The following is a 112,555-nucleotide window of genomic DNA, read 5'->3' on the forward strand; positions in this document are numbered from 1 at the left end:
TGATCGGCTCGAGGTAGTCGAGGACGGCGTCGGGGTCGAGCTTTATGGACTCCTTGACGAATCCCTCCGTGCGCAGCAGGTCGTAGACCGCCTCCGCCTCGCCGTCGAGGGTCATCCGCAGCGAGGCCCCGATGGTGGCCGGAAGTCCCCCCGGGAGACGGTCGACGGTGCCGAAGTCCAGGACGCCCAGGCGCCAGTCGTCCTTGCCCGCCGGGCCGCCGGGCAGGAGCCGGAAGTTGCCGGGATGCGGGTCGGCGTGCAGCAGTCCGGTGCGGGCCGGACCGGAGAAGAGGAAACGGGCAAGGAGCTGGCCGGCGCGGTCGCGCCGCTCCTGGGTGCCGTCGGCGATCACCTCCGACAGCGGGGTGCCGTCGATCCACTCCGTGACCAGGATTTGGTCGCACTGGTGGACCACACCGGGGACGACGACGTCCGGATCGTCGGCGAACTCGTCGGCGTGGGCCTGCTGGGCCTGCGCCTCCAGGCCGTAGTCCAGTTCCTCCGAGACCCGGTCGCGCAACTCCGCGATCAGCGGCTTGATGTCCATGCCGGGGATGAGGGGGCCCAGCAGGCGGGCGAATCGGCTCAGCTGCGTGAGGTCGGAGAGCAGGGCCTCACCGGCGCCCGGATACTGCACCTTGACCGCCACCCGGCGGCCGTCGTGCCACACCGCGCGGTGCACCTGGCCGATCGACGCGGCGGCCGACGGCTTCTCCTCGAACTCGACGAACAGGTCCTGCCAGTCCGCGCCGAGCCGCTCCCGCAGCACCGTGTGCACGGTGCGGGTGGGCATCGGAGGGGCCGCCTCCTGCAATTTCGTCAGCGCCGCCCGGTAGGGTCCGGCGACCTCCTCGGGCAGAGCCGACTCGAAGACGGACAGGGCCTGGCCGAACTTCATCGCCCCGCCCTTGAGCTCACCGAGCACCTTGAACAGCTGCTCCGCCGTCCGCTGTTGCAGCTCTCGGCCGACGATCTCCGCGGACTCCCCGACGATTCTCTTGCCGAGTCCCCAGGTGGCCCGCCCGGCGAAACCGAGCGGGAGCGCGGCGAGCTTGGCGGTCCGGGTGACCGCCTTCCGGGGAAGATCAGACATGCGCCCTCCAAGTCCCTGCCGGCCGCGCCGGGTCCGCCTTGCGGCGTGACTTCCTTGACGGCCGTTGCTCCGCCATTGTCGCGTGCGATACCCCGTCCTTGGTGGTGTGTTCCCCCTTACCTTTCTCCGCCGCCCCGCACGGACACGCCGAGTGCGCCCGAACCGGGCGGGCGTTCCAGTGCAGTGCCGGCAGGGAGACCTCCCAACGGGCGCCCGCGCTCGAGGGGACGCGGCCGTCCAGAAAAGCCAGTGCGTGGGCCGCCGCCAGTCCCGCGACCGTGGTGGCCAACGTCACGTCACAGGGCCGCACCGCGCGGTGCCGGCCGGAGTTCCACTGCGCGACCAGACGGGGCCAGGCGGGGTCCTGGTCGGTGCGCCCCTCGTGCAGGCAGCCCGCACACCCCGTCTCGCCCGGCAGGACGAAGGGACCCACCAGCCCGGTGGCCTCCACGACCCCGGCGTACAGATGCGGGGTGCCGGCGGCGACGAGGGGCTGCGCGCCGGAAGGGGAGGGGGCGTAGACCGCGACGTCGTCCCGGGGCGCCAGGATCACCAGGGACAGGCCCGGGTCGTCGTCCACCGCCGCCGCCCGGGAGCCGCGACGGGGCGGGCGGTCCGGTGCCGCCCGCCGCACGACCTGCCGGGCGGCCTCGTCCCTGCGGTCGCCGACGGTTTCGGCGGGCAGTCCGCCCGGGGCGACGTCCCAGGGTTCGACACGGCCGCCGTCGCGCACCTCGACCTCGCCGACTCCCGCCCCGGACAGCAGCGCGGCCAGGATCGCCCCGACCCGGCCGGCGCCTCTCACCTGCACACGCAGTGAGCGGCGGGCGGCCAGCGCTCTGAGGCCGTCACCGGGTTCGGAGGTGGTCAGGGACAGCGAGGCCAGATCCGGGCGAAGCCGGTCCAGGACCTCCTTCTTCGTACGCAGGGCGTCGGCGGCCGGCCCGCCGCCGCGAGCGTCGTCGAGCAGTCCGGCCTGCGCCAGCCGCTCGACGAGGCCGTCGACATGAGCGCCGGGCAGGTCCATGCGCCGGCCCTCCTCCCGCAGCAGGGCCGGCTCGCGGGTGCCGTTGAGCAGGTCCAGGAAACTGCCCGTCGCGGTGTCCACCGGACCGAGCGTCATCGCGTGCGCCGGGGTCATCCCGAACTGCACGGTGTTGAGGTCGCGCCAGCCGCGCCGGAGCGCGGGCTTCACCATCGGAACCATCGCACGCATGACAGGCCCCCGTAGCCCTCGGTGATCCACGTCGAAAGGTGCCGTCCGCCGCTCAAGGCGGGACGGAGACCGGGCGGACGTCGGACGATTTCGTCCCCAGCTCCGCCGGCCAGAGCCAGCATGCCTGTCCCCGTCGCGGGGCGCCGAAAGTTGTCCACAGGCTGTGGGTATTCGTCGTACGAATCAGACGCATGGCGGGGGATCGGCAGCGAACCGTCCCGGAGTCGGGACTTCCTCCGTGTGCAGAGGGTAACGTCGGGGCGTGTCCGCCGACCCACTGAACCGCGCCGGAACACCGCAGCGCAGCACGACGAGCCAGCCGCCCAGCGGCTCGGGGGCGAGCGCGATCGAGGTACGCAGGAGCGCCCGCCGACGCCGGACGGTCTCCGCCTACCGCGAGGGCGACCGCACCGTCGTGCTCATCCCTGCCCGGATGTCCGAGGCGGAGGAGCAACGCTGGGTGAGCGTCATGCTCGACAAGCTGGCCGCGCAGGAGAGCAAGCGGGTGCTCGGCGACACGGAGCTGGCGGAGCGCGCGCAGCGCCTGTCGGCGCAGTACTTCGACGGCCGGGCCCGGCCGGCGTCTGTGCGCTGGGTCACCAACCAGAACACGCGCTGGGGCTCCTGCACGCCCTCCGAGGGCAGCATCCGGTTGTCGCACCGGTTGCAGGGCATGCCCGAGTACGTCGTCGACTACGTGCTGGTCCACGAGCTCGCGCACCTGCTGGTGCCCGGTCACGGGCCCCGGTTCTGGCGGCTGCTGGAGGCGTATCCGCGCACCGAGCGGGCCCGCGGCTACCTCGAAGGCGTGGTCGCCGCGGACCGGCTGCCCCACCCGCCGACATCCCGCGGGGAGTGACGGCGATCCGGCGCGGGACGGGCCGGACGACGGCCGCCAGGGGATTGTGTACCGGCTCTGTACCGACTTCGTCCGATGTCGGAGTTTGCCGTTAGCCTGACGCGACGCACTCGCATTCGGGATGGGGGACGGTCGTAACGCATGGCCAGGGAATTCCAACGCGGCCACAAGGCCAAGATCAGTGACCTCACCGCGGGCACCGATCTGTACGTAGGCGTACACATCGGCGGCCCCGGGCTGACCTTCGACATCAGCTGCTTCGGCCTCGACGCCGACGAGCGGCTTTCGGACGACCGTTACTTCGTCTTCTTCAACCAGCCGAAGTCCCCCGAGGAGTCCATCCAGCTCCTGGGCGCGCAGGCGGGCGACACGGAGTCCTTCCGCGTCACGCTCGACAGGATCCCGCCGCAGATCCAGAAACTGTCGTTCACGGCGACGCTCGACGGCGCCGGACAGATGTCGCAGATCGCCCCCGGATACGTCCGCATCGTCGCCGGCGGCGAGGAGGTGGCGCGCTACCCCTTCAGCGGCGCGGAGTTCTCCACCGAGCGCGCCGTGATGCTGACCGACCTCTATCTGAAGGACGTGTGGCGGTTCGCCGCGGTCGGACAGGGCTTCGACGGCGGCCTCGACGCGCTGCTGAAGAACTTCGGCGGCGAGGTCGCCGAGGAGGAGACGCCCGTCCCGCAGCAGTCCCAGGCAGGCGCCGCCCCCGGATTCGCGCCGCCCGCGCAGGCCGCCGCGCCGCCGTCGTTCGGTGCCCCGGCCGCTCCGGCCCCCGCGCCGCAGCCGGCCCAGGGCTTCGCGCCGCCCCCGGCCCAGGGCTTCGCGCCGCCCCCGGCCCCCACCCCCTCCGTGCACGCGGCGCCCACCATCATCGCGCCGCTGGCCCCGCCCGGCGGCTCCCACGTCCCGCCGCCCTCCCCGGCGCCCGCGCCCTACGGCCAGCAGGGCCAGCAGCAGGCGCCGTACGGCCAGACCGCCCAGATGCCCCCGGGCTACGGACAGCCGCCGGCTCCCCCCGCGCCGCCCCCGCCGCCCGGCTACGGACAGCAGCCGCCCACGCCTCCGGGCTACGGCCAGCAGCAGCCCCCGTTCGGTCAGGTCCCCGGCCAGCCGGCCCCCTACGGAGCGCCGCAGGGCATGCCCCAGGGTGCCCCGCAAGGCGCCGGTGTGTCGGCCGCGCTCCAGAAGTTCAGGGAGACGCCGACCGGACAGCGCTGGACCCAGCAGAACAAGAAGCTCGTCCGGGTCGACCTCGGCATCGGCGGCCAGCCCGTCCTGGCCCGCCAGGGCAGCATGGTGCTCTACCAGGGCAAGGTCGACTTCAGCTACAAGGGCGCCGGATTCGCCGGCCGGATCGTGGGAAACGCGACCGGGCAGGAGATGCAGCTGATGCGCTGCACCGGCCAGGGCCAGGTGTTCCTCGCCGAGAACTCCACCCATCTGCACCCGGTGGAGCTCCAGGGCGACGCGATCTGTGTCTCCGCGGAGAACGTCCTCGCCTTCGACGAGAGCCTCCAGTACGAGGTGCGCCGCGTCGAAGGGCACGGCATCCCCGGTGGGGCGCTGTTCACGATGCAGTTCCAGGGCACCGGCACGATCATCGTGAAAACGCACGGCACACCCGTGGTGCTGCCCGTGACGCCCACGACCTTCGCCGACTGCAACGCCGTGGTCGCCTGGTCGGCCGCCTCGCAGGTGGTGGTCTCCAGCCAGGTGCGGATGCGGCGCAACGCCTACCCCGGCGACACCGGAGAGAGCGTCAACCTCCAGTTCCGGGGCGCGCCAGGCAACTTCATCGTCGTCCAGCCGTACGAGGTCTAGGGGAGCCCGTCATGAACCAGCCGCTCGCGGGCTACGCTCCCGCACCCGTCACCGCCCGCATGGACAACCACGGCAACCACATGCTGAAGGTCGCCATGCAGACCGGAAACGACCTCCTCGCGCGCGTGGGGTCGATGGTCGCCTACGAGGGGTTCGTCCAGTACGAGCCGAACCCGCCCGCCGTCCGCCAGATCGCCCGTGACTGGGTCACCGGCGAGGGCGCCCCCCTGATGAAGTGCTCCGGCGACGGCCTGCTCTACCTCGCCGACTACGGCGCGGACGTCGTCGTGATCAACCTCAACGGCGACGGGATCTCCGTCAACGCCACCAACCTGCTCGCCTTCGACGCGCACCTGACCTGGGGCGTCGAGCGGGTCAAGGGCCTGGCGAAGTTCGCCGGGCAGGGCCTGTGGAACACGAAGATCTCCGGACAGGGCTGGGTGGCGCTGACCTCCCGGGGGAAGCCGATCGTCGTCGACTGCGGCGGCGGCGAGGACGAGACGTACGTCGACCCGGACGCGCTCGTCGCCTGGTCCCCGAACCTCAAGGTGAAGGGCAAGCGCAGCTTCAAGGCGCAGTCGCTCATCGGCCGGGGCAGCGGCGAGGCCTACCAGATGGCCTTCTCCGGTCAGGGCATCGTCGTCGTCCAGCCCAGCGAGGACAGCACCGACCGTCTCCGGCTCCGGGGCTGAGGGGATCACCACCATGCAGAGCCCGCTTTTCGCCCACAACGACCAGCAGACCCAGGAGCGCTGGAGTCTGCAGAACAAGCAGATGCTGCGCGTCGTCATGGAGGGCCACGACGACATCCTCGCCCGCAAAGGCACGATGGTCGCCTACCAGGGCCTCGTCGAGTTCGACGCCGAGTACCAGAGCAACAACCAGGGCCGCGCGCGTGCGTACACGGGCGAGGGTCTGGACCTCATGCGCTGCCACGGCCAGGGCACGGTCTTCCTCGCCAACCTGGCCCAGCACATCCATCTGGTGGAGGTCGAGCAGGACGGGCTGACGGTCGACAGCAGCTATGTGCTGGCCATGGACTCCTCGCTGCACCACGAGGTCATCGCCGTCGACAGCCTGTACGGCATCTCCGGCTCGGGGAAGTACCAGCTCAACATCACCGGCCGCGGCAGGGTCGCCCTGATGACCTCCGGCGCGCCGCTGATGATGCAGGTGACGCCCGACAAGTACGTCAACTGCGACGCCGACGCGATCGTCGCCTGGTCGACCGGTCTGCGCGTGCAGATGCAGGCCCAGACCCACACCTCCGGGGTGTGGCGGCGCCGCGGCAACACCGGTGAGGGCTGGGAGCTCAGCTTCATGGGCAGCGGCTACGCGCTGGTCCAGCCGAGCGAGCTGCTGCCGCCGCAGAACGCCCAGATCGGACAGGGCGCGGCCGCCCAGTTCGGGATGGGGCAGCACGGCGCCCGCGCGCAGAACCAGGGCAACGCCTGGAGCTGACGGCCCGGAAACAGGTAGGGGTAAGGGGCGACCGCCCATGGCGGTCGCCCCTTACCCCTACCCGCTCAGGCTCGCGCGCGTGCCGCGGCGAGCAGCCGCAGGACCGAATTGTCGGCCACGCCCGCCACCTCGTCGTAGGTGAACCAGCGCAGGTCGAGCGACTCGTCACTGATCGCCTGGACCGCCCCGGGCGGGGCCACGGCCGCGTACTGGACGTCGAAGTGCCAGTGGCAGGGCGCCGGGATCGGGTGCCGGTCCAGGCGCACCGGGCCGCCCGGCAGCAGGGACAGCCCGGCGATCCCCGACTCCTCGGTGGCCTCACGCAGGGCCGCCTCCGCCAGCGTGGCGTCGCCCGGTTCGCAGTGGCCGCCCATCTGGAGCCACATCCGCAGCTTCCGGTGGAGGGTCAGCAGCACGCGCCCGCGCTCCGGGTCGAGCACCAGTGCGCTCGCCGTCACATGGCCGGCCGTGCACGCCTTCCACATGCCGTCCGGATGGGCGTCCAGGTGATCCAGGTAAGCCTGGCGCAGCTCTTCCTGGCCCTCGTGCTCCTTCAGGACGAGGACCGCGTCGTCGTACAGGCTCACTCCGTGCCGTCGCCCTTGGTCTCGCCGTCGTCGTCCTTCTTGCCGAGGTCGGGCTTGTCGGCCGCCTCGCCGAGCATCTTGTCCCACTCGGAGAAGTCGGACTGCTCGCGGTGCACGAACCCGTCCGGGTCGTCCAGGTCGGACGCCGTCGGCAGCATGTCCGGGTGGGCCCACAGACCGTCACGGCCGTCGACACCGCGCGCGTCCGTGAGGGACGCCCACAGCCGGGAGGCGTCCCGCAGCCGGCGCGGACGCAGTTCGAGGCCGATCAGCGTGGCGAACGTCTGCTCGGCCGGCCCTCCCGTCGCGCGGCGCCGGCGCAGGGTCTCGCGCAGTGCGTCGGCGGAGGACAGGCGGGGCTTCGCGGCCGCGTGGACCACCGCGTCCACCCAGCCTTCGACCAGCGCGAGGGCCGTCTCCAGACGGGCCAGGGAAGCCTTCTGCTCGGGCGTGTCCTCCGGCTGGAACATGCCCTGCTGCAGGGCGTCCTGCAACTGCTCCGGGTTCTGCGGGTCGAACTGACCGACCACGTCCTCCAGCTTGGCCGTGTCGACCTTGATCCCGCGCGCGTAGCCCTCGACCGCTCCGAACAGGTGGGAGCGCAGCCACGGCACGTGTGCGAAGAGACGCTGGTGGGCGGCCTCGCGCAGGGCGAGGTACAGCCGCACCTCCTCCTGCGGTACGCCGAGGTCCTTGCCGAACGCGTCGATGTTCACCGGCAGCAGCGCGGCCTTTCCGGCCGGCCCGAGCGGCAGGCCGATGTCGCTGGAACCGACGACCTCGCCCGCCAGCACGCCGACGGCCTGGCCGATCTGCGTGCCGAACATCGCGCCGCCCATCGAGCGCATCATGCCGATCAGCGGGCCGGCCATGGCCTGCATCTCCTCCGGCAGGACGTCGCCCATGGCGTTGCCGACGCGCTCGGCGACCGGGTCGACGAGTTCCTTCCACGCCGGAAGGGTCGCCTCGACCCACTCCGCGCGGCTCCACGCCACCGCGGAGCCGGCGCCGGACGGCAGCGACGTCGCGTCGTCCAGCCACAGGTCGGCCAGGCGGACGGCCTCCTGGACGGCGTTGCGCTCGGAAGGGCCGACGCTGGCGTCCTTCGTGCCGTCGGCGGTGCCCTGGGAGACGGTCTGGCGGGCGATCTGCTTGGCCATGTCCCAGTTCACCGGGCCGCCCTCGTAGGAGAGCATCTGGCCGAGCTGCTGGAAGGCGGCGCCCAGGTCGTTGGGGTTCAGCGAACCGAACATGGCGGCGAGCGGATTGTCCGCGCCGGGGCCGCCGAGGCCTCCGGCACCGGGCAGCCCGCCGAAACCGAACGGGTTGGCCGGTCCCTGACCACCGCCGCTCTGCTGGTCCTTCTTCTTGCCCTCGTCGCCGTCGTCCGGCTCCTCCGGCGGAAGGCCGAATCCGAATGGGGTGTCACTCACGGGAATCCTCGGCTGGTAAGGCCGCCGGTTCTCTCCGACGGCGCGACTGCCCGACAACACCACCCAGCGTAGACACCGAGAGCGGTTCGGGCCTCGGTGCTTCGCCGACTCTCGGCCTGCGGCAGGATGGATGCCACCTGGTACGTACGCGTCACGCGCGCTCGTACTGAAGACAACCGCTGGAGACGCCCGGTGAGTTCCCCAGATCCGCAGGTTCGCGCAGCGCGAAACCAGTCAACCACTCCCGCCACGCGCGGGCCCGTCGTCGCGGTCACCGGTGCCGCGTCCGGTGTCGGCGCGCTGCTCACCGAGCGGCTCGCCGCGTCGGAGGAGATCAAGCAGGTCATCGCCATCGACGAGCGGCGCGGCGAGTGCGCGGCCGCCCAGTGGCACATCCTCGACGTGCGCGATCCCGCCATCGCCGAGAAGCTGCGCGGCGCGGACGTGGTGGTCCATCTGGCGCTGGACCTCGACCTGGAGACTGATGCCGCCGCCCGAACGGCCTACAACGTACGGGGGACACAGACCGTACTGACCGCCGCGGCGGCGGCCGGGGTGCACCGGGCGGTGCTGTGCACCTCCGCGATGGTCTACGGGGCGCTGCCCGACAACGAACTGCCGCTGTCGGAGGACGCGGAACTGCGGGCCACGGCGGAGGCCACCGGGGTCGGGGACCTCCTGGAGATCGAGCGGCTCGCGCGCAGGGCGCCGCGGGCGCACCCCGGGCTCAACGTCACCGTCGTCCGCCCCGGGGTCCTCGTGGGCGGCGGCACCGACACCGCGCTGACCAGGTACTTCGAGTCGCCTCGGCTGCTTGTGGTGGCCGGGTCGCGGCCGGCCTGGCAGTTCTGCCACATCGAGGACCTGTGCAGCGCGCTGGAGTACGCCGTCCTGGAGAAGGCGGAGGGGGAACTCGCCGTCGGGTGCGACGGCTGGCTGGAGCAGGAGGAGGTCGAGGAGCTCAGCGGCATCCGGCGGATGGAGCTGCCGTCGGCCGTCGCGCTGGGCGCCGCGGCCCGGCTGCACCGGATCGGCCTCACGCCCTCTCCTGCCGGGGACCTGGCCTACACGATGTACCCCTGGGTGGTGAGCGGCAGCCGGCTGCACGACGCGGGGTGGCGGCCGCAGTGGACCAACGAGGAGGTCCTCGCGGAACTGCTGGAGGAGGTCTCCGGCAGGCACACGGTGGCCGGGCGGCGACTGGGGCGCAAGGACGCGACGGCCGCGGGTGCGGCGGGGGCGACGGTCGCTCTGCTGGGGGCGGCGGCGGTCGTGCGCCGGGCCCGGAAGGCGCGGCGGCGGATCTGAGGCGGGCTGCCGTCCTCGGACCCTGCCTCCGGCGCGAAGGGCCTGCCCCCTCCGACCCTGCCTCCGGCCCGAAGGGCCCTGTCCTCGAGCGCCGGACGGGCTGGGAGTGGTCGTACGGCCTCGTCCGCGAACGCCGCGCGGGCTGAAGGCGATCTGTACGAGGCTCCAAACGTGCACGCGCGCGTGCCGGGGCATCGTCGTACGTCCCGTGGTTTCCCGTGGTTCCTGGTGTGCGGCACGATGGGGGCATGGCACCTACCAACGACCATCCGGGTGAGCAGGGCGCGCAGGACCCCATCAAGCTGCTCGGTGTCCGGGACACGCCCCTGTCCCTGGACGAGGTCTTCCGGGCCGTCGGTGACGACGCCGCCGGCGGTACCGCCCTGTTCGTGGGCACCGTGCGCAACCACGACGGCGGAGCCGACGTGGACGAGCTCGGCTACTCGTGCCATCCCAGTGCCGAGGCCGAGATGCGGCGGATCGCCGAGAAGATCGTCGCGGAGTACCCGGTACGCGCGCTGGCGGCCGTCCATCGCGTGGGCGATCTCAGGGTCGGGGACCTCGCCGTGGTCGTCGGCGTGTCGTGTCCGCACCGGGCGGAGGCCTTCGAGGCCTGCCGGAAGCTGATCGACGACCTCAAGCACGAGGTGCCGATCTGGAAGCACCAGAGGTTCTCCGACGGCACCGAGGAGTGGGTCGGCGCCTGCTGACCCCGCTTGGCCACCCTTCCGGTTGCGTAACCGGACCCCTGCCGTGAGCGTTGTCTGTGCGGATGGTTAATCTGCTGATCAGTCAGTTGCGGTGGTTCTTCGCGGATGGGAGGTCGGCATGGCGGCACTCGCCTGGCTGCTGATTCCGTTCGCGGCCGCGATCGGCGCGGGCCTGTGGGGCGGTTGGGCCAACCGGACGCACCGGGTGCGTGGTGACGGGCCCGAGCTCGACGGGTACGCCCGTTTCCGCGAGGCCATGGAGAAGTCGCACACCGGCCCCTGACGCGGGCCACCGGCCCCTGACCGGGCGGCCCTGACGGTGCGCTGACAGTGGCGTCCCGTACTGTCGTGCCATGCCACGCCGCACCGCGACGATGCTCGCCTCGACCCTGGTACTGATCGCACTTCTGTGCGCCGGAGTGTTCATCCCCGTGCCCTACGCGGAGATGTCCCCCGGGCCCACGGTGAACACCCTGGGTGACCACGCCGGCGAGCCGGTCCTGCAGATCTCCGGACGCAAGACCTACGCGGCGAGCGGGCACCTCAACATGACCACCGTCCGGGTCACCAGCGCCGACTACCGGATGAACCTCGTCGAGGCGTTCTACGGCTGGCTCGCGCACGACAGCAAGGTCGTCCCGCACGACACGCTGTACCCGAACGGCAAGACCGAGGAGCAGTCCACCCAGGAGAACGCCGAGGAGTTCAGCCAGTCCCAGGAGAGCGCGAAGGTCGCCGCCCTGAAGGAGCTGAAGATCCCCGTGCGGTCCTGGGTGATCGTCTCGACGGTCGTCAAGGGGTCGCCCTCAGAGGGCCGGCTGCACGCCGGAGACGTGATCAAGGCCGTCGACGGCACGGCTGTCAAGCAGCCGGCCGACGTCGCCGACCTGGTGACCAAGCACAAGCCCGGCCAGAAGGTCGTCTTCACGGTCGTGCCCGCCAAGGAGCAGGCCGCCGCGGAGAAGGCCCACAAGACGGCCACCCGGACGAAGAACGTCACGATCACCACCGCGACCTCCGACGACGAGAACGAGAAGCGGGCCATCGTCGGGATCTCCGCGGGCACCGACCACACGTTCCCGTTCACCATCGACATCAAGCTGGCCGACGTCGGCGGCCCGAGCGCCGGACTGATGTTCGCGCTCGGCATCTACGACAAGCTGACGCCCGGCGACCTGACCGGCGGCAAGTTCGTCGCGGGCACCGGCACGATCGACGACGACGGCAAGGTCGGGCCGATCGGCGGCATCGCCCTGAAGACCGTCGGCGCCCGCGACAAGGGCGCCCAGTACTTCCTGACCCCCGCCGACAACTGCTCGGCCGCCGCCAAGGACACCCCCGGGGGACTCACCCTGGTCAAGGTGAACACCATCAACGACGCGCTGAAGGCCCTCAAGGACATCCGCGGCGGCGACACCGCCGACCTGCCGAAGTGCGACTAGCCGGACGCTAGTCCTCGAACGTCGCCGACAGCGCCTCGGCCAGGCCCGGCACCAGCGCGCCGCCGGTGAGGACCTCCGTCGGGGCGTCCTTCTCACGCAGACGCAGCGCCGAGTCGCGGGTACCGTCGCGCAGCACCGCGACCGTCATCCGGACCTCCTGGCGGTCCGGGTGCTCGGCCACCCACTGGGCGAGCTTCTTCTCGTTCAGTCCCTCCGGCACGGACGCCTCGGCGGACGGGGGCAGCATCAGGCGCTCCACGGTGAGGGCGCAGCCGGCCACGGCGTCGGGCCAGGCGATCGTGGCGAGGAACTCGTCCAGTGCCTTGCCGGCCGGGATCTCCTCCTGCTCGATCGGGGTGAGGGCGGCGACCGCCGACTCGTCCTGAAGGCCGAGCTGGGCCGCGAGGGCGGGTTCCTGGGTGCGCAGCCGCGCGGTGTCTACGAGGGCGAAGAGACGGGCGGGCTGATCCCAGCCGAGGCCGGAGGCGTACTCGTCGATCTCGAGTACGGCCCGGGTGAGCGGGTTCGCCGCCATGGGAGTGTTGGACATGGTCACAATCCTGCCTCGTTCATGGCCGGAATCGGGAACCGAGTAAAGCGTGAGTAAGTTGCATAGGTGTGGGCCTACGATCACGGGGCCCTCCGACGGCCCGCGAGGACAAGGGCCTGACGGACCGACAGCGAACTTCTTGGGGTGCGCACCTTGGCTTTCCAGATGCCGGACCGCGGCGGAGGCCCGACAGGGCCGCGAATGAGAGTGGGCCGCCCGTCCCGGCGCGTCCGGACCCTGCTGATGACACTGGGAGTGCTCGCCGTCCTCGGCATGGCGTTCACCATGTTCGCGGGGTTCTGGACGGACTGGCTCTGGTACCGGTCGGTGAACTACTCGTCCGTGTTCACGACCACGCTGTGGACCAAGATCGGGCTCTTCTTCGTCTTCGGTCTGCTGATGGCCCTCGCGGTCGGCTTCAACATCTGGCTGGCGCACCGGCTGCGCCCGCCGCTGAGCGCCATGTCGATGGAGCAGCAGAGCCTCGACCGGTATCGCATGGGCATCGCGCCGTACAAGAGGTGGCTGCTGTTCGGCATCACCGCGCTGGTGGGTCTGATCGCCGGTGCCTCGGCGTCGAGCCAGTGGCGGACCTGGCTGATGTGGGTCAACGGCGTGTCCTTCGGGCAGAAGGACCCGCAGTTCCACCTCGACGTGTCCTTCTACGCCTTCGACCTGCCCTGGTACCGGTTCCTGCTGGGCTTCGGCTTCGCGGCCACGATCCTCTCCCTGATCGCCGCCGCGCTCACCCACTACCTGTACGGCGGGCTGCGGGTCACCAGCCCGGGCGCGCGCGCCACGGCCACGGCCACCGGACATCTCTCGGTGCTGCTGGGCGTCTTCGTCGCGCTGAAGGCGGTCGCGTACTGGCTCGACCGGTACGGCCTCGCGGTCAAGTCGAGCGACTTCAAGGCCACCGACAACTGGACCGGCCTGCGGTACGTCGACGCCAACGCCTATCTGCCGGCCAAGACGATCCTGTTCTGCATCGCCGTCATCTGCGCCGTGCTGTTCTTCGCCACGCTGTGGCGGCGCACCTGGCAGCTCCCCGTGATCGGCTTCGGTCTGATGGTGCTGTCCGCGATCCTCATCGGCGGCCTGTACCCGGCGATCGTGCAGAAGTTCCAGGTCCAGCCGAACGAGCAGGCCAAGGAAGCCCCGTACGTCGAGAAGAACCTCAAGGCGACGCGCGAGGCGTACGGCATCGACGGCGCGAAGGTCACCGAGTACTCGGGCAAGAGCACGACCACGGACAAGACCAAGCTGCGCGACGACGTCGACTCCACGGCGAGCATCCGCATCATGGACCCGAACGTCGTCTCGCCGACGTTCCAGCAGCTCCAGCAGATCCGGAACTACTACGCGTTCCCGACCAACCTGGACGTCGACCGGTACAGCAAGGACGGCAAGGACCAGGACACGGTCATCGGTCTGCGTGAGCTGAACCTCAACGGCATTCCGAAGAACAACTGGATCAACGACCACTTCCGCTACACCCACGGCTACGGAGTGGTCGCCGCCAAGGGCACCGAGGCCGACTCCGAGGGCCGCCCGGTCTTCACCGAGTCCGACCTGCCGTCCAAGGGCGACCTCGGGTCGTACCAGCAGCGGATCTACTACGGCGAGAAGACCAGCACGTACTCGATCGTCGGCGGTCCCCAGAAGGAGATCGACTACTCCGACGACAACGGCGAGAAGACCACCAGCTACCAGGGCACGAGCGGGGTCAACCTCTCCAACCCGATCAACCGGGCCGCCTACGCGGTGGCGTTCAGCGAGCCGCAGATCCTGTACTCCGGTGCGATCGGCGAGGGTTCGCGGATCCTGTACAACCGCACGCCGAAGGAGCGCGTCGAGGCGGTCGCCCCCTGGCTGACCATCGACGGCGACGCCTACCCGGCGGTCGTCGACAACAAGATCCAGTGGATCGTCGACGCGTACACCACGACCAACGGCTACCCGTACGCCTCCCGTACGACGCTCGGCGACACCACGGCCGACTCGCTGACGGCGACCAACAACAACCGCACCGTGGTCGCCCAGCAGAACCAGGTCAACTACATCCGCAACTCGGTGAAGGCGACCGTCGACGCGTACACCGGCGCCGTGAAGCTCTACCAGTGGGACATCAAGGACCCGGTCCTCAAGACCTGGATGAAGGCGTTCCCCGGCACGGTGGAGCCCAGGAGTGACATCTCGGGCTCGCTGATGGCCCATCTCCGGTACCCGCAGGACCTGTTCAAGGTCCAGCGCGAACTGCTCACCCGCTACCACGTGAAGGACGCCACGACCTTCCTCAGCGGCAGCGAGGTGTGGCAGGTGCCCGACGACCCGGCCACCAAGTCGGGCAACGCGGTGCCGCCGTACTACCTGAGCATGAAGATGCCCGACCAGGCGGCGCAGGCCTTCTCGCTGACGACGACGTTCACGCCCAACGGCCGTGACAACCTCAGCGCGTTCATGTCGGTCGACGCCGAGGCGGGCACCCCCGACTACGGCAAGATCAGAATCCTGAAACTGCCGACCAACACGACGGTCAACGGACCCAAACAGGTCCAGAGCACCTTCAACTCCGAGCAACGGATCGCCGAAGCGATCAAACTGCTTCAGGGCGGCGACTCCGACGTCGAGTACGGCAACCTGCTGACGGTCCCGCTCGACGGTGGACTGCTCTACGTGGAGCCCGTCTACGTACGCGGTGGTGGGCTCAAGTACCCGCTGCTGCGCAAGGTGTTGGTGACCTACGGCGGTGCCACCGCCTTCGAGGACACCCTCGACCAGGCCCTCAACAAGGTGTTCGGCGCCCCGGGTGCGACCACCAAGCCACCGGGCGACACCACCACCAACCCGCCACCGACCTCCAACAACCCCACGGTCCAGCAGGCGTTGGACGACGCCCAGAAGGCCTTCGACGCCGGCCAGGAGGCGCTCAAGAAGCCCGACTGGGAGGCGTACGCTGCGGCGCAGAAGGATCTCGAGTCGGCGCTGAAGCGGGCCGAGGAGGCGCAGTCCAAGGCCGACAAGAACAGTGGCGGCGGCAGCAAGGCGGGCAGCAGTCCCGGTCCGAGCGGCAGTCCGAAGCCCAGCGGCAGTCCGAGCAGCAGCAAGAGCGGCAGTCCCGGCAGCGGGTGAACCGGTAGGCGATCAAGCCCCCTCCGCGCCGTGGTACGGTTGACACACAACGGCGCGGGGTGGAGCAGCTCGGTAGCTCGCTGGGCTCATAACCCAGAGGTCGCAGGTTCAAATCCTGTCCCCGCTACTGCATGCGAAGGCCCGGATCCTCCAAGGATCCGGGCCTTCGTGGTGTGCGAACGCATGTGCCGGAGGGTCGGACGGCCGCGCCGCTGTGGGGAGTTGGGCGACTTGTGTTTGACTTGTCTCTCTGTGGGCAAGTCGACAAAACGCTGTAGTGACCTCACTGGCTGCGGTATACCAGGTGTACCCAGGTTGCAGGTGGTGCGACGATGGACGTTATGGGGGACAAGGCAACTCTGTTCGAGACAGGGCGATTTGTGCAGCCTTCCGGACCGGGCGAGGCCGGTGAGGCGGCGGAGGACGCGGCCGAGGAAGTACGGCAGCGGCTTGCCGCCGAAGCGGGCGACGCGGACGCGATGAGCGTCCTCGGAGCCATGCTGCTGCGCCGCGGCGATCTCGACGGAGCCGAGCCCCACCTGCGTGCTGCCACCGCGGCGGGGGACCGCGCGGCCGCCAACAACCTGGGAGTCCTGCTCCACCAGCGCGGATACGCGGACGAGGCGGCGGGATGGTGGCGGATCGCCGCCGTAGCCGGGTCCGCGGCCGCCGCGCACGCGCTGGGCCGGCACCACCGCGAGCGCGGCGACGAGCCGGCCGCCGAGTACTGGCTGCGGCAGTCCGCCGAACAGGGACACGCCCTCGGCGCGTACGCGCTCGCCGACCTGCTCGAACACCGGGGCGACGCCGGGACCGAGCGGTGGATGCGGGCCGCCGCCGAGCGCGGACACCGCGAGGCCGCCTACCGGATGGCCCGCGCCCTGGACCGGCGCACCGCCCACGAGGAGGGCCGCGAAGCCGACGACGCTCCCGCCTCCGAGGGATCGGAAGAAGCCGAGCAGTGGTACCGGCAGGCCGCCGCACGCGGGCACCGGCGCGCCGCGCTGCACCTCGGCGCGATCCTGGAGCGGCGTGGCGCGCTCAAGGAGGCCGGGCGCTGGTATCTGACGTCCGCCAAGGACGGGGAGGCGCGGGCCGCCTGCGCGCTCGGCTTCCTGCTGCGGGACGCGGGCGACACCGAGAGCGCCGCCGTGTGGTGGCTGCGCGCCGCCCAGGACGGCGACGGCAACGCGGCCAACGCGCTGGGCGCGCTGCACGCCGAGCGCGGCGAGCCGCAGACAGCCGAGCGGTGGTACCGGGCGGCGATGGACGCCGGCGACGTCAACGGCGCGTACAACCTCGGCCTGCTCTGCGCCGAGCAGGGGCGCACCGCGCAGGCCGAGCAGTGGTACCGGCACGCGGCCTACGCCGGGCACCGGGAGGCGGCCAACGCGCTGGCGATCCTGCTGCTCCAGGGCGGCGACACCGCGGGCGCCGAGCCGTGGTTCTCCAAGGCGGCCGAGGCGGGGAGCGTGGACGCCGCGTTCAACCTCGGCATCCTGCACGCCGGACGCGGCGAGGAGCGGCCGGCGCTGCGCTGGTACGAGCAGGCCGCGGCCGCCGGTCACACGGAGGCGGCGCTGCAGGTCGGCATGGCGCGGCTGCGCGACGGGGACGAGCTGGAGGCGGAGCGGCATCTGCGGTGCGCGGCGGGCGGGGGCAGCCCCGAGGCCGCGTACCGGCTGGCGACCGTGCTCGACGCGCGGCGCCCGCCGGTGCCCGAGCACGAGCTGGGCGAGTCCGTGCACGAGAAGAGCGAGTGCGAGGAGTGGTACGAGCGGGCCGCGACGCAGGGGCACCGGCGCGCACAGGTGCGGGTCGGGATGCTCGCCGCGGCCCGGGGCGACATCGTCGAGGCGGCGCGCTGGTACCGGGAGGCGGCCGAGGCGGGATCCCGCAACGGCGCGTTCAATCTCGGACTGCTGCTGGCGCGGGAGGGCAGCGAGCCCGAGGCGGCGGTCTGGTGGACGCGCGCGGCTGACGCGGGGCACGGGCGGGCGGCGCTCCGGCTCGCGCTCGTCTACGCGCGTCGCGGCGAGCTGGCCGAGGGACAGAAGTGGGCGGACCGGGCGGTGACGCTGGGACCGGCCGAGGTCTCGGAGCGGGCGGCCCGGCTGCGGGACGCGCTGCGGCAGGAACTGTCGGCCTGAGGCGCCCGGCGCCCGGCGGCCGGCGGGGTGGACGGAGCCCGGCCGGCCGTCCCCCCTCGCCCCCACCTCCGCTGACCTGCGCGGAAAGCGATTTGCTTCTCCCGGCATCCTTGACGTAACGTTGCATTCAACGACGCGGGGTGGAGCAGCTCGGTAGCTCGCTGGGCTCATAACCCAGAGGTCGCAGGTTCAAATCCTGTCCCCGCTACTGAAGGCCGAGGGCCGGAATCCGAAAGGGTTCCGGCCCTCGGCGCGTTGGCGGTGCCTCGCGCGTCGGCGAGCGCCTGGCTTGCGCGGCGCCCGGGCCCGCCGGCCCGACCACGGATCGCGGCGGGAGCACACGGCACGCGGCAAGGCGTCACGCGGCGTGTACCCGGCGGCGCACGGCACGCACCACACGGCACGAGGCCCCGGCACCAAGGGGTGCCGGGGCCTCGTCGTGGTCGTCTGTGCGGTGTTGCGGGCTTACGCGGCCGCGCAGTTGGGGCACAGCCCGCGGTACGTCACCTCGACGTCCGACACCGTGAAGCCGAAGCGCTCGGAGTCCGGAAGGTCGGACAACGGGTCGCCCGTGGGGTGGACGTCACGGATCGCTCCGCACTGCGCGCACACCAGATGGTGGTGGGGCCGGTGGGCGTTCGGGTCGTACCGTTTGGCGCGCTTGTCGGTGGCGACCTCGAGGACCTCACCGAGGGACACCAGTTCGCCCAACGTGTTGTAGACGGTCGCCCGGGAGATCTCGGGCAGCCTGCCGACCGCCCTCGAATGGACCTCGTCGGCCGTCAGATGCACATGCTCGCCGTCGAGGACCTCGGCCACGACACGTCGCTGCGCGGTCATACGCCATCCGCGTCCGCGCAGCCGTTCCAGAAGGTCGCTCATGTGGTCAGCCTAACAGAGGTGGACCAGAATCCGAATAGGTGTGACTTTGGAGCTTAACTTAACTTAGACAAAGTCCATTATGGGATCGAGCTGTACGCGGGTGCACGCCGAGGGCAACGGCTTCGTGCGGGCGGGCAACCTCTAGCGCCTGATGTCCGAGGACGAGAAGACCCGTCTGGTCGTCGACCTGTCCGGCTTCACCGCCAAGGTCTCGCGCGACGACATCGCCGAGCGCGCGATCAACAACTTCCGGCAGGCGGACGCAGACTTCGGCGAGCGGCTGGAGGCCGCGGTCCAGGCCCTGCGCGGCTGACACCAGCACTTGACCGCTTGTCGCGGGAGGTGGGCCGGTCCCGTGGGGGGCCGGCCCACCGGCATGCCCGGGGTGCTCAGGCGGGGACCCGCTGCCGCACGGGGGCCCAGCAGCGGATGATGTCGCGGACCGAGACGATGCCGACGGGGTCGCCGCCGTCGAGGACGATGAGATGGCGGAAACCGCCGTGGGCCATGGCGCCGGCCGCCTCCTCCAGGGTCCAGGCGGGGGCGGCGAACACGACGTCGTTGGTGGTGTGGTCCTGGGTGCGCTCGGCGTCCGGGGACTGGCCGAGGGCCACGGAGTTCAGGATGTCGCGTTCGGTGAGGATGCCGACGCCGCCGGCGTCGGGGTCGAGGACCACGGCCGCGCCGACACGGCGGGCGGACATCAGGGCTGCGGCCTGGCGGAGGGTGTGGGCGGGGCCGATGGTGAGGACCACCGTGCTCATGGCGTCGCGGACGAGCATGGGATGGAGCCACCTCCTTGAGAACCCACTTAGTTCGTGAATTCACAAATTCACAAGTGGGGGGACTCCCAGAGTGGCAGGTAAAGCGCGGGTCAACAAGAGGGCGCGTGCGTCCGGCGGACGGCGCACGCGCTCACCTCACGATGCTCAGTAGCGCTGGTTGAGATACCCCAGGAACTCGTCGTGCAGCAGCCCGTTCGACGCCGCCGCGTTGCCGCCGTGCGGGCCGGGGCGGCCGTCGAGGGCGGTGAAGGTGCCGCCGGCCTCCGTCACGATGATCGCGTTGGCCGCCATGTCCCAGAGCGACAGCTCGGGCTCGGCGCAGATGTCGACGGACCCCTCGGCGACCATCATGTAGGGCCAGAAGTCGCCGTACGCGCGCGTGCGCCAGACCTCCCGGGTCAGGTCCAGGAAGCCGCCCAGGCGCCCCTGGTCGTCCCAGCCGGTGAGCGAGGAGTAGGCGAAGGAGGCGTCGGACAGGCGCGAGACGTTGGACACCCGCAGCCGGCTCGCCGAGGACAGACTCCGTCCCGAGTACGCGCCGTGGCCCTTCGCGGCCCACCAGCGGCGGCCCAGGGCCGGGGCGGAGACGACGCCGACGACGGGCTGGAAGCCGCCCTCGCCGGCCTCCATCAGGGAGATCAGGGTGGCCCAGACGGGCACACCGCGTACGTAGTTCTTCGTGCCGTCGATCGGGTCGATGACCCACCGGCGGGGACCGGTGCCCTCGATGCCGTACTCCTCGCCGAGGATCGCGTCGCGCGGGCGGGCCCGCTGGAGCTGGCCGCGGATCAATTCCTCCGACGACTTGTCCGCCTCACTGACCGGGGTCATGTCCGGCTTCGTCTCGACCTTGAGGTCGAGGGCCTTGAAGCGGGCCATCGTCGCGGCGTCGGCGGCGTCCGCGAGGACGTGGGCGAGACGCAGGTCGTCGTGGTAGTCGGGCATGTGGTGAACGGTATCTGCCGGGCCCCCGCCTAGCTACAGCGGACCGGTCCGCTTGTCACCGGGTCGGCCTCCGCACCGCCGCGAACCCTTGACAGTGCCTGCGGGCGCGTCAAATCTGGGGCGAAGCCGCTCGCCCAGGGAGGCGATGATGCCTGCAGCGCGGGAGTCCTTGCTGGACGCCGCTTTCACGGCGCTGGCGCACCGGCCGTGGTCCGCCGTGCGGATGGTGGACGTGGCCGCGACCGCCGGAGTGTCCCGGCAGACGCTGTACAACGAGTTTGGCAGCAAGGAGGGCCTCGCCCGGGCGCTCGTGCGCAGGGAGGCCGACGGTTACCTCGCCGGGATCGACCGCGCCCTCGCGCAGCCCCTCGACGCGCGTGAGCGGCTCACCGCGACCGCCGAGTGGACCGCGGCGTCGGCCCGTGAGAACCCGCTGGTGCGGGCGATGGTCACCGGTTGCTGGAGCGAGCGCCTGCCCGCGCCGACGCTGACGGCGGTCCCGTCCTCCTCGGCCGTCCCGGCGCAGCGGCGGGCGGACGGGCCGCTGCCGTCACCCGGCGACCTCGTGGCGATCGTCCGTGAGCGGGCCGTGGCCGCCCTGTCCGGTGCCGGCGCGGTGCGGCCGGACCACGCCGACCTGGCCCGCTCCTGTGAACTCGTCGTCCGCCTCGCCCTGTCCTGCGTGGCGGCCCCGCCGGGTGAGGGTGGCGTGAGCGAACTCGTACGGGCGGCTCTGCAGCGGCAGTTGACGCCCTGAGCCCGTCCCGCGTCGCGGCTCCGCCGGGTGGCTCGTACGGGCGACGCCTCAACGGCAGTTCACGCCCTGGGCCTGTCCTGCGTCGCGACACCCCACCTTGGGCGCGGATGCGGTCGTACGGGCGGCTTTCCAGAGGCAGTTGACGCCCGGCGTCTGCCCTGCGTCGCGGCCCCTGGGGCGCAGATGACTCGTACGAGCGCATCCCCAACGGCAGTTGACCTCGCAGCCCGCCACCCTCCGGCGGCGGTCAGTCTCCGGCGAACCGCCACCCTCCGGCGGCGGTCAGCCTCCGGCGATCCGCCAGCCTCCGACGCCCCCCACCCTCCGACGCCCGCCAGCCTCCGGCGTCGGTCAGCCTCTGGCAATCCGCCACCCTCCGGCGGCGGTCAGCCTCCGGCGATCCGCCAGCCTCCGACGCCCGCCACCCTCCGACGCCCGCCACCCTCCGGCGGCGGTCAGCCTCCGGCGATCCGCCCGCCCTACCCGCCCGCCCTACCCGCCCACCCGGTCGGCATGATCGGACCGGGTCTCGCCGGGGAGTCAGTGTGCCGAGCCTGAGAGTTGGAGGCCGATCACGCCGGTGATCACCAGGCTGATCGAGACGATCTTCAGCGTCGACACCAGGTCGCCGAGGAAGATCATGCCGTAGATCGCGGTGCCGGCCGCGCCGATGCCGGTCCACACGGCGTAGGCGGGGCCGACGTCGAGTTTGCGCAGCGAGAGGGTCAGCAGACCGAAGCTGCCGAGGGCGAAGACGCAGAAGGCGACGGTCGGCCAGAGTCTGGAGAAGCCGTGCGACAGCTTCAGACAGACGGCGAAACCGGTCTCGAGCATCCCCGCGACGACGACCAGCAGCCACGCCATGTGCTGTCCTCCCGTATGTCCACGCGTCCCAGCATCGAGTGACCGCCTCGTCGGGCTGTGGCCGGCCTGGTTCCGGCTCGCTGCGAGTATGCCCTTACCTGACCCGGGTGCGGACAAACAACGCGCAGGTCAGCCGTCCGTCCGGGGCGCCCGGGCGGACGCCCCGGGCCCGGGGGCGGCCCTCAGTCCCCGTCCGTCCGCTCCCGCGTGGCCAGCAGGCGGCGCAGGGAGTACAGGCGGGCGGGGTCGGCGTGGCCCTCGGCGACCCAGTCGTCCAGCGCGCAGTCCGGCTCGTCGTGACTGCACGCGCGCGGGCAGCCCTCGGTGCCCGGCTCCAGGTCGGGGAAGGCGTGGATCACGCGGGAGGGGTCGATGTGGGCGAGACCGAAGGAACGGACGCCCGGGGTGTCCACGACCCAGCCCACGTCGTCGCCCAGCGGCAGGGCCAGGGCGGAGGTCGTGGTGTGGCGGCCGCGGCCGGTCACCGCGTTCACATGGCCGGTCAGCCGGCGCCGGTCCTTCGGGACCAGCGCGTTGACCAGGGTCGTCTTGCCCACGCCCGAGTGACCGACGAACGCCGTGATCTTGCCGGTGAGCTGTTCCCGCACGCGGTCCGCCGCGTCGCCGTTCTCCAGTTCCTCGCGGCTGGTGACGACGTAGGGGATGTCCAGGTGGCCGTACAGCTCCAGCAGCTTGTCCGGCTGTGTCAGGTCCGACTTGGTCATGACCAGCAGGGGTTCCAGACCGGCGTCGTAGGCCGCGACCAGGCAGCGGTCGATGAGACGCGGACGGGGCTCGGGGTCGGCCAGGGCCGTGACGATGGCCAGCTGGTCGGCGTTGGCGACCACCACGCGCTCGTAGGGGTCGTCGTCGTCCGCGGTGCGGCGCAGCACCGACGTGCGCTCCTGGATGCGGACGATCCTGGCGAGGGTGTCCTTGGTGCCGGACAGGTCGCCGACGATGTCCACCCGGTCGCCGACCACCGCCGCCTTCCGCCCGAGCTCGCGGGCCTTCATCGCGAGCACGATCCGGTCCTCGACCAGACACGTCAGGCGGCCGCGGTCGACGGTGAGGACCATGCCGTCGGCGGCGTCCTCGTGCTTGGGTCGGATGTGCGTGCGAGGCCGGTTGCCCTTGCGGTTCGGGCGGGAGCGGATGTCGTCCTCGTCGGTGTTCTTGCCGTAGCGGCGCATGGCGAAGTCCCTACGCCTCGAGCATCCCGGCCCACAGGTCGGGGAAGTCCGGGAGGGTCTTGGCCGTCGTCGCCACGTTCTCGATCTGCACGCCCTCCACCGCCAGCCCGAGGATCGCGCCGGCCGTGGCCATGCGGTGGTCCTCGTAGGTGTGGAAGATGCCGCCGTGCAGCCGGCGCGGGCGGATGTGGAGGCCGTCGGCCGTCTCGGTCACGTCACCGCCGAGTTCGTTGATCTCCTTGGTGAGCGCGGCCAGCCGGTCCGTCTCGTGCAGGCGCAGGTGCGACACGCCCCGCAGCGTCGAGGGGGAGTCCGCGAGGGCCGCGACCGCCGCGATGCCCGGGGTCAGCTCGCCGACCTCGCTCAGGTCCACGTCGATGCCGTGCACCGAGCCCGAGCCGGTGAACACCAGGCCGTACTCGGTGAGTTCACAGGAACCGCCCATCTCGGTGAAGATCTCGCGCAGCCGGTCACCCGGCTGGGTGGTGTGGGCCGGCCAGTCCGGGACGACGACCTTGCCGCCGGTCACCAGGGCCGCCGCCAGGAACGGCTGGGCGTTGGAGAGGTCCGGCTCGACCGTCAGGTCCCGGCCGAGCAGGGCGCCGGGCGTGACCCGCCAGACGTTCGGCTCGCCACCCGACTCCGGGGTGTCCACCTGCGCGCCGACCGCGCGCAGCATGTCCACGGTCATCCGGATGTGCGGCAGGGAGGGCAGGGCGGAGCCGGTGTGCCGGACCTCGACGCCCTGGTTGAAGCGCGGAGCGGACAGCAGGAGCGCCGAGACGAACTGCGAGGACGAGGACGCGTCGATCTCGACCGGACCGCCGTCCAGGGCGCCGCCGCCGTGGACGGTCAGCGGGAGGGCGCCGCGGTTGTCGTCGTCGATGCGGGCGCCGAGGACGCGCAGCGCGTCGATCACGCCGTGCAGGGGACGCTCGTACGACCTCGGGTCGCCGTCGAAGCGGATGGGGCCGTCGGCGAGCGCGGCGACCGGCGGCAGGAAGCGCATCACCGTGCCGGCGTTGCCGACGTCGACCGTGGCCGGACCCCGCAGACCCGACGGGATGATCCGCCAGGCCTCGCCGGAGCCGCCGACGGCGGCCGCGCCGGCGGAACCGGCGGAACCGGCGGAACTGGAGGACACCGTCTCCTCGATGCCGATGCCCATCGCGCGCAGCGCGCCCGCCATCAGCAGGGTGTCGCGGGAGCGCAGGGGGCGGCGCAGCCAGCCCGGCTCGGAGGCGAGGGCGGCGAGCACCAGGGCACGGTTGGTGACCGACTTGGACCCGGGCACGTGGACGGTCGCGTCGACGGCTCCGCTCGCGTGCGGGGCGGGCCAGAGGGCGGAGTGTGCGGGGTTAACGGGCATGGCCCCACTTTAGTGGGCGGGCGCGGCGGTGGGACTGGCCCGGGACCACGGGCCGGTGCCCGCCGAAGGGAGTGTCGTCGCTGGTCGTGTCGGCGTGGCGCGGGTGCGCGTCAGGACCGTCCCGGCACCCCTGCGGGGGACGGGAGCATCCGGGCGTCTCACACTTCGAGCAGCCACCTGCCGCCGCCTATCAGGGAGCACAGAGACACCGCGTGGAACAGGAACAGCCACAGCCCCGCCGGCACGTGGGTGAGGCGCGACAACTGGTCCGCGTCGGAGTCGCCGGCGCCGCCGCGGCTGCGCTTCGCCTGGAGTTCGAAGGCCGGGCGCACCCCGCCGAGCAGCAGGAACCACACCACCGCGTACGCGAAGGCGGCCTGGACCTGCGGGCCGGCCAGCCAGGACACCAGCACGAACACGCCCCCGGTGAGGATCACGGTCAGCGCGCCGTAGGCGTTGCGGATCATCACCAGCATCGCCACCAGCAGGGCGGTGGCCAGCCACAGCAGCGCGGTGATGTGCCCGGCGGCGAGCAGGGCGGCGGCGCCGAGGCCGAGCAGCGGGGGAGCGGTGTAGCCGGCGGCCGCGGTCAGGATCATGCCGATGCCGTACGGCTTGCCGCGGCTGACCGTGAGACCGCTGGTGTCCGAGTGCAGCCGGATGCCGGTGAGGGTTCGGCCGGTGAGCAGCGCGACCAGGCCGTGGCCGCCCTCGTGGGCGATGGTGATGGCGTTGCGCGAGAGACGCCACAGGCCGTGCGGCACGACCACGGCGAGCGCCGCCACGAGCGTCGCGACGACCACCCACAGGTCCGGGTCGGGCTGGCTGCCGAAGACCTCGTCCCAGAGGGAGGCGAGCGGTTCGGTTGCGGTGGTGACCATGTTCGGCGGTGGCTCCCTCTGCGCGTGGCGAATCTGGCAGTGTGGCACGTATGTGCGGACGGTATGCGGCGAGTCGTAGGCCAGAGGATCTCGCAGGAATCTTTGAGATCGAGAAGTGGGAGCCCGAGGAGACCCTGGAGCCGGACTTCAACGTGGCCCCCACCAAAGAGGTCCACGTGATCCTGGACCGTCCCCTGAAGGACGCCGCCGACCCGAGGCCGGTTCGCCAGTTGCGCAGGCTCAGGTGGGGACTCGTGCCGTCCTGGTCGAAGACGCCCGAGGGCGGCGCCCGGATGATCAACGCGCGCGCGGAGACGGTCCACGAGAAGCCGTCGTTCCGCCGGGCCCTGACCACCCGCCGCTGCGTGGTCCCCGCCGACGGCTACTACGAGTGGGTCACCGGCCCCCAGGAGCGGGACCTGGAGGTCGAGGGCCGCAGGAAACGACCCCGCAAGCAGCCGTACTTCGTGCTCCCCGCCGACGGATCGGTGTTCGCGATGGCCGGGCTGTACGAGTTCTGGCGGGACAAAACCCTGCCCGACGACCACCCGCGGGCCTGGTGGGCGACCTGCTCCGTCATCACCACGGAGGCCGAGACGACCCCGCTGGCGGCGGCCCCCGACGAGGGCCCGCGCACGCTGGCGGACATCCACCCGCGGATGCCGCTGATGCTGACCCCGGACCGCTGGGACGCGTGGCTCGACCCGGCACGGACGGACGCCGACGACGTCCGGTCGCTGCTGGAACCGCCGCCCGCGGGACTGCTGCGCGCGTATCCCGTGTCCACCGCGGTCAGCAACGTCCGCAACAACGGACCGGAGCTGCTGAAGGAGCTCGAAGGGCCCGAGGAGGGCACACTCTTCTGACGTGACCAACGTGACGAACGTGACCAGTGAGACCGTCGGGACGGACGCCGGGGACGCCCGCGTCACCTGGCACCCCGCGAAGAGGCCCCGGCTCGTGCTCGCCCTCGGCCACGGTGCCGGCGGCGGTGTCGGGGCCCGCGACCTCCAGGCGCTGGCGGCGGTGCTCCCGGAGCACGGGGTGACCGTCGCCCTGGTCGAGCAGCCCTGGCGGGTGGCCGGCCGCAAGGTGGCCCCCGCCCCGAAGACGCTGGACGTGGGCTGGCGGGGCGTGTGGCCGGCGCTGGCCGCCCCCGGACCGCCGGTGATCTCCGGCGGCCGCAGCGCCGGCGCCAGGGTCGCCTGCCGTACGGCCGTGGAGCTCGGCGCGCACGCCGTGCTGGCCCTCAGCTTCCCGCTGCACCCGCCGGGCAGGCCGGAGAAGTCCCGCGCCGCCGAACTGCTCGGGTCCGGCGTGCCCACCCTCGTGGTCCAGGGCGGCAACGACCCCTTCGGAAAACCGGAGGAGTTCCCCGAGGGGACGTACGAACTGGTCGAGGTGGCGCACGGCGATCACGGCTTCGCCGTACCGAAGCGGGCGGAGCTCACCCAGGACCGGGCCGTGACGCTGATCACCGACGCGGTGGTGCGATGGAGCGGGTCACTCGGGTAAAGCTTCGGGAATGCCGCGCACCGGCCCACTGTTGAGGCGGACAGAAGTGCTGAAGCACCAGCGCCGACGTCGTAGGAGAGGAAGTCCGCCGCATGGGTCCGACCATCTGCCCGCCCGTCGCCCACGATCAGCCCGTGGCCGGGCTTCGCCCGGCAGGATCCGATGCGGCCCGCGGCAGCCGCGCTGACCTGGACTGGACAGTGCTGCACGCGGCGAGGACCGTCCCGGTTCGGGCGGCGGGCGGACCGGATCGTCGTCTATCCTCCGATTCTGATGGGACCGGTTTCGGTCCCGTCCGGACATTCGAGGAGGTGGGTCCGGTCACTGGGACCGACGCAGGGACCGAACACGGCCAGGCGGAGCAGCCCGAGGGCCGGGGCACGGGCGACGCGACGGCGGAATCGTCCGCCGAGCGCAGCGCGCGCTTCGAGAGGGACGCGCTGGAGTTCCTCGACCAGATGTACTCGGCCGCGCTGCGCATGACGCGCAACCCGGCCGACGCCGAGGACCTGGTGCAGGAGACGTACGCCAAGGCGTACGCGTCCTTCCACCAGTTCCGCGAGGGCACCAACCTCAAGGCGTGGCTGTACCGGATTCTGACGAACACGTTCATCAACTCGTACCGCAAGAAGCAGCGCGAGCCCCAGCGCAGTGCGGCCGAGGAGATCGAGGACTGGCAGCTGGCGCGCGCCGAGTCCCACATGTCGACCGGTCTGCGCTCCGCGGAGTCGCAGGCGCTCGACCACCTGCCCGACTCGGACGTGAAGTCGGCGCTGCAGGCGATCCCTGAGGAATTCCGCATCGCGGTCTATCTCGCGGACGTCGAAGGCTTTGCGTACAAGGAGATCGCGGACATCATGGGGACACCCATCGGTACGGTGATGTCCCGGCTGCACCGGGGCCGCCGTCAACTGCGCGGCATGCTCGAGGACTACGCCCGTGACCGCGGACTGGTCCCCGCCGGTGCCGGAGAGTCGAACGAAGCGAAAGGCTCGGGCTCATGAGCTGCGGAGAGCCGCACGAGACGGATTGCAGCGAGATCCTGGATCATCTCTACGAGTTCCTCGACCATGAGATGCCCGACTCCGACTGCACCAAGTTCGAGCACCACTTCGAGGAGTGCTCGCCGTGCCTGGAGAAGTACGGGCTGGAGCAGGCGGTGAAGAAGCTCGTCAAGCGCTGCTGCGGCCAGGACGACGTGCCGACGGATCTGCGGGCCAAGGTCATGGGGCGGATCGACCTGATCCGCTCCGGTCAGGCCGTGCCGGACCACGACATCGCCACCGCCCCGGCCTCGCAGGAGTCCTGAACTCCCGCCCCGAAGCGGTGAGTCGTCACTCGTACGTGCTAATCCCCCGGACTTGAGCCCGCGAACCCCCCGCCCGCCGTCCTAGGCTTCCCACCGGAGCCGCGACGGCCGGGGGAGGCGCGTGATGGAAGACGTTCCGGCACGGGCACGTGTCTACGTCCTCGCTGTCGCCGCCCTCGCCCTCCTCTGCCTGCGAGCGCTGCCCTCCGCGCACACGCCCTGGCCGGCGGTCCTCCTGCTCGCCGTGGTCTACGGCGGCTGCGAACGGGTCGCCGCGCGCTGGCAGTTCGCCGGAACCTTTTTCCCCGTGCTGCTCGCGGGCGCCTTCCTGCTGCCCCCGGCCGCCGCGGCCCTCGTCGCGGTGCCGGGGGCGCTGCTCTCCCCGGTCGACGATCCGCCGCGGGGCCTGCGGCGGACCTGGCGGGCCGCCCAGCTCGTGCTCGCCGTATGGGCGGCGGCCCGGGTGCACGGCGCGCTCGGCGGACGGGACGCGGTCGCCGTGTCCGACTTCCCCTACGCGCTGGTGCCGGCCGCGGCCGCCGTGCTGGCCTTCTGCGTCGTGCTCTGCCTGCTGGAGGGTGGCCTGGGAGCGCGGGCGGCCGGGGGCCCGGCCGCCCCCGGCGGGCCGGCGCGGCGGATCTGGCGGGGGCCGTTCCCGCGGACCCTGGCACCGGTCGCCGTGCACGGGCTCGCCGGGCTGATGATGGCCCTGCTGTGGCGCAGCCCCTACGGCCCGGTCGCCGCGCTGCTCGTGCTGTGCCCGATGGGCGTCTCCTGGTGGGCGTTCGCCCAGTACCACCGCGAGCGGGCCGCGCACCGGGCGACCATCCGCGCGCTGGTGCAGGCCGTCGACATCAAGGACCGCTACACGCGCGGACACAGCGAGCGGGTCGGCCAGGCGTCCATGATGATCGCCCGCGAACTCGGCATGGACGACGAGCGAGTCGAGGTGCTGCGCTTCGCCGGCATCCTGCACGACGTGGGGAAACTGGGCGTCCCCACCCGCCTGCTGCGCAAGGACGGGCCGCTCACACCCGAGGAACGCCGGGTGATCGAACTGCACCCCGAGTACGGACACGAGATGGTCCGCGGCATCTCCTTCCTCGGCGAGGCCCGGGCGGCCGTCCTGCACCACCACGAGCGGCTCGACGGCAGCGGATACCCCTACGGCCTCGCCGGCGGCGAAATCCCCGAGTCCGCCCGGGTGGTCGCGGTCGCCGACGCCTTCGACGCCATGACCTCCACCCGCTCCTACCGCAGGGCCCGGCCCGTGGACGCGGCGCTCGCGGAGCTGGGGCGCTGCGCCGGCAGCCAGTTCGACCCCCGCATGGTGACGGCCCTGCTGCGGGCACTGACCCGGCACGGCTGGCACCCCGTCGCCACCGGGGACGAGACCCGCCCGCCCCGCCCCCGCGCGGCGGTCCCGAGCCTGCCGGAGACCCGGCGATGAGCGCGCGCCGGCCGTCTCGCCCACCGGTCCCCGAGCGTGCCGGTGACCGCGCGAAGCTCTCCCCGCGTAGGGGTCCCGAGCGTGCCGGAGACCCGGCGATGAGCGCGCGCCGGCCGTCTCGCCACCGGCTCCCGAGCGTGCCGGTGACCGCGCGAAGCTCTCCCCGCGCGGGGGTCCCGAGCGTGCCGGAGACGTGGTGATGAGCGCGCGCCGGCCGTCTCGCCCGGCGGTCCCCGAGCCTGCCGGAGACCGCGCGAAGCTCTCCCCGCGTAGGGGTCCCGAGCGTGCCGGAGACCCGGCGATGAGCGCGCGCCGGCCGTCTCGCCACCGGCTCCCGAGCGTGCCGGTGACCGCGCGACGCTCTCCCCGCCCACCGGTCCCGAGCCTGCCGGAGACGTGGCGATGAGCGCGCGGCGACCGTCTCGCCTCCGCACGCTCGTCCATGCCGCCGCCGCCCTCCTCGGCGCCCTCGCTCTTCTCACCGTGCTGCGCACCGGTCTCGCCGAACGGCCGCTCGCTCTCGCCTTCGGCCTGTTCGTCACCGTCGGTGAGCTCACCCTCCCGCGCAGCCGTCCCCGCTCCGGCGAGGAGACCTCCCCGCCCGGCGTCCGGGTCGGCGAGGCCGCGCCGCTGGGGGCCGCGGGCGCCCTGTCGTACGCGCTGGTCGCGGCGGACGCGGGGCAGCCCACGCACCACGGTGTAGCCCAGGTCGTGGCCGTCGTCCTGGCCGCCACGCTCCTCGGCAGCGTGCCGCACATCGCGCGCGGGCAGCAGGTGACCTCCGACCACCTCGCCCGGCGCGTGCTGACCACCGGGTTCGCGGCCGTGTGCAGCCAACCCCTGCGGCCCGAGGGGGTGTCGGGTGCCGGCGCCGGGTCCGCCCACGCGCTGTCGCTGCTCGCCCTGCTGTCCCTCACCGCGCTGTGCGACTCCGTCCTGGCCGCCGCGCTGGCCCACTCCCGCACCCGCCGGCCCTTCGGCCCGCTGCTGCGCGGCGAACTGCGGGCGCTGCCCGGGATCGGCTCCGCCGTCGTCGCGACCGGAGCGGTGATGGCCCTCGCCGTCGCCGTGGTGGGGCTGTGGGCGCTGCCGGTGTTCTCGCTGCCGCTGCTCCTGACCCAGCTGTCCTTCCGGCGGTACGCGGCCGTGCGGACCACCTACCGGCAGACCATCGCCTCCCTCGCCCGGGCCACCGAGGTCGCCGGCTACACCCCGGCCGGCCACGCCCGGCGGGTGGCCGCCCTCAGCAAGGCCGTCGGACGGGACCTCGGCCTGTCCGGACCCGCGCTGACCGTCCTGGAGTACGCGGCCCTCATGCACGACATCGGGCAGCTCAGCCTGGTCGACCCGGTGCCCGCGGGCGCCACCGCCGGGCTGCCCGCCGCCGAGCAGCGGCGGATCGCGCTGCTCGGCGGCGCCGTCGTCCGGCAGACCGGCGTCGACGCGGCGGTCGCCGTGGTCGTGGAACGGCAGGCCGACCCCTGCCGGGAGCAGCCGGTGGCCGCGCGGATCGTGCGGGCCGTGAACGCCTACGACGAGAAGGTCCGCGACGCCGGGCCCGGCGGGCCGCTGAACGCCCTGGAGGAACTGCGCCTGGCGACCGCCGGGGACTACGCGCCGGAGATCGTGGAAGCCCTGGCCCGGGTCCTGTCCCGGGACTGTCTGACCCTGCCCGCGGCTGGGTAACCCATGGGTAATGAGCGCCCTTCCAGCGGTACGTGGTTGGATGCGATGGAAAGGGTGTCCGGGGGCAGCCAGCCCACTCCACGGAACTGGCAGGCGGAATCGTGAGGATCTTCGGCAAGGGACGGCACCGGCCCTCCGCCTCCTGGCGGCAGGCCACCGACCGCGCGTTCACCCTCATCGGCGACGGCCGGTACGAGGACGCCGGGGCGCTGCTCACACGGGCCGCCGACCTGGAGCCCTGGCTGTCGGAGTCCTGGTTCAACCTCGCCCTGCTGCACAAGTTCCGGCACGACTGGGAGCAGGCCCGAGCGGCCGGACTGCGTGCCGTGGCACTGCTCGAACGGGAGACCGGCGCGCCCGACTGGTGGAACGTGGGGATCGCCGCCACCGGCCTGCAGGACTGGCCGCTGGCCCGCCGGGCCTGGCAGGCGTACGGGCTGCGGGTGCCCGGCGGTGCCACCGCGGCGGGTGAGCCCCTCGGCATGGACCTCGGCAGCGCGGCCGTACGGCTGTCGCCCGAGGGGGAGGCCGAGGTGGTGTGGGGGCGGCGGCTGGACCCCGCGCGCGTCGAGGTGCTGTCCATTCCGCTGCCGTCCTCCGGGCGGCGCTGGGGCGAGGTCGTGCTGCACGACGGGGTGCCGCACGGGGAGCGGACCACCGCCGCCGGGCACGCCTACCCGGTGTTCGACGAGATCGAGCTGTGGGCGCCCTCACCCACCCCCACCTGGGTGGTTCTCCTGGAGGCCGCCACGGAGGCGGACCGGGACGCCCTGGAGCAGCTCGCCGCCGACGCCGGCTTCGCCGCGGAGGACTGGTCCTCGTCCGTACGACTGCTGTGCCGGATGTGCTCCGAGTCGCGGATGCCGTCCGACGAGGGCGACGGCGAACACCTCGACCCGCACGACCACAGCGAGCCGGGCCATCCCGGGCCGCTCGGACACCGGACGGACGGGCAGCTGTGGGTGCCCGAGCGGGAGTGCGGGCTGGCCGCGCCGGCCTCCCTGGTGAGGGGACTGCTGGACGGCTGGGTCGCCGACAGCCCGGACGCGCGCGACTGGCGGGACCTCGAAGAGGTGTGCTGACCCAGGCCGCCGGGCGTCCGCCGTGGCCGCCCGCGCCCCGGTGGCCGGGCCGCCGCGAGGCGCGTGCCCCGTACCCTGTATCCAGCATGCACCCCCTGTTTTTCTAGGAAGGCGTACGTCGGTCATGGCGCAGCAGGACACCGATCAGCAGCACGCGGGCGTGCTCCCCGTCGACGACGAGGGCTTCGTCGTCGACACGGAGGACACCGAGGAGCGTGAGAACGCCTGGCGTGAGCGCGGCACCTCGCGGCCGATCACGGTCGTCGGGAACCCGGTCCTGCACAAGGAGTGCAGGGACGTCACCGATTTCGGCGACGAGCTCCAGCAGCTGGTCGCGGACATGTTCGCCTCGCAGCGCACCGCCGAGGGCGTGGGCCTGGCCGCCAACCAGATCGGCGTGGACCTGAAGATCTTCGTCTACGACTGCGTGGACGACGAGGGCAGGCGGCACGTCGGTGTGGTCTGCAACCCGAAGGTGGTCGACCTGCCCGCCGACCGGCGCCGGCTGGACGACAGCAACGAGGGCTGCCTGTCGGTGCCCACCGCGTACGCGCCGCTGGCCCGCCCCGACTACGCCGAGGTGACCGGACAGGACGAGCGGGGCGCGCCCGTCCGGGTGCGCGGCACCGGGTACTTCGCTCGGTGTTTGCAGCACGAGACCGATCACCTGTACGGGTACCTCTACATCGACCGGCTCTCCAAGCGTGAACGCAAGGACGCGCTGCGGCAGATGGCCGAGAACGAGCCCCGCTACCCCGTGGTCGCCAACGACTGACACCTCACAATCCCCGTGCTCCCGACGCCTGTTCAGGTCTCCCGTCCTGAACAGGCGTCGTGCGTCTGTGCGTCGCACGTCCGATCGCCTTCGCTCGTTCGGTGATCTGTAATCAGTCACAGACCGGGATCGCTGGGGCACTGTGGGGTAGTGAATGAAGCAAATCCGTTCCCAGAACGGTCAGTTGTAGGGCTGAATGGAGTGTGCGGGGATACGCAACGGCGCACGCCCGGCACGGCGGGAGGGGCGTGCGCAACTGGCGGCTGAGAGGGGTTTGTCCGTGCATGCTTTCCCACACAGCACCACAGCGACACCGACGGCGATCGCGGTTCCACCTTCGCTCTCTCTCCCGGTGATCGAGGCAGCGTTTCCCAGGCAACTGCACCCGTATTGGCCCAGGCTCCAGGAGAACACGCGTACCTGGCTGCTGGAGAAACGGCTCATGCCACCGGACAAGGTGACGGAATATGCCGACGGCCTGTGCTATACGGACCTGATGGCGGGCTACTACACCTCCGCCCCCGACGACGTCCTGCAGGCGATAGCCGACTACAGCGCGTGGTTCTTCGTCTGGGACGACCGCCACGACCGGGACATCGTGCACGGCCGGGCCGGCGCCTGGCGGCGGCTGAGGCTGCGCCTGCACGCGGCCCTCGACACCCCGCACGACCACCTGCGGCACCAGGACCCGCTGGTCGCCGCCTTCGCGGACTCCATGGTGCGGCTGTACTCGTTCCTGCCCGGAGCGTGGAACGCGCGGTTCGCCCGCCACTTCCACGAGGTGATCGAGGCCTACGACCGGGAGTTCCACAACCGCACCACCCAGACGGTGCCCACGGTCGAGGAGTACCTCGCCCTGCGTCGCCTCACCTTCGCGCACTGGATCTGGACCGATCTGCTGGAAGCGAGTGCGGGCCACGTCCTTCCCGACCCGGTGCGCAAACACCCGGCCTATCGCCGGGCGGCCCTGCTCAGCCAGGAATACGCCGCCTGGTACAACGACCTGTGCTCCCTCCCGAAGGAAATAGCGGGTGACGAGGTGCACAATCTCGGACTCAGCCTCATCACGCATGAAGGCCTGACCCTGGAAGAGGCGGTCGGGGAAATCAGGCGCCGGGTCGAGGAATGCATCGACGAATTCCTCGTGGCCGAACGCGAGGCATTACGTTTCGCCGACGAACTCGGTGACGACACGGTACACGGAAAGGAACTCGGCACCGCCGTGCGGGCCTGCCTCGGCAATATGCGCAACTGGTTCAGTTCCGTCTACTGGTTCCACCACGAGTCCGGCCGGTACATGGTCGACAGCTGGGACGACCGGTCCACGCCCCCGTACGTCAACAACGAAACGGCAGGTGAGAAATGACCGTCGAGTCCGTGCAACCCAAATCCTCCGAGGTCCGCGACCTGCGGGAGCCGCCCCTGGCAGGGGGCGGCGTCCCGGGCCTCGGCCACGGCTGGCAGCTGGTCCGTGACCCGCTGGCCTTCATGGCCGGCCTGCGCGACCACGGAGACGTCCTGCGGCTGAAGCTCGGGCCCAAGACGGTGTACGCCGTCACCGCGCCGGCCCTCACCGGAGCCCTCGCGCTGAACCCCGACTTCATCATCGCGGGGCCGCTGTGGGAGTCGCTGGAGGGCCTGCTCGGCAAGGAGGGCGTCGCGACGGCCAACGGGCCGCTGCACCGGCGCCAACGGCGCACCATCCAGCCCGCCTTCAAGCTCGACGCGATCCCCGCGTACGGGCCGATCATGGAAGAGGAGGCGCACGCGCTGGCCGCCCGCTGGCAGTCGGGCGAGACGATCGACTGCACCTCGGAGTCCTTCCGGGTCGCCGTGCGTGTGGCCGCCCGCTGCCTGCTGCGCGGCGACTACATGGACGAGCGGGCGGAGCGACTGTGCGTCGCGCTGGCCACCGTCTTCCGGGGCATGTACCGGCGGATGGTGGTCCCGCTCGGGCCGCTTTACCGGCTGCCCCTCCCGGCCAACCGCGCATTCAACCGGGCGCTGGCCGATTTGCATCTCGTGGTCGACGAGATCGTGGCCGAGCGGCGGGCATCTGGTCAAAAGCCGGACGATTTGCTGACGGCATTGCTGGAGGCGAAGGACGACAATGGCGACCCCATCGGGGAACAGGAGATCCACGACCAAGTGGTCGCCATCCTCACGCCCGGCAGCGAAACCATCGCGTCCACGATCATGTGGCTGTTGCAGGCGCTTGCCGAACATCCGGAACACGGGGACAAGGTGTGCGCGGAGGTCGAAGCCGTCACCGGAGGACGCCCGGTGGGATTCGAGGACGTCCGCAAGCTCACGCACACGAACAATGTCGTCGTCGAGTCCATGCGTTTGCGTCCCGCGGTGTGGATTCTGACGCGGCGGGCGGTCAGCGACACGGAACTCGGTGGCTATCGCATTCCGGCTGGGGCCGACATCGTGTACAGCCCGTACGCCATCCAGCGCGACGCGCGTTCGTATGCGCGGAACCTGGAGTTCGACCCCGACCGCTGGCTTCCGGACCGGGTGCGGGAGGTGCCGAAACACGCCATGAGCCCGTTCAGCGTGGGCAACCGCAAGTGCCCGAGCGACCACTTCTCGATGACGCAGCTGACGCTCATCACGGCGGCGCTGGCCACGACCTACCGCTTCGAACAGGTGTCCGGTTCGCGGGGCGGCACCCGTGTGGGCATCACCCTGCGTCCGCAGCGGTTGCTGCTGCGGCCGGTGCCCCGGCGGTGACCGCTCAGGCCGCCTCCGGCCCCCGGAACGTGCGCCGGTAGGCGTTCGGGGTGGTGCCCAGCGCCCGGGTGAACTGATGACGCAACGCGGCCGCGGTGCCGAACCCGGTTCGGCCCGCGATCGCGTCCATCGTCTCGTCCGTCTCCTCCAGCAACCGCTGGGCCAGCAGCACCCGTTGGCGCAGGATCCAGCGGTACGGCGTCGTCCCCGTCTCCTGCTGGAAGCGGCGGGCGAAGGTGCGCGGGGACATGTGGGCGCGGTCGGCGAGCTGCTCGACGGTGACCTCCTCGTCGAGGTGCTCCGCCATCCACGCCAGCACGTCACCGACGGTGTCGCAGGAGGACCGGGGCAGCGGCCGCTCGATGTACTGGGCCTGCCCGCCGTCCCGGTGCGGTGGGACGACCATCCGCCGGGCGATCTTGTTGGCGACCTCGGTGCCCTGCTCCTTGCGCACGAGGTGCAGGCAGGCGTCGATGCCCGCGGCGGTGCCGGCCGAGGTGATGACCGGGTCCTCGTCGACGTACAGCACGTCCGGCTCGACGCTCACGTGCGGGTACCGGCGGGCGAGCGCCTCCGCCTGGTGCCAGTGCACGGCGCATCGCCTGCCGTCCAGCAGACCGGCCGCGGCGACCAGGAAGACACCGGAGCAGACGCTCAGCACCCGGGCGCCGCGGACCGTCGCACGGCGCAGCGCCGCCAGCAGTTCGGGCGGGAAGTCGCGGGACTCGTAGTTCTCCCCGGCCGGCACGGCGATGAGGTCGGCCTCCTCCAGCCGCTCCAGGCCGTGCTCGATGTGCAGGCTGAAGCCCGCCCGCGAGCGCAGGGTCGGCCCCTCGGCCGAGACGACCGCGAAGTCGTACACCGGCAGTCCGTCGTCACTGCGGTCGGTGCCGAACACCTCGCACGCGACACCGAGTTCGAAGGGGTTCACGCCGTTCAGGACGACCGCGGCCACGTTTCGCAACATGCGACCAGTGTGCCTCGAAAGTGGCAGTAAATCGAGGCCCTACGGCAGTCCTGCCACTGTTGGTAAGGAGTGTCAGGCGCAAGACTCTTGTACATGAATACGACACAGGCGCAGGCACTCATCGGAATGCTGACCGTTCTCGGGCTGCTGGTGTTCATGGTCACCCCCGCGGTGATCGGCATCGTGCACGACCGGCGGATCGAACGGCAGATCAAGCAGGCGGAGCGGTCCCGCCGGGACCCGGCCCCCGCCCGCCCCGGACGGGCGCGGGCTCAGCGCTTCGTCACCACCACCGTCACCCACCACTCCTGAAGCCCCTTGCAGGCGACACGACCGGTCGCGGAGGCGCAGAGCGGCCGGGACGCGGAGATCCGGACCGTCCCGGCCGACACCGCCTCGAAGGCGGCCGAGGCGTCACCGGGCAGCAGCACGATCCCGCTGTTGACGGCCCTGAGGCCGGGGCCGTCGGCGGTGACCGACGTCCAGGGCCGGGCGGCGGTGCCGTCCAGGGCGACCCGGATCACCCCGCCGGCCGGCAGACAGACCCGGCGGCCGCTGTCACCCGCGTCCAGGGCCGGCCGCGCCGCACAGGCCCCGGCGGAGGTACCCGTCGGGGCCGCACTGCTGCTCGCACCCGCGCTGCCGCTGCCGCGGCCGGGCTCCTTTCCCGTTCCTGACTGTGTGCCGCAGCCCGCGAGAGCGAGTGCCACCACCGCGAGGGCGGCGATCCGGTGCCGGACGGTTCTGCTCATGGGAGGACCTCCTTTCCCATGGGACGTGCCGGCCGCTCGACCGGATCCACCGGGGCCCCGACCGCCTGCGCGGCCGGGGCCTTCGTGCGAAGCGGTGATCAGCTCGTCGTGACGGCGGTGTCGTCGATGACGAAGCTGGTCTGGAGCGAGGAGTCCTCGACCCCGCCGAACTTCAGCGTGACACTGCCGGAGCCCGCGAGCGACGACAGGTCGACGCTCTTCTGGACGTACCCGGTGGCCTTGTCCAGGTTGGAGTAGGTCGCCAGCGTGGTCGAGCCCGCGGTGACCGTGAGCTTGTCGTAGGCCGTGGTGGTGCTCGTCTCGGCCGAGTCGACGTGCAGGTAGAAGCTCAGCGTCGCCTTGCAGCCGCTGGGCACCGTCACCGACTGGGACAGCGTGTCGGTGTGGGCGGAGCCGTAGCCGTCCAGCCAGGCGTAGGAGGAACCGCCGTGCGCCGCCTCACTCGCGGAGTTGGTGATGACCCCGCTGCTGGTGCTCCAGACGGTGGAACCCGACTCGAAGCCCGGGTTCCCGAGCAGCTGCGCCGAGGTGCAGCCGCCACCCGAGGTGGACACCGTCCAGGTGAAGGAAGCCGAGCCGGAGGCGCCGGTGCTGTCGGTGGCCGTGACCGTGGTGCCGTAGGTGCCGGCCGTGGTCGCCGTGCCGGAGATCAGTCCGGTCGAGCCGTTGATCGACAGCCCGGTCGGCAGCCCGCTCGCGCTGTACGTCAGGCTCGCGCCCGCGCTGTCCGAGGCGGAGATCTGGAGACTGACCGAGCCGCCGGTCGCGGTGGTCCGGCTGCCCGGGTTGGTGACGGTCACCGTGTTGCCGGTGCTGCCGCCGGACGTGAAGGCGGCGGTGCCGTTCGGGGTGCCCCAGCCGGTCGGGCCGTCGTAGCCGGTGGCCGCGGTGCAGAAGTAGGAGGGGGAGCAGCTGCCGTTGCTGCCGCTGGTGACGTCGTAGAGGCTCGACGTGTGGGTGTAGGGGTACTTCGCCGGGTAGTCGGCGCTGCCCGGGGTGCCGGCCAGCGCGTACACGCCCGCGATGATCGGCGCGGAGGCACTCGTGCCGCCGTAGACCGCCCAGCCCGAGCCGCCGTAGGTGTCGTAGACGGCCACGCCGGTCGCGGGGTCGGCGACCGCCGAGACGTCCGCCTCCATGCGCTTGGAGCAGCCGGTGTCGGTCTGCCAGCTCGGCTTCGGGTCGTACGCCGAGCAGCCGGAGCCGGTGCCCTCGGTGCTGCTCGTCTTCCACACCGACTCGCTCCAGCCGCGGGAGTTGGACGAGGTGGACAGCGCGGTGCCGCCGACGGCGGTCACGTACTGCGAGGTCGCCGGGTACTCGGCGCCGTACGCGGAGTCGCCGGAGGACACGGTGATGGCGACGCCCGGGTGCTTGAAGTACGAGGTGTCCTCGCCGGTCTGGGCGGAGGACTCGTCGCCGCCCCAGCTGTTGGAGACGAACTTCGCGCCCAGCGAGACCGCCTCGTTCTCGGCGATGCCGAGGTCGGAGTCGTTCGCCGAACTGGCCTCGACGAGAACGATGTTGCAGTTGGGGCAGACCGCGCTGACCATGTCGATGTCCAGCGCCTCCTCACCCGCCCAGCCGGTGTCGTTGGTGGGCAGCGAGGTGGTCGAACCGGTCTGGCTGACCTGCTTGAAGCAGCCGTTGGCCTTGGTGCAGGCCGACAGCCCGAACTGGGAGCGGTAGGTGGCCAGGTCGGCGGCGGCGTTGGGGTCGTTGTAGGCGTCGACCACGGCGACCGTCAGACCGGAACCGCCGGTCGAGGGCAGGTTGTACGCGCTGTGCAGGTTGGCCGGGCTCAGGCCGGAGACCGCGGCGGCGGCGTCCGCGGAGACGGCCGCGGCCAGCCGCTGCCGTATGTCGGTGCGCCGCTGCGCGAAGCAGGAGGCGTGATGGGGGGCCGGGGCGCCGCACAGACGCGTGGTCGGCACCTTCTGCCCGGCCTTGCCGGTGGCGTGGACGGCCTGCGCCGAGGGGGCGGTGAGGGCCTTGGCGTTCTGGGTGGCGCGGGAGGTGTGGGTGGCGGCGGGCGCCGCGTGCGCCGGTGCCGCGACGAGCCCCGCGAGGCTGAGCGCGAGGGCGGGCAGGGCGACGGTCAGGAGTCTTCGCAGGCTCCGCCTGGACGTGCCGGTGTGCGTCTGACGCATGGGGTACTGCCTCCGTCGTGGGAGTGGGGATCTCGACGCTGGTGGCAGGCCTGTGACGCGCGTAGCGGCGGCGGGGCGCGAGCCGTCATGGGCATGACACTTCTGCGTCCTGTGATGTCGCCGTGCGGTGTCGTTGTGGGTGACATGACAGAACGGGCAGAACGTAACCGGGGCCCGTGCGGCGCGGATAGCCGCGCCGGGAGGAATTTGCCGCCCCATAGAGGGTCCATGGACGGCCCATGGACGCTCCATGGACCCCCTATGGGGCAGCAGCCCGGAGGCTTCCGGAGCGTCAGAAGTCCTCGTCGAGGTCGACCGTCCCCTCCACCGCGACCTGGTACGCCGACGGGCGCCGCTCGAAGAAGTTGGTCAGTTCCTGGACGCCCTGCAACTCCATGAAGGAGAAGGGGTTCTCGGATCCGTACAGGGGCGCGAAGCCGAGCCGGGTGAGCCGTTGGTCGGCGACGCACTCCAGGTACTGGCGCATCGACTCGGTGTTCATGCCCGGCAGTCCGTCGCCGCAGAGGTCGCGGGAGAACTGGAGTTCCGCCTCGACGGCCTCCCGGATCATGTCCGTGACCTGGTCCCGGAGTTGGTCGTCGAAGAGGTCCGGCTCCTCCTTGCGGACCGTGTCGACCACCTCGAAGGCGAACGACATGTGCATGGTCTCGTCCCGGAAGACCCAGTTCGTCCCCGTCGCCAGCCCGTGCAGCAGGCCCCGGCTGCGGAACCAGTAGACGTAGGCGAACGCCCCGTAGAAGAAGAGGCCCTCGATGCAGGCGGCGAAGCAGATCAGGTTGAGGAGGAAGCGGCGGCGGTCGGCGCGGGTCTCCAGGCGGTCGAGTTTCTCGACCGAGTCCATCCACCGGAAGCAGAACTCCGCCTTCTCGCGGATGGAGGGGATGTTCTCCACCGCGGCGAAGGCCGCCGCGCGGTCCTGCGGGTCGGGCAGGTAGGTGTCCAGCAGCGTCAGGTAGAACTGGACGTGGACCGCTTCCTCGAAGAGCTGCCTGCTCAGATACAGGCGCGCCTCGGGGGAGTTGATGTGCTTGTAGAGGGTCAGCACCAGGTTGTTCGCCACGATGGAGTCGCCCGTCGCGAAGAACGCGACCAGCCGGCCGATCATGTGCTGCTCGCCGGGTGAGAGTTTCGCCAGGTCCGACACGTCGGAGGCGAGGTCGACCTCCTCCACGGTCCAGGTGTTCTTGATGGCGTCCCGGTAGCGCTCGTAGAAGTCGGGGTAGCGCATGGGGCGCAGGGTCAGTTCGAAGCCCGGGTCGAGCAGGTTCTTGGTGGTGTCGGCGGTCGTCACTGGCAGGCCTCGCAGGACTCGGGGTTCTCAAGGGAGCAGGCGACGGCGTCGGGGTCGGCGGCCGGCTGGAGGGGGACGGCGGGTTCGGGCTGTGCCTGGGCGCGGGCGGCGCGGGCGATGCGGGTCGCCGGGCGTGAGCGCAGGTAGTACGTCGTCTTCAGGCCCGACCGCCAGGCGTAGGCGTACATCGAGGAGAGCTTGCCGATGGTCGGCGTCTCCAGGAAGAGGTTCAGCGACTGGGCCTGGTCCAGGAACGGCGTGCGGGCGGCGGCCATGTCGATGAGGCCGCGCTGCGGGAGTTCCCAGGCCGTGCGGTACAGGGCGCGTACGTCCTCGGGGATCCAGGTGAAGCCGCTCACCGAGCCGTTCGCGTCGCGCAGCGCCTCGCGGGTGCGCGCGTCCCAGACGCCCAGCTCCTTCAGGTCCCGCACCAGGTAGGAGTTGACCTGGAGGAACTCGCCGGACAGGGTCTCGCGCTTGAAGAGGTTGGAGACCTGCGGCTCGATGCACTCGTACACGCCGGCGATCGAGGCGATGGTGGCGGTGGGCGCGATCGCGAGCAGCAGCGAGTTGCGCATGCCGACGGCCGCGATCCGCTCGCGCAGGGCCGCCCAGCGCTCCGGCCAGGTGAACTCCGCGTCGAAGTGGTCGGGGTGCAGCACCCCCCGGGCGGTACGGGTCTTGTCCCAGGCCGGCAGCGGGCCGTTGCGCTCGGCGAGGTCGGCGGAGGCCTCGTAGGCGGCGAGCATGACGCGTTCGGCGATGCGCGTGGACAGCGCCTTCGCGGCCGGCGAGTCGAAGGGCAGGCGCAGCTGGAAGAAGACGTCCTGGAGGCCCATGACGCCCAGGCCGACGGGCCGCCACCTGGCGTTGGAACGGCCGGCCTGCTCGGTCGGGTAGAAGTTGATGTCGACGACCCGGTCGAGGAAGGTGACGGCCGTGCGGACCGTCGCGTCCAGTCGTTCCCAGTCGACGTCCTGGGCCGCCGGGTCCACGAACGCGCCCAGGTTGACCGACCCGAGGTTGCAGACCGCGGTCTCCCCGTCGTCCGTGACCTCCAGGATCTCGGTGCAGAGGTTGGAGGAGTGGACGACACTGCCGGGTTCGGCCGTCTGGTTGGCGGTGCGGTTGGCCGCGTCCTTGAAGGTCATCCAGCCGTTGCCGGTCTGCGCGAGGGTGCGCATCATGCGGCCGTACAGGTCGCGGGCCGGCAGGGTGCGGCGCGCCAGGCCCGCGGCCTCCGCCCGGCGGTAGGCGGCGTCGAACTCCGCGCCCCACAGGTCGACGAGTTCCGGCACGTCGGCGGGGGAGAACAGCGACCACTGGCCGTCGGCGTCGACCCGGCGCATGAACTCGTCCGGGATCCAGTGCGCGAGGTTGAGGTTGTGCGTACGGCGGGCGTCCTCGCCGGTGTTGTCGCGCAGTTCCAGGAACTCCTCGATGTCGGAGTGCCAGGTCTCCAGGTAGACGGCGGCGGCGCCCTTGCGCCGGCCCCCCTGGTTCACGGCGGCGACCGAGGCGTCCAGGGTCTTGAGGAACGGGACGATGCCGTTGGAGTGCCCGTTGGTGCCCCGGATCAGTGAACCGCGGGCGCGGATGCGGGAGTAGGACAGGCCGATGCCGCCGGCGTGCTTGGAGAGGCGGGCGACCTGGTGGTAGCGGTCGTAGATGGAGTCCAGTTCGTCCAGCGGGGAGTCGAGGAGGTAGCAGGACGACATCTGGGGGTGCCGGGTGCCGGAGTTGAAGAGGGTGGGGGAGGAGGGAAGGTAGTCGAGACGGCTCATGAGCCGGTAGAGCGCGGCCACTTCGTCCAGCGAGCGGGTGCTGTCGTCCTCCGCGAGGCCGCTGGCGACCCGCAGCATGAAGTGCTGGGGTGTCTCGACGACCTGACGGGTGATCGGGTGCCGGAGCAGGTAGCGGCTGTGCAGGGTGCGCAGGCCGAAGTAGCCGAAGCGGTCGTCGGCACCGGCGTCGATCAGGGCGTCGAGGCGGTCGGCGTGGACGCGGACGAACTCGGCGGTGCGGTCGGCGAGAAGCCCCTCGCGGTGTCCGACCGCGACGGACTCGGTGAACGTCGTGACGCCCTGCGAGGCGGCTTCGGCGGCGATGCCCAGGGTCAGCAGCCGGGCGGCCAGCTTCGAGTAGGCGGGGTCCTCGGAGATGAGTCCGGCCGCGGCCTCGGTCGCCAGCTCCCGCAGTTCCGCCGTGTCCGCCCGCGCGGACCGGCCGCGCAGGGCGGCGGCGGCGACCCGGCCCGGGTCGGCGTCGGGGAGGTCGGCGGTCAGCGCGGTCAGGGTCCGCAGCAGCGCGGCTCCGGGACCGTCGTCGGCCACGGGGTCGGCTGTCGCTGAGGCCGGTTCGGCTGGCGCGATGGTCACGTGGGGCTCTCCCTCGCTCGGCACGGGGCCTTGCGGAAGGGGGCAGCTCGCGAGCGCGCGCGGCGTCGCGTCCACCGGCCCATTCCACGAGGCCCGGACGTCCTGGCAGCCCGGCCGGACGGCCGGGAGCCACTGTCGGCAGGTCCTCGGACTCGAGCTCGTACGCGGATATGCGCGCATGAGTACACCGTTGCGGGACAGTTCCGGATTCGCACCGGATTCCCCTGCGGCGACAGCGAGCATGAGCATACATCTTGTGCCGGGCCGCAGTTGCACCCCCAGATGTTGTGCCGTGTCGGCTTCGGAGCGTGTCCGGGCGTCCACGGGAGGAGTGCGGGGGAGAGGCCGGGGAGACGGCTGCGGGCCGCCGGAGACGCTCCGGCGGCCCGCTGTCGCACAGGTCCTCGGGTCAGTGCGCGGTGCCCGCCGTGGCCGGCGGAAGCTCCACCTGTACGCCCGGGTCGCCCGCGTCCGCCGTGTAGTCCTGCGGCCGGGTCTCGTCGATGCCGTCGGGGGCCTTCGCCGCCTTCAGTACGAAGGTGAGGACCACCGTGACGACGACGTTCAGCACGAACGCCGTCAGGCCGATGTAGCCGATCTCCCCGATGCCGGGGATCTCCTTGGCCGAGCCGCCGAAGTGCTTCTGCGTGGGGGAGGCGACGCCGTACGCGGCGAAGGTGCCGTAGACCATGCCGACCGCCCAGCCGGCCAGCAGTGCCCAGCGGTGGAACCAGCGGGTGAACAGGCCGCCCACCAGCGCCGGGAAGGTCTGGAGGATCCAGATGCCGCCCAGCAGCTGGAAGTTGATCGCCACCGTCTTGTCCATGGTCAGCACGAAGACCAGCGCGCCCACCTTCACCAGGAGGGAGACCAGCTTGGAGACCTTGGTCTCCTGCGCGGGTGTCGCGTCGGGCCGGATGAAGTCCTTGTAGATGTTGCGGGTGAACAGGTTCGCGGCCGCGATCGACATGATCGCCGCCGGGACGAGCGCGCCGATCCCGATCGCCGCGAAGGCGACGCCCGCGAACCAGTCCGGGAACATGTCCTCGAACAGCTGCGGGATCGCCAACTGCCCGTTGGTGACCTTGACTCCGGCCGCGATCGCCATGAAGCCGAGCAGGGCCAGCAGGCCGAGCATCAGCGAGTACAGCGGCAGGATCGTGGTGTTGCGCCGGATCACCTCACGGCTGCGTGAGGAGAGCGTCGCGGTGATCGAGTGCGGGTACATGAACAGGGCGAGGGCGGAGCCCAGCGCCAGGGTGGCGTACGTCCACTGTCCCGCCTCGGCCGGGACCAGCGCCCCGCGCGGCTTGCCGGTCGCCGGGTTGGTCTGGCTGAACGCGTCGGCCGCCTTGGCGAAGATGTCGTCGAAGCCGCCCAGTTTGATCGGGATGTAGATGATCGCCACCGCGATGACGAGGTAGATCAGCCCGTCCTTCACGAAAGCGATCAGCGCGGGCGCCCGCAGCCCCGACGAGTAGGTGTAGGCGGCCAGTACGCCGAAGGCGATCAGCAGCGGCAGGTCCTTCACGAACCAGTTGGTGTTCTCCCCGCCGCCCACGCCCATCACGTCCAGCACGGCCTGGATGCCGACCAGTTGGAGCGCGATGTACGGCATCGTCGCCAGGATGCCGGTGACGGCCACCGCCAGCGACAGGCCCTTGGAGCCGAACCGGCCGCGCACGAAGTCCGAGGTGGTGACGTATCCGTGCTTGTGCGAGACCGACCACAGGCGCGGCAGGAAGGTGAAGATCAGCGGGTACACCAGGATCGTGTACGGGACGGCGAAGAAGCCCGCCGCGCCGGCCGCGTAGATCGCCGCGGGCACCGCGACGAAGGTGTACGCCGTGTAGAGGTCGCCGCCGAGCAGGAACCAGGTGACCCAGGTGCCGAACGACCGTCCGCCCAGGCCCCATTCGTCGAGGCTGTGCTCGTTCTCCGCCTTGCGCCAGCGCGCGGCGAGGAAGCCCATGGCCGTGACGGCCAGGAAGAAGAAGATGAAGACGCCGAGCGCGACGCCGTTGACTCCGTCGTTCACGTCGACGCACCTCCGCTCCGTGCGGCGCGGGCGCGCTGGTCACGGCGCCACAGCGCGTACGCGGTCATCGTCAGGGCCGTGGAGATGAGCACCCACAGCATCTGGTACCAGTAGAAGAACGGGATCCCGATGAACGCCGGGTCCGTCCTGGCGTACGAACCGATCCACAGCATCGCGAGGAACGGCGCCGCGAGGCACAGCGCGATGACCACGCGGACCGGTGTCACCACCGGTGGTCTTGCTTCGGGCACATCGGACATGGCGGCTCCGTCCCCTCACTGATCACCTGGGCAATGCGCAGGCAATGTAGGCGACGGCGCGACGACTGCGAAAGCCCCCGTCCGGATATCGACGCGACATCCTCACCTGGCCCGACGGGAGGCGGGGGACCCTCCTAGTCCTGCGGACGCTTCAGCCTGGCCACGAACTTGTAGCGGTCGCCCCGGTACACCGAGCGCACCCACTCCACGGGCTGGCCGGTCCGGTCCAGCGAGTGCCGGGACAGCATCAGCATCGGCAGGCCCACGTCGGTGCCGAGCAGGCCGGCCTCGCGCGGGGTGGCCAGCGAGGTCTCGATGGTCTCCTCGGCCTCGGCGAGGTGGACGTCGTAGACCTCGGCGAGCGCGGTGTAGAGGGAGGTGTACTTCACGAGGCTGCGGCGCAGCGCCGGGAAGCGCTTGGCCGACAGGTGGGTCGTCTCGATGGCCATCGGCTCGCCGTTGGCCATGCGCAGCCGCTCGATGCGCAGCACCCGGCCGCCGGCCGTGATGTCGAGCAGGTCGGCGAGCCGGTCGTCGGCGGTGATGTAGCCGATGTCCAGGAGCTGGGAGGTGGGTTCGAGGCCCTGAGCGCGCATGTCCTCGGTGTACGAGGTGAGTTGGAGCGCCTGGGAGACCTTCGGTTTGGCGACGAAGGTGCCCTTGCCCTGGATGCGTTCGAGCCGGCCCTCCACGACGAGTTCCTGCAGCGCCTGGCGCACGGTCGTGCGGGAGGTGTCGAACTCGGCGGCCAGGGTGCGCTCGGGCGGGACGGGCGTGCCGGGCGACTGCGTCTCCGTCATGTCCAGCAGATGCTTCTTGAGGCGGTAGTACTTGGGCACGCGCGCGGTACGGACGGTCGCCCCACCCTCGTTCTCCGCACTGCTGACCTCGGTGCTCATGCTCCGCCTTCCCGGCTCCGGACGCCGAAACGACCGACGTCCGTCGGCCACGGCTCACATCGTGGCACGGTCCGGGCGGGTTGGCCCCACACGCTCCGTGATCCCCTCTGTATACCGTCGGCGCCGTTGTTGGTCTAGTCCACCGCGCCGGGTCCGAGGCTGTGGTACAGCGGCGGTGGTCCGTCCGATTGGTCGCTTGCGCAATGAAAGGTCCCTGCATATCTCGGTCGCATCACGGACCTCCGGAGCCCGCTTGAACACCCTTGACACGCCTATTGGTCTGGGCCAAGCTCCCCCTACTGGTCTACACCATTGGTCCAGTCCCGGCTTCATGGGCGGTACGTGCTTTGGCTGGCACCGCGGGGAGGCAGGGGGGTTCGTGGGCATCCCTGAGGAGGGTGGCGTGAAGCGCAAGCTGATAGTCGCGATCGGTATCGCGGGCATGATGGTCTCCATCGCGGCGTGCGGGGACGACAGCAGCGGGAGTTCGGACAAGAGCGGCGCGGACGCCAAGGAGCTGACCGTCTGGCTCACCGTGGACGCCCAGAACAACTGGCCGGAACTGGTGAAGGCCGCCGACGCCGCCGTGCAGAAGAAGCACCCCGGCGTCAAGATCAACCACGAGTACTACGGCTGGCCGGACAAGAACACCAAGCTCGACGCGGTGCTCGCCACCGACAAGGCCCCCGACGTGGTCGAGATGGGCAACACCGAGATGCTCGGCTACATGGTCAAGGGAGCCTTCGCCCCCCTCGACACGGCGAAGTTCGACAACTCCTCCGCCTGGCTGGACGGCCTCAAGGCCTCGGTGACCTACGGCGGCAAGACCTACGGCGTCCCCTACTACGCCGGTGGCCGCGTGGCCAACTGGCGCAAGGACCTCTTCGCCTCGGCCGGCGTCAAGTCCACCCCGAAGACGTACGCCGAACTGACCTCCGCCCTGGACAAGGTCCAGAAGAAGGAGGGCAAGAAGTTCAGCGCCTGGTACCAGCCCACCCGTGACTGGTACGCGGCCATGTCCTTCGTCTACGACGCCGGCGGCTCCATCGCCAAGGAGGAGGGCGGCCAGTGGAAGGCCAACCTCTCCTCGCCCGAGTCCGTCAAGGGCCTCACCGAGTTCAAGAACGTCGTCGACAAGTACATGCACGGCGACAAGACCAAGGACGAGTCGGACCGTTACATCGTCTACGGCCAGGGCAAGTCCGGCATGATCTTCGGCGCGGCCTGGGAGGGCGCGACCTCCGAGGACCCGAAGAACGACAAGACCGGCAAGCTCAAGGGCAACCTCGAGAACTTCGTGATGCCCGGCCCGTCCGGCAAGAACCTCCCCGTCTTCCTCGGCGGCAGCGACCTCGCCGTCCCGGTGAAGTCGAAGGCTCAGGCCCTCGCCGCCGAGTGGATCAACGCGTTCACCGGTCCCGCCGGCCAGAAGGGCCTGATCGGCAAGGGCAACCTGCCCAACAACAAGACCGACCTCGCGACCCTCAAGAACGACCCCGCGACCGCGGTCCCGGCCACCGCGGCCGAGTCCAACTGGTTCGTCCCGATGGCACCGGGCTGGGGCCAGGTCGAGAAGGCCCAGGTCCTGCAGACGATGCTGCAGGAGATCGGCACCGGCAAGAAGTCGGTCGAGGACGCCGCCAAGGAGGCGGACACCGCGATCGACAAGGTCATCAACACCAAGTGACCTGGAACGGGGCCCCGTCGACAGCGGGGCCCCGCTTTCCGTACGACCTGAGGGACCGCTGAGGAGCGCGCGGATGAGTGCCGCAGACACGACCACTGCCAAAGTGCCGCCGACGCGGCCGTCGCCACCACCACCGGCCGTCACCGAGAAGCCACCGGGCAGGCGGAGCCGGGGGGCCGCCGGCACCCCGTGGCTGCTGCTCGCCCCCTGTCTGCTGATCCTGGCGCTCGTCCTCGGCTATCCGCTGGTCCGCCTGGTCACCCTCTCGTTCCAGAAGTTCGGACAGTCCCAGCTGTGGGGCTTCCAGCCGGCCGAGTCGGTCGGGTTCGACAACTTCAGCAAGGTGCTGGACGACAGCGAGTTCTGGCAGGTCGTGGTCCGCACGATCGTCTTCGCCGCCGGCTCGGTGATCTTCACCATGGTGATCGGGATGCTGGTGGCGCTGCTGCTGCAGCGCGTCTCCGGCTGGGTCAAGACCCTCATCAACATCGCGCTGGTGGCCAGTTGGGGCATGCCGATCATCGTCGCCACCACGGTCTTCAAGTGGCTGTTCGACGCCGACTACGGCATCCTCAACGCGCTCCTCAGCAAGCTGCCCGGCGTCGACATGATCGGCCACAACTGGTTCGCCAGCGGCCCGCAGGGGCTGGCCGTGATCATGCTCCTGGTGGTCTGGGGAGCCGTGCCGTTCGTCGTCATCACCCTCAGCGCGGGCCTCACCCAGGTGCCCGCCGAACTGGAGGAGGCGGCCCGGCTGGACGGCGCCGGAGCCTGGGGCGTGTTCCGGTACGTCACCCTCCCCATCCTCAAGCCGATCATCGTGATGCTGACGACCCTCTCGGTCATCTGGGACATGGGCGTCTTCCCGCAGGTCTTCGTGATGCGCAACGGCCATCCGGAGGCGGAGTTCCAGCTCCTCACCACGTACTCCTACGACCGGGCCTTCGTGGTCAACGACTACGCGCAGGGCTCCGCGATCGCCCTGCTCACCGTGGTGCTGCTGCTCGGCGTGGTCGCCGTCTACATGCGCCAGATGCTGAAGATCGGAGACGTCGAATGACCACCGTGGACGCCGCCGCCACCACGTCCCGCGCCGTGGGCACCCCCCGGCCCCGAAAGAGCAGGGCCGGCTGGAACCTTCTCGGTCTCCTCGTCTTCGTCAGCGCGGGCTTCCCGGTCTACTGGATGCTCAACACGGCGTTCAAGCCGGCCAAGGACGCCATCGACCCCGACCCGAGCCTGCTGCCGACCGGCTTCACCCTCTCCAACTTCAGCCGGGCGCTGGACATCGCCGACTTCTGGGGTCCCGTCGGCCGCAGCCTGATCGTGTCCCTGTCGGTGGTGGCCATCGGCATCGTGGTCGGCATGCTGGCCGCGCTCGCCATCTCCCGCTTCGCCTTCCGCGGCCGCAAGATCGTGATCGTGGGCATCCTGGCGGTCCAGATGATCCCGCTGGTCGCCATGATCATCCCGGTCTTCCTGCTCCTCAACGACCTGGAGCAGTACGACAAGCTCACCGGCCTGATCCTCACGTACCTGACCTTCATCCTCCCCTTCACGGTGTGGACGCTGCGCGGCTTCATCGTCAACATCCCCAGGGAACTGGAGGAGGCGGCCATGGTCGACGGCTGCTCCCGCACCGGCGCCTTCATCCGGGTCGTCTTCCCGCTGCTGGCCCCCGGCATGGTCGCCACCTCGGTCTACGGCTTCATCCAGGCCTGGAACGAGTACCTGTACGCCCTGATGCTGCTCAGCCAGAAGAACCAGACCGCGACCGTCTGGCTCGGCAACTTCACCACCAAGCACGGCACCGAGTACGCCCCGATGATGGCCGGTTCCACGATGATGGCCGTGCCGATCGTCGTCCTGTTCCTCCTCGTCCAGCGCAAGATGGCCGCGGGTCTGACCGCTGGCGCCGTGAAGGGATAACGCAGCCCGATGACGACATTCGCCAGTGGCACCACTGCGTCCGATTCAGGGGGAGACGGCCTCTCGCGTGACGCGCTGACCGTCCTCCAGCCCGGCTTTCCCGGCACCACGCCCCCCGACTGGCTGCTGCGTAGGCTCGGCGAGGGACTCGCCTCCGTCGGACTGTTCGGCCGCAACATCGCCTCGCCCGAGCAACTCTCCGCGCTGACCGGCCGGTTGCGCGCCGAACGCCCGGACGTGCTGGTCGCGATCGACGAGGAGGGCGGTGACGTCACCCGGCTCGAGGTGCGCACCGGTTCCTCCTTCCCCGGCAACCACGCGCTCGGCGCGGTCGACGACGTCGAGCTGACCCGGCAGGTCGCCGCCGAGCTCGGCCGCCGGCTCGCCGCCTGCGGGGTCGACCTCAACTGGGCCCCGTCGGCGGACGTCAACTCCAACCCGGCCAACCCGGTCATCGGCGTCCGGTCCTTCGGCGCCGACACCGACCTGGCCGCCCGGCACACGGCCGCCTACGTCACCGGCCTGCAGTCCGCCGGTGTCGCCGCCTGCACCAAGCACTTCCCCGGCCACGGCGACACCGCGGTCGACTCCCACCACGCGCTGCCCCGCATCGACGTGGGAGCGGACGGGCTGCGCGGCCGCGAACTCGTGCCGTTCCGTGCCGCCGTCGCCGCCGGCACCCGCGCGGTGATGAGCGCCCACATCCTGGTCCCCGCCCTCGACCCGGACCGTCCGGCCACACTGTCCCGGCGCATCCTGACCGACCTGCTGCGCGGCGAACTCGGCTACGACGGCCTGATCGTCACCGACGGCATGGAGATGCGGGCCATCGCCGGCACCTACGGCATCGAGCGCGGCAGCGTCCTGGCCGTCGCGGCCGGCGCCGACGCGATCTGCGTGGGCGGCGGCCTGTCCGACGAGGAAACGGTACTGCGCCTGCGCGACGCCCTGGTCACGGCGGTGCGCTCCGGCGAGCTGCCCGAGGAACGCCTCGCGGACGCGGCGGAACGGGTCCGCGCCCTGGCCCGCTGGACGGCGTCGGCGGCCGGCGGCGCCGGACAACTCGCCGCGGACCCCGAGGTCGGCCTGCGCGCGGCCCGGCGCGCCCTGCGCATCACCGGAGCGGCCGACTTCACCCCCCTGACCGAAGCGCCGTATGTCGCCGCGCTCACCCCCGTCGCGAACATCGCGGTCGGCGACGAGACGCCCTGGGGCGTGGCCGCGGAACTCTCCCGGCTGCTCCCCGGCACCCGCACGGGCAGCTTCTCCGGTGAGGACGCCGGGCACCTCGCCCTGGCCTCCGCCGGTGAGCGCCGGATCGTGGCCGTCGTACGCGACGAGCACCGCCACCCCTGGATGGCGGTCGCCCTCGACACCCTGCTGGCGGCCCGCCCCGACACGATCGTCGTGGAGATGGGCCTGCCGCGGGCCGCCCCGCGCGGAGCCGTGCACATCGCCACCCACGGCGCGGCCCGGGTGTGCGGCCGCGCGGCGGCGGAGGTCGTCGCGGGCGTGTGACCCCTGCGGCGAAGGCGCCGGCCCCCTCGGGGACCGGCGCCTTCCGTGTGTGCGGGGCCGGTGACGAGAGGCCCTGGGGGTCTTTCGTCCGGACCGGCCGCGCGCCCTGCCTGCTCCGGACGAGAGGTCCTCAGATGCCCTGCCACTCCGGCTTGTGGGCGAAGGTGTGCCGGAAGTAGTCGGCGAGCTTCAGCTCGGACGCGGCGGCCTCGTCGACGACGACCGTGGCGTGCGGGTGGAGCTGGAGCGCGGAGGCCGGGCAGATCGCGGCGACCGGTCCCTCGACCGTCGCGGCGACCGCTTCGGCCTTGCCCTCCCCGGTGGCCAGCAGCACCAGGTGCCGGGCCTCCAGGATGGTGCCGATGCCCTGCGTGATGACGTGGTGCGGGACCTGCTCGATGTCGCCGTCGAAGAAGCGCGCGTTGTCCACGCGGGTCTGCTCGGTGAGCGTCTTGATCCTGGTCCGGGAGGCGAGCGAGGAGCAGGGCTCGTTGAACCCGATGTGCCCGTCGGTGCCGATCCCGAGCAGTTGGAGGTCCACCCCGCCGGCCTCGGCCAGTGCCCGGTCGTACGCCTCGCACGCCCCGAGCACGTCCTCGGCCGTGCCGTCGGGACCGATGAACGCGTCCATGCCGATGCCGAGCGGCTCCAGCACCTCGCGCCGCAGCACCGAGCGGTAGGACTCCGGGTGGTCGGCGGGCAGCCCCACGTATTCGTCGAGCTGCGCGATCCGGGCCCGCGAGGCGTCCACGGCACCGGACTTCACGCCGGCCGACAGCGCCTCGTAGACGGGCAGCGGGGTCGAGCCGGTGGCCACCCCGAGCAGCGCCTCGGGCCTGCGCCGCAGGAGGCGGGCGATGGCGTCGGCGATGAGCTCGCCGCCCGACCGGGCGTCCGGAACGATGACAACTTCCACGCTGGGCCTGCCGATCTGAAGAGCGATCCGAACACGGTAAGAATGATGATATGTGGTTTAGACCAATCTAACAGAGGGCGGCGAGCCGGCGGCGTCCGCGGAAACTGTCCTGTCGATCCCGCCCCGCACACGAACCCACACGGGTTAGGCTGCGTGGTGGACGCCAGGGAGTCCGCCCGTTCCAGAAGAGACAACAACAAACAGCCTCCAACGCATGGACACACGTAGTGGTCTAGTCCAGAATGCGGAGGAGAAACCACCACGCCTCCGTCCTCCCCGCACAGGAGGACGGACCGAGGATCCGGAGCTCTCTGCCCTGACTGCCCCGGCTCCTCACCCTTCGGCCGACCGGGACCGCACACCCCGCGGCCGTTGTTGCTCCGGGCTGCGGTGCCGGGAGGGTTGAGGGTCCCTCCCAGGCGCCGCGGCCCGCGGGTGTCTCCGGGCCCCGTCCACACGCCGTGACCGTCCCCGCGTCCCCGTACGGCCTGTTTTAGGCCCTGCACATACCCCCAGGTACGCTCGGCCACGTGCCCTCCATGAACGAACTCGTACGCCAGCACACCGCCCTCGAGGACTCCGACCTCGAGTGGCTCCACCTGCTGGTCTCGGAGTGGCAGCTGCTCTCCGATCTCTCCTTCGCCGACCTCGTCCTGTGGGTGCCCACCCGCGACGGCACCCGCTACGTGTCCGTCGCCCAGATGCGGCCCAACACCGGCCCCACCTCGTACCAGGACGACATGGTCGGCCACCTCGTCCCGCGCGGGCGCCGCCCGATGCTGGACGCGGCCCTCGACGAGGGGCGCATCGTCCGTGAGGGCGACCCCGAGTGGCGCGAGGAGGTCCCGGTCCGCGTCGAGTCGATCCCCGTCCGGCGGCAGGGCCGCGTGCTCGGCGTCATCGCGCGCAACACCAACCTCCTGACCGTGCGCACCCCGAGCCGCCTGGAGCTGACGTACCTCCAGAGCGCCTCCGACCTGGCGCAGATGATCGCGGCGGGCTCCTTCCCCTTCCCCGACCAGCAGGTGGACATGGACGCCTCGCCCCGCGTGGGCGACGGCCTGGTCCGGCTGGACGCGGACGGCGTCGTCCAGTACGCCTCGCCGAACGCGCTCTCCGCCTACCACCGCCTCGGCCTCGCGACCGACCTGGTCGGCCAGCACCTGGGCGAGACCACCGCCGAACTCGCCCCCACGCTCGGCCCGGTGGACGAGGCGCTGGCCAAGGTCGCCAGCGGCTGGGCGCCCCGCGAGTTCGAGATCGAGTCGCACGACGGGGTGATCCAGTTCCGGGCGATCCCGCTCAAGCCCAAGGGCATCCGCATCGGTTCGCTGGTCCTGCTGCGGGACGTGACGGAACTGCGCCGCCGCGAGCGTGAGTTGATCACCAAGGACGCCACCATCCGGGAGATCCACCACCGGGTGAAGAACAACCTCCAGACGGTGGCCGCCCTGTTGCGGCTCCAGGCCCGGCGCATCGAGTCCGACCGCGGCCGCGAGGCCCTGGAGGAGGCCGTACGGCGGGTCGGCTCGATCGCGATCGTGCACGAGACGCTCTCCCAGAACCTGGACGAGCGGGTGGAGTTCGACGAGATCGCCGACCGGGTCCTCGCGATGGTCGCCGAGATCTCGCCGGGCAAGGTGGCCGGCCGGCGCACCGGCCGCTTCGGCATCCTGGACGCCGAGGTCGCCACACCCCTGTCGATGGTGCTGACGGAGATCCTGCAGAACGCCCTGGAGCACGGCTTCCGCGAGGGCGAGACCGGCACCGTCGAGGTATCGGCGGTCCGCAGCGGCACCACGCAGGACACCCGTCTCCTGGTCACCGTCCAGGACGACGGCGTCGGACTGCCCGAGGGCTTCGACCCGCACACCGGCGGCAACCTCGGCCTGCAGATCGTACGGACGCTGGTGGAGGGCGAGTTGGGCGGCACGTTCGACATGGTCCCGGCGCCGGAGCGGGGCACGCGGGTGATCCTCGACATCCCGGTGCGGGCCCCCAAGTAGCGCGGCCCGCCGGCGACCCGCCGGAAGAAGAACAGCAGGAAGCCCCGGACCGTGGCGGTCCGGGGCTTCCTCATGCTCGTTGCCAGCGTGTGCTGCGCATCGGGGGTACTGCGCGCTGCGGCTCGGGGGCGGGAGATGCGTACGCGCTGTACGCGCCGCCGTGCCAGGCTGTCGCGGGGCGGGTATGTCAGGCGGTGGCCTGACGGGCCCGGTTGCGGGCGGCGCGGCGCTTCATCGCACGGCGCTCGTCCTCGCTGAGACCACCCCAGACGCCGGAGTCCTGACCGGACTCGAGCGCCCACTGCAGGCACTGCTCCATGACGGGGCAGCGGCGGCAGACGGCCTTGGCTTCCTCGATCTGCAGCAGCGCAGGACCGGTGTTGCCGATGGGGAAGAAGAGCTCGGGGTCTTCCTCGCGGCAAACGGCGTTGTGACGCCAGTCCATGGCTGCTACCTCTCCTTGGTATTACATGCACGTTGCTTGTGAATGTGAACGCTTTCACGAATCCCTCAACAAGTGAAGGGCCGACTGCCAGGTTCCCTGGTGTGGTCCTGTGAGTGTTGAGGGGTTCTGGTGATCAGTGGAGGCCGGTGTTGCGGGCCGTCTCGATCGCCACGTAGAGACTCGCAAACCTCAGCGGCGGATACAACCCCTTCCGGAAAGTTTTTTTTGATTCCTCGGTGTCGACTAGGTCACAGCCGTACTTCCATGGGGTGGACCCTGGTCTAAACGTTCGAGTGAAAGGACTTTCGCGCCTTCTGCTCACACAATCACACGCAGTGCACGGCGTACGCCTGTGAACGTCACGCTCGTACGGAGCCCGAGGTGGTCGCCGTCCATCTGAAGGGGTAGCGGGGCCTTCGAATGCAAGGTGAACTCGGTCAGGTCGTGCAGGGACACGGCGTGCTTGCCATGGGGTCCGCGCTCGGGGGACGAAGCGAGCAACTGGGTGCCATACCGGGCAACCGCGGCCGTCGAAAGGCGGCTGAGACCGAGTACGTCGAGCCCTTTATCGAACGAGGCCTTAGGCGACGTGTACATGGGGCGATTACCGAGATACGTCCAGGGCGAGGTGTTCGAAACTATCGCCACCACCAGATCGGTGACCGTCTCCTCGCCGGGCCGCTCGACACTGACCATGCCGCGCCGGCGGTTGGTCTCCCCGAGGAACTGCCGCATCACCTGGCGCACATACAGAGCGTGCGTCGACCGGCGGCCCCGCTCGCGCTGCTGTTCCACGCGGCCCACCACACCCGCGTCGAAACCGAGTCCGGCGTTGAAGGTGAACCAGCGGGACGGCACGGCCTCGTCCTCTGTGCCCGGGGTGCCGGACGTCAGACCCAGCCCGACCGTGCGCTCCCGGCCCTCGCGCAGCGCGTCCAGCAGCGCGCCCGTCGCCTCCACCGCGTCGTTGGGCAGCCCCAGGGCCCGGGCGAAGACGTTCGTGGAGCCGCCGGGGACCACCGCGAGCCCGGGCAGGCGCTCCGGCTCGGGCCCGGCGTGCAACAGACCGTTGACGACCTCGTTGACGGTGCCGTCACCGCCGAGGGCCACCACCAGGTCGACGTTCCCGCTCTCCGCCGCCTGGCGGCCGAGGTCCCGCGCGTGGCCGCGGTACTCGGTGGTGACCGCCTCGAGTTTCATCTCGCTCGCGAGCGCGTGGATCAGGACATCGCGCGTACGTGCGCTTGTGGTGGTTGCCGCCGGATTGACCACGAGGAGTGCACGCATGGATTGCAGCGTACCTACTCGGCGGTACCGATCCCAGGCCGAGTCAAGGATCACGTAAGAGTTCGGTGCGTGAACCTCACCACGGGAGGCGGCGCGGGCGCGGCTACCCTGCAAGGGTGACCCCTCAGCAGAATCCCGCCCCCGAAGCCGAAGCCGCCCGGGACACCGGGCCCCGCCCCACCCGGCTGACCGCCGCGGCGGCGCTCGCCGCGCTGGAGGGGCTCGCCCTGGTCGTCGGCGGCGCCTGGATCCTGGTCGAGGGCCTCACCGGGGAGCCGGACGACCGCGGGTCGGCCGTCACGGGCGGCATCACGCTGATCGTCCTCGCGCTGCTGCCGCTGCTCGCCGCGCGCGGGCTGCTCGGCCGGCGCGGCTGGAGCCGGGGTCCCGCAGTCATCACGCAGCTCGTGGCCCTGCTGGTGGCGTACGACCTGCTGCAGGCCGACAGCATGGCGATCCCGGCCGGGATCGTGCTCGCGGTCGTCGCGGTCGTGGCGCTGGTGCTGCTCGTCAATCCGGCGACGACCCGGGCCCTCGGGATCAAGGGGCCGGGCCGGGACCGGGACGGGGACGGAGAGCGCGGGTAGGAGGCCGGGGCCGGGGCGCCGGCTCCGGGCCCGTGCGGCCTGCTCGTCCGTCCGCTCCCGGGCCTACTCCTCCACGAGCAGCTTCTCCCGCAGCTGTGCCAGCGTCCGGGCCAGCAGGCGGGACACGTGCATCTGCGAGATGCCGACCTCCTGCGCGATCTGCGACTGGGTCATGTTGCCGAAGAACCGCAGCAGCAGGATCCGCTTCTCGCGCGGCGGGAGATCTTCCAGGAGTGGCTTGAGCGATTCGCGGTACTCGACGCCCTCCAGCGCCTCGTCCTCGGCGCCCAGGGTGTCCGCGACCGCGGGGGACTCGTCGTCCGTGTCGGGGACGTCGAGGGACAGCGTGGAGTACGCGTTGGCGGACTCCAGACCCTCCAGGACCTCCTCCTCCGAGATGGCCAGCTTCTCGGCCAGTTCGTGGACGGTGGGGGAGCGGCCGTGCTGCTGCGAGAGCTCGGCCGTCGCCGTGGTCAGCGCGAGGCGCAGTTCCTGCAGCCGGCGCGGGACGCGCACCGCCCAGCCCTTGTCGCGGAAGTGGCGCTTGATCTCGCCGACGACCGTGGGGGTCGCGTACGTCGAGAACTCGACGCCGCGCTCCGGGTCGAAGCGGTCCACGGACTTGATCAGGCCGATGGTGGCGACCTGGGTCAGGTCGTCCAGCGGCTCGCCGCGGTTGCGGAAGCGGCGGGCGAGGTGCTCGACGAGCGGCAGGTGCATGCGGACCAGCCGGTTGCGCAGCTCCGCGTACTCGGGGCTGCCGTCCTGCAGCTTGCGCAGTTCGATGAACAGGGCGCGTGCCCCGCTGCGGTCCTGCGGGCTGTGCTGAGTGGCCCGCACGCGCTGCGGGGCCTTTTCGTCTTCTCGCTCGTGCTCGCTCATCGTCCCGCCCGTTGCCCTTCCCCGAGCCCGCGCCTCCGCTGGGACGGGGGTGACGCCGACCTCTGTGTCCGCGGGCGTGCTCTGCGCGGCACCTTCCCGCTCCCCCTGCCCGTCGCCCGCGGGGACGGGCTCCGAGGAGTCGTCCTCCGGGTGCGGCCTGGCCTGCTCGGGGATGCCGTCGATGCCGTCGATGCCGTCCGCAGTGCGCCGCAACGCACTCGGGCCGTCCGCTCCCGAGCCCCCGGCCGTACCCGATCCGGGGAGACCCCCCTCGGCCGGCAGCTCCCGTGTGCCGCGCTCTTCGTCCCGCACCGGCCCGTCCCCGTCCCTCACGCCGGCCCGGGTCCCGCGCCGCGCTGTTTGTAGAGGCTGATCGAAACGGTTTTGTCCTCGTCCACGGCGGAGGAGACCTTGCCCGCCAGGGCTGACAGCACGGTCCAGGCGAACGTGTCCCGCGCGGGCGCGTGACCGTCCGTGGTCGGCGCCGAGACGGTGACCTCGAGCGAGTCGTCGACGAGCCGGAAGACGCAGCTGAGCACCGAGCCCGGCACGGCCTGCTGGAGCAGGATCGCGCAGGCCTCGTCCACCGCGATGCGGAGGTCCTCGATCTCGTCGAGGGTGAAGTCCAAACGGGCCGCGAGGCCGGCCGTGGCCGTCCGCAGCACCGACAGGTAGGCACCCGCAGCCGGCAGCCGGACTTCCACGAAGTCCTGGGTCGCGGGTTCGCCTGCGATCTGGGACACCCTCACCTCCAAGGTGGTACAAGTTTTTCGGGCCGAGGGTCGCCCCCCGGGGTAAAGCGACACGTCGTGCAGCGGTGACGCTACCGCGCTCTCGACTTTCCTGTCCCCGGGACCCCAACCCCCTGCTGTCACTCATAGTAAACCTATGAGTACGCTCCGTGGCTAGAGGGTCCGCGGCCCCAATTGGGAACAGGGCACGTCGGGTTGACGTACCCAGACGTCAGACGGTCGAACCGTCCGGATCGGGAGTCTCCCCACGCGGTCCGGAGTCACCGGACCAGCGTCACACGAGTACGTGGTCCACGAAGCACCAACGCCAGTTCTCACCGGGTTCGAAGGTCCGCATGACGGGGTGGCCGGTGTCCTTGTGGTGCTCGTTGGCGTGCCGGGCCGGCGACGAGTCGCAGCAGCCGACGTGACCACACGTGAGGCACAGCCGAAGCTGTACCGGGTGCGTACCGTCGCGCAGGCACTCCAGGCAGGTCTCGCTCAGCGGCCCGGGTTCCGGGTGCGGCAGCGCGTCGGCATGCGTGCACTGTTTCATGATTGCCAGATTACGACGGGTGTGCGGGTGACCGCGCGCAAAAAACCGAGGGCGGGCGGGAACCATGGACGTGATGCCACTGCTGTTGCTGGTGGCGGGGAGCGCGGCGGTCGCGGCGGGAGCCCGGCGCACCCCGGTGCCGGCACCGCTGCTGCTGGTAGCGGTCGGCCTGGTGATCTCGTACGTCCCCGGTGTTCCCGACTACACCCTCGACCCGCACATCGTGCTCCCGCTGATCCTGCCCCCGCTGCTCTACACGTCCGCCACCGACAGCTCCTACCTCGACCTGCGCGCGCAGCTGCGGCCCGTCGCGCTGCTGTCGGTGGGGTACGTGCTGTTCGCCACCTTCGTGGTCGGCTGGGCCGTCTACCGGATCGTCCCGGGGCTGCCGCTGGCCGCGGCCCTGGTGCTGGGCGCGGTGGTGGCGCCGCCGGACGCCGTCGCCGCGACCGCGGTGGCGCGCCGGGTCGGGCTGCCCTCCCGGATCACCACGATCCTCCAGGGCGAGTCGCTGGTGAACGACGCGACCGCGATCACCGCCTACCGGGTCGCCCTCGCCGCGGCGGTCGGCGAGGGCGCCACCTGGGCCGAAGGGATCGGCGAGTTCCTGCTCGCGGCGGTCGGCGGCGTCGGGATCGGCCTGCTGCTGATGGTGCCGATCCACTGGCTGCGCACCCATCTGAAGGAGGCGCTGCTGCAGAACACGCTCTCCCTGCTGATCCCCTTCGTCGCCTACGCGGTCGCCGAGCAGGTGCACGCCTCCGGAGTCCTCGCGGTCGTGGTCGTCGCGCTGTACCTCGGCCACCGCGCGTGGGAGGTGGACTTCGCGACGCGGCTCCAGGAGGAGGCGGTGTGGAAGATGGTCGCGTTCGTCCTGGAGTCGTCGGTGTTCGCCCTGATCGGACTCCAGCTGCCGGTGGTCCTCAAGGGCCTCGGGGAGTACGAGGGCGGCACCGCCGCCTGGTACGCGGTGGCCGTCTTCCTGGTCGTGGTCGTCACCCGCTTCGTGTGGGTGTACCCGGCGACGTTCCTGCCGCGCCTGGCGTCGGCGCGCATCCGGGAGCGGGAGTCCAACCCCACCTGGAAGGGCGCGTTCGTGATCGGCTGGGCCGGCATGCGCGGGGTGGTCTCGCTGGCCATCGCGTTCTCGATCCCGCTGACGGTGCACGGCGGCGAACCGTTCCCCGGGCGCAACCTGATCCTCTTCCTGACCTTCACGACCGTCATCGGGACACTCGTCGTGCAGGGCGTGACCCTGCCCCCGCTGATCCGCCTGCTGAAGCTGCCCGGCCGTGACCAGCAGGCCGAGACGCTCGCCGAGGCCAACGCCCAGGCGCAGGCGTCCCTGGTCGCCGAGCGGCGGCTGGAGGAACTCCTCGACGACGAGCGCAACGCGCTTCCGCCGCCGCTCGCCGACCGGCTGCGCGCGGTCCTGGAGCGCCGCCGCAACGCCGTCTGGGAACGCCTCGGCCAGGTCAACCCGCTCACCGGGGAGACCGTCGACGACACCTACCGGCGTCTGTCGCGGGAGATGATCAGCTCCGAGCGGAAGATGTTCGTGCGGCTGCGGGACACCCGCCACATCGACGACGAGATGCTGCGGACGTTGCTGCGCAGGCTCGACCTGGAGGAAGCGGCGGCCTTCCGGGAGGCGGCGAGCTGAGTGTCCGCGCGCGGGAGCAGGCCGGTGTCAGGGTCGCGGGCCGAACGGCCGGCCCGTGACGACGGCCGTCACCGCCGTCCCGCGCGGGAAGGCGCCCTCCTCGACGAGCGCGAGGACGCCGTACAGCAACTTGGCCACATAGAGACGCTCGACGGGCAGTCCGTGGCGGTCCTCGAAGTCGCGTGCGAAGGCGTCGAGTTCCGCGCCGGTGCGGGCGTACCCGCCGAAGTGGAAGCGCTCGTCCAGGTGCCAGGACCCGCGCGGGCCGCCGAACGCCTCCGCCTGCAGGGCCGCTATGCCGGCCGTCAGGAAGCCGCCCCGCAGGACGGGCACGCCCAGCGCCCGCTGGCCCGGGGCGAGCCCGGCGGCCAGCCCGGCGAGGGTGCCGCCGGTGCCGCAGGCGACCGCGACGACGTCACCTCGGCCGCGCAGCTCCGCGCCGAGCGCCCGGCAGCCCCGTACGGCCAGGGCGTTGCTGCCGCCCTCCGGGACGACGTACGCGTCCTCGGCGTCCGCCGCGCGCAGCAGCGCCCGGAGGGTGTCCGGTTCGCTCTTGTGGCGATACGTCGACCTGTCGACGAACCGCAGTCGCATGCCGTCCGCCGCACACCGGGCCAGTGAGGGGTTGAGGGGGCGGTCGGCGAGTTCCTGGCCGCGGACCACGCCGACCGTCGGCAGGCCCAGCAGGCGGCCGGCGGCGGCCGTGGCCCGCAGGTGGTTGGAGTAGGCGCCGCCGAAGGTGAGGAGCGTACGGCCCGCCGCGGCCGCGAGGTTCGGCGCGAGTTTGCGCCATTTGTTGCCGATGAGCTCCGGGTGGACCAGGTCGTCGCGCTTGAGCAGCAGACGGACGCCGTGACGGGCACAGCGCGGATCCGACAGTTCCTGCACGGGCGAGGGCAGGCGGGGGCGCAGGGCGGCGGTGTCGGGGCTGGTCACGGCACCATTGTCGCCGCCCCGGCCGGGCCGTGCCCTACTTCAGCCGGTCCCGCACCCGCTCCCGCAGCCACGCCATGCTGAACCCGCGCGGGTCGACCTTCCCCGGCTGCCACTCCAGGTGTCCGAGGACCGACCGCTGGGTCCAGCCGTGGTGCCGGCACAGGGCGGCGGCGGCCTTCTCCACGGCCTCCAGCTGGACCGCCGGCCAGGGGTCCTCGCCGTCGCCGAGGTTCTCGCACTCGAAGCCGTAGAAGTGGCGGTTGCCGTCGGTGTCCGCCTCGTTGTCGTGCGGCAGCGCCTTCTCCCCGATCACCGCGCGCAGCACGTCGTCGTCGCCGAGTCCGGCGTGGTTGGCCCGGCCGTAGCCGACGAGGTGGACGGTGCCGTCCTTGGTGATGACGCCGTGGCACAGCGGCCCCGGCAGGTCCGGGCGCCCGTCCCGGCACAGCGCCACCGTCAGGGCGCCACCGTGCGTCACGGTGTGGTGGATCATCACGCCGTGGACCGGGCCCCAGGGCCCCTTGTGGTTGCGGTTGTGGTGGCGCCAGTCGCCGACCTCGACCACGGTGAGGCCCTCCGCCCTGAGTGCGGCCAGGAATCCGCCCGCGGACATGGGTGAGGCCATGGCCGCCTCCTTCGTGCTGTGCGCCGTCCGCCGTGCGCGGCCGTCTGGTACCGATGCTTCTACCGAAACCGGGACGGCCCGGACACATCGTTCGTACAGCGAGCGAGCCGATCCGGACAGGCGGTGGCCGGCCGATGTGGGCGGCCGATGCGGGCGGCTGACGTGCGGCCGCAGTGCGGGGTGGCGGGGGTGGTGCGGGGCGGAAGCGTGGACAGAACGCCCACCAGTGCCCAATCATCCCGTGATCCATTCCCGCTCTTTCGTGTAATGGCACCGACACGTTCCGTGAGGAAGGCTTGGTCACGCAGATCGATGCCTCGGCGCAGTTCGGTGCCGGGGCATGACCGGGAGGGCAATTCCTTATGTCGGTAGGCGAAGAGGTCCGCACAGAGCAGGGCAAGCCGCAGCAGAGCCTCGGCACGGCGGCCGCGCGGAACCTGGCCACCACCACCAAGTCCGCGCCCCAGATGCAGGAGATCAGCTCCCGCTGGCTGCTGCGCATGCTGCCGTGGGTCAACGTCCAGGGCGGCACGTACCGGGTCAACCGCCGGCTGACCTACTCCGTGGGCGACGGCCGGGTCACGTTCGTGAAGACCGGCGACCGCGTCGAGGTGATCCCCGCCGAGCTGGGCGAGCTGCCCGCCCTGCGGTCCTACGAGGACGAGGACGTGCTCACCGAACTCGCCCGGCGCTGCCAGCAGCGCGAGTTCACGCCGGGTGACGTGATCGCGTCCTTCGGCAGCCCCGCCGACGAGGTGTTCCTGCTGGCGCACGGCAGGGTGGAGAAGGTCGGCACCGGCCCGTACGGCGACGACTCGGTCCTCGGAGTCCTCGCCGACGGCGCCTACTTCGGCGAGCAGGCACTGCTGGACCCCGACGCCATCTGGGAGTACACCGCCCGCGCGGTCACCGGCTGCACGGTGCTCGTGCTGCCCCGCCAGGACGTCGAGCAGGTCGCCGAGCGCTCCGAGTCCCTGCGGGAACACCTGCGGCACCTCCTCTCCATCCCGGAGCAGCGCACCAACAAGTTCGGCGAGAAGGAGATCGACCTCGCGGCCGGCCACTCCGGCGAGCCGGACATCCCGCACACCTTCGTCGACTACGAGGCCAGGCCCCGTGAGTACGAACTGAGCGTCGCGCAGACCGTGCTGCGCATCCACTCGCGCGTGGCCGACCTCTACAACCAGCCGATGAACCAGACCGAGCACCAGCTCCGGCTGACCGTGGAGGCGCTGAAGGAACGCCAGGAGCACGAACTCATCAACAACCGCGAGTTCGGGCTGCTGAACAACTGCGAGTACGACCAGCGGCTCCAGCCGCACGACGGCGTCCCCGGCCCCGACGACCTGGACGAACTGCTCAGCCGGCGGCGCGGCACGAAGATGCTGCTCGCCCATCCGCGCGCGATCTCCGCGTTCGGCCGCGAGCTCAACAAACGCGGGCTCGTCCCCGAGACCATCGACGTGGCCGGCAACCGCATCCCCACCTGGCGCGGTGTACCGATCTACCCCTGCGGCAAGATCCCGGTGACCGAGGCCCGCACCACGTCGATCATCGCCCTGCGCACCGGGGAGGCCGAGCAGGGCGTCATCGGCCTGCAGCAGGCCGGCATCCCGGACGAGATCGAACCCAGCCTGTCCGTGCGCTTCATGGGCATCAACGAACAGGCCATCATCAAATACCTGGTGACGGCCTACTACTCGGCCGCCGTTCTCGTGCCGGACGCGCTCGGCGTCCTGGAGAACGTCGAGATCGGCCGCTGGAGGTGACCTTCCCGCAGCGGGAAGCCGTGTCTCCGCCCGCCCGGGCGGGGACACCCGGCCGCACGCGGCCGGCCGCAGCGCGGACACCGTCCGCGCACCGCCCGAGGGGAACCCCGTGACCGAGTTCATGACGGAGCCGAAACGGATGCCCGCGCAGCAGTCGGCCGCCGGGGCGGACCGGTCCGACGGGCAGGAGGCCGTGGCCATCCTGGAGAGCGCCCGGACCTGTGTCGATCCCGAACTGCGCGCCGCCCTCGACATGTTGCCCGGCTCGATGCGCCGGGTCGCGCTCTACCACTTCGGCTGGGAGCGGGCGGACGGCACCCCGGCGGCGGGCAACGCGGGCAAGGCGATCCGGCCGGCGCTCGTCCTCACCGCGGCCGCCGCGCTCGGCGGACCGGCCGCCCGCTCGGCGGCCCTGCGGGCGGCCGCGGCGGTGGAGCTGGTCCACAACTTCACCCTGCTGCACGACGACGTGATGGACCGGGACACCACCCGGCGCCACCGGCCCACCGTCTGGACGGTGTTCGGCGACGCCGACGCCATCCTCACCGGGGACGCGCTCCAGGCGCTCGCCCTCGGACTGCTCGCCGAGGACCCCCACCCGGCGTCCTCGGCGGCCGCCGCACGCCTCACTGCCTGCGTCATGGAACTGTGCGAGGGCCAGCACACCGACACGGCCATGGAAGGACGCGCCCCCGGGGAGGTCACCCTCGGCGAGGTCCTCACCATGGCCGAGGCGAAGACGGGCGCGCTGCTGGGGTGCGCCTGCGCGATGGGCGCGCTGTACGCGGGCGCCGCTCCCGAGGACGTCGAGGCCATGGACGCGTTCGGCCGTCAGGCTGGGCTCGCCTTCCAGCTCATCGACGACGTGATCGGCATATGGGGAGACCCGGGGCGCACCGGCAAGCCGGCCGGCGCGGACCTCGTCGCCCGCAAGAAGTCACTGCCGGTGGTGGCCGCCCTCTCCTCCGGCACGCCGGCCGCCGCCGAACTGGCCGAGCTGTACCGGCTCCCCTACCGCGAAGGGGACCTGGAGCGGACGGTGCTGGCGGTGGAGCGGGCCGGCGGGCGCGACTGGGCGCAGGTCCAGGCAGCCGACCGGATGGCCCGCGCCATGCAGGAGCTGGCCCGCGCGGTACCCGAACCGGAGGCGGCGGGAGGGCTGCTCGCACTGGCCGAGTTCGTCACCCGGCGCTCCTCCTGACGGCCGGCGGCGCAGGGCACCGATACCCCGGAGCGGCCGGCACCTCGCGGACCTGACGCCGCGGTGCCCGGGGCCCCGGACGGCGGGTCCCGCACATCCCCACGGTGTGCGGGGCCCGCTCCCTCACGTCACCGGATAGTCTCAACGCCCGTACGAGCAGCGTAGGTTGGGCGAAAGGGCGGACATGGGCACGGTGATACGGGTGGCCGGCGAGGACGACCGAGAGTCGGTCGTCCGGCTGCTGGACCAGGCGTTCCAGGACGATCCGGTCAGCAGGTGGGTCTTCCCTGGGGACGCGTACCGCCGCGCCACGCATCACCGGCTGATGGCCGCCTTCACCGACATCGTGCTCGCCGAGGGCCGTGTCGAGGTCACCGAGGACGGCGCGGGCTGCGCGCTGTGGCTGCCCGTGCCCGCGCGGGAGGCCACCGAGGGACATGCCGACGACGAGGGGCCGGCGCAGGTGCGCGCGGCCGTCGATCCGGACAACGAGCGCGTCGAACTGATCGCGCGGCTGACCGCGGACATCCATCCCGCCGGGCGCGCCCACGAATACCTGTGGATGATCGCCGTGGCGCCGCAACGGCAGGGCGAGGGCGTCGGCAGCGCGCTCGTCGAGTCGGTCCTCGACCGCTGCGACCGGCAGGCGCTGCCCGCCTACCTGGAGGCGAGCAGCGCGCGCAGCCGCACGCTGTACGAGCGGCTCGGCTTCGCCCTCACCGGCCGCCCCCTCGACCTGCCCGACGGCCCCCGGATGTGGCCGATGTGGCGCGAACCCCGGTCCGCGTAGTCCGCACCGGCCACGTCGGCGTGCGGGTCCGCCCGGCGGGCGGGAAGCGCTGGGGTGGCCCGCGGCCTACCCTGAGGACATGGACGGTCAAGAACGTCACTGTCCCGTCTGCGGGCAGCCCGTCGGCACGGTCGTCCGGCGCCACAAGACGCTGGGCGCGTGGGTCCCGGTGTGGGTGGGCGGCCCGTGCCACAACCCGGACTGCGACGCCTTCGTGGCGGACGGCGCGGTGCCCCTGCCGAAGAGTGCCGCGTCGCGGGCCACCGCTGGCGGCGAGGACCCCGGAGAACCCCCGGCGAAGGACTCCTGACCCGCGCCGAGACCGCCGGCCGGGTCACCCCGGCCGGGTCACCGGACGCGGGCGCGGGCGGCCCGCCGAGGCCGTAACGTGCGGGGCATGTCCGAACCCACGCACATCCTGCACATCACGGAACGCTCCCTGTGGGAGGCGGCGCGCGCCCGGGGCACGTACGAGATGTCGACGCGCGGCCGCACCCTGGGGGAGGAGGGCTTCATCCACTGCTCGACCCGCGACCAGCTCCCGCGCGTGGCCGCCTTCCTGTACGGCTCGGACGGCCCCGGCGACCTGGTGGTGCTGGTCGTCGACCCCGGACGGCTCGACGCGGAGGTGCGCTACGAGGCACCGGAGCCCGGCGGCGAGGAGTTCCCGCACGTGTACGGCCCGATCACGGTGGACGCCGTGGTCGACGTGGAGGAGTGGGTGTGACACGGGCCGGGGGAGAGCGCCGTCGCCGGGCATGGCGGTGGGCGCTGGTGGTGTGGGCGGTGACGGTGGCCGTCGGCGGCGGACTGACCCTGTGGCTCCAGGACTCGGCGGAGCCCCGGCCCGGCTGGTACAGCGGGCCGGAGACCCCGGACCCGGCGGCGTCGCTGCTTCGGCGGGAGATGGACGCCGGCGACTGCCCGCGCCTCGGCGCCTCTCCACGTTCCGTAGAAGAGTCCGGCGCCGTCGGCTGCGCGTACATGCTGGGTACCCGCGGCCCCTGACGCCGTCCTTCCGGCGCCAGGACACGGCTCAGCCGGAGTCCCGGGGGAGTCCGCCCGTTTCGGGGTCGCGGCCGGTCAGGCAGTACGTGCCGCCGGCGGGGTCGCGCATCACCGTCCAGTGGCGTCCCCGGGCGACGAGCCGTGCGCCGAGCCGCTCGTGGGCGTCCCGGGTCGCCTCGATGTCCGCGCAGGCCAGGTCGAGATGGGCGCCGGCGGGCCGCTCCTCACCGAGGCGCTGGAGCAGGACGCGGACCGGCAGTCCGGGCGGCGGTTTGATCACGTGGAACTCGGGGAGCGAGCCCGGCACCGACTCCCAGCCGGTCATCAGGCCGCTCCAGAAGGCGACTTCGGCGTCGTAGGCGGACGGCGGGGTGTCCAGGCAGACCTGGTCGAGCCGGGTGCCGCGGGTGACGGGCGGGCGGGCCGACTCCCCGTGGCCGGGCACGGCGCAGAACAACTGCCCGGCGGGCGACCGCAGTACGGCCCACCCGTCGTGTCGTGCCGCGACCGCCGCCCCGAGTTCGAGCGCCGCCTCCAGGAACCCGGGGACGTCGTCGACGGCGAGGTCGAGGTGGGCGCCGCCGTCCCCGTCGCCGACGCCCTGGATCCTCACGCAGGCGTTGGCCCCCTCCGGCACGAGCGTGGCGAACTCACCGCGCGCGCCCCGGGGCGCGGACAGCCGCGTGTCCGTGACGGCCGTCCAGAACGAACCAGCCGGGCCGAGGAGGCCGGCGGGCCGGTCGATGAAGGCGTACGTCCAGCGGATGCTCATGGCGTGATCGTAGGCGGCGGCCCCCCTGGTCCGGTCCGGTGTCAGCCGCACCGGTCCGGTCCGGTGTCAGCCGCCGTCCCGCTCCATGAAGCGCAGCATGTTCCCGGCCGGGTCGCGGAACGCGCAGTCGCGGACGCCGTACGGCTGGTCCATCGGCTCCTGCACGACGTCGGCGCCGGACTCGCGCACGCGCGCGTAGAGGCCGTCGCAGTCGGCGGTGGTGAAGTTGACCCCGCGCAGCATCCCCTTCGCCAGCAGCTGGGCCATCGCCTCCCGGTCCGCGGGAGAGGCGTCGGGGTTCGCGCCCGGCGGCTCCAGCACGATCTCCACGTCCGGCTGCAGCGGCGACCCGACGGTCACCCACCGCATCCCCTCGAACCCGACGTCGTTGCGGACCTCCATGCCCAGGACGTCCCGGTAGAAGGTGATCGCCTTGTCATGGTCGTCGACGGCGATGAAGCACTGCCTGAGTCTGATGTCCATGACGGCAGGTTAGGCCGTGCCGGGCCCCGCCCGCCCGCCGGACAGCGGGACATCCCTCAGGGCCCCTCGGACCAGGACGCCGGCTTCGCGGCCCGTGTCGGCCGGGTGAACGTGCGGGCCACGCAGGCCGGGATCATCGCCCCCGACTCGTGCGAGCGGGCGCGGTAGGCGCTCGGGGTCTCGCCGACCAGTTCGGTGAAACGGGAGCTGAAGGAGCCCAGCGAGGTGCAGCCGACCGCGACGCAGACCTCCGTGACGGTCAGGTCGCCGCGGCGCAGCAGCGCCTTGGCCCGCTCGATACGGCGGGTCATGAGGTAGCTGTAGGGCGTCTCACCGAAGGCCGCGCGGAAGCTGCGCTGGAAGTGGCCCGGCGACATCAGCGCCGTGCCGGCGAGCGCTGCCACGTCCAGGGGTTCGGCGTACTCGCGGTTCATCCGGTCGCGTGCCCGCCGCAGCCGGACCAGGTCCTCCGTGGTCACCATCCCGCCAGCATCGCACGATCCGCAGCTCGCGGACCGGTGGTCGCGGACGGACGCCGAAGGGGCCCGGCCGACGGATCGGACGGGCCCCTTCGGCATGCCCGCGGACCTGCGACGGTGCACCGGTCGCGGGTCCGCGGAGGCTGACGGGTGTCAGGCCTTCTTCGTCTCCCAGAAGATCTTGTCGATCTGGGCGATGTAGTCCAGAGCCTTCTGGCCGGTGGCCGGGTCGGTGGACGCCTTGGCGGCCGAGAGGGCCTTCAGGGCGTCGTTGACCAGCTGGTGCAGCTCCGGGTACTTCTCGAAGTGCGGGGGCTTGAAGTAGTCGCTCCACAGCACCGAGACGTGGTGCTTCGCGAGCTCGGCGCGCTGCTCCTTGATGACGGTGGCACGCGCCTGGAAGTGCGGGTCGTCGTTGGCGGCCATCTTCTCCTGCACGGCCTTCACCGACTCCGCCTCGATGCGGGCCTGGGCCGGGTCGTACACACCGCAGGGCAGGTCGCAGTGCGCGCTGACCTTGACCTTGGGGGCAAACAGGCGGGAAAGCATGGAGCGTTCCTTCCTCGTGATCGTCTTCTCAGGTGGGACATTACTCCCTGGGGGCGGGGTTTTCGCGGGTGCCCCCATGGGCTTAGGACAAAAGTCCGGGGTCAGACTGAGACTGGTGGAGGAACACACCGGGGAGGTGCCGGGGATGCCGGAGCTGTCGCAGGAGACCGAGCGGGGGAGGGCGACGCAGCCCTTCGGACGCTTCGAGGTGACCGGGCCGTCGATGGTGCCCACGCTGTACCAGGGCGACTGGCTCCTGGTGCGGCACGGGGGCCGGATCAGGCCCGGGGACGTCGTGGTCCTGCGCCATCCCTTCCAGCAGGACCTGCTCATCGTGAAGCGGGCCGTGCAGCGGCGCGAGGGCGGCTGGTGGGTGCTCGCCGACAACTCGTTCGCCGGCAGTGACAGCAACGACTACGGCGTCGTGCCCGACGAACTGATCCTGGGGAAGGTCCGCTTCCGCTACCGGCCGCCGCGGCCGGATCAGCGTTCGCCGCTCGCCGTGCTGCGCTGGGCGCTGTCGGCCGCCAGACCGGTCTTGTGGGACCGGTCGGTCTCCAGGCGTTTGCGGGCCCGGTAGGCCGCCACGTTGGCGCGGGTCGCGCAGCGGTCGGAGCAGTAGCGCCGCGAGCGGTTGGTCGAGGTGTCCAGGTAGGCGTTGCGGCACGGGGCCGCCTCGCACAGGCCGAGGCGGTCCACGCCGTGCTCGGTCAGATGGAAGGCCAGGCCCATCGCGGCGATCGCCGCGTAGCCCGCGGTCGCGTTCGACGGGTGGTCGGCCAGGTGCATGTGCCACAGCGGGCGGCCGTCGTCGTCGCGGAAGTCGTGGCCGGAGATCTGCGGGCTCACCGGGAACTCCAGGAGGAGGGAGTTCAGCAGGTCCACCGCGAGCGTCTCCTCGCCCTGGTCCGCCGCCTCGAAGACCGAGCGCAGCCGGCCGCGGACCGAGCGGAACCGCGTCACGTCCGCGTCGGTGGCGCGGCGGGCCGCCGACGAGTTGCCGCCGAACAGGTCGCGGACGGCCTCGACCGAGGTCAGTGAGTCCTTGCCCCGGGCCGGGTCCTCGCTGTTGACGAGACGGACGGCGTAGTCCGAGTAATAGGCCAGTTCCACTTGTAGTCCTTACGGAGGCGTTCTATCGTCGGAGTGCGGTCGGGTAACAGCTGATCGTGCTTCCAGGGTATTACGCGGGCGACCGAAACGAGGGCTTCCATGACCACCGGTACCGGAACCGACTGGCGCGCCTGGCAGGAGAGCTGGGACCGCCAGCAGGAGTGGTACATGCCCGACCGCGAGGAGCGGTTCGCCATCATGCTCGACATGGTCGAGGCGCTCGTCGGCCCCGCGCCGCGCGTCCTCGACCTCGCCTGCGGCACCGGCAGCATCACCGCCCGGCTGCTCGCCCGCCTCCCCGAGGCCACCAGCACCGGCGTCGACCTCGACCCGGCGCTCCTCGCCATCGCCCGCGGCACCTTCGAGGGCGACGAGCGGGTCTCCTTCGTCACCGCCGACCTCAAGGACCCGCGGTGGCCTGCCACGCTGCCGTACGACTCGTACGACGCCGTCCTGACCGCCACGGCCCTGCACTGGCTGCACACCGAACCCCTCGCGGCCCTCTACGGTCAGGTCGCGGAACTCGTCCGCGGCGGCGGTGTCTTCATGAACGCGGACCACATGATCGACGACACGACGCCCAGGATCAACGCGGCCGAGCGGGCCCAGCGCCACGCCCGCATGGAACAGGCCCGGGGCGCCGGCGTCCCCGACTGGGCCCAGTGGTGGCAGCTCGCCGCCCAGGACCCGGTCCTCGCCGGGCCGACCGCCCGCCGCTTCGAGATCTACGGCGAGCACGCCGACGGCGAGATGCCCTCCGCCGCCTGGCACGCGCGGACCCTGCGCGAGAAGGGCTTCGCCGAGGCCCGCCCGGTGTGGTGCTCCCCGTCGGACACACTGCTGCTCGCCCTCAGGTGACGAGGTCCGCACACGCGGAAGGGGCGGTACGAGGATCCCGTACCGCCCCTTCCGCGTGAACCGCCCTACAGGACCTTGGACAGGAACGACTTCGTCCGGTCGTGCTGGGGGTTCGTCAGGACCTCGCGCGGGTGGCCGGACTCGACCACCACACCGTCGTCCATGAAGACCAGCGAGTCGCCGACCTCCCGGGCGAAGCCCATCTCGTGCGTGACGACGATCATCGTCATGCCGTCCTCCGCGAGGTCCCGCATGACGTCGAGCACCTCACCCACCAGCTCCGGGTCGAGCGCCGAGGTCGGCTCGTCGAAGAGCATCAGCTTCGGCTCCATCGCCAGCGCGCGGGCGATGGCGACACGCTGCTGCTGCCCGCCGGAGAGCCGGGAGGGGTAGTGGTCCTTGCGGTCGCCGAGACCGACCCGGTCCAGCAGTCGCTCCGCCCGCTCCCGGGCGACGGCCTTGGACTCGCCCTTGACCTGGAGCGGCGCCTCCATGACGTTCTCCAGCGCCGTCATGTGCGGGAAGAGGTTGAAGCGCTGGAACACCATGCCGATGTCCCGCCGCTGCGCCGCGACCTCCTTCTCCTTCAGCTCGTAGAGCTTGTCGCCCTGCTGCCGGTAGCCGACCAGGTCGCCGTCGACCGACAGCCGGCCGGCGCTGATCTTCTCCAGGTGGTTGATGCACCGCAGGAAGGTCGACTTGCCGGAGCCGGACGGGCCGATCAGGCAGAACACCTCGCGCGGGTTCACCTCCAGGTCGATGCCCTTGAGGATGTGCGCGAGCCCGAAGGACTTGTGCACGCCCTCGGCCTTGACCATGGGGTGGCCGCTCGTGCTCGGCGCGAAGTCCTTGCTGAGACCGCTCATCGGGTCACCTCCGGGCGGCGGAAGGAAGCGAACAGCCGCAGGTTCTTCTTCAGGCGCTCAAGCGGGGTCGGCGGCAGCGTGCGCATCGAGCCACGGGCGTAACGGCGTTCCAGGTAGTACTGGAAGACGCTGAAGACGCTGGTCAGGATCAGATACCAGATCGATGCCACGAAATACAGCTCGACGACCGCCAGTGACGTACTGGAGACGTCCGTGGACCGTTTGATCAGTTCGTTGAACTGGACCGCGTACGCGAGCGACGAGGTCTTCAGCATGTTGATGAACTCGTTGCCGGTCGGCGGCACGATCACGCGCATGGCCTGCGGCAGGATCACCCGGCGCAGCGTCTTGGCCTGCGTCATGCCCAGCGCGTGCGAGGCCTCCGTCTGCCCCTCGTCGACCGACTGGATGCCGGCCCGGACGATCTCGGACATGTACGCGGCCTCGTTGAGACCGAGGCCCAGCAGCGCGGCGAGGAACGGCGTCATCACGTCGTTCATCTCGTCCTTGTAGAACCCCAGGTTGAGCACGGGGAACACCAGGGCGATGTTGTACCAGAGCAGCAGCTGCACCAGCACCGGGGTGCCGCGGAAGAACCAGATGTACAGCCAGGACACCGTGCTGGTGACCGGGTTGGACGACATCCGCATGACCGCGAGGATGACGCCCAGGACGAGCCCCAGCACCATCGCGAGCACCGAGATGTACAGCGTGTGCCAGACCCCGGACAGGATCAGGTCGTCCGTCAGGTAGTCCGGGATGATGCCGTAGTTGATGTTCGCGTTGGAGAACGCGAGCCCGATCAGCACCAGGACGGCGATGACCAGCGCCCCGGCCACCCAGCGGCCGTAGTGGCGCACCGGGATGGCCTTGATCTGCTCCGGCGGCACCGACGGCGCCGGAGTCTTGTCGACAATGTCAGTCACGATGACTGCCCTTCAGTGGTACGTCGGGCTGGGTCACGAGCCGCCGTTGATCTTGGCCTCGGTCACCGCGCCGTCCGTGACGTTCCACTTCTCCAGGATCTTCTTGTACTCGCCGTTCGCGATGATGGCGCTCATCGCGGCCTGCAGGGCGTCACGCAGCTGCGTGTTCGACTTGCTGACGCCAATGCCGTAGGGGCCGGCCTCGATCTGCTCGCCGACCACCTCGAAGTCCTTGCCGCCGCCCGAGGTCTTCGCGTTGTACGCGGCCACCGGGAAGTCGTTGAGGTCCGCGACGGACGCGCCCTGCTTGAGGCGCAGCAGCGCCTCGGGGTCGGTGTCGAAGGTCTGCAGCGTGATGGCCTTCTTGCCGTCCTTCTTGCACTTGGTGCTCTGCGCCTTGGCGATGCCCTCGGACGTGGTGCCCTTCTGCAGGGCCACGACCTTGCCGCACAGGTCGTCCAGGGACTTGATGCCCTTGGGGTTGCCCTTCTGGACGAGGATCGAGGTGCCCGCGGTGAAGTAGTCGACGAAGTCGATGCCGTCGCCGACCTTCTTGCCGGTGTCGGAGTCGATGCCGTTCTGGCGGTCCTTGGTGTCGTTCATCGCGGACATGATCGCGTTGAAGCGCTTGGACTGCAGACCGACGATGAGCTGGTCGAACTTGCCGTTCTGGAAGTCGAACTTCACGCCCAGCTGCTTGCCGAGGGCGTCGGCGATGTCGGGGTCGATACCGACGGCCTTGCCGCTCTCCATGTACTCGACCGGCGGGTACGCGATGTCGGAGCCCACCTTGATGACGCCGGCGCTCTTGATGTCCGCGGGGAGCTTGCCGGCGAGCGGAGCGGCGGACGCGGACGACTCCGACGAGGTGTCACTGCTGCTCTTGTCCGTCTGGTCACCGCAGGCGGTGAGCAGCAGGGCGCCTGCGACCGCGATCGCACCGACCGCGGCTGTCCGGGAGTGCGCGGCGGTGGTACGACGGGTGGTGCTTGCGGTCATGGTGGGTTCCTCCGGCGGATGGGTGGAGTGCCGATGGGGCCGGCGGTCGTCGACGCGGTCGACAGTTGCCGTGGGTCGACAAGAACACACGTCTTCGAGTGTCGCGACCTCGTGTGATTACGGCATCTTGCCATTCGGACTGAACCATTCAGGGGACTCGGCATGTCAAAATCGGATAACGGGTGACCCCCGAACCACACCAGGTCGGTACATCACGACCGCACCTTCTGCGGGAATCTGCCCTTCCGGCCGGAAGATCTTCGGCGCATCTCAGAATGCGGTCCTTCCCTTGCGCAGCGGGTGTGATCTTCCCCCCGCGCCCCGGAGCCTCGTCGAGCGAGTCTCGAGGACTTGTCCAGATATCTGCTCATGATTCGTGTCACGGTCAGCACCCGGCTCCTTCCGGAATGTCACCTCCGGGATGTGACCTTGTACGTATTGGACTCGTCGGCGCGCGGTCCGTCCGGTAAGAAGGTTCTTTACACCCCTCATCCGGGGCTCAGGGCGCGTGTGCGGCGCGCCCGTCGCGTACGGCCCCCCGCGACACGACACGGGCCGCCCGCGGTGCCCGCCCACTTCTCAACCAGGAGTGGCCACCCTCAAACCATGCAGACCTAAGGGGTAAGACAAAGTGGCAGCGGAGATCGTCAATCCTCGCAGCGACAGCGATACGGGCCAGGACGGCGGGGCGGAGCCCCTCGAATCCTTCGACCCCGCGTTCGCGCTGCACCGCGGCGGCAAGATGGCTGTGCAGGCCACCGTGCCGATCCGTGACAAGGACGACCTGTCCCTGGCGTACACGCCCGGCGTCGCGAAGGTGTGCAGCGCGATCGCCGAGCAGCCGGACCTCGTGCACGACTACACCTGGAAGTCCTCGGTCGTCGCCGTCGTGACGGACGGCACGGCGGTGCTCGGGCTCGGCGACATCGGCCCCGAAGCCTCCCTCCCGGTCATGGAGGGCAAGGCGATCCTCTTCAAGCAGTTCGGCGGCGTCGACGCGGTCCCGATCGCGCTGGCCTGCACCGGCGTGGACGAGATCGTCGAGACCGTGGTGCGCCTCGCGCCCTCCTTCGGCGGCGTCAACCTGGAGGACATCTCGGCGCCCCGGTGCTTCGAGATCGAGCGCAAGCTCCAGGAGCGGCTGGACATCCCCGTCTTCCACGACGACCAGCACGGCACCGCGGTCGTCACGCTGGCCGCGTTGCGCAACGCCGCGCGGCTGACCGGGCGGGGCCTCGGCGATCTGCGGGCGGTGATCTCGGGCGCCGGCGCGGCCGGGGTCGCCATCGCGAAGTTCCTGGTCGAGGCCGGGATCGGAGACGTGGCGGTGGCGGACCGCAAGGGCATCGTGTCCGCCGACCGCGACGACCTGACCCCGGTCAAGCGCGATCTGGCCGGCTTCACCAACAAGGCCGGGATCACCGGCCCGCTGGAGGCGGCCCTGGAGGGCGCCGACGTCTTCATCGGCGTCTCCGGCGGTACGGTCCCGGAGCCGGCGGTCGCCTCGATGGCGGACGGCGCCTTCGTGTTCGCCATGGCCAACCCGAACCCCGAGGTGCACCCCGACGTCGCCCACAAGTACGCGGCCGTCGTCGCGACCGGGCGCTCGGACTTCCCGAACCAGATCAACAACGTGCTGGCGTTCCCGGGCATCTTCGCCGGGGCGCTCCAGGTGCGGGCCTCCCGGATCACCGAGGGCATGAAGATCGCGGCGGCCGAGGCGCTGGCCTCGGTCGTGGGCGACGACCTCGCCGCGGACTACGTCATCCCCTCGCCGTTCGACGAGCGGGTCGCTCCCGCCGTGACGGCGGCCGTGGCCGCCGCCGCCCGTGCGGAGGGCGTCGCGCGCCGCTGACGTCCACCGAAGCGGCCCCGTCCTTTTGGGCGGGGCCGTTTTTTACCCTCGCGTCCGGCCGATCGGGTGGTTCGGGCTACCGGCTGGCGGGCTACCGGGCGGCGGCTGCGCCGGCTCGCCGGGTAGGTGTCCCTGTCGGTGGCCGTCGCTGTGTCCGGCCGATGGCCGTCCCGCCGCCCGTCCCCGTGTCCGGGCCGGAGGCAAGAGGGTATGTGTCACAGGGCGCCCCGGTTCAAAAACCGCGCGTCCGGCGCCTATCGTCGATCCATGTTCGCTGCCTACGCCGCCCGCATCGACCGTGACCAGCCGCTCACCGGCCTCGAGTTGGGGGAGCGTCCGGCTCCCGAGGCCCGCGCCGGCTGGAGCGTCGTCGACGTCCAAGCCGCCTCCCTCAACCATCACGACCTCTGGTCCCTGCGCGGAGTGGGGCTCGCGGAGGACAAACTGCCGATGATCCTCGGCTGCGACGCCGCCGGAATCGACGAGGACGGCAACGAGGTCGTCCTGCACTCGGTCATCGGCCAGACCGGCCACGGCGTCGGCCCCAGGGAACCCCGCTCGATCCTCACCGAGCACTACCAGGGCACCTTCGCCGAGCGGGTCGCCGTACCGACGTGGAACCTCCTGCCCAAGCCCAAGGAACTGTCCTTCGCGGAGGCGGCCTGTCTGCCCACGGCCTGGCTGACGGCGTACCGGATGCTCTTCACGAACGCCGGCGTACGGCCCGGTGACTCCGTCCTCGTGCAGGGCGCCGGCGGAGGCGTCGCCACGGCGGCCATCGTGCTGGGCAAGGCGGCCGGGCTGCGGGTGTTCGCCACCAGCCGGGACGAGGCCAAGCGGAAGCGGGCCCTGGAACTCGGGGCGGTGGAGGCGGTGGAGTCCGGCGCGCGGCTGCCGCAGCGGGTGGACGCCGTCATCGAGACCGTCGGCGCCGCGACCTGGTCGCACTCGGTGAAGTCCCTGCGTCCCGGCGGCACCCTCGTCATCTCCGGCGCGACCAGCGGCGACCGGCCCGCGCACGCCGAGCTGACCCGGATCTTCTTCCTCGAACTCAAGGTGGTCGGCTCCACCATGGGCACCAAGGACGAGCTGGAGGACCTGCTCTCCTTCTGCGCCGCCACGGGTGTCCGTCCCGTCATCGACGAGGTGCTTCCGCTCGACCGCGCCCGGGAGGGCTTCGAGCGGATGGAGAGCGGGGACCACTTCGGGAAGATCGTCCTCACGAACGGGTAGCGGCGCGCCCGTCCTGACCCCTTCCTCCCTCTCCTTCCGCCCCTCGACTCTCGCTCCTCAGCGCACGGCCGGTCCGGTTCCCGGGCCGGCCGTCGGTGCGTGAGGTGTGTCAACTAGGGTTGACATGCCGATCCTGTCAACTTAGATTGACAGCATGACGGAAGCAACGGATCTCGCCGAGCGGGCCGGTGACCGCGACCCCCGGGTGGGGCTGCGCGCGGTCGCCGCGCTGCGCAGGCTGCTGGAGCAGCTGGAGGCGGTGCAGGTGCGCAGTGCGCGCCATCAGGGCTGGTCGTGGCAGGAGATCGCCGCGGAACTCGGCGTGAGCAGGCAGGCCGTGCACAAGAAGTACGGGAGGCATTGATGTTCGAGCGGTTCACGAAGGACGCCCGCGCGGTGGTCGAGGGCGCGGTGGCGCATGCCGAACGGGAGGGGGCGGAACGGGTCGAGGAGACACACCTGCTCCTGTCCCTGCTCGACCGGGAGGGCAGCCGGGGTTCGTTCGCCCTGGCGTCGCTCGGTCTGCCGCCCGGTGGCCGGGACGGGCTGGTGCGGGACCTGGCCGAGGCCCGTCGCCGCGGAGGGCTCTCGCGGGCGGACGCCGACGCGCTGTCGGGGCTGGGCATCGACCTGTCCGACATCGTTTCGAAGGTGGAGGAGGCACACGGCGAGGGGGCGCTGGCGGCCGGTACCAAGGGCGGTCCCCTTCCGGGTGGTCGGGACGGCGGCCGTTCGGCCGCGGCGCCAAGGACCTGCTGGTCGGGACCCTGCGCGTCGCCGTCGCCCACCGTGAACGCGGCATCGGTGACGAGCACATCCTGCTCGCCCTGGCGGCGCGGCCCGGCGTCCCCGCCGAAACCCTCGCCGACCACGGCGTGACCCACGAGTCACTCACCCGCGTCCTGTACGGCGAAGGCGAGGCAAAGGCGGGCTGACCCCCCGCTCCGCTCCGGCGCCGCCGGATGCCTGCGGCTACTCGCCTTCGGGACCTCGACGGCCGGTCGCGGGGCGCGTCGGGCGGCGAGCCGTCGACCGCCTGCGGCTGTTCGCCCCGGGCCGGGGCCACGTGCCCTCGGCGGCCGGCGGGCAGCCGCATCCGTCGGCGGCGGGCAGCCGCACCCGGCGGAGGTGGGCCGTCCGGCCGGTCGCCGCGCCGTCGGACGCCGGCCCATGGGTCGTAAGGGCCTGGTCAGGCTCTCGGGGTCTTCAGCACCGCCCCGATGTGGGCTGCCGCTGACGACAGGTGGGTGCGGGCTGTGCGGAGTTGGTCCGGGGTGACGCCGTGGTCGCGGGCCGCGTCGCGGATGTCGTCGCGGAAGCGGTCGAGCAGGCGGTCCAGGTCGCGGGCCGGGTCACCCGAGGAGTCCGCGTCCTCGTGGGCCCAGGACGGCTCGAACTCGGCCGGGAAGTCCTCCGGGGTCCGCGTGTACTCGGGCTGCGGTGCCGCCTTGCCGGCGCCGCCGCGTCCGAACCCGAAGTCCTTCCCGAACTCCTTGCCGTAGTCCTTGCCGAACTCGCCGAACTCCTTGGCGAGTTCGGTGAGCCCCTCGCGCACCCCCGTCGGCCAGTCGCCCCGCGCGAAGTGGTCCTGCACCTGGTCCTGGACCCGCCGGGCGATGCGCTGCATCTCCTCCTGCGCCTGGGCCCGCGCCCGGTCCTGCGCCTCCTTGGCCTGGGTCCGGGCCCGCTGGGCCTCCTCACGGGCCCGCCGGCTCTCGTCCTTCGCGCGCCGGGCCTGTTCCTTCCACTCCTGCTTGACGCGCCGCATCTCCTCCTTGGCGGCGCGCCAGGCCTCCTTGTCACCCACCTCGCCGAAGTCCCCGAACGCGGCGCCCTGTTCGTGACCGGCCTTGGCGCCGGCGCCCCGCCGGGCCTCGCTGGCCGCCGCCCGCATCTCGCGCCGCAGGTCGCCCGCCGCGCCGCGCACGTCGGCCCGGATCTCGGCGGCGAGTTCGGCGACCGACTCGCGGATCTCCAGCTCCAGGTCGGCCAGTTCACCGCTGCGGTCGGCCAGTTCGGCGCGGCCCGCGTCGGTGATGGCGTACACCTTGCGGCCGCCCTCCGTGGTGTGGGTGACCAGGCCCTCGGCCTCCAGCTTGGCCAGCCGCGGGTAGACGGTGCCCGCCGACGGCGCGTACAGCCCCTGGAAGCGCTCTTCGAGCAGCCGGATCACCTCGTAGCCGTGGCGCGGGGCTTCGTCGAGCAGCTTCAGCAGGTACAGGCGGAGGCGGCCGTGGGCGAAGACGGGGGGCATGTCAGAGCACCTTCTTGTCGGTCGTGCCGTCGGTCGTGCCGTCGGTCGGGGCGCTGGTCGAGCCCTCGCCCGGGCCGGAAGCGGAATGGTCCCCCGATGCGCTGTGCGGCCCGCCCGCCGGGTCACCGGCGGCCTGGTCGGTGCTCTCCGCCCAGGGACCGGAACCACCGGTGTCCCGGGGTTCCGGCTCCTCGTCCTCCGCCGTCGGCCGGCGCAGCAGCGCGATCGAGCCGGAGACGGTCGTGGCGCGGAGCTTGCCGGTGCCGGCTCCGAGCCGGCCGGTGATCTTGTGGGCGCCCCAATGGCCGTGCACGCGCAGGCCCTCGAAGGCGTTGGAGATGGTGCCGCTCGCGGTGTTGGCCTCGACCTCGGCGTCCGCCGGGGCGGGCAGCCGGATGGCGATCTCGCCCGAGACGCTGGTCAGCCCGATGTCCGTGGGGCCCTCCGGATCGAGGTCGACGATCATCGAGCCACTGACCGACTCGGCCCGCACGGAGGAGCCCGAGCCGTCGACGACGGTGAGGTCGCCGGAGACCGAGTTGAACCGCAGGTCGCCGGTGACGGCCTGGGCCTCCAGGTTCCCCGACACGGTGTCCGCGCGGACCGGGCCGGACAGGGCGACGAGTGTCGTGTCGCCGGTGACCCCCTTGACCACGGACGGCCCGCGGAGCCCGGAGACGACCGCGGCGGCGCCGACCACGCCCACCTCGACGCGGGTGTCGGCCGGGACGGCCAGGGAGACGACCGCGCTGCGGCGCCAGCCCTTGCGGTCGAGCCACTTGAGGAAGCCCCGCCAGGGCAGGTCGTCGTACGCGACGGTCAGCGTGCCACCCTGCTGGGTGACCGTCAGCGGCGGTCCCTCGATCTCGGAGACTTCCAGGCGGGCGGAACCCTCGTCGGTCCCCACGACGTTCACCGTGCCGTTGACGATGCGTACGTGGAGCTCCCGCACGGGCTCGTCGAACGTGAGCTTGCGGGGCTCTGCGACGGACCACTCGGACATGATGGCGACCTCCCGTGACAACGCGCCATATCGCGTCTTCCGTCATTCACGATATATCGCGGCACGCGAAAGTCAAGACACCCGTTCAGGGGACGCGAAACGCCGGACAGGGCTCGAACAGGGCGGCGCGGCGCCCCGGAGCGGGATCACCCACGGCGGTCAGGTCTCCCGGGGGCCCCGGGACCTGCGGCTCGTACGGCGGCGCGGCGCCGCACGCGGAAACGAACGGAACAACGGCGACGGGGGCGGCGACACGGGCCGAGACGCCCGGTCGCAGCGCCCCCGAAGTGGACCTGCCCACACCTGCCGAGACCTGCCAGGTCCTATGCGCCGTCCTCGTCGTCCTCGTCGTCCAGCCGGGCCAGCCAGGTGGCCAGCCGCTCGACCGGCACCTCGAAGTCCGGGTTCAGGTCGACGAACGTCCGCAGCTGCTCGGCGAGCCACTCGAAGGTGACCTCCTCCTCGCCGCGCCGTTTCGCCAGTTCCTCGATGCCTCGGTCGGTGAAGTACAACTCTCGCTCCTGATACGGACGGGACGAGCCCTGCTCGATCCCGTGAACACGCCCTGCCTTCCAGGGTAAGGCCGTACGAACGCCGGAGGGCCCGGCCCGAGTCGCCACGACTCGGAGCGGACCCTCGTCCGAGACGCCCCCGGGGGCGCCTCAGCGGCAGCGCCTACGCCTCGAACACCTCGCGCACCAGCTGCTCCTGCTCGGCCTGGTGACGCTTGGCCGAACCGACCGCCGGGGACGAGCCGTGCGGGCGCGAGATGCGGCGCAGCCGCTCCCCGTGCGGCACCTCGGCGCCGACCGCCAGGTCGAGGTGGTCGATCAGGTTGAGCGCGATGAACGGCCACGCACCCTGGTTCGCCGGCTCCTCCTGGGCCCACAGGTACTTCTCGGCGTTCGGGTACTTGGCGATCTCGGCCTGGAGCTCGGCACCCGGCAGCGGGTACAGCCGCTCGAGGCGGATGATCGCCGTCTCGGCCGCCGCGGGGTCCGAGGCGCCGCGCTTCTGCCGCTCGGCCTCGAGGTCGTAGTAGACCTTGCCGGCGCAGAAGACGACCTTGCGGACGGCGGCCGGGTCGGCCGACGCGTCGCCGATGACCGGGCGGAACTGCTGGTCGGTGAACTCCTCCGCCTTCGACGCGGCCGCCTTGAGACGCAGCATCGACTTCGGCGTGAAGACGATGAGCGGCTTGTGGTGCGGGTTGTGCACCTGCCACCGCAGCAGGTGGAAGTAGTTCGACGGCAGCGTCGGCATGGCGACCGTCATGTTGTTCTGGGCGCAGAGCTGGAGGAACCGCTCCGGACGGGCCGAGGAGTGGTCCGGGCCCTGGCCCTCGTAGCCGTGCGGGAGCAGCAGGGTGACGCCGGAGGTCTGGCCCCACTTCTGCTCCGCCGAGGAGATGAACTCGTCCACGACCGTCTGCGCGCCGTTGACGAAGTCGCCGAACTGCGCCTCCCACATGACGAGCGCGTCGGGGCGGGCCAGCGAGTAGCCGTACTCGAAGCCCATCGCCGCGTACTCCGACAGCAGGGAGTTGTAGACGTTCAGGCGCGCCTGGTCCTCGGACAGGTACAGCAGCGGGGTGAAGTCCTCGCCCGTCGCCCGGTCGATGAGCACCGCGTGCCGCTGTCCGAACGTCCCGCGCTGCGAGTCTTGGCCCGCGAGCCGGACCGGGACACCCTCCAGCAGGAGGGAGCCGATGGCGAGGGTCTCGCCCATGCCCCAGTCGATCGTGCCGTCCTCGACCATCGACGCCCGGCGCTGCAGCTGGGGCAGCAGCCGCGGGTGGACGGTGACGTGGTCGGGGATGTTGACCTGGGACTCGGCGATCCGCTTGACGACCTCGGTGGACACCGCGGTGTTCACCGAGACCGGGAACTCGGCCTGCGGGTCGGAGGACGCCGGCGACAGCGGCTGCGAGGTGGCCTCGCGGACCTCGGTGAAGACCTTCTCCAGCTGGCCCTGGTAGTCCTGGAGGGCCTGCTCGGCCTCTTCCAGGGTGATGTCGCCGCGACCGATGAGGGACTCGGTGTAGAGCTTGCGCACCGAGCGCTTCTTGTCGATCAGGTCGTACATCAGGGGCTGGGTGAACGCCGGGTTGTCCGACTCGTTGTGACCGCGGCGGCGGTAGCAGATGAGGTCGATCACGACGTCCTTGTTGAACGCCTGACGGAACTCGAAGGCCAAGCGCGCGACGCGGACGACGGCCTCGGGGTCGTCGCCGTTCACGTGGAAGATCGGCGCCTCGATCATGCGGGCCACGTCGGTGGCGTACATCGAGGAGCGCGAGGACTCCGGGGCGGCGGTGAAGCCGACCTGGTTGTTGATGACCACGTGGACGGTGCCGCCGGTGCGGTAGCCGCGCAGCTGCGACATGTTGAGCGTCTCGGCCACCACGCCCTGGCCCGCGAAGGCCGCGTCACCGTGCAGGGCGACCGGCAGGACCGTGAAGTCCGTGCCGCCCTTGTTGATGATGTCCTGCTTGGCGCGGGCGATGCCCTCCAGGATCGGGTCGACCGCCTCCAGGTGCGAGGGGTTCGCGGCCAGCGAGACCTTGATCTGCTCGCCGTCCAGACCGGTGAAGGTGCCCTCGGCGCCCAGGTGGTACTTCACGTCGCCGGAGCCGTGCATCGACTTCGGGTCGAGGTTGCCCTCGAACTCGCGGAAGATCTGCGCGTACGACTTGCCGACGATGTTGGCGAGCACGTTCAGCCGGCCGCGGTGGGCCATGCCGATGACGACCTCGTCCAGGCGCGACTCCGCCGCCGAGTCCAGCACCGCGTCCAGCAGCGGGATGACGGACTCGCCGCCCTCCAGGCTGAAGCGCTTCTGGCCGACGTACTTCGTCTGCAGGAAGGTCTCGAACGCCTCGGCCGCGTTCAGGCGGCGCAGGATGCGCAGCTGCTCCTCGCGCTCCGGCTTGGAGTGCGAGCGCTCGATGCGGTCCTGGATCCACTTGCGCTGCTTCGGGTCCTGGATGTGCATGAACTCGACGCCGGTGGTGCGGCAGTACGAGTCGCGCAGCACGCCGAGGATGTCGCGCAGCTTCATCAGGGACTTGCCGGCGAAGCCGCCGACCGCGAACTCGCGCTCCAGGTCCCACAGCGTGAGCCCGTGCTCGGTGATGTCGAGGTCGGGGTGCTTGCGCTGGCGGTACTCCAGCGGGTCGGTGTCGGCCATGACGTGGCCGCGGACCCGGTAGGAGTGGATCAGCTCGAAGACGCGGGCGGCCTTGGTGACGTCGTCGTCGTGGCTGGCGTCGATGTCCTTGAGCCAGCGGACCGGCTCGTAGGGGATGCGCAGCGCCTCGAAGATCTCGTCGTAGAAGCCGCTCTCGCCGAGCAGGAGGTTGGCGACGATCCGCAGGAACTCGCCGGACGCGGCGCCCTGGATGACCCGGTGGTCGTAGGTCGACGTGAGCGTCATGACCTTCGAGATGCCGAGCTTGTTCAGGGTGTCCTGGGAGGTGCCCTGGAACTCCGCCGGGTAGTCCATCGATCCGACGCCCATGATGACCGACTGACCGGGCATCAGACGCGGGACCGAGTGCACGGTGCCGAGGCCGCCGGGGTTGGTGAGGGAGACCGTGACCCCGGAGAAGTCGTCCATCGTCAGCTTGCCGTCACGGGCGCGGCGGACGATGTCCTCGTAGGCCTGCCAGAACTCGAAGAAGTTGAGCGTCTCGGCCTTCTTGATGCCGGCGACGACGAGCTGGCGGTCCCCGTTCGGCTTCACCAGGTCGATGGCGAGGCCGAAGTTGACGTGGGCCGGCTTGACCAGGGTGGGCTTGCCGTCCTTCTCCGCGAAGGAGTGATTCATCGACGGCATGGCCTTGATGGCCTGCACCATCGCGTAGCCGATGAGGTGGGTGAAGGAGATCTTCCCGCCCCGGGCACGCTTCAGGTGGTTGTTGATGACGATGCGGTTGTCGAAGAGCAGTTTCACCGGGACCGCGCGCACGGACGTGGCCGTGGGCACCTCGATCGAGGCGTTCATGTTCTTCGCGACCGCGGCGGCGGGTCCGCGCAGCGGGACCAGCTCCGGGCCGTCGGGGGACTCCGTCGCGGGCGCGGCCTTCGGCTGCGCGGCGGCGGCCGGCTTCGCGGGGGCCGGCGCCGGAGCGGCGGCCTTGGCGGGAGCCGGAGCCGCGGCGGCGGGCTTCGGGACGGCCGGGGCCGGAGCGGCCGCGGGGGCCGCCGGGGCGGCGGGCGCGGGCCGGGCCGGGGCGGCCGGTGCTGCCGGGGCCGGGGTGGTGGTCCCTGCGGCCCCCGCGGCCGCAGTACCCGCCGTGCCCGAGGCGGCAGGAGCCCCTGGCTTGTAGTCGGCGAAGAAGTCCCACCAGGCTCGGTCTACCGAATTCGGGTCCTGGAGGTACTGCTGATAGATCTCGTCGACGAGCCACTCGTTGGGGCCGAACGCCGCGGCGGGGTTCTTCCCGGCTTGGTGGTCGGTCGAGATGCTCGAGTTACTGGGGGACTGTGGCGACACGGCGGCAACCGCCCTCTTCCGCTTCACAAGGTGATGGACAGCGGGAATAAAGGCTACGCCTCCCGGAGGGCGGAGGTCAGGCCGGGCCGGTCCATCGTCGCGTAAGTCACATCGAAGAGCGGGTTTCGGGGCTGGAAATGGCGGGAAACAAGCGCGGTTGCGCTACGGAAGGGACGCGGGAGGGTGCGTCGGCCCCGGCCCGGCGCCCACCAGGCGCGGGTCCCTGCCTGATCACACGTGTCCGTCAGCGCGGAGGCGGATGGATCTTGTGACTCCGGCTCGAACTTTACGTCAACTTTGAACTGAAGGCTCTCCCGGAAGAGTGACGATAATCCTGCAACCCCGATCGGATTCGGCCACACCGATCCGGCCGCCGTGCAGATCCACCGCCCAGCGGGCGATCGCCAGGCCGAGCCCTGTGCCGCCGTCGCTGCCCGGACCGTGCGGCCGGCTGACGTTGCCGCGGTTGAACCGCTCGAACACCCGGCGCCACTCCGACCGTGGGATGCCGGGACCCTCGTCCAGCACCTCCAGCTCCAGCGACTCGGGCTGCGGCCCGCGCCGCGCCCTGACCGTCACCCGGCCGTGCGCCGGGCTGTGCTTGACCGCGTTGTCGATGAGGTTGGCGACGACCTGGTGGATCCGTTCCGGGTCCGCGTGCGCGGTCAGCTCCGGCGGGGACACGTCGAGGTGCAGATGGACGTCCGTCCGGGTGTGACTGCCGGAGCCGGAGGCGATGCCCGCCCGCGCGGAGGCGACCATGTTGGCCTCCTTCAGTACGCCCGACAGGTACGGCCACACCTCGAAGCGGCGCTTCTTCAGCGGTACGACGCCGTTGTCCAGCCGGGACAGGTCGAGCAGCGTCTCCACCAGCCGGCCCAGCCGCTCGGTCTGCTTCAGGGCCGTGCGCATGGTCTCGGGGTCGGCCTGCTGGACGCCGTCGACGATGTTCTCCAGCACCGCCCGCAGCCCCGCGATCGGCGTGCGCAGCTCGTGCGAGACGTTGGCGACCAGCTCCTTGCGCTGGAGTTCCTGCGCCTCCAGCTCGTCGGCCATCACGTTGATGGTCTGGGCCAGGTCGCCGAGCTCGTCGCGCCGGTTCTCGCGCACCCGGCGGGTGTAGTCGCCGTGCGAGATGGACCGGGCCACCGTGTTCATCTCGTCCAGCGGCGCGGTGAGCGAATGCGCCACGAACTGCGTGATCAGCAGGGTGGCGATCATCGAGAAGACCGTGATGAAGCGCAGCTCGGTCTTGGTGTGCACCGCGATCATCGACAGTCCGGTCGTGATCAGGACCGAGATGACGACCAGCGCGCCCAGCTTCGTCTTGACCGAGAACGGGCGCACACCGCCCCAGGGCTCCCCGGGGCCTCTCCGTGGAGCCGGCCCGTCGCTCATGGCGTCGGCGTCTCCAGCGCGTACCCCACCCCGTGGACGGTCCGGATGCGCTCGGCGCCGATCTTCCGCCGCAGCGCCTTGATGTGGCTGTCGACGGTCCGGGTGCCGGAGGCGTCCGCCCAGTCCCACACCTCGGCGAGCAGCTGCTCACGGGAGAGCACGGCGCGCGGGGTGTTGGCCAGGCACACCAGGAGGTCGAACTCGGTGGGCGTCAGATGCACGTCGTCGGTGCGCACCCGCACCCGGCGCTGCGCGTGGTCGATCTCCAGCTCGCCCAGCCGCAGGATGCCGCTGCGCGGGGTGGAGGCGGCGATCGCGGCCCGCTCCACCCGGCGCAGCAGCACGTGCACCCGGGCGGCCAGTTCACGCATCGAGAACGGCTTGGTCATGTAGTCGTCGGCGCCCACGCCGAGCCCGACCAGCATGTCGGTCTCGTCGTCGCGGGCGGTCAGCATCAGTACCGGCACCGGGCGGGCGGCCTGCACGCGACGGCAGACCTCCAGGCCGTCGAAGCCGGGCAGCATGATGTCGAGGATCAGCAGGTCGGGCTGCCAGGCCTCGGCCGTGTCGACCGCGGAGGGGCCGTCGCCCGCCGTTTGCACGAGGAATCCCTCGGCACGAAGGCGGGTCGCGATGGCGTCCATGATCGTCGGATCGTCCTCGACGACCAGGACCCGGCGCTGAGCGCCCGGGGCCGCCGCCGTGCCGTTGTGGGAGGTGTGTGTCTGCTCCATCGCCCGCCCCTGAGTTGCTTTCCGGGATCAGTGGGGTGATCCCTTGTCTGCGCATGACTGCGATTGACGCTTGAATGATCGGCGTCAGGTAGGCAGCGTACGGGGAGTCACCGCGCCTTTGCTATCCAGGTCGGACGGCGAGGTGCACGACGTCGGGAACGCCCCGGGCAACGGGGATCTCTTCGGTACGCACGTGTTGGAACCCGGCATTCCGTAGGGATCCTTCAAATTCCGGAGAAGGTCGGGCCGACCACACCGCGAGTACCCCGCCGGGGTTCAACACCCGTGCGCAGCTGGCCAGTCCGCGCGCCGAGTAGAGGCTTTCGTTGCCCTCGGTGACCGTCCAGCCGGGTCCGTTGTCGATGTCGAGGCACAACGCGTCGTACGTGGCGCACGTCTCATTGACGAATTCGACCAGATCCGTTTCCAGAATTTCGGTGCGCGGGTCCGCCAGAGCGTCCGCGGAGAGCCCGGACAGCGGGCCGCCACGGTGCCAGTCGACGATGGCGCTCTCCCGCTCGACGACCGTGATCCGCCCCCAGCGCGGATTCGCGGCGGCGTGTGCGAGCGAGAATCCGACGCCCAGCCCGCCGATCAGCACCCGTGGACCGGCCGGGGGTGCCGGCCGCGCGTCCAGGGCGTCGAGCGCCGCGTCGACCAGCAGCCGCTCCGACCGCCCGTCGGACGTGTCCATCAGGAAGCACCCGTTGGCGATGATCTGCAGCAGCCCGCCGTGACGCCGCAGCACGACCTCGCCGGACGGGCCCTCGCGACGGTCCAGGACTTCGGGAATGTCGTACGAGAGGGACATGGGCCCATCCTGGCAGCCGGGCGGGCGCGGGAGCGGGCGAACGACCGGGTCACTGCCGGAGGGTCACCGTCCGGGGGTGCCCGCCGGACGCCCGCGGGTGTCTGGGAAGTTCCTGTGAATCGCCCGGTGCGTGGCGCCGGTCATAGACAGTGCCGGGGCGGGGCGCGAAGGGTGGGGGGTGAAACGGAAGGGGCCCCTCACCGTGGAACAGATGGAGACGGCCGACGTGCCTGAGCCGGCGGCGCCCTGTACGGCGGCTGGGAACCCGTCACCCGGCGCGTGCCCGCCGGCGGACTCCGGGTTCCTGGACGGGGTCCCGCGCCAGCGCCGTACGACCCCCGCCGCCGCGGCCGGGTCCGCCCGCACGTCCGCCGTCCCGACGTCCGCCACCGCGCGGGCCGCGACACCCGCCGTGGCGCCCCGCAGCCTCCCGCGACCCTGGCGCCTGCTCCCCACACCGGCCGCGACCCCGTTCACCTTCGTCTACGTCCTGGTCCTCGCCGTCACCTCGGCCGTCACCGCCCAGGCGGGCCCGGCCGTCGTGCACGCCCTCCACCAGGGTTCGAGCACCGACGTGGCGCACCTCGTGCACGCGCCCGTGCTGGTGCTGCTCGCCAGCGCCCTGTGGATCGCGGGCGGGATCACCTCGACGTACGCGCTCGGACTCGTGCTGATGCTCACCGCGCTGGAGCGGCGGATCGGCGGCCCGCGCGCGGCCGGCGTGTTCCTCCTGGGGCACGTCCTCGCCACCCTCGCCACCGAGGTCCCCGTCGGCGTCGCCGTCCTGGCCGGGCACCTTCCCGCGAGTTCGCTGCACCGCCTCGACTACGGCGTCAGCTTCGGCGTGGCCGCCGCCACCGGCGCCCTGGCCGGACTCCTCACCCCCTGGCTCGGCCGGGCGCTTCTTGCGTTCTTCGGCGGGGCGCTGGTCCTCGACCTGTTCGCGTTCACGGACCCCATGACGGAGTGGGGCCATCTGATCGCGCTGGCCACGGGCGTCGCGACCTGGCCCTTCGTCCGCCGGCCGGGGCGGGCGCGGACCGCGGGACCGGCAGCGGGCATGAACCGGCCCTGATCGGGGTTCCACCCACGTGCGACGCGGCGTGCGGCACGCGTCGCCCGCCGTGATCCCGTCGGTTCGGCGGCTCCGTGATCGCCCACAGCGAACGGACGCCCTCCCGGGGAACATTCGGCGGCGCCCCCGCATTGAGTCGGCATAGCTCAACTTGAATGCCGAAGGGGAGATCATGGCTTCGACGTCCACACCGCTCACTCTGCCTGTGCTGCCGCTCGACGACGAGGTCGTGCTGCCCGGAATGGTGGTCCCGCTCGACCTGAACGACGCCGACGTACGGGCCGCGGTGGAGGCCGCCCAGTCGGCCGCCGGCTCCGGACCCGGCAAGCCGCAGGTCCTGCTGGTCCCGCGCGTCGACGGGTCCTACCCGGGCACCGGCGTGCTCGGCACCGTCGAGCAGGTCGGCCGGCTGGCCGACGGCGACCCCGGCGCCCTGATCCGCGGCCGCGGCCGCGTACGGATCGGCGCCGGCACCACCGGCCCCGGCAAGGCCCTGTGGGTCGAGGGGACGCGGATCGAGGAGAGCGTGCCCGAGCCGCTGCCCGGTCACGTCGCCGACCTCGTGAAGGAGTACAAGGCCCTGGCCACCGCCTGGCTGCGCAAGCGCGGCGCCTGGCAGGTCGTCGACCGGGTGCAGGCCATCGACGACGTCTCCACGCTCGCCGACAACTCCGGCTACTCGCCGTTCCTGACCACCGAACAGAAGGTGGAGCTGCTGGAGACCGCCGACCCGGTCGCCCGTCTCAAGCTCGCCACCCAGCACCTGCGCGACCACCTCGCCGAACAGGACGTCGCCGAGACCATCGCCAAGGACGTCCAGGAGGGCGTGGACAAGCAACAGCGCGAGTTCCTGCTGCGCCGCCAGCTCGAAGCCGTCCGCAAGGAACTGCGCGACCTCAACGGCGAGCAGGACGGCGAGGAGTCCGACGACTACCGCGCCCGCGTCGAGGCCGCCGACCTGCCCGAGAAGGTCCGCGAGGCCGCCCTCAAGGAGGTCGACAAGCTGGAGCGTTCCAGCGACCAGTCGCCCGAGGGCTCCTGGATCCGCACCTGGCTCGACACCGTGCTCGAACTGCCGTGGAACGACCGCACCGAGGACGCCTACGACATCCAGGGCGCCAAGGCCGTCCTGGACGCCGAGCACGCGGGCCTGGAGGACGTGAAGGAGCGCATCACCGAGTACCTGGCGGTGCGCAAGCGCCGCAGCGACCGGGGACTCGGCGTGATCGGCGGGCGGCGCGGCGGTGCCGTGCTCGCGCTCGTGGGCCCGCCCGGCGTCGGCAAGACCAGCCTCGGCGAGTCCGTCGCGCACGCCATGGGCCGCAAGTTCGTCCGGGTCGCCCTCGGCGGCGTCCGCGACGAGGCCGAGATCCGCGGTCACCGCCGTACCTACGTCGGCGCGCTGCCCGGCCGGATCGTGCGCGCGATCAAGGAGGCCGGGTCGATGAACCCGGTGGTCCTGCTGGACGAGATCGACAAGGTGGGCTCCGACTTCCGCGGCGACCCCGCGGCCGCCCTCCTGGAGGTCCTCGACCCGGCCCAGAACCACACCTTCCGGGACCACTACCTGGAGGTGGAACTGGACCTGTCGGACGTCGTCTTCCTGGCCACCGCCAACGTGCTGGAAGCGATCCCCGAGGCCCTGCTCGACCGCATGGAACTCGTCCGCCTGGACGGCTACACCGAGGACGAGAAGGTCGTCATCGCCCGCGACCACCTGCTCCCGCGCCAGCTGGAGCGGGCCGGCCTGAACGACGACGAGGTGGTGCTCGACGAGAGCGCGCTGCGCAGGCTCGCCGGCGAGTACACCCGGGAGGCGGGCGTCCGCACCCTGGAGCGGTCCATCGCCCGGCTGCTGCGCAAGGTCGCGGCCCAGCACGAACTGGGCGCACGCGAGCTGCCGTTCACCATCACGGACGGCGACCTGCGCGAGCTGATCGGCCGGCCGCACCACGTACCCGAGTCCGCCCAGGACCCGGCCGAGCGCCGGACGGCCGTACCGGGCGTGGCGACGGGCCTGGCGGTCACCGGCGCGGGCGGCGACGTGCTGTTCGTCGAGGCGTCGCTGGCCGACCCGGAGACGGGCGCGGCCGGACTGACCCTGACCGGTCAGCTGGGTGACGTCATGAAGGAGTCGGCGCAGATCGCGCTGAGCTTCCTGCGCTCCCACGGCGCCGAACTGGAGCTGCCCGTGGGCGACCTGAAGGACCGGGGTGTGCACATCCACTTCCCGGCCGGCGCGGTCCCCAAGGACGGCCCGAGCGCGGGCGTCACGATGACGACGGCGCTGGCGTCGCTGCTGTCCGGCCGTCTGGTCCGCACGGACGTCGCCATGACCGGCGAGGTCTCGCTGACCGGCCGGGTGCTGCCCATCGGCGGGGTGAAGCAGAAGCTGCTCGCCGCGCACCGGGCGGGGGTCACCACGGTGATCATCCCCAAGCGCAACGAGCCCGACCTGGACGACGTCCCCGCGGAGGTGCTGGACAAGCTCGACGTCCACGCCGTCACGGACGTCCGCCAGGTCCTGGAACTGGCCCTGACGCCTGCGGTGAACGGCGCGGAGTCGGAGGTTCCGGTGGCGGCGTGACGGACGTGACCGGTTGAGCGCAGGCCCGGGTCCCGTGAGGGGGGCCCGGGCCCGCGCGCTGTCCGGCGGCGGTCAGCCGTAGGCCAGCGCGACGACGCGGTCCAGCGCCCCGTTGAACCGGTCGTGGTCCCCGACCGTCGGCCCGGACGAGGTGTACTGCCACATGGTCTGGAAGCTCCAGCCGGCCGGCAGGGTGCCCGGGGTGGAGGCGTAACGGGCGATCCACAGCGGATGCGTGGCGGCGAAACCGCTGTGGTCACCGGTGCACCGGGTCCACCAGGAGGTGGCCGTGTAGATCACCGCGTCCCGGCCGGTACGGGCCCGGTACCGGTCGAGGAAGGCGCCGATCCAGCTCACCATCGCGCTCTGCGTCTTGCCGTAGCAGGCCGCGCCGTAGGGGTTCCACTCGATGTCGAGCACGCCCGGCAGCGTCCTGCCGTCCCTGGACCAGCCGCCGCCGTGGGCGACGAAGTAGTCGGCCTGGGCGGCGCCGGTCGCGGTGTCCGGGGTCGCGAAGTGGTACGCCCCGCGGATCATGCCCACGTCGTAGGCGGCGTCGTACTGCTGCGCGAAGGACGGGTTCGTGTAGTACGTCCCCTCGCTCGCCTTGGTGTAGGCCCACCTGACCCCGCTGCTCCACAGGGTCGCCCAGGCCACGCTGCCCTGGTAGCCGGAGACGTCCACGCCCTCCGTCGCGGCGGCCCGGGTGACGGGGCTGCCGCCGCTCCCGTCGTGCGCCAGGACGCCCATGCCCATGTACGCGAGACCGCGGGCCGGGGTGTCCGGGGCCGGGGACGGGGCGGCCGAGGCCGGGACGGTGAGGGCCAGGACCAGGGCGAGGGCGGCGAGCAGGAGCCCGGTGAGGGTGCGGCGCCGGGGGCGGACCGGTCCGGGTCTGTGCACGGGCATGGCGTGCCTCCGAGGGTTCGGGTGATGCTGGCGCGACGGGTCGGCGTGTGCATGCCATTCGATGGCCGACACCGAAGCTACGCACCGGAAACGGCACCGGGGAAGGGACCCCGGAGGCTGCCGATGGTCTAAGCCTGCGAAATACTTGCGGAGCTGCGGTGATGACCGCTTCTGGCGGAAACTTTCACTACGGGGAAAACCGAGGCAGGGACTGACGTGCACGAAGACACGAACGGTGACGGACACCGGGCCGAACCCGCCCGATCACCGAATGGTGTGGACCAGGCCGACCGGGCGGACGCGGGCCCGGCGGCCGCGGACCGGACCGGCGTGGCCCAGGTGGACCCCGAGTACCTCTCCCTGGAGCGCGAGTTGACGGTGCTGCTGCGGCGCGCCCGCGCCAACCAGGGTGAGATGGCCCGCGAGGTCCACCCGGACCTGGAGTCCGCCGCCTACGGCCTGCTCGTTCGCCTCGACGAGTACGGCCGCCAGCGCGCCACCGAACTCGCCGCCTACATCGGCGTCGGCAAGGCCACCATGTCCCGCCAGCTGCGCGCCCTGGAGGACCTCGGCCTGGTCGCCCGCGAACCCGACCCGGCGGACGGCCGCGCCTGGCTCGTCCACCTCACCGAGGAGGGCCGCACCCGCGTCGGCAGGGTCCGCGAGGCCCGCCGCGCCCGCTACGTCAGCCAGCTCTCCCACTGGGACCGCCAGGAGGTCGCCGAACTGGCCCGGCTGATCCAGCAGTTGAACCAGGGAATGGAGAAGTAGCCCCGGCGCCACCGCACGTCACCGCGTGCCACCCGGTACCTGCCTCCCCGCACCCCGTGCCGTTCTCCCCTCACAACTCCGCGTACACCACCGTCGCGTCGTCGTGCGTCTTGCTGCGCCCCAGGTACGTCCGCGACTCCGCGTCCGCCCGCTCCAGCGCCCGCACCCGGTCCACCAGTTCCCGCGGCCCCTTCCTGCGGACGAGGCCGAAGCAGTCCGCCCAGTCGCCCTCGCGGAACTTTTCCACCCACCGGGTGGCCCCGTCCGTCAGCGCGGCCAGTGCCCGCACCTCGCCGCGCGGCAGCGACCCCGTCACCGCGCGCTCGGCCACCCCCGGGTCCGCGGCGGCCGTGAAGAAACCGCCCTGCTTGTTGCGGAGCGTGCTGTCCACCAGCGCGTCCGTAGTGAGCAGGGCGCGCGGCAGAAGGGCCAGCCGGTCGTCCAGCAGAGCCGTGACCGCGCCCTCGGGGGACTCCAGCAGAAGGGCCGAGTCGGACAGGACCAGGTACTCGACCGCCTCCGGCGACCAGCGGGCCACCACCACCGTCGCCTGCGGTGTTCGCGGGTGAGAAAGGTCACAGGACCCCTGGTGGGCCTCGGCTGTGCGAAGGATCGCCCGGGAGAGGATCTCCGGCAGCGTCAGATCCCGTGCCGAAACGGTCAGTTCGGTCAGGGCGCCACCGAGCCGGCCGCTGAACCACGGCACCGAGTGCACGCAGCCCGTTCCCGTCGGCGGCGGCGTCACCCCGTCCAGGACCACCAGCGCGCCGCCCAGTCCGGAGGCCGGTAGCGCGACGGCGGAGAAGTCCTCGTTGGGGCGGGCCGGATCACCGGGCTCCGAAACAAGTTCAGTGCGCATCCGGCCAGTCTGCACGAGCCTTTCACGACATCCACCAAAGGCAGCCAACGGACACGGAATTGACGTCCCTGCGCAGGTCAGGCGCCTGGTTTGGGGGGGAATGGCTGACTCCGCCGACACGTGGCGGCGCATCCTGCCACCGGCTGCCCCTGACGTCCAACCGGCCCCGCGCGCACACCCCTCGCGCGCGCCCGGGAAACTTGCCCGGCCACTCTTCTTGGGGGTTCACTCCTTCGGGTGGCGGGGCAGGTGATGCACGACCACCGCCCACCCGCACTGGGAGGGTCGGGACCGATGGGGTCCTCCGCGCGAGCCGAGCCGAGCGCGGGGGAGGGCGCACGCGTGACCGGCGCCGGTTGACGCAGTGTCACGCGGGCCCATGAGTACGACGAGTCAGGAATGCGAGCACCGGTGCAGAAGACGCGGCCTCGTCGCACAGGCAAGCAGACGGCCTCCGAGGGCGGCGCGGAGCGCACCCCCGGCACCGCCGGCGCCCCGGGTGCGCCGGTCGGCAAGGGCCGCCCCACCCACGTGCGCACCCGGCTCATCCTCGCCGTCGCCGTCGTGGCCGCGGCGATCGCCGGAGCCGGCGCCCCGTCCCTCGTCGACGCCTCCGGGCGGCTGAACGACTCCCAGGACCTGGTCACCCTCGCCGGGCAGACCCAGGACGCCCTCTCGCTCGCCCACTCCCTGGCCGACGAGCGCGACGAGGTCACCTCCTACATCGCGGCCGGTCGCGCCAAGACCGAGGCGCCCTCCGAGCAGCGCAGCGCCCGCGTCGACCGACAGGTCGAGGAACTGCGCGCCGACACCGACACGCCCGCCTCGCTGCGCGCCGACCTCGACGGCATCGCAACCGTGCGCCGGGCGGCCCTCACCGGCCGCAGCAGCGCCCTCGAAGCGCACCAGGCGTACTCCGCCGCCATCACCGAACTGCACGGCCTCGCCGAACAGCTCGCCCGGCGGACACCGCCGCGGGCCGGCTCCGGCGCCTACGCGCTCGCCGAACTCGACTCCGCCGTCCAGCAGGCGGCCGCCGCCCGCGGACTGCTGCTCGCCGCCCTCAACGTGCCGCGGCGCACGCAGACCGTCATCGACCCCGCGACCGGTCTGCCCACCACCTCGACCACCTCCTCGGACGCCGACGCCAAGCAGCGCGACGCCCTCTCGGCCGCCGCCCAGCAGGCACGCCTGCGCTCCGACGCCGCCCTCGCCGACTTCCACGACACCGCGCCGCAGGCCGCCCGCGCCTCCTACGACTCCGCGGTCACCGGGCCCGAGGTCGACTCCGCCGAGAAGTACCTCGGCTCCCTCACCGACCAGCCGACCCTCTCCGACGGCGAACTCGGCACCAGCACCAAGAAGGCCGACGCGGCGCTCTCCGCCCGCGTCGACCTGATGCGCGGCGCGGAGTCCGCGCTCTTCGACCGCCGCACCAAGGAACTCGCCCAGCTGCGCGACGACGACGTGACGGCGCTGGAGATCCGCGTCGCCCTCCTCGGCGCCCTGCTGCTGTTCACGGTCGGCGTCGCCACGGCCATGGCCCGCACGCTCACCCGCCCCCTGTCCGTGCTGCGCCGCGGCTCGGCCCGGCTGGCCGGGGCGCCGGACCCCACCGCCGAGGAAGCCGTCGCTTTCACCGGCCGCAACGACGAGTTCGCCCAGGTCGTACGGTCCGTCAACGCCCTGCACGCCCACGCGGCGGCCCTGCACGAGCGCGTCGCCACGCTGGAGGCCGACCGCAAGCACCTGGTCGGCCAGCGGCAGAAGATGGCCGACGCCCGGGAGGAACTGAGCGCCGAACTCGCCGCTTCAGCCGACCAGTTGGAGCGGCTGCGCACCAGCATCGGCGGCACCTTCGTCAACCTGGCGCTGCGCACCCTGGGCCTCGTCGAGCGGCAACTCGCCGTCATCGAGGGCCTGGAGGAGCGCGAGCAGGACCCGGAGCGGCTGGCCACCCTGTTCAAGCTGGACCACTTCGCCACGGTCATGCGCCGGCACAGCGAGAACCTCCTGGTCCTGTCCGGCACCGAGCACGTCCAGCAGCACGCCGGTCCCGTCCCCCTCGTCGACGTCGTACGGGCCGCGGTCAGCGAGATCGAACGCTACGAGCGGGTCCGCATCGCCGCGCTGCCGCCGCACGCCCACGTCGCCGGGTTCGCCGCGGACGACCTGAGCCATCTGCTGGCCGAACTGATGGAGAACGCCACCTCGTTCTCCCCGCCCGACCTGCCCGTCGAGGTCTCCGGCTGGCTCCTGGAGAACGGCGAGGTCATGCTCTCCGTCCAGGACGAGGGCATCGGCATGGCCGAGGCGCGGATGAGCGCCCTCAACGCCCGCCTCGGCGAGTTCGACCCCGAGGCGCCCTACGACCAGGAGGGTGAGGAGGGGCTCGGGCTCGGCCTGTACGTGGTGGCCCGGCTCGCCCACCGGCACGGCGTCCGGGTGCAGTTGCGCGAGCAGAAGCAGGGCGGGGTCGCCGCCGTCGTCGTCCTGCCGAAGTCGCTGCTGGCGGGCGCGCCTGCCGCCGCCGTCCCGGCTGCCTCGCCCACGGCCGGCGGCACCCACAGGTTCTCCCTGCCGGGCGCCGACGCCGAGGCCAACTCACATGTGATCGGCGCCCGTTCGGCCGGGGACGACACCCTGGTCGCCCTCGCGGAGAAGGCCGTACGCACCGCGGAGGCCGCCGAGGAGAGCCCGGCCCCCGAGCCGGCACCGGCCACCGCCCGCGCCGCGATCCCGGCCGAGACGCCGGCCGAGACCACCATGGAGCTCCTGCTCCCGGCGGTCGGACCGGACGGCCTGGACGGCCCGGCCGCGAGCGACCCCACCGCACCCGCCGCACCCGCGGAACCCACCGCACCCACAGAACCCACAGAACCCACCGCACCCACAGAACCCACCGCACCCGCCGGCCTCGCCGAAGGCGCCGAGGACGAGCACCAGCGGCAGGCCCCCGGGGAGGTCGAGGAACACCAGCGTGTCCCCGACGTCCCGGAGGAGCGCGTCACCGACAAGGGACTGCCCAAGCGCACCCCGAAGATCACCGAGCAGGCGTCGGCCCCGCGTGTGCGGACCGGCTCCGTCGATGCCGAGGCGCTGCGCCGCCGCCTGGGCGGCTTCCGCCGGGGGGCGGACGCCGGATACCGCGACGTGCAGGCGGAGATCGCCGAACGCCCGGACCGCACGCCGGCGGCAGGACCAGCTGGACCCGCAGAATCCGCAGAAGTCACGGGGGGCACAGCCGAGGAGGCAAGCAGTTGACCGCGCCCAGTACCTTCGGACTGAGCAGTGAAGCCCGCAACCTGCACTGGCTGCTGACCAATCTCGTCGAGGAGGTGCCGGGCATCCAGTCCGTCGCGGTGGTCTCCTCCGACGGCCTGCTCCTGCTCTCCTCCGACCCCGGCCGCAACGCCGGGGCGCGGGAGAGGGCCGGAGAGCGGCCCACCGGGCCCCGCGGCTCCGCCGCCGACCTGGCCACCATCGTCTCCGGGATCGGCAGCCTCACCATCGGTGCCGCCCGGCTGATGGACTCCGGGCGGGTGAAGCACACCATGGTCGCGATGGAAGAGGGCAGCCTCTTCGTGATGTCGATCAGCGATGGCTCCCTGCTCGGCGTGCACGGCGCCGCGGACTGCGACATGAGCGTGGTGGCCTACCACATGGCGCTCTTCGTGGGCCGGGCCGGCCATGTGATGACGCCCGAACTCCGCAGCGAGCTACGACAATCCCTGGAGAGCGAGTCGGCGGGGGGCGCCCGATGAGCATCAGCGGCAGCACACCCGACAGGCTTCCCGTGCGCGGCGGCGACCGCAAACCGGCCCGCGTACGCCCCTACTCGCTCACCGGCGGCCGCACCCGCTTCGGGCACGTCCTGCTCGTGGAGACGTTCGTCGCGAGCACCGCCGCGCTCGAAGCAGGCGAGGAGCGCAGGGAGTTGCCCAAGGGCTCCCTCTCCAGCCGGGTCATGCCCGAGATGCGGGCCATCGTCGAACTGTGCCGCCGTATGCGCACGGTGGCCGAGATCGCCGCGCTGCTGAAGATGCCGCTCGGTGTGGTCCGCGTGCTGCTGAGCGACCTCGCGGACCAGGGAAGAATTCGTGTGTACGGCACCGGGACCGGTCACGGTACGGGCCGTCCGGACCGCGCTCTGCTGGAAAGGGTGCTGAGTGGACTCCGTCGTCTCTGACGCCGCCGCCTACGGCGTCTCCCCGCTCCTCGACGAGGAGGAGCCCGCGAGGTCCTGGCAGACGGACCGCACCCGCGCGCCCATCGCCACGAAGATCGTGGTCGCGGGCGGGTTCGGGGTCGGCAAGACCACGCTGGTGACCGCCGTCTCGGAGATCACGCCTCTGCAGACCGAGGCGCTGATGACCGAGGCGAGCGAGGACACCGACGACCTCACCGCCACCCCGGAGAAGGCGACCACCACGGTCGCCATGGACTTCGGCCGCCTCACGCTCGACGACGACCTGGTGCTCTACCTGTTCGGCACGCCGGGCCAGCAGCGGTTCTGGTTCATGTGGGACGACCTGGTGCGCGGTGCGATCGGCGCCGTCGTGCTGGCAGACACCCGCCGCCTCAAGGACTGCTTCCCGGCGCTCGACTACTTCGAGAGCTGCGGACTGCCGTACGTCGTCGCGGTCAACCACTTCGACGGCAGCGAGCGGTTCGAACCCGCGGACGTGCGGGAGGCGTTGACGATCCCCGCGCACATACCTGTAATGATCATGGATGCGCGTCGCCGGATCTCGGTGATCGAGACCCTGCTGACCCTGGTGGGCCACGCGCTCGACGCCACACCCGAGTAGTCGCACTTTAGGAGTCACCACCCGCATGCGGAAGATACTCGTCGTCGGAGCCGGTCAGTCCGGTCTCCAGCTCGCCCTCGGACTCCAGTCGCACGGGTACGAGGTCACCCTGATGTCGAACCGGACGGCGGACGAGATCCGCTCCGGCCGGGTCATGTCGACGCAGTGCATGTTCGACACGGCGCTCCAGCACGAGCGGGACCTGAAGCTGAACTTCTGGGAGTCCCAGGCCCCGAAGATCGCCGGGCTCGGCGTGTCCGTGGCGGCCCCCGGTTCGCACGACCCGGGTCCCACGCAGCGCGCGATCGACTGGGTGGGCGCGCTCGACGGGTACGCGCAGTCGGTCGACCAGCGGGTGAAGATGGCCGGCTGGATGGAGACGTTCGCGCAGCGCGGCGGGCAACTGGTCATCCACGGCGCGGCGGTCGGCGACCTCGACTACTTCTCCCGCACCTACGACCTGGTGCTGGTCTCGGCCGGCAAGGGCGAACTGGTGTCGATGTTCGGCCGGGACGCCTCGCGTTCGCCGTACGCCGAGCCGCAGCGCGCCCTGGCCGTCTCCTACGTCCACGGTCTGGGCCCGCGCCCCGAGCACCCGGAGTTCGACGCGGTCCGCTGCAACCTGGTGCCCGGCGTCGGCGAGTTGTTCGTCATGCCGACCCTCACCACCTCCGGTCGCGCGGACATCCTGTTCTGGGAGGGCATACCCGGCGGCCCGCTCGACGTCTTCAACGGCGTCAAGGACCCGGCGGAACACCTCTCCCTGACCCTGGAACTCATGGAGAAGTTCGTCCCCTGGGAGTACGCGCGGGCCACTAGGGTGGAACTGACGGACTCCGGCGGCACGTTGGCCGGCCGGTACGCGCCCACCGTCCGCAACCCGGTCGGCCGGCTGCCCGGCGGCGGCCTGGTCCTCGGGGTCGCGGACGTCGTCGTGGCGAACGACCCGATCACCGGGCAGGGTTCCAACTCGGCCTCCAAGTGCGCGGCCGCCTACCTCGCCTCGATCCTCGAACACGGGGACAGGGAGTTCGACGGCGCGTGGATGCAGGCGACCTTCGACCGCTACTGGGAGACCGCGCAGCACGTCACCAAGTGGACCAACGCCATGCTCGCGCCGCCGCCGGAGCACATCCTGAACCTGATCGGCGCGGCCGGTCAGCTCCAGCCCGTGGCCGACCGCTTCGCCAACGCGTTCAACGACCCCGCGGACTTCGAGAACTTCTTCTACGACCCCGAGAAGACGGGCGCCTACCTGGCCTCGGTCACCGCGGCCTGACCGGCGTGGGGGAGCGGGTCCGGCCGCCCGAGCGACGACGGCCCTCTTCCCCGGCCGGGCCCCTGCCCCGGACCGCCCACGAGAACCCGGCTCCCCGTGCCACCGCGGGGCCGGCTGGGACCCATGCTCCCGGCGTCGGCCCGGACCCGGCCCCTCGGCGGGACGCCACCGTCACCGCACCCAACGCCCCGCCCGTCCCGTGCCGCGCGCCCGGGGCGGCAGCTTCGGTGGACTGTAGTGCCGTAGCGGTGCCGCCTGGGGGTCCGGGCGGACGGCGCCCAGGATCGGGTTCGCGGCGATCGGGGAGACCTTGATCCGCGCGCCGGGACGCGGTGCCTGCACGACTTTCCCGCCGCCGATGTACAGCGCCACATGGGTGGCCTCGGGGAAGTAGACGACCAGGTCGCCCGGGCGCAGCTCGCTGAGCGGGATCCGCTTGAGCCGCGCCCACTGCTCCTGGCTGGTGCGCGGGACGGACCGCCCGGCGTGGTCCCAGGCCTGCGAGGTCAGCCCCGAGCAGTCGTAGGACCTCGGCCCCTCCGCGCCCCACTGGTAGGGCTTGCCGACCTGCCGTACCGCGTACCGCACGGCCCGGTCGCCCTCCCGCGACGGCTTCGGCGTACCGCCCCCCTTGCCGTCGCTCAGGTCGTCCGCCGGGTCGCCCAGCGCGCCGGAGGCGACGAGGTCCCGCTGAGCCGTGTCGACACCCTTCTCCTCGGACTCGGCCAGCGCGGCGACCTGTTCGGCGCTCAGCGAGGCGAGCAGTTCCTCGACGTCGTGCAGCCGCCCGCGCACCTCGTCCCGCTCCTTCTTCCCGCGTTCCGCGAGGGTGAGCTGGTCGTCGAGCGCCTTGCGCGCCCGGCGTGCCAGGGCGTCGGCCCGCCGCTCGCTCCCGGCCAGCCGCCCCACCGTCTCGGCCCGCTCCCGCGCCAGCTGCCCGATGACATGGCCCTCGTCGAGCGCGTGCTGCGGGTCGCGGGCGAGCAGCAGCCGGATGTACGGGGAGAGGGCGGTGCTGGTCTGGTACTGCTGCCGGACCAGCCGGCCCGCGGCCCCGCGGCTGGCGCGCAGGGAGAGCCGCGCGCGGGAGAGTTCGAGATCCAGCCGGGCGGTCTCGGCGCGGCGCTCGGTCAGCTTCTCCTCCGTGGCGTTGTACGCCTCGGTGGCCCGCTCGGCCTCCCGGTACAGACGCTGAAGGTCCGTCAGCAGCGTGGCCGTGGAGGCTTCCCCGGCGCCGGGACCGGGGCCCGGGACGGGCGCGGCCACCGCGGGCAGCGGTGCGAGAACGGTGCCGGCCGCCACCGCCGCCGTACACACCAGACGCAGGAACCTTCCTGACACGCCATCACCTCCGACGCGCAACGGACCGTCCGTTCCGCATCGCGAGCATCAAACGGGTCCGCCGGGTCCGCGCGCGGAGTGTGCGCGGTTCGGCGCAACGAGGTCACTCGTCGGTGGCTTCCGGCTTGCCGCCCGGCGTGGCGTCCGGCCTGGACCACGGCCATCTGAGCCGGCCGTCGTCGTCGCCCTCGGGGTTGTAGGCGTACTTCCATCCCCGCGGGAGGCCGAGCCGCTTGCCGAACCCGATCGGCTCACGCCGGTAGACGAGCACGGTGGGCGGGCCGCCGCCGGCGTCGGGGACGGGGATGCGGTAGGTCTTGGGCGGCTGCCCGGTCGGTCCCAGCAGCACGGGCAGTACCCGGCCGTCCATCGGGCCGCCCTCGAAGGGGGTGTCCTGACTCTTCACGGCACCAGTGTCAGCCATCCGCCGCGAGGGCCTCGACCAGCGCCGCCGTCTGCGGGTCGCGGCCCGCGGTCACCGTCAGCACGGCCACGAACTGCTCGACCAGCCAGTCCCGCAGCTCCTCGACCGGCGGCTGCTTGCCCTCGTCCAGCCAGATCAGGGACGCGGCCTCGACCGCCGTGATCCACATCCGTACGGTCATCCGCAGCAGCAGACCGGGCCCGGTGACCCGCAGATGGCTGAGGATGTGCTCGGCCGCGGCCCGCCGGACGCCGTCCACGATGGCCGTCGTCCGGGAGGTCTCCACGACGCTGCCGCCCTGGAGCAGCGCGCTGAAACCGGCGTCGTGCTGGTCGACGAAGGTGAGGTAGCGGTCCAGGGCCCGGGCCAGCCGGGGGAGCAGCGGGCCCACGCGGGGCTCGTCGAAGCAGTGCCGCAGCTCCTCGGCGGCCGAGTGCAGCGCCGCCTCGTAGAGCTGCTGCTTGCCGCCCGGGAAGTAGCGGTACACCAGCGGACGCGACACTCCGGCCGCCTCCGCCACGTCGTCCAGGGACACGTCCTCCGGCAGCCGGTGCGCGAAGAGCGACAGCGCGGAGTCCAGCAGCTGGCTGCGGCGTTCCTCGACGCTCAGGCGGCGGTAGGCGGGGGTGGCCGCGGAGGGGGTCATATGGGGCAGCGTAACCGGCCTGCCCGGGGCGCCGCCTACGCGAGCAGCCCGGACGACCTCCACAGCCGCCGCCCGGCTCCGCGCAACACCCCGATGTCGTCCAGGAAGTCGGTCAGCTTCCTCGCCCCCGACTGCATGACCTCCCGCCGGTGCCCGCTGGCCCGCACCTGTGCGACGGCCTCCCGCCGGTCGAGGCCGACGTTCGTGTAGACCTCGGGGTTGACGAACGCGACGGAGAACACCCGCGCGAACTCGCCGGACGTCACCCGGGTGAACTCCTGCGACCACCGCGGGGCCGTCACCATCTGCCGCCGCAGCTCCTCGCGGGCGTACCGCACATGGCGGGCCTCCTCGACCACGTGGATGCGGGTCACGCCCCGGACCAGGGTCTGCACCCGCTCGTCCGGGAAGGTCAGCCGCTGCATCCAGTCGAGGACCTCCTCACCGAGGAGCGTCGCCGTGAACGAGCCGGGCGTGGTGGAGATGGTCTTGAACAGCCGGCCCAGGTTCAGGTGGGCGCGGCTGACCGGGTACCAGGGGGTGTCGCCGTGCGAGATCAGCCGGGCGAACATCTTCGAGTGCCGGCACTCGTCCTCGATCTCGGTCAGCGCGTAGCGCACGTGCGCGCTCGTCGCCGCCTTGTCGTAGATGTGCCGGACGAGCAGCTGCATGAGGATCAGCTCGAACCAGATGCCGAGCGAGGCGAGCGCCGCGGCCTCGTGCTGCGAGAGCAGGATCCGCTGCTCCTCGCTCATGCGCTTCCACAGCGGGGTGTCGTACAGCGACACCAGCTCCGGCGGCCAGAACCACTTGCCCTCCTCGAAGGGCGCGTCCCAGTCGAGTTCCGTGTCCGGGTCGAAGGAGTGCTTGGCGGAGGAGACGAGCAGCCGTTCGGCCACCTGTTCGCGGTCCTTGAGCAGGCCGAGCGCGTCCCGCAGCCCGTCGAGCGCTTCGGCATCTGTGAGGGTCGTGGTCATGGCACTTATGAGACTGCCTGTCAGCAAGCTCGTCAATCCCCCGCGCGGGACTTGTTGACGAACCGTCTACCGCGTGTGAGCCTGCGAGACATGCCGACTTACGACCTGTACGCCACGGACCCGGGAGACTCTCCCTGGCAGGTGCCGGCGACCGGCGACGCCCGCTTCGACTGGGAGTACGACGACGGCCGCGACCGCCTCCTCGCCCTCTACCAGAAGGGCAAGGACAAGCAGTGGGACGGCCGGAAACGCATCGACTGGGAACTGGAGGTCGACCCCTACGACCCCCTCGGCACCCCCGACGAGGCGATGTCCCTGTACGGCACGAAGTACTGGGCGAAGTTCAGTGACCGCGACAGGGCCGAACTGCGCCGTCACTACGCCTCCTGGCAGTTCAGCCAGTTCCTGCACGGTGAGCAGGGCGCGATGATCTGCGCCGCCCGGATCGTCGAGTCGGTCCCGGACCTGGACGCGAAGTTCTACTCGGCGACCCAGACGATGGACGAGGCACGGCACGCGGAGATCTACGGCCGCTTCCTCCACGAGAAGGTCGGGATGCTCTACCCGATCAACGACAACCTGCAGGCCCTGCTCGGCGACACCCTGCGCGACTCCCGCTGGGACATGCCCTACCTCGGCATGCAGGTCCTGATCGAGGGCCTGGCGCTGGCCGCCTTCGGCATGATCCGCGACACCACCGACAAGCCCCTGCCGAAGCAGATCCTCGCCTACGTCATGCAGGACGAGGCCCGGCACGTGGCCTTCGGCCGCATGGCGCTGCGCGACTACTACAAGCAGCTGACCGACGCCGAACTGCGCGAGCGCGAGGAGTTCGTCATCGAGGGCTGCTACCTGATGCGCGACCGGCTGCGCGGGGTCGAGGTGCTGCGCAACTTCGGTATCCCGGCCGCGGAGGCCGACGAGTACAGCGAGCGGTCCGAGTTCCTCGCCCTGTTCCGCAAGCTGCTGTTCTCCCGCATCGTGCCCTGCGTCAAGGACATCGGCCTGTGGGGGAAGCGGCTCCAGCAGGCCTATGTCGACATGGGTGTCCTGGAGCTGGGCGACTCCAGTCTCGACCTGCTGATGGCCCAGGACGAGGAGATCGCCGAGCAACTCGACGCGCAGCGGTTCGCGGCGGAGGAGCGGGAGCGGGTGGCGGAGGTCGCGGAGGCGGTCGAAGCGGGCGGAACCGCTTCCTGACATATCCCTCACATGCAGTAACGTGCTGACGTGTCCACGCCTCCACCGCCCGAGAGCCCCGACGGCCGCGCGCCGCAGCACCCCTACGGCCCGCCGCCGGCCGGCAACCCGTACGGCCCGCCGCCGCCGCAGGCCCCGCACGGCGGGCAGCCGCAGCCCGGCCCGTACGGCCCGCCGCCCCAGGGCCCCCACGCCGCAGGCCCCTACGGTCCGCCGCAGGGGCCGCCCGCCGCCCCGTACGGACAGCAGCCCGCCGCGCCCTACGGCGCCCCGGCCCCGTACCCGCCGCAGCAGTACGGCGGTTGGGGCGCGCCCCCGGCGTTCCCGCCGCCTCCCAGAAAGCGCCGGGTCGGGCTCGTGCTCGGCATCGTCGGCGGAGTCGTCGGCGTGATCGTGGCCGTCGTCGTGGCGCTCGTCCTGGTCGGCTCGGCGGCGAGCGGCGGCTTCCCCGAGGCCCACTTCACCCTGAGCCTGCCGCGGACCCTGGTCGAGGGGCGCTACGAACTCACCCAGGACCTCTCGGACTCCGAGGGCCAGAAGATCAAGGACGAGGCGGACGGCGCCTGGGACGCCAAGGTCACCGGCAGCGTGGTCGGGCAGTACAGCCCCGGCGGCGACGCGACCAAGGGCACGCTGGTCGTGTCCGGCATGTACGGCCGTTTCAAGAACACCGACGAAACCCGCGACAACATGATGAAGGGCGCCGCGCAGGGCGCCGCCGCGAAGGTCGCCGTCCAGCCGAAGGACTTCCGGCCGAGCGGCTCCGGGGGCGTCACGATCACCTGCGAGGTGCTCACCCGGTCCCAGGCCGGCACGGCCCTGACCGTCCCGGTGTGCGGCTGGGCGGACGACAACACGGGTGCCTCGGTGGCCGAGGTGACCGTGGCGACGATGTCCCAGGACCCCTCCGAGGTCGACCTGGAGGCCGCCGCCGAGACGACGGCGAAGATCCGCTCCGACATGCGCAAGCCGATCGGCTGACGGACCGCCCCGCGTGGGCCCCACGGTCGCGCGGGGCGCTACGCGGGGCACCCCAGACCCCCGGGCACCGACAGGGTCACCGGCCGGGGTGCCCCCTCGGTCCCGGCCCCGCTCCCGGCTCCGGTTCCGGTCCCCGCCGCGGACGCCGCGTCGCCCGCGGCGGCCGCTCCCGGACCGAAGGACGTCCGCAGGGTGAAGGCGTACGGCGTCGGCCCGTGCGTCCGCAGGTGCAGCAGTCGTTGCTCCGCCTCGGCGACCGTCGGCCGGTGCCCCGCCGGGACCCACCACAGGGCCGTCATCGCCTCCCGCACCCGCTCGAACCACTCGCGCCGCCGGGCCAGCATCTCCCGGTGCCGCCCCTGGTACATGTAGGCGGTCAGCGCTTCGGAGTCCCGCCACACCGACATGTTGACGATGAGCCACTCGTCCCCGAACACCGCGATGTCCGTCGCGTTGCCGGCGTCGCTCTCCAGCCTCCACACGAACCCGTCGGCGGCGTCCGCGTCGGCGTTCACCGGATCGAGCGCGTCGACGAAGTCCTTCAACTGCGGTGAGTCCAGCGGGGCGTTGAGGCGGGCGAGGTTGACCTGGGCGAGTTCGTACGCGGCGGCGGGCTCAGTCATGACCGAACGGTAGGTCGGCCACCCGCCCCACGGAACCCCCCGTCTCACGGGGTGGGCGGACCGGCGAGGGAACCCGCGGCCGCGCGGGGTGGGTGGCGTCAGCCGGAATCCGCGGCCGCGCGGGGTGGTCGGCGAGAGGCCGGAGCTCTCGGGCGCGCGCGGTGGGTGGCGTCAGCCGGAATCCGCGGCCGCGCGGGGTGGCCGGCGAGAGGCGGAGCTCTCGGGCGCGCGGGGTGGGCGGCGTCAGCCGGAACCCTCGGGCGCGCGGGGTGGGTGGCGTCAGCCGGAATCCGCGGCCGCGCGGGGTGGCCGGCGAGAGGCGGAGCTCTCGGGCGCGCGAGGAGGCCCGCGTCAGGCGAGTCCTCCCCTTCCGGCGCTCACCGGTCGAGCACCGCCTCCATCACCGCCCGTGCGATCGGCGCCGCCACCCCGTTCCCGCTGATCTCCCCCCGGTCCGCCGAACCGTCCTCCACGACCACCGCCACCGCCACCTCCGGCTCCGTGTCGCCCTCCCCCTGCGCCCAGGACACGAACCAGGCGTACGGGACACCGGCGTTGCCGATGCCGTGCTGGGCGGTGCCCGTCTTGCCGCCGACCCGCGCGCCGGGGATCGCCGCGTTGCCGCCGGTGCCCTCCCGCACCACGCCCTCCATCAGCTCCCTCATCCGCGCCGCGGTCGACTCCCGCATCACCTGACGCGCGGGGCGCGAGCCGGCCGTGGTGAGGGTGGCTCCGGAGTCGGTGGTGGTCCGCTCCACCAGGTACGGGGTCCGCAGCTCCCCGCCGTTCGCGACGGCCGCCGACACCATCGCCATCTGCAGCGGGGTGGCCCGCGTGTTGTACTGCCCGATCGACGACAGGGCGAGCTGCGCCCTGTCCACCGAGGTGTCGAAGGTGCTGGGCGCCACGGAGAACGGGATGCGCAGCGCCGTGTCGTTGAAGCCGAAGTTCCGCGCGGTGGACGTCATCCCGGCCACGCCCACGTCGACGCCCAGCTTCGCGAACACCGTGTTGCACGACCACTCGAACGCGGCCCGGAGCGGCGCGTCCTCGCACCCGTCACCCTCGTTCGTCAGCGAGGTGGTCGTCCCGGGCAGCGTGTAGGGGGTGGGGGAGCGGGTCGGCTCGTCGAGATCGGTGATCACCCCCGCGTCCAGCGCGGCCGCCGCGGTGACCACCTTGAACGTCGAACCCGGCGGATAGGTCTGCCGTACCGCCCGGTTGAGCATCGGCTTGTCCCGGTCGCCGATCAGCCGCGCCCAGGACCGCTGCGCCGCCGCACCGTTTCCGGACAGCGCGGCCGGGTCGTACGACGGCGTCGACACCAGCGCCAGGATCCTCCCGGTCGACGGCTCGATCGCCGCCACCGCGCCCTTCCGCGCCCCCAGTCCCTGGTAGGCCGCCTGCTGCGCCCCCCGGTCGAGGGTGGTGACCACGTCACCGCCGGTGCCCGGTGCGCGGGTCAGGTCGTGCCACAGGGGGAACGGCGAGAGCATCGGGTCGCGGCCCGACAGCACCGGGTCCTCGGCGTGCTCCAGGAACGTCGTGCCGTACAGCTGGGAGGCGAAGCCGGTCACGGGTGCGTACAGCGGGCCGTTCTCGTACGACCGCTCGTAGCGGAGCTGTCCGCCGCTGTCCCGCGAGCCGGTCACCGGCCGGCCGCCGACCAGGATGTCCCCGCGCGGCTGCTGGTAACGGGCGATGGTGGGGCGGCGGTTCGCGGGGTTGTCGTCGTACGACCCGGCCCGGACGACCTGGACGCGGGCCGCGTTCGCCAGCAGCGCGGCGAGCAGCAGGGCGCAGAAGAGGGCCGCGTGGCGGATGTACCTCGTCATGGGGCGGCCTCCCCCTCGTACTGACCGCGCGCCGAGTCGCTCACCCGGATCAGCAGCGCCACGATCGCCCAGTTGGTCACCACCGACGAGCCGCCCTGCGCGAGGAACGGCATCGCCATGCCCGTCAGCGGGATCAGCCCGGTCACCCCGCCCGCGATCACGAACACCTGGAGCGCGAGGATCGAGGCCAGTCCCACCGCGAGCAGCCGGCCGAACGGGTCGCGCTGGGCCAGGCCCGCGCGATAACCGCGCTCCACCAGCAGGCCGTACAACAGGAAGATCGCGGACAGGCCCGCCAGACCCAGCTCCTCGCCCGCGGTCGCCAGGACGAAGTCCGACTTCGCCGCGAAGCCGATGAGGATCGAGTGGCCAAGGCCGAGACCGGTGCCGAGGATGCCGCCGGCGGCGAACGAGAACAGCGACTGCGCCAGCTGGTTGGGGCCCTGGCCCGCCTCGATCGACGCGAACGGGTGCAGCCAGTCCTCGACCCTGCTGTGCACGTGCGGTTCCAGCCAGCCGACGGCGACCGCCCCCAGCGCCGCCAGCAGCAGACCGACCGCGATCCAGTCGGTGCGGCCGGTGGCGACGTAGAGCAGGACGACGAACAGGCCGAAGAACAGCAGCGAGGTGCCGAGATCCCGCTCCAGGACCAGGACGCCGACGCTCAGCAGCCAGATGGTGACGATCGGGCCGAGCACCCGCCCGGTGGGCAGCTGGAGCCTGCGGAACCTCCGGGCACGGCGGCCCGCGTACGCCAGCGCGTTGCGGTTGGCGGCCAGGTAGGCGGCGAAGAACACCGCCAGCAGCACCTTCGCGAACTCGCCGGGCTGGATGGAGAATCCGGCGATCCGCACCCAGATACGGGCGCCGTTGACGGCCGGGAACAGGATCGGCAGGGCCAGCAGGCCGAGGGCCGCGACCACCGAGACGTATGCGTAGCGCTGGAGCAGCCGGTGGTCCCGCAGCAGGACGACCACCAGGATGAACAGCGCCACGCCGACCGTGGACCACACCAGTTGCGTGGGCGCCGCCCGGTCGCCCGGCGTCTCCAGGTCGAGCCGGTAGATCAGGACCAGGCCGAGGCCGTTGAGCAGCACCCCGATCGGCAGCAGCAGCGGATCGGCGTCGGGGGCGCGCAGCCGCACCGCGCAGTGCGCCACCAGCGCGAGCACGCCGAGCCCGGCGCCGTAACCGGCGGCGCCGGGCGGGACGGTGCCGTGCTGGGCGAGGCCGACCGCGCAGTAGCCGTACACGCTGAGCAGGACGGCGAGGACGATGAGGGCCAGCTCGATGCCGCGGCGCCGGGGGAGGCGTACCGCCGGAGCGGGTGGACGCGCCTGTGCCACGGTGGTTCCGGCATTGATCATGTCCGGAACCTACCCATTCGGGCCGTGTTGTCCATCGGTGTCATCAGCACCAGCGTGGCGCGGCGCCGATGTTGTCGATGTAGCGCGCCGAACCCCAGGCCCAGGTGCCGTCCGTCAGGAGGTACCAGAGGCGGTTGCCGTCGACGTTCTGGCCGCCCGTCTTGCAGAAGATCGAGACGATCTCCCCGCGGTGGGCGTACCGGATGATCTGGCCGCCGCGGTTCGGCGCCGCGCGCAGCGCCAGGGTGCTCGCGGTGACCCGGCCCCGGTACAGGCGCTGGTTGTTCGGGTTGCCGTGCTGGTTCCCGTCGCCGCCGCCCTGGGCCTGCGTGCCCTGGGAGTCGGCGCCCTGGTTCCACGTGGTGCCGCTCTGGGTGCCGGTGGCCTGGGTCTCGCCACCCTGGCTCCAGGTGCCGCCCTGCTGGGTGGCGGCGGTGGCGCTCTGGCCGGTGCCCGGGTCGCCGCCGTCCCCCCCTCCGTCCGCGACGGCGGGGACGGCCGCGGCCGCGGTGAGCAGACCGGCGACGGCTGCCGTCATGGCGATACGGCGGGGGAGGGAGGAACGCAGGGACATGGGAGTACCTCCATGAGGGGGCAGATGTGCCGTAGGCCCCGAAGGTCTCGGAACCTGACCAATCGCCACATTAGGAGCGCGCTTCGGGCCGCGCCCGTCACACTGCGCCATCGGGGAGCGCCGGCCCACCGGGCCTCCCCTGAGGCAGCGTCAGCGTGGCGCACGCCCCGCCGTCCGGCGCGTTCGCGAACTCCAGCCGGGCGCCGAGCACTTCCGCCTGGCCGAGCGCGATCGTCAGCCCGAGCCCGTGCCCCCTGGCCCCGCCCTCGGTGCGGAACCGCTGCGGACCGTGCTCGACCAGGTAGTCCGGATAGCCGTCCCCGTGGTCCCGCACGGTCACCACCGGCCCGTCCACCGTCAGCACCACCGGCCCCTGGCCGTGCCGGTGCGCGTTCGAGACGAGGTTGCCGAGCACCCGCTCCAGGCGCCGCCGGTCGGTCTCCACGAGGACGTCACGGAGGACGGTGACTGTGGTGGTGGCCGCGTCCGTGGTGGTCGCGTCCGTGGTGGTCGTGTCCGTGGTGGTGGCCGTGCCCGTGGTGGTTGTGTCCGCGGCAGGGGCAGGGGCAGGGGCAGGGGCGGGGGCGGGGGCGCTGTCCTCGGCCGGGGGGCCGGGGGCGGTCGCCGCGGGCCGGGTGCCGGGGCCGCTGTCGGTGGGAGCGGTGCCGCCGTCCGTGGGAGCGGTGCCGGGGGCGGCGACCGGGGTGGCCGCGGTGCCGGTGGGGGTGGCAGGGGTACCGGTGGTGGTGGCCGCGGTACCCGCGGGGGCGGCAGTTGTGCCGGTGGGGGCGGCCGTACCCGACGCCCGGACCACCCGCTCGGCCAGCGCCCCCAGCGGTTCCGAGTCCAGCTCCAGGCGCTCCCGCCCGGTGTCGAGCCGCGAGATCTCCAGCAGGTCCTCGGTGAGCGTGCGCAGTGCGGCCACCCGGTCCCGCACCAGCTCGGTCGGCCGGCCCGCCGGCAGCAGCTCGGCCGCCGCGTGCAACCCGGTCAGCGGGGTGCGCAGCTCGTGCGCCACGTCCGCGGTGAACCGCTGCTCGCTCTGCAGCTTGCCCTGCAGCGAGGCCGCCATCGAGTCCAGTGCGGCGGCCACGGCGGCCACCTCGTCCTGCCCCCGGTCGGTGTGCTTCGTACGGGGATCACCCACCCGCGCGTCCAGGTCGCCGGCGCTGATCCGCCGGGCCACCTGGGCCGTGGTGTGCAGCCGCCGTGTCACCCGGGTCACCGCGAACGCGCCCACCAGCAGCGTCGCCCCGATCGCCAGGGCCGACGACCACACGATCGCCCGGTCGAGGCCGTCGATCGTGCTCTTGCCCTGCGCGTAGTCGACCTGCACGGCGAGGGCGCGCCCACCGTCGACCGGGCCCGCCGCCCACATCGTGGGGCGCCCGAGGTGCTCGCTCACCATCGTGCCGCGCTCTCCGGCCGCGGCCAGCCTCCGCAGGGGCGCGGGCAGACCGGGCGGATCGACACCGGTGCCCGGCGCGAGGGTGTCCCCGGCCTCGTACGCCGCCGTCGCCTCCGTCAGCCGGCCGAGGGCCAGGTCGCGGGCCTGCCCGACCGTCTGGTTCGTGACCGAGACGTGCACGAGGACGCCGAGCAGGGCGGCGAGCGCGCAGCACATCACGGTGATGAAGGCGGCGGACTTGGCGGCGAGGGTCCCGGCCCACCGGGGGAGGGCGAACCGCGCGCGTCCCGCCGTACGCCGCGCGGACCCTGCCAGGGGATGCCTCGCCGTACGCCGCACGGGCCCTCTCGTGGGATGCCTCACGGGGTGCTCGCCGAAGGCGACGGGAACGGCGGCGAGGACGTGGTCGGGGACGGCGGGAGGGACGGCGACGAAGACGTGGTCGGGGACGGCGAGAGGGAGGGAGCGGCCGTGGAGGCGCGGCGCTCGGCGTGCTTCCCGTCCCCGGTGCGCAGCATCTCGTCGTGCGTCAGCAGCATCAGCCGCTGCTCGGGGTCCCAGGTCCACTGGAACCGGTACTCGTAGGCCGGGATGTCGGACGGTGAGCGGATGATCACCGACCGGCCCGCCAGTTCGACCCCGGTGACGGCGTCGTCGTTGGACATCACCTGGACCAGCCGTCCCGACCGGACCGTGTAGACCCGCACGGCCGTCTGGTTGCCGGGCAGCAGCCGGAAACCCAGCGTCA

General features: G+C 71.7%; 105 protein-coding genes, 2 tRNA genes, 2 pseudogenes and 1 riboswitch (2 of these 110 only partly in view). Of the genes and pseudogenes, 54 read left to right on the forward strand and 55 right to left on the reverse strand.

Going from position 1 to position 112,555, the window contains the following annotated elements; genetic code table 11:
* Both ABZT03_RS03160 and ABZT03_RS03165 read right to left on the reverse strand, forming a co-directional pair.
* Window positions 1-1,093, reverse strand: the 5' portion of a protein-coding gene (locus tag ABZT03_RS03160) for an AarF/ABC1/UbiB kinase family protein (protein WP_356032753.1). The gene continues 284 nt to the left of window position 1, outside the view; the window shows 1,093 of its 1,377 coding nt (coding positions 1-1,093); the start codon lies at window positions 1,091-1,093; the stop codon falls past the left edge of the window.
* Window positions 1,086-2,300: a TOMM precursor leader peptide-binding protein gene (locus ABZT03_RS03165; protein ID WP_356032756.1), complete on the reverse strand. Its 1,215-nt coding sequence runs from the start codon at window positions 2,298-2,300 to the stop codon at window positions 1,086-1,088. Before ABZT03_RS03165 ends, ABZT03_RS03160 begins: the two co-directional genes overlap by 8 nt.
* A gap of 271 nt (window positions 2,301-2,571) precedes the next feature.
* Between ABZT03_RS03165 and ABZT03_RS03170 the strand changes: the two genes are divergently transcribed.
* From ABZT03_RS03170 to ABZT03_RS03185, 4 genes are all read left to right on the forward strand, one after another.
* The gene (locus ABZT03_RS03170; RefSeq protein WP_356032758.1) at window positions 2,572-3,168 is read left to right on the forward strand and encodes a M48 family metallopeptidase; all 597 of its coding nucleotides are present in this window, start codon (window positions 2,572-2,574) and stop codon (window positions 3,166-3,168) included.
* 141 nt (window positions 3,169-3,309) lie between these two features.
* The gene (locus ABZT03_RS03175) at window positions 3,310-4,995 is read left to right on the forward strand and encodes a TerD family protein (RefSeq protein ID WP_356032761.1); all 1,686 of its coding nucleotides are present in this window, start codon (window positions 3,310-3,312) and stop codon (window positions 4,993-4,995) included.
* Between the two features lie 11 nt (window positions 4,996-5,006).
* A complete protein-coding gene (locus ABZT03_RS03180) occupies window positions 5,007-5,687 on the forward strand; it encodes an AIM24 family protein (protein WP_356032763.1) in 681 nt (226 codons plus the stop codon).
* A gap of 13 nt (window positions 5,688-5,700) precedes the next feature.
* Window positions 5,701-6,456, forward strand: coding sequence for an AIM24 family protein (locus ABZT03_RS03185; RefSeq protein WP_356032766.1), 756 nt, complete (start codon window positions 5,701-5,703; stop codon window positions 6,454-6,456).
* Between the two features lie 65 nt (window positions 6,457-6,521).
* Here ABZT03_RS03185 and ABZT03_RS03190 read toward each other — a convergent pair whose 3' ends face one another.
* Both ABZT03_RS03190 and ABZT03_RS03195 read right to left on the reverse strand, forming a co-directional pair.
* Window positions 6,522-7,043, reverse strand: a complete 522-nt coding sequence (locus ABZT03_RS03190; RefSeq protein WP_356032769.1) for an NUDIX hydrolase — start codon at window positions 7,041-7,043, stop codon at window positions 6,522-6,524.
* On the reverse strand, window positions 7,040-8,476 hold the full coding sequence (locus tag ABZT03_RS03195) for a zinc-dependent metalloprotease (RefSeq protein ID WP_356032772.1): 1,437 nt from the start codon (window positions 8,474-8,476) through the stop codon (window positions 7,040-7,042). Before ABZT03_RS03195 ends, ABZT03_RS03190 begins: the two co-directional genes overlap by 4 nt.
* Window positions 8,477-8,668: 192 nt before the next feature.
* Between ABZT03_RS03195 and ABZT03_RS03200 the strand changes: the two genes are divergently transcribed.
* The 4 genes from ABZT03_RS03200 to ABZT03_RS03215 all read left to right on the forward strand — a co-directional run bounded on the left by ABZT03_RS03200 (window position 8,669) and on the right by ABZT03_RS03215 (window position 11,936).
* Window positions 8,669-9,784 carry an SDR family oxidoreductase gene (locus ABZT03_RS03200; protein WP_356032774.1) on the forward strand — a complete coding sequence of 372 codons (1,116 nt, stop codon included), beginning with the start codon at window positions 8,669-8,671 and terminating at the stop codon, window positions 9,782-9,784.
* A 248-nt stretch (window positions 9,785-10,032) separates the two neighbouring features.
* Window positions 10,033-10,494: a molybdenum cofactor biosynthesis protein MoaE gene (locus ABZT03_RS03205; protein WP_356032777.1), complete on the forward strand. Its 462-nt coding sequence runs from the start codon at window positions 10,033-10,035 to the stop codon at window positions 10,492-10,494.
* A 118-nt stretch (window positions 10,495-10,612) separates the two neighbouring features.
* Window positions 10,613-10,777: a hypothetical protein gene (locus ABZT03_RS03210; protein ID WP_356032779.1), complete on the forward strand. Its 165-nt coding sequence runs from the start codon at window positions 10,613-10,615 to the stop codon at window positions 10,775-10,777.
* Window positions 10,778-10,847: 70 nt separating this feature from the next.
* Entirely contained in the window at window positions 10,848-11,936 is a 1,089-nt protein-coding gene (locus tag ABZT03_RS03215) for a PDZ domain-containing protein (RefSeq protein ID WP_356032781.1), read from the forward strand.
* Window positions 11,937-11,943: 7 nt separating this feature from the next.
* Here the strand turns inward: ABZT03_RS03215 and ABZT03_RS03220 are convergent, their stop codons facing one another.
* A complete protein-coding gene (locus ABZT03_RS03220) occupies window positions 11,944-12,486 on the reverse strand; it encodes a PPA1309 family protein (protein WP_356032784.1) in 543 nt (180 codons plus the stop codon).
* 165 nt (window positions 12,487-12,651) lie between these two features.
* On the opposite strand from ABZT03_RS03220, the gene ABZT03_RS03225 reads away from it, so the two are divergent.
* The 4 genes from ABZT03_RS03225 to ABZT03_RS03240 all read left to right on the forward strand — a co-directional run bounded on the left by ABZT03_RS03225 (window position 12,652) and on the right by ABZT03_RS03240 (window position 17,976).
* Window positions 12,652-15,618, forward strand: coding sequence for a UPF0182 family protein (locus tag ABZT03_RS03225; protein ID WP_356033159.1), 2,967 nt, complete (start codon window positions 12,652-12,654; stop codon window positions 15,616-15,618).
* A gap of 53 nt (window positions 15,619-15,671) precedes the next feature.
* A tRNA-Met gene (locus ABZT03_RS03230) sits at window positions 15,672-15,745 on the forward strand.
* Between the two features lie 205 nt (window positions 15,746-15,950).
* Window positions 15,951-17,768: a tetratricopeptide repeat protein gene (locus tag ABZT03_RS03235; RefSeq protein WP_356032787.1), complete on the forward strand. Its 1,818-nt coding sequence runs from the start codon at window positions 15,951-15,953 to the stop codon at window positions 17,766-17,768.
* 134 nt (window positions 17,769-17,902) lie between these two features.
* Window positions 17,903-17,976: transfer RNA gene (locus ABZT03_RS03240), tRNA-Met, on the forward strand.
* 257 nt (window positions 17,977-18,233) lie between these two features.
* On the opposite strand, the gene ABZT03_RS03245 is transcribed toward ABZT03_RS03240, so the two are convergent.
* A complete protein-coding gene (locus ABZT03_RS03245; protein ID WP_356032790.1) occupies window positions 18,234-18,650 on the reverse strand; it encodes a Fur family transcriptional regulator in 417 nt (138 codons plus the stop codon).
* Window positions 18,651-18,732: 82 nt separating this feature from the next.
* Between ABZT03_RS03245 and ABZT03_RS03250 the strand changes: the two are divergent.
* Window positions 18,733-18,963, forward strand: a pseudogene (locus ABZT03_RS03250) (catalase-related domain-containing protein); the annotation flags it as partial.
* Between the two features lie 76 nt (window positions 18,964-19,039).
* On the opposite strand, the gene ABZT03_RS03255 reads toward ABZT03_RS03250, so the two are convergent.
* Window positions 19,040-19,432 carry a CBS domain-containing protein gene (locus tag ABZT03_RS03255; protein ID WP_356032792.1) on the reverse strand — a complete coding sequence of 131 codons (393 nt, stop codon included), beginning with the start codon at window positions 19,430-19,432 and terminating at the stop codon, window positions 19,040-19,042.
* A 147-nt stretch (window positions 19,433-19,579) separates the two neighbouring features.
* Window positions 19,580-20,380 carry a histidinol-phosphatase gene (hisN, locus tag ABZT03_RS03260; protein ID WP_356032795.1) on the reverse strand — a complete coding sequence of 267 codons (801 nt, stop codon included), beginning with the start codon at window positions 20,378-20,380 and terminating at the stop codon, window positions 19,580-19,582.
* A 148-nt stretch (window positions 20,381-20,528) separates the two neighbouring features.
* On the opposite strand from hisN, the gene ABZT03_RS03265 reads away from it, so the two are divergent.
* Window positions 20,529-21,137, forward strand: a complete 609-nt coding sequence (locus ABZT03_RS03265) for a helix-turn-helix domain-containing protein (protein ID WP_356033162.1) — start codon at window positions 20,529-20,531, stop codon at window positions 21,135-21,137.
* Window positions 21,138-21,677: 540 nt separating this feature from the next.
* Here ABZT03_RS03265 and ABZT03_RS03270 read toward each other — a convergent pair.
* The 4 genes from ABZT03_RS03270 to ABZT03_RS03285 form a co-directional block, all read right to left on the reverse strand.
* Window positions 21,678-22,001, reverse strand: a complete 324-nt coding sequence (locus tag ABZT03_RS03270; RefSeq protein WP_356032797.1) for a multidrug efflux SMR transporter — start codon at window positions 21,999-22,001, stop codon at window positions 21,678-21,680.
* 182 nt (window positions 22,002-22,183) lie between these two features.
* Window positions 22,184-23,194, reverse strand: a complete 1,011-nt coding sequence (gene rsgA / locus ABZT03_RS03275) for a ribosome small subunit-dependent GTPase A (RefSeq protein ID WP_356032800.1) — start codon at window positions 23,192-23,194, stop codon at window positions 22,184-22,186.
* A gap of 10 nt (window positions 23,195-23,204) precedes the next feature.
* Window positions 23,205-24,563 carry a 3-phosphoshikimate 1-carboxyvinyltransferase gene (gene aroA, locus ABZT03_RS03280; RefSeq protein ID WP_356032803.1) on the reverse strand — a complete coding sequence of 453 codons (1,359 nt, stop codon included), beginning with the start codon at window positions 24,561-24,563 and terminating at the stop codon, window positions 23,205-23,207.
* A 158-nt stretch (window positions 24,564-24,721) separates the two neighbouring features.
* The gene (locus ABZT03_RS03285; RefSeq protein WP_356032806.1) at window positions 24,722-25,444 is read right to left on the reverse strand and encodes a M50 family metallopeptidase; all 723 of its coding nucleotides are present in this window, start codon (window positions 25,442-25,444) and stop codon (window positions 24,722-24,724) included.
* 50 nt (window positions 25,445-25,494) lie between these two features.
* Between ABZT03_RS03285 and ABZT03_RS03290 the strand changes: the two genes are divergently transcribed.
* From ABZT03_RS03290 to ABZT03_RS03335, 10 genes are all read left to right on the forward strand, one after another.
* The gene (locus ABZT03_RS03290) at window positions 25,495-26,310 is read left to right on the forward strand and encodes an SOS response-associated peptidase (protein ID WP_356032809.1); all 816 of its coding nucleotides are present in this window, start codon (window positions 25,495-25,497) and stop codon (window positions 26,308-26,310) included.
* A gap of 19 nt (window positions 26,311-26,329) precedes the next feature.
* Window positions 26,330-26,959, forward strand: a complete 630-nt coding sequence (locus tag ABZT03_RS03295) for an alpha/beta family hydrolase (RefSeq protein ID WP_356033164.1) — start codon at window positions 26,330-26,332, stop codon at window positions 26,957-26,959.
* Between the two features lie 311 nt (window positions 26,960-27,270).
* Window positions 27,271-27,963, forward strand: coding sequence for an RNA polymerase sigma factor SigR (sigR, locus tag ABZT03_RS03300; protein WP_356032813.1), 693 nt, complete (start codon window positions 27,271-27,273; stop codon window positions 27,961-27,963).
* A complete protein-coding gene (rsrA, locus tag ABZT03_RS03305; protein WP_356032815.1) occupies window positions 27,960-28,268 on the forward strand; it encodes a mycothiol system anti-sigma-R factor in 309 nt (102 codons plus the stop codon). Before sigR ends, rsrA begins: the two co-directional genes overlap by 4 nt.
* Window positions 28,269-28,392: 124 nt before the next feature.
* Complete coding sequence (locus tag ABZT03_RS03310) at window positions 28,393-29,718, forward strand: HD-GYP domain-containing protein (protein WP_356032817.1); 1,326 nt, start codon at window positions 28,393-28,395, stop codon at window positions 29,716-29,718.
* A 402-nt stretch (window positions 29,719-30,120) separates the two neighbouring features.
* Complete coding sequence (locus ABZT03_RS03315; protein ID WP_356032820.1) at window positions 30,121-31,404, forward strand: metal-dependent phosphohydrolase; 1,284 nt, start codon at window positions 30,121-30,123, stop codon at window positions 31,402-31,404.
* A gap of 101 nt (window positions 31,405-31,505) precedes the next feature.
* Window positions 31,506-32,486 (forward strand): tetratricopeptide repeat protein, encoded by a 981-nt coding sequence (locus ABZT03_RS03320; RefSeq protein WP_356032822.1) that lies wholly within the window; start codon window positions 31,506-31,508, stop codon window positions 32,484-32,486.
* A 124-nt stretch (window positions 32,487-32,610) separates the two neighbouring features.
* Window positions 32,611-33,261: a peptide deformylase gene (gene def, locus ABZT03_RS03325; RefSeq protein ID WP_356032825.1), complete on the forward strand. Its 651-nt coding sequence runs from the start codon at window positions 32,611-32,613 to the stop codon at window positions 33,259-33,261.
* Window positions 33,262-33,541: 280 nt separating this feature from the next.
* Window positions 33,542-34,627, forward strand: coding sequence for an epi-isozizaene synthase (gene cyc1 / locus ABZT03_RS03330; protein WP_356032828.1), 1,086 nt, complete (start codon window positions 33,542-33,544; stop codon window positions 34,625-34,627).
* Entirely contained in the window at window positions 34,624-35,997 is a 1,374-nt protein-coding gene (locus ABZT03_RS03335) for a cytochrome P450 (RefSeq protein ID WP_356032831.1), read from the forward strand. Before cyc1 ends, ABZT03_RS03335 begins: the two co-directional genes overlap by 4 nt.
* A gap of 4 nt (window positions 35,998-36,001) precedes the next feature.
* Here the strand turns inward: ABZT03_RS03335 and ABZT03_RS03340 are convergent, their stop codons facing one another.
* Window positions 36,002-36,964 (reverse strand): helix-turn-helix domain-containing protein, encoded by a 963-nt coding sequence (locus tag ABZT03_RS03340; RefSeq protein ID WP_356032833.1) that lies wholly within the window; start codon window positions 36,962-36,964, stop codon window positions 36,002-36,004.
* Between the two features lie 93 nt (window positions 36,965-37,057).
* On the opposite strand from ABZT03_RS03340, the gene ABZT03_RS03345 reads away from it, so the two are divergent.
* Entirely contained in the window at window positions 37,058-37,276 is a 219-nt protein-coding gene (locus ABZT03_RS03345) for a hypothetical protein (protein WP_356032836.1), read from the forward strand.
* Here ABZT03_RS03345 and ABZT03_RS03350 read toward each other — a convergent pair.
* The 7 genes from ABZT03_RS03350 to ABZT03_RS03380 form a co-directional block, all read right to left on the reverse strand.
* Window positions 37,237-37,716 carry a hypothetical protein gene (locus ABZT03_RS03350; protein WP_356032839.1) on the reverse strand — a complete coding sequence of 160 codons (480 nt, stop codon included), beginning with the start codon at window positions 37,714-37,716 and terminating at the stop codon, window positions 37,237-37,239. The genes ABZT03_RS03345 and ABZT03_RS03350 overlap by 40 nt on opposite strands.
* Before the next feature lie 98 nt (window positions 37,717-37,814).
* Complete coding sequence (locus ABZT03_RS03355; protein WP_356032843.1) at window positions 37,815-39,887, reverse strand: putative Ig domain-containing protein; 2,073 nt, start codon at window positions 39,885-39,887, stop codon at window positions 37,815-37,817.
* 292 nt (window positions 39,888-40,179) lie between these two features.
* Entirely contained in the window at window positions 40,180-41,136 is a 957-nt protein-coding gene (locus ABZT03_RS03360) for a ribonucleotide-diphosphate reductase subunit beta (RefSeq protein ID WP_356033167.1), read from the reverse strand.
* 59 nt (window positions 41,137-41,195) lie between these two features.
* A complete protein-coding gene (locus tag ABZT03_RS03365) occupies window positions 41,196-43,577 on the reverse strand; it encodes a ribonucleoside-diphosphate reductase subunit alpha (protein ID WP_356032846.1) in 2,382 nt (793 codons plus the stop codon).
* A gap of 119 nt (window positions 43,578-43,696) precedes the next feature.
* Window positions 43,697-43,861: riboswitch (cobalamin riboswitch) on the reverse strand.
* A 125-nt stretch (window positions 43,862-43,986) separates the two neighbouring features.
* Entirely contained in the window at window positions 43,987-45,615 is a 1,629-nt protein-coding gene (gene mctP / locus ABZT03_RS03370; protein WP_356032849.1) for a monocarboxylate uptake permease MctP, read from the reverse strand.
* The gene (locus ABZT03_RS03375) at window positions 45,612-45,875 is read right to left on the reverse strand and encodes a DUF3311 domain-containing protein (protein WP_356032851.1); all 264 of its coding nucleotides are present in this window, start codon (window positions 45,873-45,875) and stop codon (window positions 45,612-45,614) included. Before ABZT03_RS03375 ends, mctP begins: the two co-directional genes overlap by 4 nt.
* 134 nt (window positions 45,876-46,009) lie before the next feature.
* A complete protein-coding gene (locus tag ABZT03_RS03380; RefSeq protein WP_356032854.1) occupies window positions 46,010-46,774 on the reverse strand; it encodes a GntR family transcriptional regulator in 765 nt (254 codons plus the stop codon).
* A 403-nt stretch (window positions 46,775-47,177) separates the two neighbouring features.
* Between ABZT03_RS03380 and ABZT03_RS03385 the strand changes: the two genes are divergently transcribed.
* The 4 genes from ABZT03_RS03385 (at window position 47,178) to ABZT03_RS03400 (ending at window position 51,908) form a co-directional block, all read left to right on the forward strand.
* A complete protein-coding gene (locus tag ABZT03_RS03385) occupies window positions 47,178-48,461 on the forward strand; it encodes an extracellular solute-binding protein (protein ID WP_356032856.1) in 1,284 nt (427 codons plus the stop codon).
* Between the two features lie 73 nt (window positions 48,462-48,534).
* Window positions 48,535-49,521 (forward strand): sugar ABC transporter permease, encoded by a 987-nt coding sequence (locus ABZT03_RS03390; RefSeq protein ID WP_356032859.1) that lies wholly within the window; start codon window positions 48,535-48,537, stop codon window positions 49,519-49,521.
* Window positions 49,518-50,390 (forward strand): carbohydrate ABC transporter permease, encoded by an 873-nt coding sequence (locus ABZT03_RS03395; RefSeq protein ID WP_356032861.1) that lies wholly within the window; start codon window positions 49,518-49,520, stop codon window positions 50,388-50,390. Before ABZT03_RS03390 ends, ABZT03_RS03395 begins: the two co-directional genes overlap by 4 nt.
* A gap of 9 nt (window positions 50,391-50,399) precedes the next feature.
* Window positions 50,400-51,908, forward strand: coding sequence for a glycoside hydrolase family 3 protein (locus ABZT03_RS03400; RefSeq protein WP_356032863.1), 1,509 nt, complete (start codon window positions 50,400-50,402; stop codon window positions 51,906-51,908).
* A 130-nt stretch (window positions 51,909-52,038) separates the two neighbouring features.
* On the opposite strand, the gene nagB is transcribed toward ABZT03_RS03400, so the two are convergent.
* Window positions 52,039-52,824 (reverse strand): glucosamine-6-phosphate deaminase, encoded by a 786-nt coding sequence (gene nagB / locus ABZT03_RS03405; protein WP_356032866.1) that lies wholly within the window; start codon window positions 52,822-52,824, stop codon window positions 52,039-52,041.
* Between the two features lie 530 nt (window positions 52,825-53,354).
* Here nagB and ABZT03_RS03410 point away from each other — a divergent pair.
* The gene (locus tag ABZT03_RS03410) at window positions 53,355-54,830 is read left to right on the forward strand and encodes a PAS domain-containing sensor histidine kinase (protein WP_356032869.1); all 1,476 of its coding nucleotides are present in this window, start codon (window positions 53,355-53,357) and stop codon (window positions 54,828-54,830) included.
* A 187-nt stretch (window positions 54,831-55,017) separates the two neighbouring features.
* Here ABZT03_RS03410 and ABZT03_RS03415 read toward each other — a convergent pair whose 3' ends face one another.
* Together ABZT03_RS03415 and ABZT03_RS03420 are read right to left on the reverse strand one after the other, a co-directional pair.
* Entirely contained in the window at window positions 55,018-55,275 is a 258-nt protein-coding gene (locus ABZT03_RS03415) for a WhiB family transcriptional regulator (RefSeq protein ID WP_006380970.1), read from the reverse strand.
* Window positions 55,276-55,593: 318 nt separating this feature from the next.
* A complete protein-coding gene (locus tag ABZT03_RS03420) occupies window positions 55,594-56,562 on the reverse strand; it encodes a diacylglycerol kinase family protein (RefSeq protein WP_356032872.1) in 969 nt (322 codons plus the stop codon).
* Window positions 56,563-56,678: 116 nt separating this feature from the next.
* On the opposite strand from ABZT03_RS03420, the gene ABZT03_RS03425 reads away from it, so the two are divergent.
* Window positions 56,679-57,149 (forward strand): hypothetical protein, encoded by a 471-nt coding sequence (locus ABZT03_RS03425; RefSeq protein ID WP_356032875.1) that lies wholly within the window; start codon window positions 56,679-56,681, stop codon window positions 57,147-57,149.
* Between the two features lie 63 nt (window positions 57,150-57,212).
* Here ABZT03_RS03425 and ABZT03_RS03430 read toward each other — a convergent pair whose 3' ends face one another.
* The 3 genes from ABZT03_RS03430 to ABZT03_RS03440 all read right to left on the reverse strand — a co-directional run bounded on the left by ABZT03_RS03430 (window position 57,213) and on the right by ABZT03_RS03440 (window position 59,318).
* Window positions 57,213-58,364 carry an RNA polymerase sigma factor SigF gene (locus ABZT03_RS03430; protein WP_356032877.1) on the reverse strand — a complete coding sequence of 384 codons (1,152 nt, stop codon included), beginning with the start codon at window positions 58,362-58,364 and terminating at the stop codon, window positions 57,213-57,215.
* Complete coding sequence (locus ABZT03_RS03435; protein ID WP_019058277.1) at window positions 58,361-58,774, reverse strand: anti-sigma regulatory factor; 414 nt, start codon at window positions 58,772-58,774, stop codon at window positions 58,361-58,363. Before ABZT03_RS03435 ends, ABZT03_RS03430 begins: the two co-directional genes overlap by 4 nt.
* Window positions 58,775-59,057: 283 nt before the next feature.
* Window positions 59,058-59,318 carry a UBP-type zinc finger domain-containing protein gene (locus tag ABZT03_RS03440; protein ID WP_356032881.1) on the reverse strand — a complete coding sequence of 87 codons (261 nt, stop codon included), beginning with the start codon at window positions 59,316-59,318 and terminating at the stop codon, window positions 59,058-59,060.
* A gap of 64 nt (window positions 59,319-59,382) precedes the next feature.
* Between ABZT03_RS03440 and ABZT03_RS03445 the strand changes: the two genes are divergently transcribed.
* The gene (locus tag ABZT03_RS03445; RefSeq protein WP_356032885.1) at window positions 59,383-60,981 is read left to right on the forward strand and encodes a Na+/H+ antiporter; all 1,599 of its coding nucleotides are present in this window, start codon (window positions 59,383-59,385) and stop codon (window positions 60,979-60,981) included.
* A gap of 27 nt (window positions 60,982-61,008) precedes the next feature.
* Here ABZT03_RS03445 and ABZT03_RS03450 read toward each other — a convergent pair whose 3' ends face one another.
* Window positions 61,009-61,917, reverse strand: a complete 909-nt coding sequence (locus ABZT03_RS03450; protein ID WP_356032888.1) for a pyridoxal-phosphate dependent enzyme — start codon at window positions 61,915-61,917, stop codon at window positions 61,009-61,011.
* A gap of 34 nt (window positions 61,918-61,951) precedes the next feature.
* Window positions 61,952-62,542 carry an N-acetylmuramoyl-L-alanine amidase gene (locus ABZT03_RS03455; RefSeq protein ID WP_356032891.1) on the reverse strand — a complete coding sequence of 197 codons (591 nt, stop codon included), beginning with the start codon at window positions 62,540-62,542 and terminating at the stop codon, window positions 61,952-61,954.
* Window positions 62,543-62,904: 362 nt separating this feature from the next.
* Between ABZT03_RS03455 and ABZT03_RS03460 the strand changes: the two genes are divergently transcribed.
* The 6 genes from ABZT03_RS03460 to ABZT03_RS03485 all read left to right on the forward strand — a co-directional run bounded on the left by ABZT03_RS03460 (window position 62,905) and on the right by ABZT03_RS03485 (window position 67,310).
* Window positions 62,905-64,311, forward strand: a complete 1,407-nt coding sequence (locus ABZT03_RS03460; RefSeq protein WP_356032894.1) for a family 2B encapsulin nanocompartment shell protein — start codon at window positions 62,905-62,907, stop codon at window positions 64,309-64,311.
* Between the two features lie 121 nt (window positions 64,312-64,432).
* Window positions 64,433-65,512, forward strand: a complete 1,080-nt coding sequence (locus ABZT03_RS03465; RefSeq protein WP_356033169.1) for a family 2 encapsulin nanocompartment cargo protein polyprenyl transferase — start codon at window positions 64,433-64,435, stop codon at window positions 65,510-65,512.
* Between the two features lie 184 nt (window positions 65,513-65,696).
* Window positions 65,697-66,302 carry a GNAT family N-acetyltransferase gene (locus tag ABZT03_RS03470; protein WP_356032896.1) on the forward strand — a complete coding sequence of 202 codons (606 nt, stop codon included), beginning with the start codon at window positions 65,697-65,699 and terminating at the stop codon, window positions 66,300-66,302.
* Window positions 66,303-66,381: 79 nt separating this feature from the next.
* Window positions 66,382-66,612: a hypothetical protein gene (locus ABZT03_RS03475; RefSeq protein ID WP_356032899.1), complete on the forward strand. Its 231-nt coding sequence runs from the start codon at window positions 66,382-66,384 to the stop codon at window positions 66,610-66,612.
* An 87-nt stretch (window positions 66,613-66,699) separates the two neighbouring features.
* Window positions 66,700-67,029, forward strand: coding sequence for a DUF952 domain-containing protein (locus tag ABZT03_RS03480; RefSeq protein ID WP_356032901.1), 330 nt, complete (start codon window positions 66,700-66,702; stop codon window positions 67,027-67,029).
* On the forward strand, window positions 67,026-67,310 hold the full coding sequence (locus ABZT03_RS03485; RefSeq protein ID WP_356032904.1) for a hypothetical protein: 285 nt from the start codon (window positions 67,026-67,028) through the stop codon (window positions 67,308-67,310). Before ABZT03_RS03480 ends, ABZT03_RS03485 begins: the two co-directional genes overlap by 4 nt.
* 28 nt (window positions 67,311-67,338) lie before the next feature.
* Here ABZT03_RS03485 and ABZT03_RS03490 read toward each other — a convergent pair whose 3' ends face one another.
* From ABZT03_RS03490 to sodN, 4 genes are all read right to left on the reverse strand, one after another.
* Window positions 67,339-68,082 (reverse strand): VOC family protein, encoded by a 744-nt coding sequence (locus ABZT03_RS03490; RefSeq protein WP_356032906.1) that lies wholly within the window; start codon window positions 68,080-68,082, stop codon window positions 67,339-67,341.
* Between the two features lie 66 nt (window positions 68,083-68,148).
* Complete coding sequence (locus ABZT03_RS03495; RefSeq protein ID WP_356032908.1) at window positions 68,149-68,565, reverse strand: VOC family protein; 417 nt, start codon at window positions 68,563-68,565, stop codon at window positions 68,149-68,151.
* Window positions 68,566-68,621: 56 nt separating this feature from the next.
* Window positions 68,622-69,044: a helix-turn-helix transcriptional regulator gene (locus ABZT03_RS03500; protein WP_356033172.1), complete on the reverse strand. Its 423-nt coding sequence runs from the start codon at window positions 69,042-69,044 to the stop codon at window positions 68,622-68,624.
* A 153-nt stretch (window positions 69,045-69,197) separates the two neighbouring features.
* Complete coding sequence (sodN, locus tag ABZT03_RS03505) at window positions 69,198-69,593, reverse strand: superoxide dismutase, Ni (RefSeq protein WP_020123534.1); 396 nt, start codon at window positions 69,591-69,593, stop codon at window positions 69,198-69,200.
* A gap of 145 nt (window positions 69,594-69,738) precedes the next feature.
* On the opposite strand from sodN, the gene sodX reads away from it, so the two are divergent.
* Complete coding sequence (gene sodX, locus ABZT03_RS03510; RefSeq protein ID WP_356033175.1) at window positions 69,739-70,173, forward strand: nickel-type superoxide dismutase maturation protease; 435 nt, start codon at window positions 69,739-69,741, stop codon at window positions 70,171-70,173.
* Here sodX and ABZT03_RS03515 read toward each other — a convergent pair.
* A complete protein-coding gene (locus tag ABZT03_RS03515; protein ID WP_356032910.1) occupies window positions 70,077-70,706 on the reverse strand; it encodes a CGNR zinc finger domain-containing protein in 630 nt (209 codons plus the stop codon). The two genes, sodX and ABZT03_RS03515, sit on opposite strands and share 97 nt — an antisense overlap.
* Window positions 70,707-70,805: 99 nt before the next feature.
* On the opposite strand from ABZT03_RS03515, the gene ABZT03_RS03520 reads away from it, so the two are divergent.
* Entirely contained in the window at window positions 70,806-71,564 is a 759-nt protein-coding gene (locus tag ABZT03_RS03520; RefSeq protein ID WP_356032912.1) for a methyltransferase domain-containing protein, read from the forward strand.
* A gap of 65 nt (window positions 71,565-71,629) precedes the next feature.
* Here ABZT03_RS03520 and ABZT03_RS03525 read toward each other — a convergent pair whose 3' ends face one another.
* Genes ABZT03_RS03525 through ABZT03_RS03535 form a run of 3 tightly spaced genes read right to left on the reverse strand, consistent with a single transcriptional unit; the run spans window position 71,630 to window position 74,355 of the window.
* The gene (locus ABZT03_RS03525; RefSeq protein ID WP_356032914.1) at window positions 71,630-72,430 is read right to left on the reverse strand and encodes an amino acid ABC transporter ATP-binding protein; all 801 of its coding nucleotides are present in this window, start codon (window positions 72,428-72,430) and stop codon (window positions 71,630-71,632) included.
* Window positions 72,427-73,356: an amino acid ABC transporter permease gene (locus tag ABZT03_RS03530; protein WP_356032916.1), complete on the reverse strand. Its 930-nt coding sequence runs from the start codon at window positions 73,354-73,356 to the stop codon at window positions 72,427-72,429. Before ABZT03_RS03530 ends, ABZT03_RS03525 begins: the two co-directional genes overlap by 4 nt.
* 33 nt (window positions 73,357-73,389) lie before the next feature.
* Window positions 73,390-74,355 (reverse strand): ABC transporter substrate-binding protein, encoded by a 966-nt coding sequence (locus tag ABZT03_RS03535; protein WP_356032918.1) that lies wholly within the window; start codon window positions 74,353-74,355, stop codon window positions 73,390-73,392.
* Between the two features lie 631 nt (window positions 74,356-74,986).
* On the opposite strand from ABZT03_RS03535, the gene ABZT03_RS03540 reads away from it, so the two are divergent.
* From ABZT03_RS03540 to ABZT03_RS03555, 4 genes and pseudogenes are all read left to right on the forward strand, one after another.
* Window positions 74,987-76,210, forward strand: coding sequence for an NADP-dependent malic enzyme (locus tag ABZT03_RS03540; RefSeq protein ID WP_356032920.1), 1,224 nt, complete (start codon window positions 74,987-74,989; stop codon window positions 76,208-76,210).
* 267 nt (window positions 76,211-76,477) lie between these two features.
* Window positions 76,478-77,443: a zinc-binding dehydrogenase gene (locus ABZT03_RS03545; RefSeq protein ID WP_356032922.1), complete on the forward strand. Its 966-nt coding sequence runs from the start codon at window positions 76,478-76,480 to the stop codon at window positions 77,441-77,443.
* 154 nt (window positions 77,444-77,597) lie between these two features.
* Window positions 77,598-77,807 carry a helix-turn-helix domain-containing protein gene (locus ABZT03_RS03550; RefSeq protein ID WP_030038196.1) on the forward strand — a complete coding sequence of 70 codons (210 nt, stop codon included), beginning with the start codon at window positions 77,598-77,600 and terminating at the stop codon, window positions 77,805-77,807.
* Window positions 77,807-78,378 (forward strand): annotated as a pseudogene (locus tag ABZT03_RS03555) (Clp protease N-terminal domain-containing protein). The gene ABZT03_RS03550 and the pseudogene ABZT03_RS03555 overlap by 1 nt, the downstream one beginning before the upstream one ends.
* A gap of 254 nt (window positions 78,379-78,632) precedes the next feature.
* On the opposite strand, the gene ABZT03_RS03560 reads toward ABZT03_RS03555, so the two are convergent.
* From ABZT03_RS03560 to ABZT03_RS03590, 7 genes are all read right to left on the reverse strand, one after another.
* Window positions 78,633-79,697, reverse strand: coding sequence for a helix-turn-helix transcriptional regulator (locus ABZT03_RS03560; RefSeq protein WP_356032925.1), 1,065 nt, complete (start codon window positions 79,695-79,697; stop codon window positions 78,633-78,635).
* 1 nt (window position 79,698) lies between these two features.
* Entirely contained in the window at window positions 79,699-80,700 is a 1,002-nt protein-coding gene (locus ABZT03_RS03565) for a DUF4097 family beta strand repeat-containing protein (RefSeq protein WP_356032927.1), read from the reverse strand.
* 323 nt (window positions 80,701-81,023) lie between these two features.
* Entirely contained in the window at window positions 81,024-81,212 is a 189-nt protein-coding gene (locus tag ABZT03_RS03570) for a DUF6104 family protein (RefSeq protein WP_356032929.1), read from the reverse strand.
* A gap of 163 nt (window positions 81,213-81,375) precedes the next feature.
* A complete protein-coding gene (locus ABZT03_RS03575; RefSeq protein ID WP_356032931.1) occupies window positions 81,376-85,197 on the reverse strand; it encodes a multifunctional oxoglutarate decarboxylase/oxoglutarate dehydrogenase thiamine pyrophosphate-binding subunit/dihydrolipoyllysine-residue succinyltransferase subunit in 3,822 nt (1,273 codons plus the stop codon).
* A 291-nt stretch (window positions 85,198-85,488) separates the two neighbouring features.
* Window positions 85,489-86,595 carry an ATP-binding protein gene (locus tag ABZT03_RS03580; RefSeq protein ID WP_356032933.1) on the reverse strand — a complete coding sequence of 369 codons (1,107 nt, stop codon included), beginning with the start codon at window positions 86,593-86,595 and terminating at the stop codon, window positions 85,489-85,491.
* A complete protein-coding gene (locus ABZT03_RS03585) occupies window positions 86,592-87,329 on the reverse strand; it encodes a response regulator transcription factor (protein WP_356032935.1) in 738 nt (245 codons plus the stop codon). The genes ABZT03_RS03580 and ABZT03_RS03585 overlap by 4 nt, the downstream gene beginning before the upstream one ends.
* Before the next feature lie 121 nt (window positions 87,330-87,450).
* Window positions 87,451-88,140 (reverse strand): spermidine synthase, encoded by a 690-nt coding sequence (locus ABZT03_RS03590; RefSeq protein ID WP_356032937.1) that lies wholly within the window; start codon window positions 88,138-88,140, stop codon window positions 87,451-87,453.
* A gap of 211 nt (window positions 88,141-88,351) precedes the next feature.
* Here ABZT03_RS03590 and ABZT03_RS03595 point away from each other — a divergent pair, with 211 nt between their 5' ends.
* Together ABZT03_RS03595 and lon are read left to right on the forward strand one after the other, a co-directional pair.
* Window positions 88,352-89,215, forward strand: a complete 864-nt coding sequence (locus ABZT03_RS03595; protein WP_356032939.1) for a rhomboid-like protein — start codon at window positions 88,352-88,354, stop codon at window positions 89,213-89,215.
* Between the two features lie 172 nt (window positions 89,216-89,387).
* Window positions 89,388-91,802 carry an endopeptidase La gene (lon, locus tag ABZT03_RS03600; RefSeq protein WP_356032941.1) on the forward strand — a complete coding sequence of 805 codons (2,415 nt, stop codon included), beginning with the start codon at window positions 89,388-89,390 and terminating at the stop codon, window positions 91,800-91,802.
* Between the two features lie 72 nt (window positions 91,803-91,874).
* On the opposite strand, the gene ABZT03_RS03605 is transcribed toward lon, so the two are convergent.
* A complete protein-coding gene (locus ABZT03_RS03605) occupies window positions 91,875-92,711 on the reverse strand; it encodes a lysozyme (RefSeq protein ID WP_356032943.1) in 837 nt (278 codons plus the stop codon).
* 216 nt (window positions 92,712-92,927) lie between these two features.
* Between ABZT03_RS03605 and ABZT03_RS03610 the strand changes: the two genes are divergently transcribed.
* Window positions 92,928-93,482 (forward strand): MarR family transcriptional regulator, encoded by a 555-nt coding sequence (locus ABZT03_RS03610; protein WP_356032945.1) that lies wholly within the window; start codon window positions 92,928-92,930, stop codon window positions 93,480-93,482.
* Window positions 93,483-93,552: 70 nt separating this feature from the next.
* Here the strand turns inward: ABZT03_RS03610 and ABZT03_RS03615 are convergent, their stop codons facing one another.
* On the reverse strand, window positions 93,553-94,341 hold the full coding sequence (locus tag ABZT03_RS03615; RefSeq protein ID WP_356032947.1) for a hypothetical protein: 789 nt from the start codon (window positions 94,339-94,341) through the stop codon (window positions 93,553-93,555).
* Between the two features lie 411 nt (window positions 94,342-94,752).
* On the opposite strand from ABZT03_RS03615, the gene ABZT03_RS03620 reads away from it, so the two are divergent.
* The 5 genes from ABZT03_RS03620 to ABZT03_RS03640 are packed head-to-tail and all read left to right on the forward strand — an operon-like array spanning window position 94,753 to window position 100,431.
* A complete protein-coding gene (locus ABZT03_RS03620; RefSeq protein ID WP_356032949.1) occupies window positions 94,753-97,605 on the forward strand; it encodes a nitrate- and nitrite sensing domain-containing protein in 2,853 nt (950 codons plus the stop codon).
* On the forward strand, window positions 97,602-98,105 hold the full coding sequence (locus ABZT03_RS03625) for a roadblock/LC7 domain-containing protein (protein ID WP_356032951.1): 504 nt from the start codon (window positions 97,602-97,604) through the stop codon (window positions 98,103-98,105). The genes ABZT03_RS03620 and ABZT03_RS03625 overlap by 4 nt, the downstream gene beginning before the upstream one ends.
* On the forward strand, window positions 98,102-98,530 hold the full coding sequence (locus ABZT03_RS03630) for a DUF742 domain-containing protein (RefSeq protein WP_356032953.1): 429 nt from the start codon (window positions 98,102-98,104) through the stop codon (window positions 98,528-98,530). Before ABZT03_RS03625 ends, ABZT03_RS03630 begins: the two co-directional genes overlap by 4 nt.
* On the forward strand, window positions 98,511-99,152 hold the full coding sequence (locus ABZT03_RS03635) for an ATP/GTP-binding protein (protein ID WP_356032955.1): 642 nt from the start codon (window positions 98,511-98,513) through the stop codon (window positions 99,150-99,152). The genes ABZT03_RS03630 and ABZT03_RS03635 overlap by 20 nt, the downstream gene beginning before the upstream one ends.
* Before the next feature lie 25 nt (window positions 99,153-99,177).
* The gene (locus ABZT03_RS03640) at window positions 99,178-100,431 is read left to right on the forward strand and encodes a styrene monooxygenase/indole monooxygenase family protein (protein WP_356032957.1); all 1,254 of its coding nucleotides are present in this window, start codon (window positions 99,178-99,180) and stop codon (window positions 100,429-100,431) included.
* Between the two features lie 171 nt (window positions 100,432-100,602).
* On the opposite strand, the gene ABZT03_RS03645 is transcribed toward ABZT03_RS03640, so the two are convergent.
* From ABZT03_RS03645 to ABZT03_RS03660, 4 genes are all read right to left on the reverse strand, one after another.
* A complete protein-coding gene (locus tag ABZT03_RS03645; RefSeq protein WP_356032959.1) occupies window positions 100,603-101,772 on the reverse strand; it encodes a C40 family peptidase in 1,170 nt (389 codons plus the stop codon).
* Between the two features lie 103 nt (window positions 101,773-101,875).
* The gene (locus ABZT03_RS03650; RefSeq protein ID WP_356032961.1) at window positions 101,876-102,196 is read right to left on the reverse strand and encodes a hypothetical protein; all 321 of its coding nucleotides are present in this window, start codon (window positions 102,194-102,196) and stop codon (window positions 101,876-101,878) included.
* The gene (locus ABZT03_RS03655) at window positions 102,189-102,842 is read right to left on the reverse strand and encodes a TetR/AcrR family transcriptional regulator (RefSeq protein WP_356032963.1); all 654 of its coding nucleotides are present in this window, start codon (window positions 102,840-102,842) and stop codon (window positions 102,189-102,191) included. The genes ABZT03_RS03650 and ABZT03_RS03655 overlap by 8 nt, the downstream gene beginning before the upstream one ends.
* A gap of 35 nt (window positions 102,843-102,877) precedes the next feature.
* Window positions 102,878-103,819 (reverse strand): diiron oxygenase, encoded by a 942-nt coding sequence (locus tag ABZT03_RS03660; RefSeq protein WP_356032965.1) that lies wholly within the window; start codon window positions 103,817-103,819, stop codon window positions 102,878-102,880.
* A 90-nt stretch (window positions 103,820-103,909) separates the two neighbouring features.
* Here ABZT03_RS03660 and ABZT03_RS03665 point away from each other — a divergent pair, with 90 nt between their 5' ends.
* On the forward strand, window positions 103,910-105,019 hold the full coding sequence (locus ABZT03_RS03665; RefSeq protein WP_356032967.1) for a ferritin-like domain-containing protein: 1,110 nt from the start codon (window positions 103,910-103,912) through the stop codon (window positions 105,017-105,019).
* Window positions 105,020-105,049: 30 nt separating this feature from the next.
* Window positions 105,050-106,000: a hypothetical protein gene (locus ABZT03_RS03670; protein ID WP_356032969.1), complete on the forward strand. Its 951-nt coding sequence runs from the start codon at window positions 105,050-105,052 to the stop codon at window positions 105,998-106,000.
* A 38-nt stretch (window positions 106,001-106,038) separates the two neighbouring features.
* On the opposite strand, the gene ABZT03_RS03675 is transcribed toward ABZT03_RS03670, so the two are convergent.
* The 6 genes from ABZT03_RS03675 to ABZT03_RS03700 form a co-directional block, all read right to left on the reverse strand.
* Entirely contained in the window at window positions 106,039-106,623 is a 585-nt protein-coding gene (locus tag ABZT03_RS03675; RefSeq protein ID WP_356032971.1) for a DUF3291 domain-containing protein, read from the reverse strand.
* Window positions 106,624-107,000: 377 nt separating this feature from the next.
* Window positions 107,001-108,458: a penicillin-binding protein 2 gene (locus ABZT03_RS03680; RefSeq protein ID WP_356032973.1), complete on the reverse strand. Its 1,458-nt coding sequence runs from the start codon at window positions 108,456-108,458 to the stop codon at window positions 107,001-107,003.
* A complete protein-coding gene (locus ABZT03_RS03685; RefSeq protein WP_356032975.1) occupies window positions 108,455-109,825 on the reverse strand; it encodes an FtsW/RodA/SpoVE family cell cycle protein in 1,371 nt (456 codons plus the stop codon). Before ABZT03_RS03685 ends, ABZT03_RS03680 begins: the two co-directional genes overlap by 4 nt.
* Window positions 109,826-109,868: 43 nt before the next feature.
* Window positions 109,869-110,399 carry an SH3 domain-containing protein gene (locus tag ABZT03_RS03690; RefSeq protein WP_356032977.1) on the reverse strand — a complete coding sequence of 177 codons (531 nt, stop codon included), beginning with the start codon at window positions 110,397-110,399 and terminating at the stop codon, window positions 109,869-109,871.
* A gap of 97 nt (window positions 110,400-110,496) precedes the next feature.
* The gene (locus tag ABZT03_RS03695; RefSeq protein ID WP_356032979.1) at window positions 110,497-112,146 is read right to left on the reverse strand and encodes a HAMP domain-containing sensor histidine kinase; all 1,650 of its coding nucleotides are present in this window, start codon (window positions 112,144-112,146) and stop codon (window positions 110,497-110,499) included.
* 20 nt (window positions 112,147-112,166) lie between these two features.
* A protein-coding gene (locus ABZT03_RS03700; RefSeq protein ID WP_356032981.1) for a hypothetical protein crosses the window boundary here: on the reverse strand, window positions 112,167-112,555 show its end. 466 nt of this gene lie beyond the right edge of the window; the window shows 389 of its 855 coding nt (coding positions 467-855); the start codon falls outside the window, past its right edge; its stop codon occupies window positions 112,167-112,169.

Source organism: Streptomyces sp. NPDC005574, from assembly GCF_040605435.1.
Taxonomy (GTDB): Bacteria; Actinomycetota; Actinomycetes; order Streptomycetales; family Streptomycetaceae; genus Streptomyces.

Coding starts and splice junctions, on each gene's coding strand:
- ABZT03_RS03525 (WP_356032914.1), bottom strand. CDS start 72,430: ATGAGCGGTCTCAGCAAGGACTTCGCGCCGAGCACGAGCGGCCACCCC.
- ABZT03_RS03480 (WP_356032901.1), top strand. CDS start 66,700: ATGTCCGAACCCACGCACATCCTGCACATCACGGAACGCTCCCTGTGG.
- lon (WP_356032941.1), top strand. CDS start 89,388: ATGGCTTCGACGTCCACACCGCTCACTCTGCCTGTGCTGCCGCTCGAC.
- ABZT03_RS03285 (WP_356032806.1), bottom strand. CDS start 25,444: ATGGTCACCACCGCAACCGAACCGCTCGCCTCCCTCTGGGACGAGGTC.
- ABZT03_RS03630 (WP_356032953.1), top strand. CDS start 98,102: ATGAGCATCAGCGGCAGCACACCCGACAGGCTTCCCGTGCGCGGCGGC.
- ABZT03_RS03665 (WP_356032967.1), top strand. CDS start 103,910: ATGCCGACTTACGACCTGTACGCCACGGACCCGGGAGACTCTCCCTGG.
- ABZT03_RS03185 (WP_356032766.1), top strand. CDS start 5,701: ATGCAGAGCCCGCTTTTCGCCCACAACGACCAGCAGACCCAGGAGCGC.
- ABZT03_RS03235 (WP_356032787.1), top strand. CDS start 15,951: ATGGACGTTATGGGGGACAAGGCAACTCTGTTCGAGACAGGGCGATTT.
- ABZT03_RS03445 (WP_356032885.1), top strand. CDS start 59,383: ATGGACGTGATGCCACTGCTGTTGCTGGTGGCGGGGAGCGCGGCGGTC.
- ABZT03_RS03560 (WP_356032925.1), bottom strand. CDS start 79,697: ATGCCCCCCGTCTTCGCCCACGGCCGCCTCCGCCTGTACCTGCTGAAG.
- ABZT03_RS03605 (WP_356032943.1), bottom strand. CDS start 92,711: ATGCCCGTGCACAGACCCGGACCGGTCCGCCCCCGGCGCCGCACCCTC.
- def (WP_356032825.1), top strand. CDS start 32,611: ATGGCGCAGCAGGACACCGATCAGCAGCACGCGGGCGTGCTCCCCGTC.
- ABZT03_RS03550 (WP_030038196.1), top strand. CDS start 77,598: ATGACGGAAGCAACGGATCTCGCCGAGCGGGCCGGTGACCGCGACCCC.
- ABZT03_RS03585 (WP_356032935.1), bottom strand. CDS start 87,329: ATGGAGCAGACACACACCTCCCACAACGGCACGGCGGCGGCCCCGGGC.
- ABZT03_RS03215 (WP_356032781.1), top strand. CDS start 10,848: ATGCCACGCCGCACCGCGACGATGCTCGCCTCGACCCTGGTACTGATC.
- ABZT03_RS03565 (WP_356032927.1), bottom strand. CDS start 80,700: ATGTCCGAGTGGTCCGTCGCAGAGCCCCGCAAGCTCACGTTCGACGAG.
- sodN (WP_020123534.1), bottom strand. CDS start 69,593: ATGCTTTCCCGCCTGTTTGCCCCCAAGGTCAAGGTCAGCGCGCACTGC.
- ABZT03_RS03455 (WP_356032891.1), bottom strand. CDS start 62,542: ATGGCCTCACCCATGTCCGCGGGCGGATTCCTGGCCGCACTCAGGGCG.
- ABZT03_RS03350 (WP_356032839.1), bottom strand. CDS start 37,716: ATGAGCAGAACCGTCCGGCACCGGATCGCCGCCCTCGCGGTGGTGGCA.
- ABZT03_RS03255 (WP_356032792.1), bottom strand. CDS start 19,432: ATGCTCGTCCGCGACGCCATGAGCACGGTGGTCCTCACCATCGGCCCC.
- ABZT03_RS03175 (WP_356032761.1), top strand. CDS start 3,310: ATGGCCAGGGAATTCCAACGCGGCCACAAGGCCAAGATCAGTGACCTC.
- ABZT03_RS03580 (WP_356032933.1), bottom strand. CDS start 86,595: ATGAGCGACGGGCCGGCTCCACGGAGAGGCCCCGGGGAGCCCTGGGGC.
- ABZT03_RS03460 (WP_356032894.1), top strand. CDS start 62,905: ATGTCGGTAGGCGAAGAGGTCCGCACAGAGCAGGGCAAGCCGCAGCAG.
- ABZT03_RS03335 (WP_356032831.1), top strand. CDS start 34,624: ATGACCGTCGAGTCCGTGCAACCCAAATCCTCCGAGGTCCGCGACCTG.
- ABZT03_RS03265 (WP_356033162.1), top strand. CDS start 20,529: ATGCCTGCAGCGCGGGAGTCCTTGCTGGACGCCGCTTTCACGGCGCTG.
- ABZT03_RS03680 (WP_356032973.1), bottom strand. CDS start 108,458: ATGACGAGGTACATCCGCCACGCGGCCCTCTTCTGCGCCCTGCTGCTC.
- ABZT03_RS03315 (WP_356032820.1), top strand. CDS start 30,121: ATGAGCGCGCGGCGACCGTCTCGCCTCCGCACGCTCGTCCATGCCGCC.
- ABZT03_RS03545 (WP_356032922.1), top strand. CDS start 76,478: ATGTTCGCTGCCTACGCCGCCCGCATCGACCGTGACCAGCCGCTCACC.
- ABZT03_RS03400 (WP_356032863.1), top strand. CDS start 50,400: ATGACGACATTCGCCAGTGGCACCACTGCGTCCGATTCAGGGGGAGAC.
- ABZT03_RS03355 (WP_356032843.1), bottom strand. CDS start 39,887: ATGCGTCAGACGCACACCGGCACGTCCAGGCGGAGCCTGCGAAGACTC.
- ABZT03_RS03535 (WP_356032918.1), bottom strand. CDS start 74,355: ATGACCGCAAGCACCACCCGTCGTACCACCGCCGCGCACTCCCGGACA.
- ABZT03_RS03165 (WP_356032756.1), bottom strand. CDS start 2,300: ATGGTTCCGATGGTGAAGCCCGCGCTCCGGCGCGGCTGGCGCGACCTC.
- ABZT03_RS03395 (WP_356032861.1), top strand. CDS start 49,518: ATGACCACCGTGGACGCCGCCGCCACCACGTCCCGCGCCGTGGGCACC.
- sodX (WP_356033175.1), top strand. CDS start 69,739: ATGCCGGAGCTGTCGCAGGAGACCGAGCGGGGGAGGGCGACGCAGCCC.
- ABZT03_RS03660 (WP_356032965.1), bottom strand. CDS start 103,819: ATGACCACGACCCTCACAGATGCCGAAGCGCTCGACGGGCTGCGGGAC.
- ABZT03_RS03415 (WP_006380970.1), bottom strand. CDS start 55,275: ATGGACTGGCGTCACAACGCCGTTTGCCGCGAGGAAGACCCCGAGCTC.
- rsrA (WP_356032815.1), top strand. CDS start 27,960: ATGAGCTGCGGAGAGCCGCACGAGACGGATTGCAGCGAGATCCTGGAT.
- ABZT03_RS03690 (WP_356032977.1), bottom strand. CDS start 110,399: ATGTCCCTGCGTTCCTCCCTCCCCCGCCGTATCGCCATGACGGCAGCC.
- ABZT03_RS03685 (WP_356032975.1), bottom strand. CDS start 109,825: ATGATCAATGCCGGAACCACCGTGGCACAGGCGCGTCCACCCGCTCCG.
- ABZT03_RS03595 (WP_356032939.1), top strand. CDS start 88,352: ATGGAGACGGCCGACGTGCCTGAGCCGGCGGCGCCCTGTACGGCGGCT.
- ABZT03_RS03650 (WP_356032961.1), bottom strand. CDS start 102,196: ATGGCTGACACTGGTGCCGTGAAGAGTCAGGACACCCCCTTCGAGGGC.
- ABZT03_RS03490 (WP_356032906.1), bottom strand. CDS start 68,082: ATGAGCATCCGCTGGACGTACGCCTTCATCGACCGGCCCGCCGGCCTC.
- ABZT03_RS03380 (WP_356032854.1), bottom strand. CDS start 46,774: ATGAGCACCGAGGTCAGCAGTGCGGAGAACGAGGGTGGGGCGACCGTC.
- hisN (WP_356032795.1), bottom strand. CDS start 20,380: ATGCCCGACTACCACGACGACCTGCGTCTCGCCCACGTCCTCGCGGAC.
- ABZT03_RS03655 (WP_356032963.1), bottom strand. CDS start 102,842: ATGACCCCCTCCGCGGCCACCCCCGCCTACCGCCGCCTGAGCGTCGAG.
- ABZT03_RS03290 (WP_356032809.1), top strand. CDS start 25,495: ATGTGCGGACGGTATGCGGCGAGTCGTAGGCCAGAGGATCTCGCAGGA.
- ABZT03_RS03470 (WP_356032896.1), top strand. CDS start 65,697: ATGGGCACGGTGATACGGGTGGCCGGCGAGGACGACCGAGAGTCGGTC.
- ABZT03_RS03675 (WP_356032971.1), bottom strand. CDS start 106,623: ATGACTGAGCCCGCCGCCGCGTACGAACTCGCCCAGGTCAACCTCGCC.
- ABZT03_RS03360 (WP_356033167.1), bottom strand. CDS start 41,136: ATGCGCTACCCCGACTTCTACGAGCGCTACCGGGACGCCATCAAGAAC.
- ABZT03_RS03420 (WP_356032872.1), bottom strand. CDS start 56,562: ATGCGTGCACTCCTCGTGGTCAATCCGGCGGCAACCACCACAAGCGCA.
- ABZT03_RS03345 (WP_356032836.1), top strand. CDS start 37,058: ATGAATACGACACAGGCGCAGGCACTCATCGGAATGCTGACCGTTCTC.
- aroA (WP_356032803.1), bottom strand. CDS start 24,563: ATGCCCGTTAACCCCGCACACTCCGCCCTCTGGCCCGCCCCGCACGCG.
- ABZT03_RS03340 (WP_356032833.1), bottom strand. CDS start 36,964: ATGTTGCGAAACGTGGCCGCGGTCGTCCTGAACGGCGTGAACCCCTTC.
- ABZT03_RS03390 (WP_356032859.1), top strand. CDS start 48,535: ATGAGTGCCGCAGACACGACCACTGCCAAAGTGCCGCCGACGCGGCCG.
- ABZT03_RS03440 (WP_356032881.1), bottom strand. CDS start 59,318: ATGAAACAGTGCACGCATGCCGACGCGCTGCCGCACCCGGAACCCGGG.
- ABZT03_RS03375 (WP_356032851.1), bottom strand. CDS start 45,875: ATGTCCGATGTGCCCGAAGCAAGACCACCGGTGGTGACACCGGTCCGC.
- ABZT03_RS03210 (WP_356032779.1), top strand. CDS start 10,613: ATGGCGGCACTCGCCTGGCTGCTGATTCCGTTCGCGGCCGCGATCGGC.
- ABZT03_RS03180 (WP_356032763.1), top strand. CDS start 5,007: ATGAACCAGCCGCTCGCGGGCTACGCTCCCGCACCCGTCACCGCCCGC.
- ABZT03_RS03615 (WP_356032947.1), bottom strand. CDS start 94,341: ATGCGCACTGAACTTGTTTCGGAGCCCGGTGATCCGGCCCGCCCCAAC.
- ABZT03_RS03520 (WP_356032912.1), top strand. CDS start 70,806: ATGACCACCGGTACCGGAACCGACTGGCGCGCCTGGCAGGAGAGCTGG.
- ABZT03_RS03495 (WP_356032908.1), bottom strand. CDS start 68,565: ATGGACATCAGACTCAGGCAGTGCTTCATCGCCGTCGACGACCATGAC.
- ABZT03_RS03475 (WP_356032899.1), top strand. CDS start 66,382: ATGGACGGTCAAGAACGTCACTGTCCCGTCTGCGGGCAGCCCGTCGGC.
- ABZT03_RS03225 (WP_356033159.1), top strand. CDS start 12,652: ATGCCGGACCGCGGCGGAGGCCCGACAGGGCCGCGAATGAGAGTGGGC.
- ABZT03_RS03205 (WP_356032777.1), top strand. CDS start 10,033: ATGGCACCTACCAACGACCATCCGGGTGAGCAGGGCGCGCAGGACCCC.
- ABZT03_RS03245 (WP_356032790.1), bottom strand. CDS start 18,650: ATGAGCGACCTTCTGGAACGGCTGCGCGGACGCGGATGGCGTATGACC.
- ABZT03_RS03590 (WP_356032937.1), bottom strand. CDS start 88,140: ATGTCCCTCTCGTACGACATTCCCGAAGTCCTGGACCGTCGCGAGGGC.
- ABZT03_RS03640 (WP_356032957.1), top strand. CDS start 99,178: ATGCGGAAGATACTCGTCGTCGGAGCCGGTCAGTCCGGTCTCCAGCTC.
- ABZT03_RS03220 (WP_356032784.1), bottom strand. CDS start 12,486: ATGTCCAACACTCCCATGGCGGCGAACCCGCTCACCCGGGCCGTACTC.
- ABZT03_RS03465 (WP_356033169.1), top strand. CDS start 64,433: ATGACGGAGCCGAAACGGATGCCCGCGCAGCAGTCGGCCGCCGGGGCG.
- rsgA (WP_356032800.1), bottom strand. CDS start 23,194: ATGCGCCGCTACGGCAAGAACACCGACGAGGACGACATCCGCTCCCGC.
- ABZT03_RS03270 (WP_356032797.1), bottom strand. CDS start 22,001: ATGGCGTGGCTGCTGGTCGTCGTCGCGGGGATGCTCGAGACCGGTTTC.
- ABZT03_RS03310 (WP_356032817.1), top strand. CDS start 28,393: ATGGAAGACGTTCCGGCACGGGCACGTGTCTACGTCCTCGCTGTCGCC.